At 52.4% G+C, this 115,343-nt stretch carries 92 protein-coding genes (2 of these 92 cut by a window edge); 58 read left to right on the top strand and 34 right to left on the bottom strand.

Features of this window, described 5'->3' with window-relative positions:
- Both NST99_RS31695 and NST99_RS31690 read left to right on the top strand, forming a co-directional pair.
- Positions 1-206: the 3' portion of a CoA-acylating methylmalonate-semialdehyde dehydrogenase gene (locus NST99_RS31695; protein ID WP_341097811.1), read on the top strand. The gene continues 1,258 nt to the left of window position 1, outside the view; the window shows 206 of its 1,464 coding nt (coding positions 1,259-1,464); its start codon lies beyond the left edge, outside the window; it ends in the stop codon at positions 204-206.
- Between the two features lie 10 nt (positions 207-216).
- Positions 217-1,605: an aspartate aminotransferase family protein gene (locus NST99_RS31690; RefSeq protein ID WP_445745005.1), complete on the top strand. Its 1,389-nt coding sequence runs from the start codon at positions 217-219 to the stop codon at positions 1,603-1,605.
- Here NST99_RS31690 and NST99_RS31685 read toward each other — a convergent pair.
- Complete coding sequence (locus NST99_RS31685; protein WP_341096980.1) at positions 1,571-3,259, bottom strand: PucR family transcriptional regulator; 1,689 nt, start codon at positions 3,257-3,259, stop codon at positions 1,571-1,573. The two genes, NST99_RS31690 and NST99_RS31685, sit on opposite strands and share 35 nt — an antisense overlap.
- Positions 3,260-3,583: 324 nt before the next feature.
- Here NST99_RS31685 and NST99_RS31680 point away from each other — a divergent pair, with 324 nt between their 5' ends.
- From NST99_RS31680 to NST99_RS31665, 4 genes are all read left to right on the top strand, one after another.
- Positions 3,584-4,975: an NAD(P)-dependent oxidoreductase gene (locus NST99_RS31680; RefSeq protein WP_341096978.1), complete on the top strand. Its 1,392-nt coding sequence runs from the start codon at positions 3,584-3,586 to the stop codon at positions 4,973-4,975.
- Positions 4,976-5,044: 69 nt separating this feature from the next.
- Complete coding sequence (gene preA, locus NST99_RS31675) at positions 5,045-6,334, top strand: NAD-dependent dihydropyrimidine dehydrogenase subunit PreA (RefSeq protein WP_038597650.1); 1,290 nt, start codon at positions 5,045-5,047, stop codon at positions 6,332-6,334.
- A gap of 1 nt (position 6,335) precedes the next feature.
- Entirely contained in the window at positions 6,336-7,763 is a 1,428-nt protein-coding gene (hydA, locus tag NST99_RS31670; RefSeq protein ID WP_341096976.1) for a dihydropyrimidinase, read from the top strand.
- Between the two features lies 1 nt (position 7,764).
- Entirely contained in the window at positions 7,765-8,004 is a 240-nt protein-coding gene (locus NST99_RS31665) for a hypothetical protein (RefSeq protein WP_341096975.1), read from the top strand.
- 164 nt (positions 8,005-8,168) lie between these two features.
- Here NST99_RS31665 and NST99_RS31660 read toward each other — a convergent pair whose 3' ends face one another.
- A complete protein-coding gene (locus NST99_RS31660) occupies positions 8,169-8,684 on the bottom strand; it encodes a GNAT family N-acetyltransferase (protein WP_341096974.1) in 516 nt (171 codons plus the stop codon).
- A 162-nt stretch (positions 8,685-8,846) separates the two neighbouring features.
- Here NST99_RS31660 and NST99_RS31655 point away from each other — a divergent pair, with 162 nt between their 5' ends.
- Positions 8,847-9,491, top strand: a complete 645-nt coding sequence (locus tag NST99_RS31655) for a TVP38/TMEM64 family protein (RefSeq protein WP_038597638.1) — start codon at positions 8,847-8,849, stop codon at positions 9,489-9,491.
- Here the strand turns inward: NST99_RS31655 and NST99_RS31650 are convergent.
- From NST99_RS31650 to NST99_RS31620, 7 genes are all read right to left on the bottom strand, one after another.
- A complete protein-coding gene (locus NST99_RS31650) occupies positions 9,477-10,988 on the bottom strand; it encodes an aminotransferase class V-fold PLP-dependent enzyme (RefSeq protein ID WP_341097809.1) in 1,512 nt (503 codons plus the stop codon). The two genes, NST99_RS31655 and NST99_RS31650, sit on opposite strands and share 15 nt — an antisense overlap.
- A 176-nt stretch (positions 10,989-11,164) precedes the next feature.
- Positions 11,165-11,641, bottom strand: coding sequence for a DsrE/DsrF/DrsH-like family protein (locus tag NST99_RS31645; RefSeq protein ID WP_038597634.1), 477 nt, complete (start codon positions 11,639-11,641; stop codon positions 11,165-11,167).
- A gap of 268 nt (positions 11,642-11,909) precedes the next feature.
- The gene (locus tag NST99_RS31640; protein ID WP_341096972.1) at positions 11,910-13,190 is read right to left on the bottom strand and encodes a glycoside hydrolase family 27 protein; all 1,281 of its coding nucleotides are present in this window, start codon (positions 13,188-13,190) and stop codon (positions 11,910-11,912) included.
- 140 nt (positions 13,191-13,330) lie between these two features.
- The gene (locus NST99_RS31635; protein ID WP_341096971.1) at positions 13,331-14,215 is read right to left on the bottom strand and encodes an AraC family transcriptional regulator; all 885 of its coding nucleotides are present in this window, start codon (positions 14,213-14,215) and stop codon (positions 13,331-13,333) included.
- A gap of 100 nt (positions 14,216-14,315) precedes the next feature.
- Positions 14,316-16,457: a bifunctional diguanylate cyclase/phosphodiesterase gene (locus NST99_RS31630; protein WP_341096969.1), complete on the bottom strand. Its 2,142-nt coding sequence runs from the start codon at positions 16,455-16,457 to the stop codon at positions 14,316-14,318.
- Positions 16,458-16,716: 259 nt separating this feature from the next.
- Positions 16,717-17,337 (bottom strand): acetate uptake transporter, encoded by a 621-nt coding sequence (locus tag NST99_RS31625; protein ID WP_341096967.1) that lies wholly within the window; start codon positions 17,335-17,337, stop codon positions 16,717-16,719.
- 123 nt (positions 17,338-17,460) lie between these two features.
- On the bottom strand, positions 17,461-19,818 hold the full coding sequence (locus NST99_RS31620; protein WP_341096965.1) for a bifunctional diguanylate cyclase/phosphodiesterase: 2,358 nt from the start codon (positions 19,816-19,818) through the stop codon (positions 17,461-17,463).
- Between the two features lie 172 nt (positions 19,819-19,990).
- Here NST99_RS31620 and NST99_RS31615 point away from each other — a divergent pair, with 172 nt between their 5' ends.
- The 4 genes from NST99_RS31615 to NST99_RS31600 all read left to right on the top strand — a co-directional run bounded on the left by NST99_RS31615 (position 19,991) and on the right by NST99_RS31600 (position 23,804).
- The gene (locus NST99_RS31615) at positions 19,991-20,908 is read left to right on the top strand and encodes a prenyltransferase (RefSeq protein WP_341096963.1); all 918 of its coding nucleotides are present in this window, start codon (positions 19,991-19,993) and stop codon (positions 20,906-20,908) included.
- 40 nt (positions 20,909-20,948) lie between these two features.
- Complete coding sequence (locus NST99_RS31610; RefSeq protein ID WP_341096961.1) at positions 20,949-21,722, top strand: DUF6081 family protein; 774 nt, start codon at positions 20,949-20,951, stop codon at positions 21,720-21,722.
- Positions 21,723-21,755: 33 nt separating this feature from the next.
- On the top strand, positions 21,756-22,715 hold the full coding sequence (locus NST99_RS31605; protein ID WP_341096959.1) for a 1,4-dihydroxy-2-naphthoate polyprenyltransferase: 960 nt from the start codon (positions 21,756-21,758) through the stop codon (positions 22,713-22,715).
- 96 nt (positions 22,716-22,811) lie between these two features.
- The gene (locus tag NST99_RS31600; protein ID WP_341096957.1) at positions 22,812-23,804 is read left to right on the top strand and encodes a Gfo/Idh/MocA family protein; all 993 of its coding nucleotides are present in this window, start codon (positions 22,812-22,814) and stop codon (positions 23,802-23,804) included.
- Positions 23,805-23,991: 187 nt separating this feature from the next.
- Here the strand turns inward: NST99_RS31600 and NST99_RS31595 are convergent, their stop codons facing one another.
- A complete protein-coding gene (locus NST99_RS31595; RefSeq protein ID WP_341096955.1) occupies positions 23,992-25,359 on the bottom strand; it encodes a dicarboxylate/amino acid:cation symporter in 1,368 nt (455 codons plus the stop codon).
- Between the two features lie 278 nt (positions 25,360-25,637).
- On the opposite strand from NST99_RS31595, the gene NST99_RS31590 reads away from it, so the two are divergent.
- From NST99_RS31590 to NST99_RS31580, 3 genes are all read left to right on the top strand, one after another.
- On the top strand, positions 25,638-26,438 hold the full coding sequence (locus NST99_RS31590; RefSeq protein ID WP_038597612.1) for an ABC transporter ATP-binding protein: 801 nt from the start codon (positions 25,638-25,640) through the stop codon (positions 26,436-26,438).
- Complete coding sequence (locus NST99_RS31585) at positions 26,431-28,089, top strand: hypothetical protein (protein WP_341096953.1); 1,659 nt, start codon at positions 26,431-26,433, stop codon at positions 28,087-28,089. Before NST99_RS31590 ends, NST99_RS31585 begins: the two co-directional genes overlap by 8 nt.
- Positions 28,090-28,318: 229 nt before the next feature.
- Positions 28,319-30,328 carry a putative bifunctional diguanylate cyclase/phosphodiesterase gene (locus NST99_RS31580; protein WP_341096951.1) on the top strand — a complete coding sequence of 670 codons (2,010 nt, stop codon included), beginning with the start codon at positions 28,319-28,321 and terminating at the stop codon, positions 30,326-30,328.
- Positions 30,329-30,492: 164 nt separating this feature from the next.
- Here NST99_RS31580 and NST99_RS31575 read toward each other — a convergent pair whose 3' ends face one another.
- Positions 30,493-32,187, bottom strand: coding sequence for a methyl-accepting chemotaxis protein (locus tag NST99_RS31575; RefSeq protein ID WP_341096949.1), 1,695 nt, complete (start codon positions 32,185-32,187; stop codon positions 30,493-30,495).
- A 247-nt stretch (positions 32,188-32,434) separates the two neighbouring features.
- On the opposite strand from NST99_RS31575, the gene NST99_RS31570 reads away from it, so the two are divergent.
- Entirely contained in the window at positions 32,435-32,866 is a 432-nt protein-coding gene (locus NST99_RS31570) for a MarR family winged helix-turn-helix transcriptional regulator (RefSeq protein WP_341096947.1), read from the top strand.
- Positions 32,867-32,950: 84 nt separating this feature from the next.
- On the opposite strand, the gene NST99_RS31565 is transcribed toward NST99_RS31570, so the two are convergent.
- The gene (locus tag NST99_RS31565) at positions 32,951-34,888 is read right to left on the bottom strand and encodes an LTA synthase family protein (RefSeq protein ID WP_341096943.1); all 1,938 of its coding nucleotides are present in this window, start codon (positions 34,886-34,888) and stop codon (positions 32,951-32,953) included.
- Between the two features lie 219 nt (positions 34,889-35,107).
- Here NST99_RS31565 and NST99_RS31560 point away from each other — a divergent pair, with 219 nt between their 5' ends.
- The gene (locus NST99_RS31560; protein WP_341096941.1) at positions 35,108-37,426 is read left to right on the top strand and encodes a helicase C-terminal domain-containing protein; all 2,319 of its coding nucleotides are present in this window, start codon (positions 35,108-35,110) and stop codon (positions 37,424-37,426) included.
- 68 nt (positions 37,427-37,494) lie between these two features.
- On the top strand, positions 37,495-38,463 hold the full coding sequence (locus NST99_RS31555; RefSeq protein WP_341096940.1) for a Gfo/Idh/MocA family protein: 969 nt from the start codon (positions 37,495-37,497) through the stop codon (positions 38,461-38,463).
- Positions 38,464-38,548: 85 nt separating this feature from the next.
- Here the strand turns inward: NST99_RS31555 and NST99_RS31550 are convergent, their stop codons facing one another.
- Both NST99_RS31550 and NST99_RS31545 read right to left on the bottom strand, forming a co-directional pair.
- Positions 38,549-39,232: a CidB/LrgB family autolysis modulator gene (locus tag NST99_RS31550; protein ID WP_379145741.1), complete on the bottom strand. Its 684-nt coding sequence runs from the start codon at positions 39,230-39,232 to the stop codon at positions 38,549-38,551.
- Positions 39,232-39,600 (bottom strand): CidA/LrgA family protein, encoded by a 369-nt coding sequence (locus NST99_RS31545; protein ID WP_038597597.1) that lies wholly within the window; start codon positions 39,598-39,600, stop codon positions 39,232-39,234. Before NST99_RS31545 ends, NST99_RS31550 begins: the two co-directional genes overlap by 1 nt.
- A 113-nt stretch (positions 39,601-39,713) precedes the next feature.
- On the opposite strand from NST99_RS31545, the gene cidR reads away from it, so the two are divergent.
- From cidR to NST99_RS31510, 7 genes are all read left to right on the top strand, one after another.
- A complete protein-coding gene (cidR, locus tag NST99_RS31540) occupies positions 39,714-40,637 on the top strand; it encodes a cidABC operon transcriptional activator CidR (RefSeq protein WP_038597594.1) in 924 nt (307 codons plus the stop codon).
- 110 nt (positions 40,638-40,747) lie between these two features.
- Entirely contained in the window at positions 40,748-41,032 is a 285-nt protein-coding gene (locus NST99_RS31535; protein ID WP_076109704.1) for an aspartyl-phosphate phosphatase Spo0E family protein, read from the top strand.
- A 214-nt stretch (positions 41,033-41,246) separates the two neighbouring features.
- Positions 41,247-42,677: a DNA-binding protein gene (locus NST99_RS31530; protein WP_341096937.1), complete on the top strand. Its 1,431-nt coding sequence runs from the start codon at positions 41,247-41,249 to the stop codon at positions 42,675-42,677.
- Positions 42,678-42,860: 183 nt separating this feature from the next.
- Positions 42,861-43,367 (top strand): MarR family winged helix-turn-helix transcriptional regulator, encoded by a 507-nt coding sequence (locus tag NST99_RS31525; RefSeq protein ID WP_341096935.1) that lies wholly within the window; start codon positions 42,861-42,863, stop codon positions 43,365-43,367.
- A complete protein-coding gene (locus NST99_RS31520; protein ID WP_341096934.1) occupies positions 43,360-45,120 on the top strand; it encodes an ABC transporter ATP-binding protein in 1,761 nt (586 codons plus the stop codon). The genes NST99_RS31525 and NST99_RS31520 overlap by 8 nt, the downstream gene beginning before the upstream one ends.
- Positions 45,117-47,015, top strand: coding sequence for an ABC transporter ATP-binding protein (locus NST99_RS31515; protein WP_341096932.1), 1,899 nt, complete (start codon positions 45,117-45,119; stop codon positions 47,013-47,015). The genes NST99_RS31520 and NST99_RS31515 overlap by 4 nt, the downstream gene beginning before the upstream one ends.
- Before the next feature lie 240 nt (positions 47,016-47,255).
- Complete coding sequence (locus NST99_RS31510) at positions 47,256-49,475, top strand: MMPL family transporter (RefSeq protein WP_341096929.1); 2,220 nt, start codon at positions 47,256-47,258, stop codon at positions 49,473-49,475.
- A 161-nt stretch (positions 49,476-49,636) separates the two neighbouring features.
- On the opposite strand, the gene NST99_RS31505 is transcribed toward NST99_RS31510, so the two are convergent.
- The 3 genes from NST99_RS31505 to NST99_RS31495 form a co-directional block, all read right to left on the bottom strand.
- On the bottom strand, positions 49,637-49,948 hold the full coding sequence (locus tag NST99_RS31505; protein WP_341096927.1) for an antibiotic biosynthesis monooxygenase: 312 nt from the start codon (positions 49,946-49,948) through the stop codon (positions 49,637-49,639).
- Between the two features lie 30 nt (positions 49,949-49,978).
- Positions 49,979-50,698, bottom strand: a complete 720-nt coding sequence (locus NST99_RS31500; RefSeq protein ID WP_341096925.1) for a 3-ketoacyl-ACP reductase — start codon at positions 50,696-50,698, stop codon at positions 49,979-49,981.
- A 111-nt stretch (positions 50,699-50,809) separates the two neighbouring features.
- Positions 50,810-52,366, bottom strand: coding sequence for an FAD-dependent oxidoreductase (locus tag NST99_RS31495; protein WP_341096923.1), 1,557 nt, complete (start codon positions 52,364-52,366; stop codon positions 50,810-50,812).
- 199 nt (positions 52,367-52,565) lie between these two features.
- Here NST99_RS31495 and NST99_RS31490 point away from each other — a divergent pair, with 199 nt between their 5' ends.
- From NST99_RS31490 to NST99_RS31425, 14 genes are all read left to right on the top strand, one after another.
- Positions 52,566-52,961, top strand: coding sequence for a Fur family transcriptional regulator (locus tag NST99_RS31490; protein ID WP_341096921.1), 396 nt, complete (start codon positions 52,566-52,568; stop codon positions 52,959-52,961).
- A gap of 449 nt (positions 52,962-53,410) precedes the next feature.
- A complete protein-coding gene (locus tag NST99_RS31485) occupies positions 53,411-55,468 on the top strand; it encodes a methyl-accepting chemotaxis protein (protein ID WP_341096919.1) in 2,058 nt (685 codons plus the stop codon).
- A gap of 77 nt (positions 55,469-55,545) precedes the next feature.
- Complete coding sequence (locus NST99_RS31480; RefSeq protein ID WP_341096917.1) at positions 55,546-56,358, top strand: uroporphyrinogen-III synthase; 813 nt, start codon at positions 55,546-55,548, stop codon at positions 56,356-56,358.
- Between the two features lie 281 nt (positions 56,359-56,639).
- Complete coding sequence (locus NST99_RS31475) at positions 56,640-57,272, top strand: ThuA domain-containing protein (protein WP_038597565.1); 633 nt, start codon at positions 56,640-56,642, stop codon at positions 57,270-57,272.
- Positions 57,273-57,378: 106 nt separating this feature from the next.
- Positions 57,379-57,726, top strand: coding sequence for a phasin family protein (locus tag NST99_RS31470; protein ID WP_341096914.1), 348 nt, complete (start codon positions 57,379-57,381; stop codon positions 57,724-57,726).
- Complete coding sequence (locus NST99_RS31465; RefSeq protein ID WP_341096912.1) at positions 57,727-59,397, top strand: ABC1 kinase family protein; 1,671 nt, start codon at positions 57,727-57,729, stop codon at positions 59,395-59,397.
- A gap of 159 nt (positions 59,398-59,556) precedes the next feature.
- On the top strand, positions 59,557-59,760 hold the full coding sequence (locus NST99_RS31460; RefSeq protein ID WP_341096910.1) for a hypothetical protein: 204 nt from the start codon (positions 59,557-59,559) through the stop codon (positions 59,758-59,760).
- A 54-nt stretch (positions 59,761-59,814) separates the two neighbouring features.
- Positions 59,815-61,695 (top strand): DEAD/DEAH box helicase, encoded by a 1,881-nt coding sequence (locus NST99_RS31455; RefSeq protein ID WP_445745004.1) that lies wholly within the window; start codon positions 59,815-59,817, stop codon positions 61,693-61,695.
- 233 nt (positions 61,696-61,928) lie between these two features.
- On the top strand, positions 61,929-62,873 hold the full coding sequence (locus NST99_RS31450) for a D-alanyl-D-alanine carboxypeptidase family protein (protein WP_445745056.1): 945 nt from the start codon (positions 61,929-61,931) through the stop codon (positions 62,871-62,873).
- Positions 62,874-63,037: 164 nt separating this feature from the next.
- A complete protein-coding gene (locus NST99_RS31445) occupies positions 63,038-63,376 on the top strand; it encodes a DUF3243 domain-containing protein (protein ID WP_341096904.1) in 339 nt (112 codons plus the stop codon).
- A gap of 201 nt (positions 63,377-63,577) precedes the next feature.
- The gene (locus tag NST99_RS31440; protein ID WP_341096901.1) at positions 63,578-64,600 is read left to right on the top strand and encodes an LLM class flavin-dependent oxidoreductase; all 1,023 of its coding nucleotides are present in this window, start codon (positions 63,578-63,580) and stop codon (positions 64,598-64,600) included.
- A gap of 129 nt (positions 64,601-64,729) precedes the next feature.
- Entirely contained in the window at positions 64,730-65,206 is a 477-nt protein-coding gene (locus NST99_RS31435; RefSeq protein ID WP_341096899.1) for a glutathione peroxidase, read from the top strand.
- Between the two features lie 309 nt (positions 65,207-65,515).
- Entirely contained in the window at positions 65,516-67,150 is a 1,635-nt protein-coding gene (locus tag NST99_RS31430) for a formate--tetrahydrofolate ligase (protein WP_341096898.1), read from the top strand.
- A gap of 367 nt (positions 67,151-67,517) precedes the next feature.
- Positions 67,518-68,882 carry an FAD-dependent oxidoreductase gene (locus tag NST99_RS31425; RefSeq protein ID WP_341096896.1) on the top strand — a complete coding sequence of 455 codons (1,365 nt, stop codon included), beginning with the start codon at positions 67,518-67,520 and terminating at the stop codon, positions 68,880-68,882.
- Between the two features lie 68 nt (positions 68,883-68,950).
- Here NST99_RS31425 and NST99_RS31420 read toward each other — a convergent pair whose 3' ends face one another.
- On the bottom strand, positions 68,951-72,118 hold the full coding sequence (locus NST99_RS31420; RefSeq protein ID WP_341096895.1) for an S-layer homology domain-containing protein: 3,168 nt from the start codon (positions 72,116-72,118) through the stop codon (positions 68,951-68,953).
- A gap of 385 nt (positions 72,119-72,503) precedes the next feature.
- Between NST99_RS31420 and NST99_RS31415 the strand changes: the two genes are divergently transcribed.
- From NST99_RS31415 to NST99_RS31400, 4 genes are all read left to right on the top strand, one after another.
- Positions 72,504-73,331 carry a formate/nitrite transporter family protein gene (locus NST99_RS31415; RefSeq protein WP_341096893.1) on the top strand — a complete coding sequence of 276 codons (828 nt, stop codon included), beginning with the start codon at positions 72,504-72,506 and terminating at the stop codon, positions 73,329-73,331.
- Positions 73,332-73,805: 474 nt separating this feature from the next.
- Entirely contained in the window at positions 73,806-75,023 is a 1,218-nt protein-coding gene (locus NST99_RS31410; protein WP_341096892.1) for an MFS transporter, read from the top strand.
- A gap of 49 nt (positions 75,024-75,072) precedes the next feature.
- Positions 75,073-75,603 carry a GNAT family N-acetyltransferase gene (locus tag NST99_RS31405; RefSeq protein WP_341096890.1) on the top strand — a complete coding sequence of 177 codons (531 nt, stop codon included), beginning with the start codon at positions 75,073-75,075 and terminating at the stop codon, positions 75,601-75,603.
- Positions 75,584-76,228, top strand: a complete 645-nt coding sequence (locus NST99_RS31400; RefSeq protein WP_341096889.1) for an MOSC domain-containing protein — start codon at positions 75,584-75,586, stop codon at positions 76,226-76,228. Before NST99_RS31405 ends, NST99_RS31400 begins: the two co-directional genes overlap by 20 nt.
- Before the next feature lie 133 nt (positions 76,229-76,361).
- Here NST99_RS31400 and NST99_RS31395 read toward each other — a convergent pair whose 3' ends face one another.
- Both NST99_RS31395 and NST99_RS31390 read right to left on the bottom strand, forming a co-directional pair.
- Entirely contained in the window at positions 76,362-76,910 is a 549-nt protein-coding gene (locus NST99_RS31395) for a GNAT family N-acetyltransferase (RefSeq protein ID WP_341097808.1), read from the bottom strand.
- Between the two features lie 41 nt (positions 76,911-76,951).
- On the bottom strand, positions 76,952-77,197 hold the full coding sequence (locus NST99_RS31390) for a DUF2164 domain-containing protein (RefSeq protein WP_038597516.1): 246 nt from the start codon (positions 77,195-77,197) through the stop codon (positions 76,952-76,954).
- Positions 77,198-77,401: 204 nt separating this feature from the next.
- On the opposite strand from NST99_RS31390, the gene NST99_RS31385 reads away from it, so the two are divergent.
- Entirely contained in the window at positions 77,402-79,108 is a 1,707-nt protein-coding gene (locus NST99_RS31385) for a glutamine--tRNA ligase/YqeY domain fusion protein (RefSeq protein ID WP_341096887.1), read from the top strand.
- Between the two features lie 117 nt (positions 79,109-79,225).
- Here the strand turns inward: NST99_RS31385 and NST99_RS31380 are convergent, their stop codons facing one another.
- From NST99_RS31380 to NST99_RS31350, 7 genes are all read right to left on the bottom strand, one after another.
- Positions 79,226-80,446 carry an MFS transporter gene (locus tag NST99_RS31380; RefSeq protein ID WP_341096885.1) on the bottom strand — a complete coding sequence of 407 codons (1,221 nt, stop codon included), beginning with the start codon at positions 80,444-80,446 and terminating at the stop codon, positions 79,226-79,228.
- Between the two features lie 202 nt (positions 80,447-80,648).
- A complete protein-coding gene (locus NST99_RS31375; protein ID WP_341096882.1) occupies positions 80,649-82,217 on the bottom strand; it encodes a glycoside hydrolase family 43 protein in 1,569 nt (522 codons plus the stop codon).
- A 27-nt stretch (positions 82,218-82,244) separates the two neighbouring features.
- Positions 82,245-83,594, bottom strand: a complete 1,350-nt coding sequence (locus NST99_RS31370) for an ABC transporter substrate-binding protein (RefSeq protein ID WP_341096880.1) — start codon at positions 83,592-83,594, stop codon at positions 82,245-82,247.
- Positions 83,595-83,691: 97 nt separating this feature from the next.
- On the bottom strand, positions 83,692-84,531 hold the full coding sequence (locus NST99_RS31365) for a carbohydrate ABC transporter permease (protein ID WP_038597501.1): 840 nt from the start codon (positions 84,529-84,531) through the stop codon (positions 83,692-83,694).
- On the bottom strand, positions 84,524-85,468 hold the full coding sequence (locus tag NST99_RS31360) for a carbohydrate ABC transporter permease (protein ID WP_341096877.1): 945 nt from the start codon (positions 85,466-85,468) through the stop codon (positions 84,524-84,526). Before NST99_RS31360 ends, NST99_RS31365 begins: the two co-directional genes overlap by 8 nt.
- A gap of 112 nt (positions 85,469-85,580) precedes the next feature.
- The gene (locus NST99_RS31355) at positions 85,581-86,846 is read right to left on the bottom strand and encodes a response regulator (RefSeq protein ID WP_076109680.1); all 1,266 of its coding nucleotides are present in this window, start codon (positions 86,844-86,846) and stop codon (positions 85,581-85,583) included.
- A complete protein-coding gene (locus NST99_RS31350; RefSeq protein ID WP_341096876.1) occupies positions 86,846-88,642 on the bottom strand; it encodes a sensor histidine kinase in 1,797 nt (598 codons plus the stop codon). Before NST99_RS31350 ends, NST99_RS31355 begins: the two co-directional genes overlap by 1 nt.
- 316 nt (positions 88,643-88,958) lie before the next feature.
- On the opposite strand from NST99_RS31350, the gene mobA reads away from it, so the two are divergent.
- From mobA to NST99_RS31330, 4 genes are all read left to right on the top strand, one after another.
- The gene (mobA, locus tag NST99_RS31345; RefSeq protein ID WP_341096874.1) at positions 88,959-89,612 is read left to right on the top strand and encodes a molybdenum cofactor guanylyltransferase; all 654 of its coding nucleotides are present in this window, start codon (positions 88,959-88,961) and stop codon (positions 89,610-89,612) included.
- A gap of 116 nt (positions 89,613-89,728) precedes the next feature.
- The gene (locus NST99_RS31340; protein WP_341096872.1) at positions 89,729-91,594 is read left to right on the top strand and encodes an ABC transporter ATP-binding protein; all 1,866 of its coding nucleotides are present in this window, start codon (positions 89,729-89,731) and stop codon (positions 91,592-91,594) included.
- On the top strand, positions 91,524-92,204 hold the full coding sequence (locus tag NST99_RS31335; protein ID WP_341096869.1) for a response regulator transcription factor: 681 nt from the start codon (positions 91,524-91,526) through the stop codon (positions 92,202-92,204). The genes NST99_RS31340 and NST99_RS31335 overlap by 71 nt, the downstream gene beginning before the upstream one ends.
- Positions 92,201-93,259 (top strand): sensor histidine kinase, encoded by a 1,059-nt coding sequence (locus tag NST99_RS31330; protein WP_341096867.1) that lies wholly within the window; start codon positions 92,201-92,203, stop codon positions 93,257-93,259. Before NST99_RS31335 ends, NST99_RS31330 begins: the two co-directional genes overlap by 4 nt.
- Here the strand turns inward: NST99_RS31330 and NST99_RS31325 are convergent.
- From NST99_RS31325 to NST99_RS31315, 3 genes are all read right to left on the bottom strand, one after another.
- Positions 93,252-93,995, bottom strand: coding sequence for an SDR family oxidoreductase (locus NST99_RS31325; RefSeq protein WP_341096866.1), 744 nt, complete (start codon positions 93,993-93,995; stop codon positions 93,252-93,254). The two genes, NST99_RS31330 and NST99_RS31325, sit on opposite strands and share 8 nt — an antisense overlap.
- Before the next feature lie 169 nt (positions 93,996-94,164).
- Complete coding sequence (locus NST99_RS31320; protein ID WP_341096864.1) at positions 94,165-94,773, bottom strand: TetR family transcriptional regulator; 609 nt, start codon at positions 94,771-94,773, stop codon at positions 94,165-94,167.
- A 63-nt stretch (positions 94,774-94,836) separates the two neighbouring features.
- Positions 94,837-96,417: an aminotransferase-like domain-containing protein gene (locus NST99_RS31315; RefSeq protein ID WP_341096862.1), complete on the bottom strand. Its 1,581-nt coding sequence runs from the start codon at positions 96,415-96,417 to the stop codon at positions 94,837-94,839.
- Between the two features lie 227 nt (positions 96,418-96,644).
- On the opposite strand from NST99_RS31315, the gene NST99_RS31310 reads away from it, so the two are divergent.
- On the top strand, positions 96,645-97,256 hold the full coding sequence (locus tag NST99_RS31310; RefSeq protein ID WP_341096861.1) for a LysE/ArgO family amino acid transporter: 612 nt from the start codon (positions 96,645-96,647) through the stop codon (positions 97,254-97,256).
- A 92-nt stretch (positions 97,257-97,348) separates the two neighbouring features.
- Here the strand turns inward: NST99_RS31310 and moaA are convergent, their stop codons facing one another.
- Positions 97,349-98,350, bottom strand: coding sequence for a GTP 3',8-cyclase MoaA (gene moaA / locus NST99_RS31305; RefSeq protein WP_341096860.1), 1,002 nt, complete (start codon positions 98,348-98,350; stop codon positions 97,349-97,351).
- Between the two features lie 326 nt (positions 98,351-98,676).
- Between moaA and NST99_RS31300 the strand changes: the two genes are divergently transcribed.
- Positions 98,677-99,354, top strand: coding sequence for a TorD/DmsD family molecular chaperone (locus tag NST99_RS31300; RefSeq protein WP_341096858.1), 678 nt, complete (start codon positions 98,677-98,679; stop codon positions 99,352-99,354).
- Between the two features lie 133 nt (positions 99,355-99,487).
- On the opposite strand, the gene NST99_RS31295 is transcribed toward NST99_RS31300, so the two are convergent.
- Positions 99,488-102,691: an efflux RND transporter permease subunit gene (locus tag NST99_RS31295; protein ID WP_341096856.1), complete on the bottom strand. Its 3,204-nt coding sequence runs from the start codon at positions 102,689-102,691 to the stop codon at positions 99,488-99,490.
- Between the two features lie 113 nt (positions 102,692-102,804).
- The gene (locus NST99_RS31290; RefSeq protein ID WP_341096853.1) at positions 102,805-103,719 is read right to left on the bottom strand and encodes a TetR/AcrR family transcriptional regulator; all 915 of its coding nucleotides are present in this window, start codon (positions 103,717-103,719) and stop codon (positions 102,805-102,807) included.
- A 227-nt stretch (positions 103,720-103,946) separates the two neighbouring features.
- Here NST99_RS31290 and cls point away from each other — a divergent pair, with 227 nt between their 5' ends.
- On the top strand, positions 103,947-105,455 hold the full coding sequence (gene cls, locus NST99_RS31285) for a cardiolipin synthase (RefSeq protein WP_341096851.1): 1,509 nt from the start codon (positions 103,947-103,949) through the stop codon (positions 105,453-105,455).
- A 74-nt stretch (positions 105,456-105,529) separates the two neighbouring features.
- Here cls and NST99_RS31280 read toward each other — a convergent pair whose 3' ends face one another.
- Positions 105,530-107,011, bottom strand: coding sequence for a phospholipase D family protein (locus NST99_RS31280; protein WP_445745055.1), 1,482 nt, complete (start codon positions 107,009-107,011; stop codon positions 105,530-105,532).
- Positions 107,012-107,321: 310 nt separating this feature from the next.
- Here NST99_RS31280 and fni point away from each other — a divergent pair, with 310 nt between their 5' ends.
- The 8 genes from fni to NST99_RS31240 form a co-directional block, all read left to right on the top strand.
- Positions 107,322-108,452 carry a type 2 isopentenyl-diphosphate Delta-isomerase gene (gene fni, locus NST99_RS31275; protein ID WP_445745054.1) on the top strand — a complete coding sequence of 377 codons (1,131 nt, stop codon included), beginning with the start codon at positions 107,322-107,324 and terminating at the stop codon, positions 108,450-108,452.
- Positions 108,453-108,492: 40 nt separating this feature from the next.
- Positions 108,493-108,963 carry a GNAT family N-acetyltransferase gene (locus tag NST99_RS31270; RefSeq protein WP_341096845.1) on the top strand — a complete coding sequence of 157 codons (471 nt, stop codon included), beginning with the start codon at positions 108,493-108,495 and terminating at the stop codon, positions 108,961-108,963.
- Between the two features lie 82 nt (positions 108,964-109,045).
- Complete coding sequence (locus tag NST99_RS31265) at positions 109,046-109,336, top strand: hypothetical protein (RefSeq protein ID WP_341096843.1); 291 nt, start codon at positions 109,046-109,048, stop codon at positions 109,334-109,336.
- Between the two features lie 175 nt (positions 109,337-109,511).
- Positions 109,512-110,612, top strand: coding sequence for a redox-regulated ATPase YchF (gene ychF / locus NST99_RS31260; protein WP_341096841.1), 1,101 nt, complete (start codon positions 109,512-109,514; stop codon positions 110,610-110,612).
- A 236-nt stretch (positions 110,613-110,848) separates the two neighbouring features.
- Complete coding sequence (gene prfA, locus NST99_RS31255) at positions 110,849-111,916, top strand: peptide chain release factor 1 (protein ID WP_076109669.1); 1,068 nt, start codon at positions 110,849-110,851, stop codon at positions 111,914-111,916.
- 25 nt (positions 111,917-111,941) lie between these two features.
- Positions 111,942-112,958, top strand: a complete 1,017-nt coding sequence (locus NST99_RS31250; RefSeq protein WP_341097807.1) for a N5-glutamine methyltransferase family protein — start codon at positions 111,942-111,944, stop codon at positions 112,956-112,958.
- Between the two features lie 129 nt (positions 112,959-113,087).
- Positions 113,088-114,272 (top strand): FtsW/RodA/SpoVE family cell cycle protein, encoded by a 1,185-nt coding sequence (locus tag NST99_RS31245; protein WP_341096837.1) that lies wholly within the window; start codon positions 113,088-113,090, stop codon positions 114,270-114,272.
- 235 nt (positions 114,273-114,507) lie between these two features.
- Positions 114,508-115,343, top strand: partial view of an FtsW/RodA/SpoVE family cell cycle protein gene (locus tag NST99_RS31240; protein ID WP_341096835.1) — the 5' portion only. The gene runs 376 nt beyond the window's last position; the window shows 836 of its 1,212 coding nt (coding positions 1-836); the start codon lies at positions 114,508-114,510; its stop codon lies beyond the right edge, outside the window.

Genomic DNA, 115,343 nt, shown 5'->3' with positions numbered 1-115,343 from the left:
TTTATACGGACAGCGCTAAGGCGGTCCGGGAGTTCCGGGAAGAGATTGATGCCGGAATGCTTGGCGTGAATCTCGGTGTACCTGCGCCGATGGCCTTTTTCCCTTTCTCCGGCTATAAGAAATCGTTCTATGGAGACCTGCACGCCAACGGCCGTGACGGTGTAGAATTCTACACCCGCAAGAAAATGATCACTGCGCGTTATTGACCACAATGGAATGTTGAGAGGAGAGATTGCGGTGCAGAGCCTGGAGAACGAAAGCAAGCTGGCCGTCAAGAAAGATCAGCAGTATCTATGGCATAACATTACCCCTTACAGCGAGAGCCATCCGCCGATGATCGCGGCGACGGCAAGCGGATCATGGGTTACCGATATTGACGGGAATAAATTTCTGGACGGGATGTCCGGGCTGTGGTGCGTCAATGTCGGATATGGGCGCAAGGAGCTGGCCGATGCGGCCTATCAGCAGCTGCTCACCCTGCCTTATTTTCCGCTCACGCAGAGCCACAGGCCGGCTATCGCGCTTGCCGAGAAGTTGAATGAATGGCTGGGCGACGACTATGTCATTTTCTTCTCCAACAGCGGATCGGAAGCGAACGAAGCGGCCTTCAAAATGGCCCGCCAATACCAGCAGCAAATCGGCCAGCATTACCGGCATAAATTCATTGCCCGCTACCGCGGTTATCATGGCAGCTCGCTCGGCGCCCTGTCAGCGACCGGCCAGGCGCAGCGCAAATATAAATATGAGCCGCTGACCGGCGGATTCCTCCATGTGGCACCGCCGGACAGCTACCGCCGTCCTGACGGCATGACTGTGGAGGCGTTCAACCTCCAATGTGCGCAGGCCATTGAGGATACGATTGTCTGGGAGGGAGCAGAGACGGTTGCGGCGGTAATTATGGAGCCGGTGATTACCGGAGGCGGAGTCATTGTGCCGCATCAGGTGTATATGGACCGGGTGCAGGAAATCTGCCGCAAGCATGGAGTACTGCTGATTATTGATGAGGTCATCTGCGGCTTCGGGCGTTCCGGCCGCAGATTTGGCCATCACAATTTCGGCATCAAACCTGATATAGTGACGATGGCCAAAGGGCTGACCAGCGCCTATCTTCCGCTGTCGGCAACGGCGGTGCGCAAGGATATTTATGAGGTCTTCAAGGACAACAGTGATGATTATGGATATTTCCGCCATGTGAATACGTTCGGCGGCAATCCTGCGGCCTGTGCGCTTGCGCTGCGCAACCTGGAGATTCTGGAGCAGGAGCATTTGGTGGAGCGTGCTGAAATCCTCGGGCAAAGGCTGGCGGATGCATTCTCTAAGCTGCGGGATCACAAGCTGGTAGGAGATGTCCGCAGCTTTGGGCTGGTCATCGGCATTGAGCTGGTGGCAGATAAAGCCACCAAGCAGCCTGCCGATCTGGCTGTCGTCAAAGGAATTATTGCCGAATGCAAATCTAAAGGGCTAATCATCGGCAAAAACGGAGATACGGTGGCGGGATTCAATAATGTGCTTACCTTCGCACCGCCGTTATCCTCCACCGATGAGGATGTGCAGTTTATAATCGAGACGTTCAAAGCTGTGCTGAACGGGAGCTGGGCAGAGTGAATTTCTCCGGATACAGGAACTGGTAGGCACGCAGGGCGACCTGGATGGAGATGCGGTTCTCCGGCAGCATGAAGTCTTCGCCCAGCAGTTCGGTGATTTTGTCCAGCCGGTAATAGAGCGACTGTCTGACGATGAACAAATTGCGGGCGGCGATTTGCTTGGAGCCGTCGTGGTCGAGATAGACGCGCAGCGTCAGCAGGAGCTCGCTCCCTTTGGACTGGTCGTGATCGATCAGCGGGCCGAGATAGCTGCGGATGAAATTCTCCAGCGTCTTGCCGTCATTCAGGTTCAGCAGCAGCTGGAATACGCCGAGTTCTTCGTAGAACAACACAGACTTCTGGTAACAAGTATAGAGAGACAACGCTTGTACGGCTTCCTGATAACCGGCATAGGCATGTTTCAGGCCCCTGTGGGACTTGCTGACTCCAATAACGAGCTGCAGGTCCTTCAATTTCTCGTCGGAGCGGATATGCAGCAGGGAATCAAGCGCCTGCTGCAGCCGCAGCTTGCCGGGCAGCTTGGACTGGATATCTAGCGCGATGACAGTGAGCCGGTTGTTCTTGAGTGTGATCAGCGGGCGCAGCGAGTATTTCTCGAAGATGGAGCGGAGAATGAGCGACAGATGGAAGGTGATGGATTCCCAATCATTCTCCGAGCTGTTCCATTTAACATCGCGGGGATTCTCGATCTCAATCAGGCATACGCGGTACGGCAGCTCATTCAAGACATTGAAGTCGGGTCCCGCCAGTCCCTTGAGCCGGTTGTCATCCTGGGTGCGGCCGCTGATCAGCTCATCCACCCACAGGTTCTCGGAGAACAGCTTGCGTTCCTCCATATACCGTGTGCGCAGCAGCTCCTGGGCGATCGACAGGGAGGCGGAATCCAGCAGCAGGCAGTCGAACTCCTGGGGTTTGTGGCTGCTGACCATCAGGATATAAGCCCAGGTCTGGTCGAGCGCGCCCACCGGCTTCAGCGCGATCAGCTTGTGGCCGAATTCATGGATGTAAGGTGCGGCATCGGGCTGTACGCCCTCCATCTCCTCGCTGAAGGCTTCGAAGAACTGAAGCAATGGGGCCTGATCCCCGGGCGGCAGCGCCGGGAAGAACAGGGGTTTGCCCTGCAGCTGCATATATACAATTTGCGTGCGGGTGCTTTTACATAATAGCTGCAGAACCTTAAGGGTCCCTTGGGAAGTCAACGTCAGGCGGTGGAATTCACGGGAGATGCTCTCCAGCTCCTGCAGCATGCGGTGATGGCGGTTGATGATGAGGGAATGCAGGTCAAGCGTGATATCCACGAAACGTACCGTTCGGGTGAAAATAATCAGCGGGAAATCGTGGCTATTCGCCAGGTCGATCATCTCCTGCGGGATTTTGCAGAAATACTCTCCCAGCTCGATGCACAAACAGGCGGCATTCTTATCGATCAAATTGTGCATAAATGATAAGGAGGCAGGCAAATCAACACTTACACCCATCCCCGTAGTCAATATCATCTCTTCCCCGTGAATCAGTCTTTCAAAACTGGCGCTTTCCAGTACATGCACCCAGCGAATCGCCCGGTTCAGACCGTTTTTTCCGCCGATAAGCTCCGCTTCCGCGAACAGCGGTCTTTTCAGCGCATCGCGGACCGTAAATACAAGTTCCCAATCCATAAGCTTCCCCCTCGCTATATCGTCAGGCAGGTAAAAAATACACTTTTGAAATTAGACAATGTGTCTAGTGTAACGAAAAATCAAAATGACTATAGTTTGAATATAATATGTGAGGAAATATAACTCGTTCAGAAAGAAAATAGAATGGATTCTTTGGTTTATTGCCCATTTTACTACATCAAGCCTGATAAGTAAGTAAAATTTTAAGGCGATTATTGAAATAATGTTATATTATATAACACAAAGATGATTTCGATGATGAAAATGTAATTTTTTATCCGGTAATGCCTGGGAACACCACTCGTCCAGAAGGAGGGAGATCTGATGGAGCATTCTTCTCCGTTAACCACGTTTACGCCTGATATGTTCATGCGCAACTTCGCCGAGGCTGAGCCGGGTTTGACCCGCAAAGGTGCAATCGAAGAATCCAACCGTTGTCTGTATTGTTATGACGCCCCCTGTATTAAAGCCTGCCCGACCAGCATTAATATTCCTTCCTTTATTAAGCGGATTGCCACCGATAATTTAAAAGGCTCGGCGCAGACGATCATGGACTCCAATCCTGTAGGCGCCAGTTGCGCCCGTGTCTGTCCTACCGGGGAATTGTGCGAAGGCGCATGCGTTCTGAATGATGCTTCGGCACCAATCCAGATCGGACTGCTGCAGCGTTATGCCACGGACTGGGCTATAAACAGCGGTGTTCAGTTATTCAAAGCCGGTGCTCCTAATGACAAAAAGGTCGCTGTCATCGGGAGCGGTCCTGCCGGGCTGTCAGCGGCTAGAGAGCTGGCGCGTGAAGGCTTCCAGGTGGTGATCTATGAGGCGAAGCCGCTCGCCGGCGGGCTGGATACGCATGGTATTGTCTCTTTCCGGCTGCCGCAGTCTATATCGCTGTGGGAAGTGGAGCAGGTGGAGCAGCTGGGCGTGGAGATCCGCACCGGAACGAAGGTTGGCGTTGACGTCTCCGTGGAGGAGCTGAAGGCGGAGTATGATGCCATTGTGCTGGCTGCAGGGATGGGGTATGTTCCTCCGCTTGGGATTGAAGGAGAGAAGCTGTCCGGGGTATACGATGCGATAGAGCTGGTGGAGACCACCAAGACAGGCATTCCCACACTGGAGCTGATGGGCCAGCGCGTCGCTGTCATCGGCGCAGGCAATACGGCCATTGATGCAGCAACCTGCTCGGTGCGGCTGGGGGCATCGAATGTGAAGATGGTCTACCGCCGTACGCGCTCGGAGATGACGGCCTACGATTTCGAATATGAATTTGCCAAGCAGGAAGGTGTGGAATTCAACTGGCTGACTTTGCCGAAGCGTATTGTCGGGGACGAGCTCGGCAATGTTACGGCACTGGAGTGCGTGCAGATGAAGCTGACCGGGGAGACCGGCAAAGACGGCCGCCTTGCGCCGATGCCTGTTGATGGCTCTGAGTTCCTGATACCGGTGGATGCGGTTGTGGTAGCGATCGGACAGAAGCGGCGGTTGGACCTGATTGAAGCGCTCGGTCTTGAGCACAACTATGGGGTTGTCAAAATTGATGAGAAGACCGGACGGACGTCGGATCCGCAGATTTATGCCGCTGGTGATATTGTGTTTGGTTCCGGCAAAGGCGAAGCGATGGTCGTATCCGCCGCCCAGCAGGGCAAAGACGCCGCTTATGCGATTGTGAAGCAATTGTTGGGCCTGCAGGACAGCGTGGCAGGTTCTGCTGTCTAAACGGGGAGTGCCAAGCAATACAAGACCGGCGGCTTCAACCGGACTTTATATGACAGGGAGGGAACATCAATGGCAGATTTGAGTATTGATCTTGCAGGTATCAAGTCACCTAATCCATTCTGGCTGGCGTCTGCGCCGCCTACCAATACAGGCTATCAAGTGCAGCGGGCGTTCGAGGCCGGCTGGGGAGGGGCGGTGTGGAAGACACTCGGTGATCCGATTATTAACACCTCCTCCCGGTTTGCGGCCGTGCATTTCAACGGTCAGCGTGTGGCGGGCTTCAACAATATCGAGCTGATTACGGACCGCCCGCTTGAGGTGAACCTGAAGGAGATCTATGAAACGAAGAAAAAGTTTCCGGGTCATGCGATTATTGCCTCCCTGATGGTCGAACCGAGGCAGGACAAATGGCATGAAATCGTCAAACGGGTAGAGGCTGTCGGCGTAGACGGCCTGGAGCTTAACTTTGGCTGCCCGCACGGGATGGCGGAACGCGGCATGGGCGCAGCCTCCGGCCAGCAGCCCGACCTCGTACAGGCGCAGACCACCTGGGTCAAAGAAGTCGCGACCACGCCGGTCATTGTGAAACTGACCCCGAATATAACGGATATTACAGTCGTTGCCCGCCATGCCGTCAAAGGCGGTGCCGATGCGATCAGCCTGATTAATACAATCAACAGTCTGGCCGGCGTGGACATTCACAGCTGGAACACGATTCCGAATGTCGGCGGCCAAGGCGCGCATGGCGGTTATTGCGGCCCGGCGGTGAAGCCGATTGCGCTCAGCATGGTGGCCGAATGCGCCCGCGACCGCGGAGTTGGCGTGCCGATCTCCGGAATTGGCGGCATCTCCACCTGGCAGGATGTGGTTGAGTTCATGCTGATGGGCTCCACGGGTATTCAGGTCTGCACGGCAGTTATGCATCACGGCTTCCGGATCGTCGAGGAGATGATCGACGGGCTGAACAATTATCTGGATGATAAAGGGCTGGCTTCGGTCACTGAGCTGATTGGCAAATCGGTGTCTAAGTACTCCAATTGGGGTGATCTGGACCTCAACTATAAAGTCGTTGCACGGATTAACGAGGAGAACTGCATCAACTGTAACAAATGCCATATTGCCTGCGAGGATGCTTCGCATCAATGTATCGACATGTTAACGGATGCCGCAGGAAAGGCAATTCTGCAAGTGCGTGAAGAAGACTGTGTGGGCTGCAATTTGTGCTCCATTGTCTGCCCGGCAGACGGAGCCATTGATATGGTTGCCCTGGACAGCGGCGCGGCGCCTCTGACCTGGAATCAGCGTCAGAAGGTCATCAGCGGCTTGAACGGCTCGTATTCAGAAGCGGAGGTGGTCTAGCATGAAGAAGATAATCAAAAATGGCATTATCGTTACCGCAGCGGATACTTATACGGGAGATGTGCTGTTTGAGGACGGCATTATTACCGGAATAGGGCTGAAGCTGGAAGCGCCGGGTGCGGAGATTATTGACGCTTCCGGCTGTTATGTCTTTCCGGGAGGGATAGATCCCCATACACATCTGGATATGCCCTTCGGGGGAACCGTGACGGCTGATGACTTCGAGACCGGCACGATTGCCGCCGCCTATGGCGGAACGACAACGGTCATCGACTTCTGCCTGACGGCCAAAGGCCAGCCGCTTCAGCAGGCTGTCGATACCTGGCATAACAAATCACAGGATAAAGCGGTGATTGACTACAGCTTTCACCTGATGGTTTCGGAGCTGAATGACAAGGTGCTGGGCGAGCTGCCGCAAATTATTGAAGACGAAGGCATCACTTCGCTGAAGGTGTTCATGGCCTACAAGAACACTTTTCAGGCCGATGACGGTGTACTGTACAAGACTTTGCAGGCAGCCAAGCGGGAAGGCGCACTCGTTATGGTCCATGCCGAGAACGGCGATGTGATCGAATATCTGGTGGAGCAGGCTCTGGCCGCAGGCAACACCGATCCGATCTACCATGCGCTAACCCGTCCCCCGGAGCTGGAGGGTGAAGCCACGGGCCGGGCCGCTTACCTGACGGAGCTGACTGATTCGCAGCTCTACGTCGTGCATGTCACCTGCGCCGAAGCGGCCTGGAAGATTGCTGAAGCCCGCAAGAAAGGGCTGCGTGTCTACGGTGAAACCTGCCCGCAATATCTGGTGCTGGATCAGACCGCGCTCGCGAAGCCTGATTTTGAAGGCGCCAAATATGTCTGGTCCCCGCCGCTGCGCGAGCAGTGGAATCAGGAGGTGCTGTGGGATGCGCTGTGGAGCGGCACGCTGCAAACGATCGGTTCCGATCAGTGCTCCTTTGACTTCAAGGGGCAGAAGGATCTGGGTCTGGGCGACTTCTCCAAGATCCCGAACGGCGGTCCGACGATTGAAGACCGGTTCAGCTTGCTCTACTCCGAAGGGGTGCAGAAGGGGCGGATTTCGCTTAATAAATTCGTGGATATCATTTCGACCTCCAGCGCCAAGCTGTTTGGCCTATTTCCGCAAAAGGGCACTATAGCTGTAGGCAGCGACGCAGACATCGTGATTTTTGATCCGTCGGTGGAAAGAACACTGTCTGCCGAAACCCATCATATGAACGTCGATTACAACGCGTTTGAAGGCTTTGAGGTTAAAGGCGAACCGGTATCCGTACTCAGCCGGGGGGAATTCGTGATCCGCGACAAGCGGTTTGTCGGCCGGGCGGGTTCCGGCAAATACCTGCACCGCAAAAGGTTTGCAGCGGAAGCACCGCGTCCGGCCAAAGCGGAAATCAGCGGAGGAGTGGTCTGAGATGTCTGCATTTGATGAGTTTGACCAAGAGCGGCAGGAGGTTGACGATTTGCTGCTGCAAGGCTACTCCATCGTCAGTATTGAAGAGGATTTGGACGGTGCCAGGGTGAGATTTATTCATAGCAGCCCAGGCAGGGTGCCGGTGGAGCTGCAGCTGCTGACGGCGGATGCGCGCAAGCATGTGACGACGGTGGTTTTATGTGGTCTGAGACCGGCCACCCCCATAGAAACGCATACGTAAGGTGCGACAATTCTAAGATACAGGGTTCGCGTGTCAAAAAAACTGCCGGTAGGCCAAGAAACAATTGGCTCCTATCTGGCAGTCTTTTTTGTGCAGTCCGGCAAATTTATGTAGAGAACTTGCCCTGCTAAAGGGCGCTGCAGAGGGAATTGGCGCCAAGAAGACTATGCCTGCAGCGATAGCTTGTCCAAATACTCGGACCGCAGAATCGACATGATGTGCAGCGACTCGAAAGAATCCCCAGTCCTTACACAGTCCCTAAGGGTCCCTTCCAGTGTGAATCCCGCACCTTCATAGACATGACGGGCTCTGAAGTTATGTTCTTTAACGTCCAGCCACAGCCGGTGGGTTTCGGTTTGGGTGAAGATCCAATCCGTCAGCAGTGAGAGGGTTGTTTTTCCGTAGCCTCGTTCCTTAGCCTGTATGACAAGCCGCTTAATGCAGACACTAAGATTAGGGTCCTGCAGCCCCGTTATAATCACATAGCCTGCTTGTTCCCCGGATTTATCCTGGATGATGAGATGCAGAATGTCCCCGTCCTGTAGTGCTGCAACATGCTGTTCCCTGCTCCATTGTCCGATAAAGCGGCGATTAGATTCGGCCTGCTCGGCAGCCAGGACGAAATCCAAATCTTGAAGCGCAGTTTTCCGTATATCCAGCAGTCTGGATGGTATTAACATGGAGCTCTCCCCTTACATTGATAATTATAGCAACATAGTACAAGAAGAACAGGATGCTGCCAACAGAAAAGGTCATCCTGTGCCAATCTATTGTATAATTGAGGCTCGGCGCCACAAATTATACAGATTCAAATTTAGCAAGGATGAGGAGTGCGGGAGGGTATGTACTTTCTGGATACGGTATCATGGCTGACAGAGGAACGTCTGCGGCTGTTGCTGGAGCAGTACCGCTCGCTCGGGCCGCTGCCCGGGATCGGGCTGACTTTTATGAAATCTTTTGTACCGCCGCTGCCTACGATTGCGATTGTGGGATTAAACGGTGCGGTTTATGGCTTATGGCTCGGATTCCTGTATTCCTGGATCGGGCTGGTTGCCGGTTGTGTGACCACGTTTATGATTATCCGCAAAATTGCATCCCACCGCTATCTGCGGAAGTGGGCGCAGCGGCCAAAAGTAGCGAGAAGCATGACGTGGGTCCGCCAGAGCGGGTTCAGTTATGTCTTCCTGCTCAGTATATTTCCGGTAGGGCCTTTTGTGGTCATCAATATGGCAGCCGGGCTTGCCGGCATGCGCCTGCGGTCTTATCTGCTCGCTTTGTGTGCAGGCAAAGCCATCATGGTGTTTGCAGTTTCCTATATCGGAAATGACTTGGATCGGTTTATCCGCAATCCGTGGGAGATCATCTATGTGCTGCTGTTCATCGGTGTTTCCCTATGGTGCGTCAAGGCCATAGAGGCCCGGTTTGCCCGGGCGGCGCGGGAACAGGAGAAGCCGCTTGCCGCGGGAAATTCTTCACACCACGAATAGTCCGCTGATGTCGGCATCGGTCTCATGGTTTCCGCTGAGATGAACCCAGCTGTTTGTAGAGGCGTTATAGCGGTAATCCTGTCTCCATTCCTCTATATGGCGGACAATGCTCCGCACTGCGGAGATGATCGTTTGGACTTCACGGTCTGTCATGATGGGGTGCAGCGAAAGGCGGATCCAACCCGGCTTCAAAGACTGGTCTCCGGCCTGAATCGCGTGAATGAAATGCTGGGAGAGCTTGGCGTCAAGTCCAAGCAGATAATGTCCGTAGGGGCCGGCGCAGGAGCAGCCTCCGCGGGCCTGAATGCCAAAACGGTCATTCAGCAGCTTGACGGCCAGATTGTAATGGATGTTCTTCAAGATAAAGGATACGATGCCGTGGCGTTTGGTATGCTCACCCGCCAGGATGTAACATCCGGGGATTCCGGCAAGCCCGGTCAGCAGCTGGCGGCACAGTTCCTGTTCCCTCCGCATCATGAACTGCCCGTTGCCATTCATCTTCTCCTTCAGTTTCAGGCAGAGCGCTGTGCGGAAGGCCTGCAGGAACCCCGGTGTTCCACCGTCCTCGCGGACCTCCACTTCATCTATGTAGCGGCGTCCGCCCCAGGGATTAACCCAAACCACCGTGCCGCCGCCGGGCTCATCCGGGAGCTGGCCCCTGCAAAGCGCGGTATCGAATACCAGTACCCCGCTTGAACCGGGGCCTCCAAGGAATTTATGGGGAGAGAAGAAGATGGCATCGAGCTTCTCCAGCGGGGAGGCAGGATGCATGTCGATCTCTTCATAAGCCGCGCTGGCGGCAAAATCGACAAAACAGAGGCCTCCGTGCCGGTGCATCACCTCAGCGAGCTTGTGGTACGGGGTCTGTATGCCGGTTACATTGGAGCAGGCGGTAAAGGAGCCGATCTTGAAGCGGCGGTTCCGGTAGCGGATCAACAGATCCTCCAGTTCCCGGAGATCCATGCTTCCATCCGCCCCGGCCGGTACGGTGACCACGTCGCCGATGCCCTCCTGCCAAGGCAGCAGGTTGGAATGATGCTCCATGTGGCTGATGAAGATAACCGGGCGTTCCTCTGGAAGACAGAGGTAATGATCCCGCATCCATTCCGGCAGCTTTAGGCCCATCAGCCGCAGCAGCTTGTTCACTGCTCCGGTTGTGCCGTTGCCGCAGAAGAGCAGGGCGTCTCCCGGCCCGGCATGAACATGCCGCTTAATAATGTTCTGAGCCTCGGCATAGGCGAGTGTTATAGTTAAACCGGTCGTATTGGACTCGGTATGCGGATTGCTGACATAGGGGCCGAACGTCTCCTGCATTTTGCGCTCAATCGGCTCATACAAGCGCCCGCTGGCGGTCCAGTCGGCATACAGCAGCGGCTGCCGTCCGTAAGGCGTGGAAATAGAATGCCGGTTGCCGATGGTATGCTCGCGAAACGTTGCGAAATGCTCTTGCAGTGAAGCGGGCTCCTCCGCAGAAGAAGCGTGGTTGATGCTCAGCACAGACAATCCCTCCAGCCCGGTGATTTCTCGCAAGATACGGCTCACGCCCTCTTACAAAGGACGGCACGGCCGTTTCTTCTTGCGAATTAAGAGTGGGGTTATATTCCCAGGCTCAGTATATGCCCGCTGGAGGCAATGGGTTAAAGCCTATTGTCTGCATTCATTAAGGAGCTCCTCTAAATAAAGAGCTGCATGTCACTTTCCAGCGCATCCTTCAGATAGGTGGCCGCATCAATGATCTCCACCTCGGGCAGAAACTCCTCCGGCTTGAAGCCCATGATCTCTACGGACAGCTTGCAGGCGTAGAATTTAATGTTTTTTTTGCGGGCGCCCTTGAGAAAATGAATCAGCTTCGGCGCGCCCTGATCCTCCATCATTTCCTCCAGCATCATCCGTCCAAGACCGCTGAAGTTCATCCGCGAAAGCGGGAGGTGCTGTGGTCCCTTCGGTGTAATGACATCCATCAGCTTTTCATAAATTGTCTTATCCTCAAGTGTCATCTTCTCGGGGTCGCGGACAAGGAAGAGTCCCCAAAAGGCGAAAAACATTGTGACCTCAACCTCAATATCCCTTGCGGTATTGGCCAGAATCAACCCGGCCATCGCTTTGTCATATTCCCCGCTGAACATCAGCAGATTCATCTTTTTGCCCATCGCTGCATTCCTCCGTCACATCATAGAATGACCTTAGTATGGTTAACGTGAGGAGAAGTATGCCTGCTGTCATAAGATGTTCCAAATGCCGCTAGGCGTGTAGGGGATTGGCTCGATTGGATCTATCCTGTGACTGTCCTGAGAGGGGATGTGCTATGGCTGGTTGGATTTCCCGGCATATATCTGCAGCAAAACGGCAGGCCCGTTAATCCGGGTCTGCCGTAAGATGAATCACTTGGTTCATTCAACGTTTTCACTGCAGCGGGAGCTATGTCAGACGATACAGTACTGCGCCATGCGGAGCAATCTCGCAAGCGAGCTCGTCTTGCACGGGGCCAACCTCCGCCCCGCTCCAAAGCTCCTTGGCAGTGACTGGTCTCTCAAGGCCCAGTTCTGCGAGAGTTACGCTGACCCTCTGGGTGTTTTCGCCGGTATTAAACATCGCGGCATAGCGGCACCCGGAGTCCCCTTCCGCCGTCCAGACCACGCGGTCTCCTGCCCGGCTGATGAGGCGTGCGCCGTTGCTGTTGCGGTGCATCTCCAGTACATCTGGGTTGGTCAGCAAGGAAAGGGTCCAAGCGTCGTTATCGCGAAGTTCGCCGCCGAAGAACAGGGGCGAGCGGAAGATGCTCCACAAGGTCATCATGGTGACCTGCTCATCAGGCGTGAAGCGAGTCCAGCGGTCAGCCCCGCCGCCGTCTACGGAGCGGATGCCGATATGGCCCAGCGGCAGCATATCGCAATCCGGCCAGCTGCCGGCTTCGGCTTTGCCTGCCCACGCCTCACAGCGGTCAAACATATCCAGGAGCAGGTCCCAATGATCCCAGAAGTCATCGGTGATCCGCCACATATTGGCATGTTGGCCGAGGAAATCTCCATAAGAAACCGGTGCCGGTCCCGGGGAGAGGCTTAGGATCATCGGGCGTCCGCAGTGCCGGATCGCATTCTGGATCAGCTCAATCTCGGGCTGGTGTGTATCGTACAGTCTGGACGCAGCAATATCATCCACCTTCACAAAGTCTACGCCCCATTCGGCATACAGCTCAAATAGGGAATTGTAGTACGCTTGGGCACCTTCCTTGGCAGCATCAACCCCATACATATCGGTGTTCCAGGGGCAGATGGAGTTGGGATGGGCGATGTCCCGGGCGGTCGCTCCTGAACCTTTGACCGGGGTGGCGGCATGCGCCGCCTGTCTTGGAATTCCGCGCATCAGATGAATGCCGAATTTAAGGCCCAGACTGTGTACATAATCAGACAAAGGGAGAAACCCCTTGCCGCCTTCTGCCGAGGGGAAACGGTTCACTGCCGGCATCAGCCGGGAATATTCGTCCATTTCCAGCGGAACAAAAGGACGGTACTGCGAAGAAATTGCCCCCGGCTCATACCACTGAATATCCACAACGACATATTCCCAGCCGAAGGACTTCAGGTTCGCCGCCATATATTCAGCATTTCCGCGGATTTCCTGTTCCGTAACTGCAGCTCCATAGCAATCCCAGCTGTTCCAGCCCATAGGCGGTGTTTTCGCATACTGTAAGTGACTCATTATGATGATCTCGCTCCTTAAACCCCGGAAGGGGTTGTAGAATAAACTTGCTCTAATAGATCCATCATAAAACACTTTCAAAACCCATTTCTACAGTAAAATAGTTATCTCAATAGCACAAAATTGCGCATGGCGGGAATTTAACTGAAGAACAAACGGTTATACTGGAGGCTGCCGTTTCCGGTGCGGAAATTGCCAGGCGTTTGTCCCGTCAGCTTGTGAAACACTTTGATGAAATAGCTTCCGGTGGAATATCCGACCTGAACCGCGATGGCTTCAATACTGTGGTCTGTTGTCCGCAGCAGATCCACCGCCCGCTCGATACGGATGCGGTTCAGGTATTCATTGGGTGTTACACCGACATATTTGCTGAATGTCCGCAGCAGATGGAATTTGGAAAGTCCGAGCTTCTCCGCAAGCTCTTCCTGGCCAATCATGGAGTTGTGATGGCCTTCGATAAAAGTAACGGCATCCCTAACCGCCGCCGGCCACTCCGTTTCATGGCGCGGCCCGCTGGACGACAGTCTGCCGAGCTCCATCATGAATTGATACAGCAGCGAGGAGGCGATGTAAGGATCGGTGATTTTTCCGCTATGGGCTTCCCGGGTAATATCCCGCAGCATGCGGATGGGCAGGCTTCCCGTGTCGATGACCGGCGCCGGACCGAGCTTGACCTTGATCTCCTCCCAGAGGGGCTGTACCAGCTGCGGCCTGAAGAGCAGGAAATAAAACTCCCACGGCTGGGAACCGCCGGGATAATAATAGCTGTGGCTGCTGGGGATTTCCGCCAGAAATGCCCGTCCGGAGCTGATTTTGAAGCTCTCGTGTTCCGTGCTGAATACCCCTGCGCCCTCAACTGTATATTGGAAGAGTAACAGGGGGCCGTCACGTCGCTCCATTCCATTCCAGTGGTAAGAAGCATTACTTACAATCTCATGCCCGACTGCAAAGAGGTTGCAGAGCGGCAACTGCTCCGGCTCGCTAAAGCGGAAGCCATACACCCCTAAGGCCTTTTCATTTTTCACAGAATCCCACCTCCGGTAGTGCTTACTTATTATATATAGTACAGAAAAAGCTCCCCAAAGGGAGCCTGAGACATACGGTACAGTATCTTCCCGGGCAACATCAGGAAGCAAGCTTGAAGATCTCATCCGCAGGAAGCGGAGGGAAGTAAAGAAATCCCTGGATATAAGGGCAGTCATGCTTAATCAGGAACTGGGCTTGTTCAGGCGTCTCTACACCTTCCGCAATCAGGTCATAACCAAGCTGGGAGGCGACATAAACAATTGACTTAATAATGGTCTCATCAATGGAGCTGACACCAATGCCGGTAATGAAGGTGCGGTCAATCTTGATCTTGTTGACAGGGAAATGCTTCAAATAATTCAGTGAAGAATATTTGGTGCCAAAGTCGTCAATCGAAACGACAATCCCATGGTCGCGCATCTGCTGCAGCAGCGGATAATGCTCCTCGAGCAGGGCGGTGCTTTCTGTGATCTCGAATTCCAGCATATTCGTCTCCAGCCCATATTGCTCAAGCACGCCAAGGAGGTTCTCTATCAGATTCCGGTTATAGAACCAGCTGTTGGAGATGTTGATGGATGTCCGCAGCAGCGGCATGCCCATCGTTCTCCATTCGCAGAGCTGGCGGCATACTTCCTGCAGCACCCAGTCGGTGAGCTGAATCATTAGCCCGGCGTCTTCCACAGCAGTGATGAAGGCTCCGGGCCCGATCAGCCCCTTCTCCGGATGGTTCCAGCGGATCAGGGCCTCCATACCAACCATTTGGCCGGTGACGGCATTGATCTGCGGCTGATAATGGAGCACGAATTCTTCACGCTCCAGCGCGGAATGCAGATACTTGGAGATCATCGTTTTCTGCTCCAGCTTCTCGCGCAGCTCCCAGTCAAACACGAAATAATTGCTGTCTTCCTGTGACTTCGCCTGATACATGGACATGTCGGCGAATTTCAGCAAATCCTCCTTGTGGAGGGAATGCTCCGGATAAAGAGAGATCCCTATGCTGGTTGAGAGACTTAAATATGCCCCGGCAATCAGCAGTGTTTCAGAGATCAGCAGGCTGATATGCCCGGAAATTTCAGGGATCTGCTCCCGCGGCAAATCGGAGAAGATCATTACGAATTCATCGCCGCCGGTACGCGCGAACAGCTTGAAGGGCAGGCCGCTGTCCTTCAGCCGGCAGGCCAGTGTTTTGATGACCTGGTCGCCCGTGGAGTGGCCGAGGGTGTCATTGATCTCCTTGAACCTGTTTAGATCAAAAAAGAACAGCGTATAGGTCTGCGCAGGTTCGGCGCATTGCAGCAGCCGTCCGAATTCATCCATGAAGTAACGCCGGTTCGGAATTTCCGTCAAACTGTCATAATGGGCAAGTTTTTCATATAGGCGTTTGGATATTCGGAGATCCCGGGTGCGGATATTGACCACGCGCTCCAGTTCGCGGTTGAACCGGTCCTGATGCCAGAAGATATACAGAATAAAGGCCATAACGAGCAGAAAGGAAATGTCGATCCACAGGACGCTGCGGAAGATCTCCCATTTCTTGTGCGAAGAAAAGGGGATTCCCATCAGCCAATGCTGATTTTTAATTTCAATGGGAACCGTGACCTGCTCTTCGTTCCCGTGGGCTTGATTGCCAAATAAAAAGGTATGGTCTTCATCTGTTACATACATGGGGGAGTCTTTAAACAGCAGCTGGTTCTCAATATCATTGATCTTCAGTGTGACGGAAACGATGCCGGAGAATGAGTTGCCGTTATAAATAGCTTGCCTGATTACCATGCCGAAGGCACCCTGGGCAAGTACCCGGGGACCGTCCACCGTAATGCCCCGGGAAGTGATCGTTTCTTGAATCAAACCGGGCGAGGACAAGTCGGGATCGAGCAGGAGACTTTTATTAAGAATCGCTGTATTGCCTGAGAGAGGATAGAGATAACGGATGAGGCCGTCCGGAGCGATCATAATATTCATAATATTGCTTGAATTGTTATAAGCCTTCATTAAATATTGATTAATAAGCGCTGGCTCAGCATCAAAGCCGACCGTTTGAATAAAGGAACTAACACCTTTGACAATCGAAACCTTCTCTTCAATGTTCGATGATAACATGACTGCCTTTGAGGACAAGCCGGCTTTTTCAGCCCGGTATTCCCGGTTCACTGATAAGGAGTAATAATAGAACAGAGAGAGCTGCAGCACGACTAAGAAGCCGAGGATGATCGTTAAAGGCTTTTTATTAAAGAAAGCCATGGAATGCCTCCGATACCCGAAATTCAACATTATATTAATAACTCATTAGAAGCTGTTCCAGCACCGCAGAAAAATGTCGAGATATGTCGTGGGTGTTTCTTTAGCATGTCATTTTTATCGCCTTTGTGCAAGGAAAAACCTAACAAGAACCCCGTAAAATCCAAAACGGATAAATACGTTCCGCCTAAAGGCAGCCTGTATTTATCCGTTGCTCTAGAAATGAGTACATTATGGACTTTGTGCAAGTGAAGAGACGGGATTATTTCTTGAAAATACCCAGTGGTGCACCGATTGGCAGGAACGTGCGGCCGAAATGAGCGTTGAGCACAGATGCACCGCAGCCGTACAGTGATACGATACCGATGGCCAGTTCCGATACGGCAGCCAGCTTGTGGAAGAATTCCGCAGCCACTCCGAACGCATCAAAGGTCAAGCCGAGGAACAGGAAATCGATCAGTATAAAAATAACAAGCAGCACTCTATTGGCTTCCACAGCGCCAAGGGTCATGAACAGCGTGAAGACCAAATAACCCGCAAAAACAAAGCCGAGCTGTTTGGGATCAACGCCTTCTGCCAGAACCGTACCGAATACACCCAGCTTGATCAGCCAGCTTCCGGCCATGCCGAACCAGAAGAACGCATAAGCGCCAAAAGCGGTCATCCCGAAGGTGTTGTTGTGTTTGGCATCCTGGATAGAAGCGAACAGCTGGGCGAAGGCTCCGAGGAATATAGCCCATGGAATACAGTAGCTGAGACCTGTTGTAATTTCGAGCTTTTGTGAAGAAGCGACCAAGGTGACGATAGCCAATCCGAACAAGCCGATGGCGCTGGGGTCGGCAGTGACGATTTTGACGGATTGTGTTTGCGGTTGCGCTGACATAGCAATTAAAGCCTCCAATTTTCATAAGTGTTCGCATAGGATCACAGCACCCGGAAAGGGGTGCTGTAATCAGCTTGCCTATCATATCATATCGTTTTGAGCTTGCCTACAAAAAAAGAGTGCTCATTTACTGTGGTAAAGGAGATTATTTTGCGTTAAAAAGTCAGGGATATCCTGGAATTTTACCGGCCTGCTTATATAGTAGCCCTGCAGCTCATCACTGCCCAGGTCGCGCAGCATGTCGAACTGCTCTTTCAGCTCGATTCCTTCGGAAACTACCTGCAGTCCAAGAGTATGGCTAAGCTCGATAATAGCCTTGATCAGCACGTCACCCTGCGGGCCCAGTGTCATCTCGGAAACAAAAGAACGGTCGATTTTGATAACATCAACGGGAAAGCGCCGCAGGTAACTGAGGGAAGAGAAGCCTGTGCCAAAGTCGTCCAGGGAAATGCGGAAACCGTGTCCCCTGAGCTGTTGCAGTGAATGGAAAATACTGTCACCCGACACCAGCACGCTCTCCGTAATCTCCAGCTCCAGGCATGAGCTGGGCAGCCCGTATTCATGGAGCAGCTCCAGCAGCAGCTCAGACAGTCCCGGCTGCATCAGCTGCATGGCGGAAATGTTGACCGCCACGGTCAGCTCCAGCCCATTCTGCCGGAAAGTACGCAGATCGGAGCAGACCTGCCGCAGCACCCAGCTCCCGATGTTTACAATAGAGCCGCTGGTTTCGGCGAGCGGGATAAACTCGCCGGGCGAGATAGGGCCGTATGCAGGGCTTGTCCAGCGCAGCAGCGCCTCCAGCTTCGAAACCTTCAGGTTGCCGGAACTGAGGATCGGCTGATAATGGACTTCAAATTCATGATTCACGGCTGCGGAGAGCAGCAGCTGGGAGAGTACATTTTTGCGGCGGATACTTTCTTCAAGATCCTCAGAGTATTGAAAAATATTGTTGCGGCCTGTTTCTTTGACATGGAACATGGCCAGATCGGCCTGTTTGACCAGAAAGTCGGCGTCTTCGCCGTTCTGCGGATAGATGCTGACGCCAATGCTGGCCGTATTGTAGAGGAGATGTCCCTGTATGCGGTGGGGCAGCGACAGCGTCTCCCGTATGCGTAGCAGCTGCTCAGAAATGCTGTCCGAATCGGGGATATCGGCGAGCAGGATCGTGAACTCATCGCCGCCCAGACGGGACACCACATCACAACGTCCGATAACTTGGGAAATCCGCAAAGCGATCTCCTTCAGCATGGCATCACCAAAGTCGTGGCCGAGTGTATCGTTTACGGTTTTGAAGTGATCCAGATCAATAAATACCAGTCCGAGTTGTCTGCCGGTTCCTTTAATTGAAGCAATCGCTTCATTAAGCTTCGCGAAGAACAGCGAACGGTTGGGCAGCTGAGTCAGAGGGTCAAGCATTGCTTGCAGCTGCAGCTCTTCCTGCGCCTGCTCCAGGGAATCAATCATCCGGTTAAACTCCTGCTCCACATCGCTGAATTCGTCTTTGCCGGAAGGGCCAATCCGGATGGATAAATCCTTGCTTCTGCCGATAGCCCGGATATTCCGGGTCAACAAGGAGATTCTTACGAGGATAGATTGATTGACGAAGAGGAGACTGGCCCCGCTTATTAGCATAGTGACGGCAAGAAAATACTGTTGGAAGCTGTTAATCGACTGCAGTCCGCTTACGTAGATCTGACGCGGATGCTTAAGGGTGAGAACCACACCGGGGTTGCCGAACAGGTCGTATATAGTTGTGTGAATGGACATTACATTGTTCGAGGCAGGGCTCATCCAGATATTGCTTCCGTTGCTCTCCGCGAGTCTGCCGGAGTTCACAGGGTTGATCTGGATGGTGGACGTTGCCTCATTCCAGATCTCTGTGAGCTGCTCCTGCTGCAGCATTCTGCCGGCTACTGCTGTTCCAACAACCGGTTTCGTTTTGCCGCTGTTTACAATAGGGGTCAGGGTGATCAGCATAGGGCCTTTATCCAGTAATACAATGCCGCTTGTGCTATCCTCTGCGCCGGATAATTTCGGAAGCCGTTGATGAATATCCCTGAACAAGGTGATGATCTCCGGTGTTAGCGGAGATAGATTGCGGGAGTCCGGATTGTAGGTTTCCCCGTACAAGGGGGTACCCGAAGGGTTCAGCAGGGCCATCATATCAAAATGGTTAATCTCATAAGTTGTCCGGCTATAGTTACTGCTTAGGTAGGCGTCACTAATAGAATCTGCGGGGTCCGTGGATTCCGCAAACCGGTAGGATTCATCCCAAACCGAATATTTAAGCAACTGGGTCTTCATATTCTGCAGCTCATTCTGATAAGAGGAGACGGCATTCTCCAGCTTATCCCGCAGTGCGGCTTCATCCAGCTTCTCGAAGCGGCCCAGCAGAATCAGGTGCAGGAGCAGATAAGTCAGCCCTAAGCCGGATAGGGCCACGACACAGATGAAGATCACTATTTTTTTGCGCAGCTTCATGTTGCTCCCCTTAGTATCTATAGAATTTATAGGAAATAAGTACCATTATAACCAGTGTACCATGATTAGGGAATATTTTGCAGCGCTTTTCTGCCCTAACTGTCGAAATTTGATGTATAATAATTAAACAATAATAATTATCACATTATAATAGAAGGGGACCACCTTGGGCATGAATAAATGGACATTTTTTAAGAAAGCTACACGGTTTGGAACCATCCCAGTTATGCTCATACCGGTTGTCTTGGGAACTGTCGGGGCATATGTATGGGAGGGAGAGTTCCATCCGTTTTTGTTTGTTATAACGATCATCGGGGCAATATCTGCGCATCTGTTCTCTAACATGGTGAATGATTTATGGGACTTTCGCAACGGAACTGATATGGAGGCAAAAAACACACCGGGGATGATTTCCACAAACTCCGGTTTTTTGTCCGGAGGTCTGCTCTCGGAGACCGTTTTCGCAGTATTGACCTGGAGTTTGCTTGCAGTCGCCGTGCTTTGCGGCGCGGTGCTCAGTATTTATAGCGGCTGGGAGATTCTCTGGTTTGTAGCGGCAGGGGCACTTATCGCCTATTTCTATGTCGCTCCACCACTGCGTTTTGGGTACCGGGGCAAGGGTTACAGTGAATTCGCCATTTTCGTTGCGTTTGGCATTATGCCTGTACTCGGCTCTTATTTCGTGCAGACTGGCGAATTCAGCCTGAAGCCGGTGCTGCTTTCGGTTCCGGTTGGACTTCTGACGACGCTGCTGCTGTTCAACCATCATTTTCTGCACTGGAAAGCGGACGAGCAGGCAGGCAAGCGTACGCTTGTTGTCGTTTGGGGAGAGCGCAAGTCGCTGATCTTCTCGCGTGTGCTGCTTTATATGTCCTACGCTTCTCTGATCGTCTGCGTGGGCTTTGGCGTGCTTCCGGTTTATGCGCTGCTTGCACTGCTCACTGCGATTGCGCCGGTGCATGTATACCGCGGCCTGCAGCCGCAAAATGCCTCGCCAGCCTATCTGCCGCTGATGGGCGCCTCCCAGCAGGCCTCCGTGCGCTGCGGTGCAATTATGGCGGTAGCGCTGCTGCTTCAAGGCTTTATGTAAAGATTGCTGAACATTAGATGATAGAAAGAGAGTGAACCCCATGGACAAGAACAAAACAAGCAATGAAGATGCACAGGCTGCACAGTATAACCCGACCATACTCGGAGACTTTCATACTATTCTGTCGGAGGGCAAGGTCTGGAAGACCGGAGGATTCACCTTGCCGGATGGTTCTTTCTGGGCTTACCGTGAGCCGGAGGCTGTTGTGATTGTGCGCAATGGCTACCTTTATGTGCGGGCCCAGCTGTCCCGCCAGAACAACCATGTGCAGATTCTCGACAATGCCAAGCATATGTATTATTCGGCTCAGCCGGTCGAGGTGCCGGAGAGCGGAGAGGTCAGCTTCGAGCTGCAGATTCGCGCCCGCACACAGGGTACGGCACCCGGAGACCTGTATGATGGTTATGTTTCGCTGAATCTGCTTGATTTCACGACGGGTGCGGCGCTTGATTTCTTTGCCGGAAACGACAAATATGCCAGCGTCTACGGAGTTCTGCCTTTCCCGGGCGTGCAGGTTCCTGAAACCGGGGGAACGAAATACTTCTGCATTTTCAAGGAAGATACGGACTTCAAACCGCGTGAATTCAACACGTACAAGATAACCTATAACCGCGGGAACGATGAGGCTGTGTTCTATGTCAACGGCAAAGAGGTGCGGCGCGAGCAGCATGTGCCGATCAAATTCAACAGCTTCACTGTAGCACTGGGCATTATGACCGAGAAGGACCTCACGCCCGAAGGCAGTGTGTCCGCCCATGGCCAGACAGTCATCGCCGAATGGTCTCCGCTGACCATAACAACATCCGCACAATAACCGTGCTTATTTGACAGATGAGGGTGGATCACCTTGAATGTAAAAAGTTTCCTGAGATTTGTAGAGCTGCCGACCAAGGTGGCTAGTGTTATCCCGTTTCTGCTCGGGTCATTGTATGCTCTGTACCGGTTTGAGGATTTTTATCCTCTGCGTTTTGCGCTCATGTTCGTGTCCCTGCTGAGCTTCGATATGGCGACAACGGCAATTAACAACTATTACGATTTCAAAAAAGCGGCCAAAACCCACGGCTACGGCTATGAGACCCATAATGCCATTGTTCATTACAAGCTCAAGGAAAGTACTGTGGTTGCGACGATTATCATCCTGCTGGTGCTGGCGGTTGGGGGCGGGATTGCCCTTGTCTCCCAGACTGGTCTGATCATATTTTTGCTCGGCGGATTGTCCTTCCTGATCGGGATCCTGTATTCATTCGGGCCGATACCGATCTCGCGGATGCCGCTGGGTGAGCTGTTCTCCGGCCTGTTTATGGGCTTTGTCATCATCTTCATTTCGGCTTACATCCATTCCGACCAGAGTGTTGTTACCCTGCTGTTCCGGGAAGACTGGATTGATCTGCATATCAACTTTGTGGAGGTCCTGTATCTATTCTGGTTTTCGGTGCCGGCGATTCTGGGAATTGCCGGAATCATGCTGGCGAACAACATCTGCGACATTGAGGATGATATGGAGAACCGCAGGTATACACTGCCCGTCTACATCGGCCGCAGCAATGCGTTACTGCTGTTTAAGCTTCTCTACTATGTCTCCTTTCTGGATTTGATCGTGCTGCTGCTGCTTGGCGTCCATCCTGTTCTGGTTGTGCTGCTGCTGCTGACACTGATCCCGCTGCGCCGCAATATTGCCCTGTTTTCTGAGAAGCAGGAGAAGGCGACGACCTTTATCCTGGCAGTCAAAAATTTCGTGCTGATGAGCATGGCCCGCGTTATTGTGCTTGGAGTGGCCGTTGTGCTGGATATTTGGATCACCTCATAACATCATCCTACCTCTGTAAATAGAGATAAACCTTATTCTATGATATGGTGTCTATAGGTATAAATAGACAATCTAATACAAGGAAGGTGTACAGCTATGGCGCAGAAACTTCGTTGGGGAATTATGGGATGTGCCCAGATTGCCACAAATTCGGTCATGCCGGCTATTCAGGAATCGGAATCCGGCATCATCGCAGCAGTAGCGAGCCGTGGACTGGAGAAAAGCAGTGCCGTGGCTGCGGAGTTTGGGATAGAGAAGGCCTACGGTAGTTATGAGGAGCTGCTTGCGGATCAGGATATTGATGCGGTCTATATTCCGCTTCCGAATCATCTTCACCGGGAATGGGTCATCCGCTCTGCGGAAGCTGGCAAGCATGTGCTCTGTGAGAAGCCTATTGCGCTTAACAGTGCTGAGGCGGCAGAGATGGTGGAAGCATGCCGGAAGGCCGGTGTTCATCTGGCTGAGGCCTACATGTACCGGCATCATCCGCGGATTGCCGAGGTGCAGGACATTATCGCCCGGGGAGAAATCGGTGAGCTCCGGTCAATCCGCGGAACATTTACATATAATGATGCCGGGGATACGACGAATATCCGCTTTAAATCGGCTTGGGGCGGTGGTTCTTTGTACGATGTCGGCTGTTACCCGCTCAGCGCGGCGCGTATGCTGTTCGCTGCGGAGCCGGAAGCGGTAACGGTACAAGCGATGTTCTCCCCGGAGCATGACAATGTGGATATGATGGCTTCAGGTCTGGTTGAGTTTCCAGGCGGAGTAAGCCTGATCTTCGACTGCGGGATGTGGGCCTACAACCGCCAGCTACTGGAGTTGCTCGGCACGGAGGGCCGGATTGAAATTCCGATGCCGTTCAATGCGAGATTTGAGGATGCGGAATTCATCCTGCATACGTGCGGCGAAGCGAAGGTGATCGAAGCTACCGGCGCAAATCCTTATGTCTGGCAGGCCGATAATTTTGCGGCGGCCGTTTCCGGGGTTAAACCCAGAGTAGCAGCAGATGATCCGGTGCTGAATATGCGGCTGATTGAGACCTGCCTCGATTCTGCCCGCCGGCGGGAACGGATTCTGCTGTAATTTTTGTTGCACACATAAACGGCTGCGCTGTCCTGATTCAAGGACGGCGCAGCCGTTTTTTTGGAAAGATATGAATTTATATGTTTCACGCTATAAATTATCCTTCTATTTCTCGCTGAAACGGATGCCGTTCTTTTGAGGACGGCGAAGCCGTTTGGACTTGGGTGAATACAGGTCAGACACTGAATTATACGGCGGATGCAATAAGCTCATCTTCGTCGTTGTTGTTATTGAAGGCATCCCGGTCGAACTCTCCTTCGGAGTTGGCGACCAACAGGGCGGTGACGGTTGTACCGGTAGCATTTACAGCTGTGCGGCCCATGTCGATCAGCGCTTCCACACCGGCGACGATTGCGATACCTTCAAGCGGCAGGCCCAAAGCGGTAAGTACGACTGTTGTCGAGATCACTGCGGGTCCGGGCACACCGGCAACTCCGATCGAGGAAATGATGCTGACAAAGACCAGCAGAATATAGTCAGTCAAGCCAAGATCTATTCCGAATACCTGTGCAGTGAAGACAGCAACAATGGCCGGCCAGATCCCGCCGCAGCCGTTGAAGTTGACTGACGCCCCAAGGGGAGCGACAAAGCTGGCGATCCGGGGAGAAATATGCAGCCGTTTTGTAATAACCTCAAGATTAACCGGAAGTACAGCGTAGCTGCTTCTGGTTGTAAAGGCCACGGCAACGGTGGGATAAATTTTGCGGAAGAAGCGCAGCGGATTGACCTTGGCCACAAAAAATACGAGCCCGCCAAACACCAGCACAAAATGGATAATCAGTGCGACGTAGGAGGTTATAATTACACTTCCCAGCTCCTGCAGCGTTTCCCAGCCATAGCGGGCAGTGATGCCGGCGATAAGTGCAAAGACACCGTAAGGCGTCAGACGGATGATGAATTTAACGACCTGATGCAGCACCAGTGTCAGCGATTGAATGAGGTCACGCACAGGCTTTACGGACTCTGCATTTTTCGATCCGATCTTGATGATGGCCACTGCAAGGAAGATTGCAAAGATAAGCACCGGCACAACCTTGCCTTCAGCCGCTTCATTGATCGGGTTGGAAGGCACAAGGTCAAGAATGACCTGGGAGAAGGCCGGAATTTCACGGGCGGTGAAGTCGGCCGGCACATCCTGCTGAATGCCGTTTCCCGGGTTGAACAGCAGTGCAACCAGTAGTCCTATTATTGAAGCAATACCCGTTGTTCCAAGGAACCAGGCAAAGGTCTTGAAGCCGATCTTACGCAAATATTCCAGATTGGTCAGCGATGCAATGCTGTTAAGCACCAGAACGAAGACCAGAGGGACAACCAGCATGCGGATTAGACTGACATAGATGCTGCCGAAGGTGGTGATAGCCTTGGTGTCAAACTCCAGATTCTGAAAAAGGATGCCGACGACCAGACCAATTGCCAGAGCTACAATGACCCGCGTACCAAACCCGACTCGCTTGCGGGCCAACAGGAAGAGTACCCCGAATACAAAAATCGATACAACAAAGCCATACCAGTTGCTTTCGATGGCGGTGATCAAGTTGTTGTCGATAGTAGACATTTTTAATAATACCCCCTAATCTAATTGGTTATATAAGAATTAATGTGGGATAAATATACTGGAAGTTCCTTTGTACTGTCAATCCTTTTTTAAAAGATAAGAATTGTAATTTTCACGTTGATTCGTAATCTTAATATCTTCTTGTGAATGTATAAGTTTACGGGTTACTTGTTGCGATTACTCACATGAGGAACGTTGTAAAATTTGATAGAATAGGAATAGTATTGAAAGTTTGTCTTGATGATTTAAAAGAAAGCCGATTCGAAAGGAGATTAACAATGGGGCTATTGGAAGAGCCGGTCATCTCAATATCTGGCTTATGGATGAATTACAGTGACAGAATGGTGCTGCGGGGAATCGATCTGGAGGTTCACCGGGGGCAAATCATTGGCTATATCGGACCCAACGGGGCGGGCAAGAGCACCACGGTCAAGATCATGCTCGGATTGGTAGAGGGTTACAACGGTACGGTGAAAATTTTTGGCAGAGACATCGCTGACGGAGATACTGCCTACAAAAGGCGGATCGGCTATGTGCCTGAGGTTGCAGAGCTGTATGACAGCCTGACCGCGAGGGAGTATCTGACATTCATCGGCGAACTGTACGGCATGAAGCAAAAGGATGCCGATGAGAAGGCGGAAAGGCTGATGGGTCTTTTAAACCTGGAGAGGGCCTACGACATGCGTATCGCCTCCTACTCCAAAGGGATGAAGCAAAAGGTGCTGCTGATTTCCAGCATGCTGCATGATCCCGACATCTTATTTCTTGATGAACCGCTCAGCGGGCTGGATGCCAACAGTGTAATGATCGTTAAAGAAATCTTCGCCTCACTCGCGGCACGGGGCAAGACTATCTTCTATTCCTCGCACATTATGGATGTGGTAGAGAAGATCAGCAGCCGGATCATCCTGATCGACGGAGGAGATATCGTAGCAGACGGCAGCTTCTCGCAGTTGAAGGAGCAGAACAGGGAAGGCTCGCTGGAGGAGATCTTCAATCAGCTGACCGGATTTGACCAGTACCGGGATATCGCCGGTGAATTTGTAGCGGTCATTGCTGAGGGTGCTCCGCATGAATGATTTCTTTGTATTGAAGCTGCTTGACCGGCTGCAGGGAGGCTTCAAGAGAATCGGTGTCGATTATGGTATGCTGCGCAACATTCTTCAAGTAAAGCTGACCATGGACGGAAGGCGGACGCCGACGGTATTTGCGGGATCACAGAACAATAAGCAGGAGACCGAGGGTTCGCCGTTCCGGGTGCAGTGGTTTTATTTACTGATCGGTTTGATGATGATTTTCATCGTTATTCCCAAGGGAAATTATATCCTGATGATGAGTATGCTGTTTAGTGTGGTTATGTTCATGATTATGACAACACTGATCTCCGACTTCTCCTCGGTCATGCTGGATCTGCGGGACAAGAATATTTTGTTCTCCAAGCCGGTGAACCGCCGGACCTTGAGCATGGCGAAGAGCCTGCATATTCTCATTTATTTGCTGACAGTCACGCTGACGTTTACGGGACCGTCACTGATCGCTTCGATATTTATCCAGGGAGTGCCTTTCTTCCTGCTGTACGCTGCTGCGGTCATTCTGATGGACTGCTTTATCCTTGTATTTACCGCGTTGCTCTATTTATTGATCCTAAGGGTCTTTGACGGGGAAAAGCTCAAGGACATCATCAACTATGTCCAGATCATTTTATCCATTGGAGTTACGGTGGGCGCCCAGCTGATTTCCCGCTTGTTCAACATCACTGAGCTGGGTGTTACTTTTAAAGCGGCCTGGTGGAATTTTCTGTTCGCCCCGATCTGGTTCTCTGCTCCGTTTGAGCTGCTGATTGCCGGGAAAAAGAGTGCCCATCTTGTGGAGCTGGCCCTGCTTGGCCTTGTGGTGCCGCTGATACTGCTTGCGGCATACATCAAGCTGATGCCGACATTCGAACGGAGTCTGCAGAAGCTGGCGGAGCAGGGCGCTGCGGGCAAAGATAATGGACGCTTGTCCCGGCGGCTGTCTGCGATTGTATGCCGGAACAAGGAAGAGGGGATGTTCTTCCGGTTTACCTGGTCCATGATGAAAAACGAACGGGATTTCAAGCTGAAGGTATACCCGTCCATAGGATTGTCGCTGGTCTTGCCCTTTATCTTTATATTCAACCAGGTGTGGAGCGGAGACATGGAGGCGGTCAGAGGCTCCAAAGCTTACCTGTTTGTTTATCTCAGCGCAATGCTGGTGCTGACTGCTGTGCAAATGCTGCGTTATTCGGCCAGCTATAAGGGCGCATGGATTTATAAAGCTATTCCACTGCCCGAGACGGCCGCGGTGTACCGCGGGATGCTTAAGGCGGTGCTGCTGCGGCTGCTACTGCCATTGTTTGTCTTGGAAGGAGCGGTATTCGTCTGGCTGTTCGGAGGCCAGATCATTGTAGATTTGTTCGCTGTGCTGCTGGCCTCGCTGCTGTATACCGTCATCTGCCATCGCATGATGCCGCAGGCGCTGCCCTTCTCTGAGAAATATGAAGCTGCCAAGCAGAGTGATTACAAAGGGATTTCCTTTGCCTTACTGTTTATATTAATGGGATTTGCCGGGGTTCATTATGTGTTCACCTTGTTCTTCCCGGGAATTTACATCTATTTGGTAATTTTGGCAGCTCTCAATTGGTGGGTTTGGCATATTTCCTTCCCCCAAGCCGCTCCGCGAAACGGGAAGCTCCCAACTCTCGGCGCTTGAGGCAGCAGGCAAATATGGACATTTTTTGCCATCCTCAAAAAAGGGGTTCAAGTTCCAGTATTTACTTAGACAGATTTCCAAATAAAAGGTAGAATACAGCTGAAGTTAGTTCTCAGGGATCACCTATAATCTTTACACACTCTTCCGTTTATCTGATACTCGTATATTGATTTTATACTTGAGAATACATGCAGCGATAATGATAATATAACCGGTGAAGAGGTCAACTATGGATCAAATGGGAATCCACTATAACATTTGGATTGTTTTGCTATCTTTCGCGCTGGCGGCAACCGCGGCCTATTCAGCGCTTAATCTGATTTCACAGGTTTCCCATTCTACGGGCAAGATCCGGCGTTTGTGGCTGCTGTCGGGGGCATGTGTGCTGGGCAGCGGAATCTGGGCGATGCATTTTGTCGGCATTATGGCCAGCCGCCTGCCGTTTGAAGTCGGTTATCATCCGGGCAGAGCGGTGTTGTCCCTGCTGATCAGCATCCTTTCCAGTTTTCTGGCCCTGGGGATTGCGGTAGCATCCCGCCAGCGGCTGCTCAGGCTGCTGGCCTCCGGCTTCATTCTGGGCGGTGGAATTTCTGCCATGCATTACATCGGGATGTCCTCTATGGAGATGGACGGCAGACTTCACTATGAGCCAATGGCTCAGGGCATATCTATGATGATTGCTCTTCTGGCCTCTTACATCGCTGTATTTCTGTTTCGCAAGTTTAAGGATTACACAGGCTTCAGTGCCAGGAAGCTCTGCTCCTCGCTGTTCATCGGGTTTGCGGTAACCGGAATGCATTATATCAGCCTGAGTACAAGCCGCTTCGAGCTCAACAGTTGGCTTGGGACTAAGCCCTTTCTGATGGAGACGGATTTCATTCTGTTGACAGGGGTATCGCTGGTAACTCTGTTTATGCTCGCTATTTCTGGAGGCGCCGTGTTTCTGGACCGGCATGTTCTGGAAAAGATGGCCTATCATGACCCTTTGACCGAGCTGCCGAACCGGCATGGGCTGGAGCGTTACTTTCTCGAGGAGTTCTTTGGGGTGAACACGGGTGCGGTGTTTTTTGTCGATCTGGACCGGTTCAAGTCGATTAACGACACGCTGGGACATGACATCGGCGATGAACTGCTGCAGGAGGTTGCAGACAGGTTGATGTATTGTGTAGGCTGCCAAGGCAAGGTCTTTCGGATGGGCGGCGATGAATTTCTGATTGCGCTGCCGGATTGTACATTAGAGAATGCTCAGGACATGGCAGAGCATGTATTGCGGGAGGTTAAGAAATCCTACAGCATTAAGGGCAATGAGCTGTATGTAACAGCGAGTGTCGGAATCAGCCTGGCTCCCGTGCATGGCACGGACCGCTCTGCGCTGATGAAAGCCGCGGATACCGCGCTGTACACCTCCAAGGACTCCGGCAAAAATAAATTCAGTGTGTTCGATCAGGAGATGAACCGCCACCAGCTGCGGCGGATGTCACTGGAGAAGGATCTGCGCAAGGCGCTGGCCCGCTCTGAATTTATGGTAGTTTATCAGCCGAAGTGGGATTCATTTATGAACGTCACTGTTGGACTGGAGGCGCTGCTGCGCTGGAGGCATCCGGAGCATGGGATCGTCTCTCCGGCAGAGTTTATACCGATTGCCGAAGAGACGGGCCTTATCGTGCCGATTACGTACTGGATGCTGCATGATGTATGCGGCCAGAATATGCTGTGGCACAGGGCTGAGGTAGCGAATGTTCCTGTATCCATCAATATGTCGGCCCGGATGTTTGAAGGCGGAGGCCTGTATGATGTGGTGGAGGAGGCGCTTACACGCTCTGGTCTGGAGCCGCATTTTCTCGAACTGGAGATCACGGAATCCATTGCAATGAACAATATGGAGGAGACGGTAGCACAGCTCTCCAAGCTGCGGAATCTCGGGGTGCGTGTATCGCTCGATGATTTCGGTACAGGGTTCTCTTCACTCGGTAATCTGGATGAGATTCCGGTCAATACGCTTAAGATTGATCAGGTCTTTATCCGCAAAAGTAAAATGCATTCGAAAAAAGCGATTATCAGCAATATTATTGCGATTGCCAGTAACCTCAATATGGAGGTTGTGGCCGAAGGTGTAGAAACCACCGAACAGATAGAACTGCTGCAATCCCTCGGCTGTCGGGTAATGCAGGGTTTCTATTACGGCCGTCCGATGCCGGTTCATGAACTGGGTCAATGGTTTATAGAAAATACAGCCTAGACGCTACATACGTTTATATAACTCAATGTACTATACAAGAGGCTGGTCATCACTGAGAAACAGGATGGCCAGCCTCTTGTTCAAAGATAAGAATTTAGCACTTGTTAAGTCTGTAGCATTAAAAAAGCAGCGAAGTCTTGTTGAGACTTGCTGCTTTATTAGAATTAGATTTTAAAGCTCTCCACCAGCACCTGCAGCTTCTCAGCAAGTGAAGAAAGGAACGCAGCGGAGGATTCAACCTCTTGCATAGCTGCAAGCTGCTCCTGGGAGGAAGCGGATAAGGTCTCGGCGCCTTCGGCAGTCTGGTTCGATACTGCGACAATATTCTGAATCGTTGTCACGAGTCCGTCGGAGATCAGTGCCAGTTCACGGACGGTCGCCGAAATCTGCTGGCTTTGTGAAGACATATCGGAGACAGAAACTTCTATCTCGGAGAAGGATTGCCCGGCAGACAGGATCATTTCTCTGCCCTGCTGCATTTCATCCGTGGAACGTTTCATGGTTTCTCCGGCCTTGTCCATCTGATTTACAATGAGATTGACCAAATCGCCAATTTGACCTGCTGATTTAGCTGAGCGTTCAGCAAGCTTACGAACAGAGCCTGCAACAACAGCAAAGCCTCGGCCTTCTTCACCGGCACGGGCCGCTTCTATCGCCGCATTCAACGACAACAGGTTGGTTTCTTCGGCAATGCTGGCAATCGTACCGACAATGTTCTCAATTTCCTTGGAATGACTGCCCAGTGTCTCGATAATAGCGGATAAATCGGTAATGCTGCCGCTGACCACCTGCATTTGCGAGGTGGTGGAATCCATCGCTTCCCGTCCTGTCCGGGCTCTCAGTGCATTGCTGGCCGCATTGTTCATGGCGCTGTCCGCATTGTCGGCAATGTCGGTAATAAACCGGGACATATCCTGTACAGCTTTATAGCTTCCTTCCAAATTGTCCAGCTGCGTATGGGCCCCATCCGCCAGCTCAAGGGTGACATTGACACTATGCTCTCCGGCCCGGTTCGTTTCCTGAGCGCTTGCTGAGAGTTCCTGGGAAGAAGAGGCCACCAGCATGGAGGTATCATTGACCTGGGTGATGAGGTAGCGCAGGCTCGACGTCATTTCGTTAAAGTCGCGGGCCAAGGTGCCGATTTCATCCTTGCTCTTGAACAGGAGCGGTTCACGGGTCAAATCGCCCTTAGCCACGTTGTTAACTGAACTGGATAGTTTGGTGAGCGGTCTAACCATGCGCCGGATGGCCAAATACGCGGCAATAATAGCTACTACCAGTATGGATGCGCCGATAATGAAAGGCTGAACGATGATGTCCCTCGTACGCGTCTGAATCAGCGGGCCGTCAAAATTGATGGCCATAAGTGCGATAATGGGCTTCGTGGGGTCATGATCCTGATAAATGGGGCCGTACCCGGTTTTGAGGGAGGTGCCTTGATATGTATAAACTTTGGAGTATGCGGAATGCTTCATGGTAGTAATCATTTCTTTATCTTTATCCGAAAAATAGAAAGTGTCGCCGGCCTTATAGCCTCTTTCTTTGAAGCTTTTGTCTGCGGCAAGCACAGTACCGTCCAAGGATAGGATGAAGGCTTCCTTGAAAATCGGTTTATGGTTAATAATCCAGCTGATCCGGTCTTCTACAGCGGCCACCTTACTGCTGTCACCTGACACCAGTGCCGATATGTCAGCGGGATCTACCAGGCCGGTAGTAATATTCGCACAGCCTACCAGTTCGATACCTGCAGCTTCATCCACTTGTCTGTAAGCGGCGCGGTATCCGAAGAACCCGATGGATGATCCGACAAGAAGTAACACAATGAGCATCATCCAAGTTAATTTTGTTGCCAATTTCATGTTTTGTACCACCAGCCCTGACTAAATATATTCAGTGAATCACTGTTCACTGCTAAGATTATAGCGTATCGCGGCTCCTAGAGCAGTATCTAGAATGTAGTATTTTTGTGTCGGAAAATGCAAACTTTGCCTAAAAAAATCACTTTTGCAATGACTCTGATCATGTCCAAAAAGACAAAAGCATTGAATCATCACCTGCCGAAGTGTTACGCTTAAGGCAGGACTAACGGACTGGGAGCTGAAAGGGATGCCGCAACAAATCGATCCGTTGATTGAAGCCGTAGGATTGTCTATGTGGAGGGTGCAGCGTAAAATCACTTCACAGATGTCATTGCATAAAGAAATCGGTCTGACTGTGCCGCAATTCGGACTTTTGCGCATGATCGCACAGGAGAAAAAAGCAAGGGTGATCCAACTGGCCGATAAGCTTGAGGTGAAGTCCAGTGCGGTTACAGTCATGCTGGACCGGTTAGAAGCGCTGGGACTTATCGCACGCGAGCCGGATGAGAATGACCGCAGAGCAGTTATTGTGACTCTTACAGCCAAGGGCCAGGAGCTGCTGGAGGAAGCGCAGTACCGTTCGCTGCTGCTGCTTGCCGAACATTTATCAATCCTGAAGCCGGAGGAATTGCAGAACTTCGCGGACTATTACCGGATACTTGAGAAGCAGGAACGATAACGGGATTGGCCTGAGGGATACAGAAAGAGCCGCGCTCCAAATGGGAGCGCGGCTCTTTCTGTACTGCTGCTTAATCCGCCTATGTTATTCTACGGCGGTCTTTTTATCCGGCAATTGGGTCACATAGCTGTCTGACAGCTGGCGCAACCGCAAAGCATTGGTATATTCATCTTCGGTACCGTCAGGAGTTTTCCCTCCGGCAGCCAGTTTATATTGCGTATTGTCTTCAAAGCTGTTCCCGGGAATCAACAGCCCGGAGCTGGCAATGAAGGAGCCGGTTGGCAAATAATAACGCTGCGGCAGCAGATTGTATGTCTGGCTGAGCAAGTCCTGGCCGAAGTGGATATTGTTCGCCATGGAGACACCCAGCAGGCTGGCAGCCGTTGGCATAATATCAATTTCTCCGCCAACTTGTTCCAGAGTTTGTGGCTTGAGGCTGTCTCCGGCATGAATAATTAGCGGAATATTGAGCATATCGGAATATTCATATTCATGTCCGTATATTTCAGTCATCAGTTCTTTGTCATCATGGTCCAGTGAATAAATCGGCAGTCCCATATGGTCTCCGTAGACCATGATCAGACTGTTATTCCAGACACCACTTGCTTTGAGCTCTTCAACAAATTGTCCGAAGGCATAGTCGGCATAATTCTGCGAACGGATATAGTCTCCGACAAAGGTGCCCTCATAACGCTCAGGCAATTTCATTTGATATTTCTCTGCCGGAATGGTGAACGGATGGTGCGCTGACATGGAAATGACCTGAGCATAAAACGGCTTGCTGCTGTCATCCATTTCTTTCAGCTTCTCGGCAGACCGGCGGTAGAGCACTTCATCGGAAGAACCGAAGAAGAAGGTATCTTCATCTCCGAAGAACTTATGGTCGTAATATTGCTCCCAGCCCAGTGAACTGTAGAGCTCGCCGCGGTTCCAGAATTCCACATCATTCGTATGGAAGGTGGCTGTCTGATACCCGTTGGCCTGCAGCAATTTCGGCAGACTTGGCAGATCCTTGTCGACATATGCCATCGTAGCCGCACCTTGCGGCGGAATATAGTAAGAAGAGTTAACAACGAACTCCGCATCCGAGGTATTTCCCTGCCCCACCATCTGGTAGAAGTTAGGGAAATAAAGACTTTCATCCATCAGACGGTTGAGGTTCGGCGTAATTTCTAGGCCGTCCACTTTTAGTCCCATCAGAAAGCTCTGGAAGGACTCGAGCTGAATGATGATCAGGTTCTTGCCTTTGGCAGCACCCTGAAGCGGGGAGACAGCTGCGGGATCAATTCCCTTCAGCTTGTTGATAGCATCCTGCGTAATCTCACTGGCGTTCACAAGCTCTGTTTTATCTTGAGCAAAAATGGTATAAGCCTCATAATTGAGGATACCCATCTCCTGCGCTTTCTTGATCTCATTCATACTGGCCTTATTGGGCAGTATATTGAACAAGCAGAGTGCGAAGGAAACGGCGAACAGCACGCTGAAGGAAAGCTTGCCGTTGCGGCGGTGGTCACAGCGGTTAATATTATCCTTTTTATACGTCCGGCCCTTCTTATTAAAGAAGAAATAGATGCCCAGGATGATAATGTCGGCAAATATCAGCAGATAGTAAGGGTCCATCAGTGAAAATACGCTGTTGCGGACAGCAGTGACTTGGTTCACCTGCTCTGCTGCATGGTAAGTGACAATAACTCCGTAATATTTAAAGTACATAATAGCGGCGAAAAAGATCGCGGTAACGAGCAGATTGACGGTCATATAATAACCAAGCTTCCGTTTGGAGGCAAAACGCTCAATAAGGCAAAAAAGCGCCCAAACAAAAGGAATTTCGGTTAATATTGTTTTCCAGGGCAATAAATCTCCAAAGATTACACCCCAAGCCAGACAGCTTTTGAGAATGAAGATGATCGAGAAGAATACAAATGGTTTAACCAACCATCGTTTAATAGTAAGGGATGACACAGCTTCGCCTTCTTTCTGCAAGATGAAACGCCGTTTCCCGGCTAGGAGGACGCAGCGCATAGACAAAAGAATTCCATATTAATAGAACTTATTATGCAGTGCTGGTGGAGGAATGTCAAAAATCAGAATCGTCGTATAACCACCATGAACCGCGTAAAGCGATATGCGCAGGAATGAAGCCGGGATTATAGCACTCAGATCAGTTTATATCATGGAAAAAGGACGAAAACGGCCACCGATGCTAAAAAGGGGCTCGGGAAATAGTGGGGGTGGGCATACATGGAATATGCGGAAATAGTTCTTTCAGTGAGATCCCTCGTGGAATATGTCTTTAGCAGCGGCAGTCTGGAGCCGGGATTCCGCAGTGGAGCAGCGATGGTGGAGGGTACGCGTATTCATCAGCACATTCAGAAGCAGTATAAGGAAGGAGACCGTAAAGAAGTCTACCTGAAGACAGAAATTGCCCATGAAGGCCTTATATTTAGGATCGACGGACGCTGCGACGGCCTGCTCACCGGGGAGGACGGAAGTGTGACGGTCGAAGAGATCAAATCAACGGCCGGTCCGCTCGAACCTGCTTTCGAAGGCCGGGAGGTGCACTGGGCGCAGGCATACATGTACGCCTATATGATATGTCTAGCACAGGAGCTTACTTCTATTGAGGTCAAGCTCACCTATGTCCGGCGGGGCGGTGAAGAGCAGCGGAGCCTCTACAGGCAGTTGTCCAAAGAAGAGCTGATTGCCTTTGCCGTTGATACGGTAGCGAAATATGCCCCTTATGCTGAGCTGATGGTCAGGCATGAGGCGCAGAAGGAAGCCAGCATCCGCGGGCTGTCGTTTCCCTTTGCCGAATACCGGCAGGGACAGCGGCATTTTGCGGCTGCGGTCTATAAATCAGTCACGGAGGGCGTTAATCTGTTCGCCCAAGCCCCGACCGGTATCGGCAAAACGATGTCCACCCTCTTTCCTGCGCTCAAAGCATTGGGAGAAGGCAAGGCAGCCGGGCTGTTCTATTTGACCGCTAAGACGGTTAACCGGTTCGCCGCGCAGGAGGCAATAGCCATGCTGCTGAAAGGCGGGCTTCATGTGCATGCTATTACGCTTACGGCAAAGGAGAAAGCCTGTTTTCGTGATGAGGGGCTGTGCACTAAGGACTTCTGTCCCTTTGCCGACGGATATTATGACCGGATCAATAACGCGCTGCTGGACATGCTGGAGCATGAGACGCTGATGACACAGGACGTGATTGCCAGGTATGCCAAGAGACATCAGGTTTGCCCGTTTGAATTTTCGCTGGATGCCGCCTATGCCTGTGATGCCGTTATATGTGATTACAATTATATTTATGATCCCCGTATCAGCTTAAAGCGGCTGCCGGAGGAACGGAAGAAGAAGACGGTGCTGCTGGTGGATGAGGCCCATAATCTGGTGGACCGGGGGAGGGAGATGTACTCGGCCAGTCTGGCGAAGGCTCCGTTCCTCTCGCTGCAGCGCCAGTACAAGACCGTTAACCGCTCACTCGGCGTTGCCGCCAAAGCGGTAAATGCTTTTTTCATTGCCCTGCGCAAACGCTGCAATGAAGAAGGGGCAGGTGAATGGACGATGTATCCGGAGGAGCTGCCTGCCCTGCTGGAGAGTTTTGCCGCAGAAGCGGAGCTTGAGCTGCTCAGCCCTTCGCCTATTTCGCTGGTTGCACAGGAGGGGGAAGAAGACGGTGAAGGCGGGCTTTTGGATACGTATTATGCGGTGCAGGGGATGCTGCGCACGTTCAAGACCTATGATGAACGGTATGTCACCTATGCGGAAGTCCAGCGCGGGGATGTGGTGCTGAAGCTGTTCAATCTGGACCCCTCCTTTTTGCTGCAGCAAATGGGAAAGAGCTACCGCAGCCAGATCTTCTTCTCGGCTACGCTGTCGCCGCTTTCCTTCTACAGGGACATGATCGGCGCGGGCGAGGAAGACTACAGCCTGAGTGTGCCCTCTCCCTTTCATAAGGAGCAGTGGCAGGTGTCTGTGCTGCCAGTCTCCACCCGTTATCGCGACCGGGCCGATTCTCTGCTTCCACTGAGTGATGCGCTGAAAGGATTGGTCTCCCGGAAAGGCAACTATCTGGTGTTTTTTCCTTCGTATGTCTATTTGCAGAATGTTTATGAGATATTCGCGGACAAATATCCGGAGGTTCCCACGCTGGTGCAGAGCAGCGGTATGAGTGAACCCGAGCGGGAGCAATTCCTCTCCTCCTTTCGCCCGGATAACCCTGAAACACTGCTGGGCTTCGCCGTGCTGGGGGGGATATTCTCGGAAGGTGTGGATTTGCCCGGTGACCGCCTGAACGGTGTGATGGTTGTAGGGGTAGGCTTGCCGCAGGTAGGGCTGGAGCGTAATCTGCTGCGTGAATATTTCCAGTCCCGGGGAAAGAACGGTTTTGATTACGCCTATGTCTATCCCGGCATGTGCAAGGTGCTGCAGGCTGGGGGCAGGCTGATCCGCAGCGAGAATGACAGCGGAAGCATTGTGCTCGCAGATGACCGGTTCCTGCAATATCCATACCAGCAGCTGCTCCCCGGGGAATGGAGAAACTACCTTGTACTGGCTTGAACGCTTATAATCTAATTGTACTTCTATGAAAAGATGCTGTTCACTAGAGCGCTACAGGAGGGAATTAAATGACACTTAATATCGGAATCGTAGGAACAGGCTGGTTCTCCAAGGTGCATGCCGATTTGCTCACAGGCATGGAGGATGTGTCGCTGAAAGCCATCTGCGGCAGCAGCAAGCAGAAGGGTGAAGATATGGCCCGTCCGTATGGAGCAGAGGGTTATGGTGAAATGACAGAGATGCTGGAAGCCCATAAGCTGGATGCCGTGTACATTTGTGTACCTCCACAATCGCATGGAGCGATAGAGCGGGCGCTGATTAAGAGAGAGATTCCTTTCTTTATCGAGAAACCGCTGGGGTCAAGCACGGAAATTCCGGCAAGTCTGCTGCAGGATATTAAAGAACATAATTTGCTGACCTCGGTTGGCTATCATTTCCGTTATCAGGAGAACATAACGCGGCTGAAACAATCCCTGAGTGGAGATAAGGTAGGAATGATTGTCGGACAATGGATGGGAGGGATGCCCGGCGTAGCCTGGTGGCGCAACCAGGAACAATCCGGCGGACAATTCACGGAGCAGACGACCCATATCGTCGATCTGCTGCGTTATCTGGCCGGCGAGGTGACAGAAGTATATGGTATGTTCGGGAACCGGATCATGCATGAGCAGCACGAGAATGTAACGGTAGCTGATGTGGGCACAGTGTCGCTGAAGCTGGCAAGCGGCGTGGTTGCGAACATTTCCAATACCTGTGTGCTGCCCGGCGAGGTTGGCCGTGTCGGACTCAGCTTCTACAATGACAACGGGATGCTGGACTGGAATCCGGAACGTCTGCTGGAGGTGCGCAGCGGCGACAGCAAGGAATTCGTTAATGCAGGCAATCCTTACGCAGTGGAGACCGAGGCTTTCCTGCATGCGGTGCGGACCGGAGACCGCTCACGGATTCTCAGCGATTATGAGGACGGCTACAAAACGCTGAAAGTAACCTGTGCGGCTTATGAGTCGGCTCAGCGCGGCCTGCCGGTGAAACTTTAGGAATAGCCGCTTTTGGCTTTAAGTAAAAAGAAACCTGCCGGATCGGTTAAATGATCGGCAGGTCTTTGGCCCAAGCCGGGTCGGCCTAGTGGAGGAATACCGCGAGAAGTGCCGGTGCAAGTCCGATCGAGAACAGCGCCGTCAGAATCATCGAGATACTGGAGATGGTACCGGTCAGGGAGCTCAGCTCAAAGGCCTTGGATGTCCCTGTGCCGTGTGCGGCGGTTCCCAGCGATACACCGCGCGCTATTTCGTTGTCAATGCGGAAGAGGCGGAGTACGGTTGGCCCCATCAATGTTCCCAGCACGCCGGTGAGAATTACGAAAACAGCCGTAATGCTCGGGACACCGCCAATGCTTTGCGAGATGCTCATGGCAATCGGTGTCGTCACCGAACGGGGTACCAGGCTGGTCGCCAGTTCCCCGCTTAAATGCAGCCACTTTGCCAGCAGCATCGAGGAGAGCACTGCAATTACTGTACCCGAGAACACGCCCGCCGCAATTTCGGCGGCGTGTTTTTTGAGTACTTTGAAGTTTTTATGGAGTGGGATCGCAAAGGCGATGGTCGCCGGCTGCAGCAGATCTGTAAGCCATTTGCCTCCCGCATTGTAAGATTCATAAGGGATGCCCATCAATAGCAGAAAGAGGATCATCGCCAAGGGTGTTATGATGAGCGGAGAAGCATACATCTTGGTGCTGGAGGCATAAATTCGTTTGGAGATGAGATACACAGCAATGGTGAGACCTAGCAGCAGCAGTCCTGTAATCATCAGCTTTTACGCTCCTTCACTTTATAGATGGCTCCCGTAAGCAGGCCCGAACCGGCCATTACCGCAAATGTGCCGACAAGCACAACCGCCAGCACTTGAAGGCCGTCTGCTTCAAGCAGACTCGAATATTTCATCACTCCGATAGCGGAAGGGATAAAGAACAGCAGCAGCTCGGCAAGCAGCCAAGAGGCACCGACTTCCACCCAGTTCAGGCGGATGACGCCAGATTCCAACAGCAGGAACAAGAGGATCATCCCGATAATGCTTCCGGGAATAGGTATATGAAGTAGTGGAGTCAATGTATTGATAAGCATTGAGAATATTGTAAGTCCGGCTACCTGCAGCAAGCCTAGGGATAACTTTTTCATAAGGCTTCGCTCCTTTCATGATAATGAAAGTTTACATCAATTGTTTTCATAGGTAAAATGAATAGATCGAATAAATGACATTCCTTTTGTCTATGCATGGGAGGCGATAAGCGATGGATATCCGCCAATTACAGTACTTTGTCCAGGCGGCCAGGTTGAACAGCTTTTCCAGAGCGGCGGAGTCGCTCTATATCTCACAGCCCACGATCAGCAAAATGATCCGCAACCTCGAGAATGAGCTGGGTGCGGACCTCTTTTACCGTGAAGGCAAAAGCATAAGGCTGACAGATGCAGGGGAGATTCTGCTCTCCAAGGCGCAAAATATAGTGGAGTCGTTCGCCAGCCTCTCCTCCGAGCTGGACAGCCTGCGCAACCTAAAGCGCGGGCATATCCGCATCGGCCTGCCGCCCATGGTGGGCGCCAGCTTCTTTCCGGCCGTCATCGGAGAATTTCACCGGCGGTATCCCGAGGTTACCATCCGGCTGCATGAGGACGGAGCCAAGAAAGTGGAGGATGATGTGGAAACGGGGCTGCTTGATATCGGGGCGATTGTGCTACCCGTGGATACGGCAAAGTTTCATTGCTTTACTTTTGTAGAGGAGAAACTGGAGCTTCTAGTGCCGATAGGACACCGGCTGACCGGTACTGACAGTGTTCCTCTGAAAGAACTGGCGGAGGAGGAGTTTGTGCTGTTTCGCGAGGATTTTGCCCTGCATGACCGGATCATAACAGAATGCGTAAAAGCCGGATTTCAGCCCAGAGTTGTATATGAGAGTTCACAGTGGGACCTGATTAGCCGGATGGTGGCTGCCGGGATGGGCATCGCACTGCTGCCGGAGACCATCTGCCGTGACATGGACCGGTCCAGAATTTCTGTGATTCCTTTAACAGAGCCTGTTATTCCCTGGCAGCTGGGGATGATCTGGCGCAGAGACCGGTATTTGTCCTTTGCCGCCCGGGAATGGATAACTTTTGCCATGGGAGTCCTTGGCCAGCGTTACAGTCCTCCGGGAATGTCTATTCAGAGGAATGAATGAAAATTTACCAATGTAATATGTTCGACATATTTTTCTTTTTTTTCAAAATATGTTTTTTGGCATCATGAATTATGATAAGGTAGAAGTTGATAGAGAGCAGGTGACTGATCGTGAACTTATACCAGGCTTCCCACGAGGATCATAGAAGAGATTACAGAGAAGACGAGTTATTTTTAACTATAGAGAGCCTTAGAAGTCAATTGCTGGAGGTGGCGCAGGAGCGCAGTCTGAGCGACCATACGGTCGTTGAGCTCAGCCAGCGTCTGGACGGCTACATTGTAATGGCTCAGAAGCAAATGATGGAAGGCCTGCGCAGCCGCAATAATGCAGCTTCCGCTTTCGGCAAAGTTACCAAGAGCCAAAGGGTAAGAAGCAAGGCGGCATTGCAGCAGTAGTTCCGCCCGGCTTCTAACAACCGGATAGGTGCTGACAGAAGAGCCTGCTGCTTTTCTTCTTAAATTGTTGGAACAGTAATTTCATAAATAATCAGCTGCCCGCTGATAGGAAAGGTCCCGCGTTGCGGGGCCATTTTGTTGTGCTTTCCACAGGCTTCACCTATAATGTCAATTAATAGCAGCACTAGTTCAACATGACCGGGGGAGGTGCCGAGTGGAGGCGAAACTGACAACATTACGCTCTGAAATTGAGGACAATCTGTCCCGCTCGGGTCATAATCTAGCCTCGTTCGCGAAAGTTTCCGGCCTGAACCGCGGCAGTCTCAGTGCCATTCTTCATGGCAATCCGCCTAAGCCGATTTCTTTGAGGCAGCTGGATGCGTTCAACCGAGCCTTTGGATTTCCGGAAGGATGTTTATATTCGCTTTATGTGGATGAATGCTTTAGTGAAGAGAAGGTCTCGCGCCGCAGGGTGGAGCCTTTTTTAATTCGCTGCGCCGAAACTGGCAAGCAGCATTGTATTGATGAAGTGTTAAGCAGAATGATGGAATACCCCAAACCGCTCGATATTGTCTATTCAGTAGCGGAGAAACTGTTCACCGCCGGCAAGATGCAGGAGGCGACGGTTTTTTATAAAATTGTAGTGGACAATGAACAGGATAGTTACTCCGAACGGCTGGCGATCAGTCAGTACCGTATTTTCAAATCGCTGATGTCCGTTGTGAATTGGGAGGAGAAGCTGCGGGCAGTGATCACCTTTGAACCGTTCCGCGGACGCCTTCCCGAGAATCTGCAGCTAGATGGTCTGCTGAAGCTGGCCCAGGTCACCTTTACCCTGCATAAGTACAAAGAAATGGAGAAGTACACTGATGAACTGAGGGCGCTGGCCAGTGCGATGTACCGGGAACAGCTGCAAAAGAAGGCAGGCAGGCGAGGTGAAGAATTGAAACTGGAGCGCCCGCTTGTTTTTTATTATGCCCATGGCTATTTGCTCAAGGCGACCTCTCTTACGAAACAGGGGAGATATGAAGAAGCCAAGAAATATACTGCCGGCTATGCCGATTTAAGCTGGTTTCAATTTCTTGATGATGAGGGCCGGTCTGAGGTTGAAGCCTTTCGTTTATTTGCCATAGCGAACAGCTTTACCCTGGAAATGCTGGTGGGCAATTACGCAGTACTGCCGGCATATACAGCTTTTCTGGTGGAACATCCCGGGGAGATTCTGCCTGGTCTGGTCATTATCATAGAGGCGGCCAACCGGTTCGGATTCGCTGTAGACGATGTGCTGGAACAGTTTTCAGTGGAGATGGCTCATTGTGTGCTGTATCAGGACCCGATGAATATAGACCGTGTATACAGGCTCAGCTATCAGCTGGCCATCTACCATATAGACCGGGAACGGTATATGTCTGGAGTCGACTGCATTCTGCAATGTCTCACGCTCGCTGTTGAGCTGAACAGTGCGAAGGACTTGATTGATTGTGTGACTTTATTCGAGACAAGCAGGGATTACGCTACCGATGACCAGCAGAAGAAGTATAGAGAACTCATACAAGAGTTAAGGAAAAATGATGAAAACGCAGTAAACGTTGATCAGCAATCCGGTATTGCCCAGTTACCTCATCTTACATATCCTATACTATGAATATTCCTCCTCCGCCTTCGGGCGGGGGAGTTTTGGTTTCGCAGCAGTTGCAGCGCTGATGTTCTTCATTCCGTAATAATTGATAACGCCTTCAATGTTTGACAAACAATTACGGTGAAAATATAATTAGGTAGCCTAATTAATATAGTGTTTAATTATTAGCAAACCTAACTAACGACAGAGGTGAACAGCATTGGGATAAACCATGAAGAAAATCCAGTCGCGCACAGGCTGTTTGCCGCATTGCGGCAGCTGCGAAAAGTTCATTGGCAGCAAACTGTGGAAGGCCACAAGCCAAGTGAGATGACTTTATTGATATGTCTTGCCAAGCGGTCCCATCCCCTGGATGAAGGACTTAAGGTTTCGGAGCTGAGCCGGTTCCTGGGGCTGATGCCGCCAACCGTTACCCAGCTGATCAACAGTCTTGAAGCCAAAGACATGGTTCTCAGGGTGGCTGATCCCTCCGACCGGAGAGTTGTCCGTATTAAGCTGACGGAGCAGGGGAAAGTAATCACACGCAAAGCCAAACATCATATGGATGCAGCGCTGAACAAACTGGCGGAACATTTGGGCGAAGAAGAGTGCAACCATCTGGCAGATCTTCTGCTGAAGGTCCACGCATTCGTAGAAGATAATCCGCCGCCTAATCTAGACCTGCTACAAATGAACGGAGATGAGAAACTTGATTAAACTATTAAAAAACCTGAGCCCTTTTAAGCTGGCTGTCGCCGCTGTGTTAATCCTTATCTTTCTGCAGTCTCTGGGCGACTTGTACCTCCCTACGCTGATGTCCGATATCGTGGATAAAGGGATCGTGCAGGGCGACCGCAATTATATATGGAAAATCGGCGGATTTATGCTGCTGGTTGCGGGCGGAGGAGCCATATGCTCTATCGTTGCCAGTTATTTATCGGCAAAGGTTGCTGCCGGATTCGGTAAAAATGTCCGCTCGCGGATGTTCAATCATGTGGAGAACTTTACGCTGCATGAATTCGACAAGCTGGGCACTGCCTCGCTGATTACGCGTACTACTAATGATATTACACAAGTACAAACCGTACTTACTATGATGCTGCGCATGATGGTCGGCGCTCCGATGATGATGATCGGCGGGATTATCATGGCGGTATCAGAAGATGCCAAGCTTTCCCTTATTTTTGTAGTCGTGATCCCTGTGCTTGTAGGAGCAATATTCTTCATCGGAATGAAGGGCCTGCCGCTGTTCAAGGCGATTCAGGTCAAGCTGGACAAATTAAACCGCGTACTGCGTGAGCATTTGACCGGTATCCGTGTCATTCGGTCCTTTAACCGGATTGATCATGAGAACAGAAGGTTTACTGAAGCGAACAAGGATCTTACGGAAACGGCGATCAAAGTCAACAAGGTGATGGCCGGCCTGATGCCGATTATGATGCTCGTGATGAACTTTTCGATGATTGCTATTCTGTATTACGGCGGAATCCGGATTGGCGATGGTGATCTGCAGGTAGGTTCATTGATGGCATTTATTCAATATGCAATGCAGATAATGTTCTCCTTAATCATGGTGTCGATGATGTTCGTGCTTATTCCCCGGGCCTCTGCCTCCGCACTGCGTATCAATGAAGTGCTGGATATGCAGCCTGAGATTACAGATCCTACGGCATCCGAGCTTCAGAACACGGCTGCAGTAACGAAGAAGGATGGCCGGGATGCTATGCATGGGTTTGTTGAATTTGACAATGTTTCCTTCTCCTATCCCGGTGCGGAGCAGCCTGCACTGTCCGGAATCAGCTTCAGCGCGCGGCCCGGTGAGATTACAGCGATCATTGGCGGTACAGGCTCGGGTAAATCGACCCTGCTGAGCCTGATCCCGAGATTCTATGACGCCATTGAAGGCGCTGTGCGTGTGGATGGCGTAGATGTGCGCGAGATGACGCAGGAAGAGCTGCGGAGCAAGATCGGATATATTCCGCAGAAGGCGGTGTTATTCTCCGGCACGATCAACGAGAATATCCGCTACGGTAAAGAAGATGCAACGGATGAGGAGATCATTCATGCGGCCAAGGTAGCACAGGCCTATGATTTCGTCTCTGCGATGAAAGAAGGCTTCAACTCCGAAATTGCCCAGGGCGGGAACAACGTGTCCGGCGGACAGAAGCAGCGGCTGTCGATTGCCCGTGCACTGGTTAGAAGACCGGAAGTGTACCTGTTCGATGACAGCTTCTCGGCGCTTGATTTCAAGACCGATGCCAAGCTGCGCGCTGCGCTCAAAGACGAAACAACGAAATCAACGGTTCTGATCGTCGCCCAGCGGGTCAGCACGGTTATGGATGCTGACCGGATTATTGTGCTGGATGACGGCGTGATTGCCGGCATCGGCAACCATCGTGAGCTGATGGAGAACAGCGAAGTGTACCGCGAGATCGTATCCTCGCAGTTGTCAGAGGAGGAAATAGCATGAGTGAAGCGAATAAAGGAACCCAAATGCCCAAACCACCGCGGGGACATGGCGGTGGACCCGGCGGACCGCCCGGAATGAGCATGCCGGTGGAGAAGGCCAAGGATTTTAAAGGTACGCTCAAACGGCTGATCCGCTACCTGCGTCCGCGGCAGATGCAGTTGCTGATTGTATTTATTATGGCTATTGCCAGCACCGTATTCAGTATTTTCAGCCCGAAGGTGATGGGGAAGGCGACAACCAAGCTGTTCGAGGGCGCATACGGCATACTGAAGGGTGTTCCGGGAGCCGCGATTGATTTTGATTATGTGAACAAAATTCTGCTTATCCTGGCGGGTCTGTACCTGTTCAGCTCCTTGTTCAGCTATGTGCAGCAATATGTAATGGCCGGCGTGGCCCAGAAAGTTGTTTTCGATATGCGCGAGCAGATCAATAACAAGCTGGAGCGTCTGCCGCTGAAATATTTCGACTCCCGGACGCATGGGGAAATTCTTAGCCGTGCGACCAATGATGTAGACAATATCAGTACGACCCTGCAGCAGAGCTTAACTCAATTGATTACGTCCATCGTAACTATCATTGGTGTCATTATCATGATGCTCACCATCAGCCCATGGCTGACCTTAATTACAGTTATCACCCTGCCGCTAAGCTTTGTCGTGATTATTGCGATCTCTAAGCGTTCACAAAGATATTTCATTGGCCAGCAGAAATCACTGGGTCAGCTGAACGGCCATGTAGAGGAGATGTACACGGGTCACCGCATTATCAAGGCCTTTGGCCGCGAGAAGCAATCGCTTAAAGAGTTCAACAGTATTAATGACGATCTGTACAATTCCGGCTGGCGCTCCCAATTTATCTCCGGGATCATTATGCCGCTGATGATGTTCATCGGTAACCTGGGGTATGTGCTGGTCTGTGTGGTCGGCGGGATCTTCGTGACCAAGAAAACGATTGAGGTCGGTGATATTCAGGCGTTTATCCAGTATTCCCGCCAGTTCACCATGCCAATTACACAAACGGCCAATATCGCCAACATCATTCAATCCACCATAGCTTCCGCTGAGCGCGTGTTCGAGCTGCTGGATGAAGAAGAGGAAATTCCGGAAGTTACTGCTGCTCAGGCTAAGCGTGCTGTAGTTGCCGAAGAAGGCTCAGTCGAATTCCGTCATGTGAAATTCGGCTACAAAGAGGATGCTATTCTTATTGAAGATATGAACATTGAAGTCAGCCCGGGTCAGACCATAGCGATTGTAGGACCAACCGGTGCCGGCAAAACCACGCTGATCAACCTTCTGATGCGCTTCTATGAGATCAGCGGCGGCGAGATTGTAATTGACGGAGTCAACATCACCGACATGAAGCGCAGCGAGCTGCGGAGTAAATTCGGTATGGTGCTTCAGGATACCTGGCTCTTTAACGGGACGATCCGCGACAACATTGCTTACGGCCGCGAAGGTGCAACAGAGGCGGATGTGGTACGTGCAGCCAAGGCGGCGCATGCCGATCACTTTATCCGCACGCTTCCGCTTGGCTACGACACAGTCCTGAACGAAGAGGCCTCGAATATCTCGCAGGGGCAGAAGCAGCTGCTGACTATTGCCCGGGCAATTCTGGCCGATCCTTCGATCCTGATTCTTGATGAAGCGACCAGCAGTGTCGATACACGGACCGAAGTGCAGATTCAGAAGGCGATGAATACGCTGATGAACGGCAGAACAAGCTTTGTAATTGCGCACCGCCTGTCAACGATTCGTGACGCAGATCTGATCCTGGTGATGAACCAAGGCAGCGTTATTGAAAAAGGCACCCATGTGGAGCTGCTGGAGCAAGGCGGATTCTATGCCGACCTGTACAACAGCCAATTTTCCGGTGACGATCTGCCGGATGTGGGCTAAACCGCAAGCAGAAGCAGCAAATATCATCTGAATATATCCATCAAATATCACCCCTCTATCTACAGCATACCTACTATTGCTGTGAGCAGAGGGGTGTTTTGCATGAAGGGGATAGCTTATGGCAAAGAATAAAATATAAAAAAGATTTGATTAAAAATTATAGGGTATATATGATAAGGTTATAAAATGACCCGCGGCTCATTTTTTAGGGAAGCCGGGGTTGAAGAGAGGGTGAAAGGAATGTCAGGTTACGGAAAATGGGTGGCTGGCCGTAAAACAAAGTGGATAACTCTTGCGGTCTGGATCGTAATTGTGGGTGCTCTTACACTTCTTTGGCCTTCCGTAAACTCACAGGTAGTGAATAATGCGCAGAATCTGCCTGATGATTCGCAGTCGGTCCGGGCGGCGGCGGTTGCGGAACAGGAGTTTCCAGCAGGGAGTGGCGTGCCGGCACTGCTTGTATGGCATAGGGAGGGCGGGCTGTCCGATGAGGATTTGATACATATCATTGCTGTATACGGCAAGCTTGAGCAGCAGCCGTTGCCGCATCAGAACTATGTTCCGCCGCTGGGAAAGCTGCCGCCGCAGGCGCTGCAAGCTTCTCTGTCCGAGGACCGCAGCACACTGGTCACACCGGTGCTCTTCGACAAGTCCGCGGACAGTGATCAGCTCGGTGAGGCCGTAACGCAAATGAAGGAATTGATCTCTGCGGAAACCGGCGGTGATCCTGCTGCGGCCAAGGTGGACGGCAGTGAGTTGAGCCTGCGGGTTACCGGTCCTGTGGGTATCTCCATTGATGCGACAGGGCTGTTCAAGGATGCGGACGTTTCCTTGCTCATCGCGACCGTAATTCTTGTGCTGGTATTCCTGCTGCTGATTTACCGTTCGCCGATTCTGGCTTTGATTCCGCTCGTGGCGGTAGGATTTGCTTATGGGGTTACCAGTCCGGTGATTGGGAAGATGGCCCAGGAGGGCTGGATTACAGTGGATTCACAGGCCATCTCCATCATGACCGTGCTGCTGTTCGGCGCAGGCACGGACTACTGCCTGTTCCTGATCTCCCGGTTCCGTCAGATGCTGAAGGTGGAGGAGAGTAAAGGCCGTGCCCTGCTGAGCGCAATTACCCATTCCTCCGGGGCTATTGCAATGAGCGGATTTACAGTAGTGCTGGCGCTGTTCGCGTTGCTGCTGGCGAAATATGGAGCGTACCACCGTTTTGCGGTTCCTTTCAGCGTCTCCATTCTTATTATGGGCATCGCCAGTCTGACTCTGGTGCCGGCGCTGCTGGCCATCTTCGGGCGGACTTCATTCTTCCCGTTTGTTCCACGCACTCCGCTGATGGAGGCGGATCGGGCCAGAGCCAAAGGCAAGCCGGCTCCGCAGCCAAAACCTGCCCGCAACAAAGGAATCGGCAACTTTGTCGTTTCCCGTCCTTGGGCAATTGTAGGAGTAACCGTGGTGCTTCTGGGTGTGCTGGCTTCCTTCTCCGGGGGCATCAAGTTCACTTATGATATCCTATCGTCCTTTCCGGAGGATATGGAGTCGCGCGAAGGTTTTGACCTGATAGGCAATCAGTTCTCCCCCGGGGAGCTGGCTCCCGCCAAGCTGATGATAGATACCGAGGGCAAAGCGGATGGTGAGGATCTTAAGGTAATCCTGGGCGGCCTTTCATACGTGGATGTTGTATCGGACCCCCAGGAAGGTGCGGTCAATAAGAATATTCTCGGTTATGATATCGAATTTAAGAATAACCCGTATTCCCTGGAGGCGATGAGCCACATACCGGCGCTTCAGGATACTGCGGAGCAGGCGCTGATTGATGTAGGAGTGGCTGAGCCCGGCGATAAGGTATGGGTCAGCGGACAGACGGCAATCCAGCATGATACGAAAGAGCTGGGTGAGCGGGATACCGATTTGATTATACCGGTAGTCATTGGGCTTATTACTTTGCTGCTGCTGATCTACTTGCGTTCTGTAGTGGCAACTTTCTATTTGGTGGCTACAGTCATTCTGTCCTTTTTCTCAGCCCTTGGTTTAGGGTGGATTATTATTCATTACGTGCTGGGCGCAGATGCCATTCAGGGCTCGATTCCGCTGTATTCCTTCGTCTTCCTGGTGGCGCTGGGCGAGGACTACAACATCTTTATGATTTCGAACATTTGGAAAAAGCGCAAGCGGATGCCGCTGAAGCAGGCCGTAGCAGAGGGTGTGAACGAGACTGGATCGGTGATTACGTCGGCCGGACTCATTCTGGCCGGAACCTTTGCCGTACTCGCGAGCCTGCCGATACAGGTGCTGGTGCAGTTCGGGATCATTACCGCGATAGGCGTGCTGCTGGATACCTTCATCGTCCGGCCGTTTCTGGTGCCGGCAATCACAGTGCTGCTGGGCCGCTGGTCGTTCTGGCCCGGCAAACATCAGGAGCTGGAGCAGGCATTGCCGGCAGTTGATGAGCATTAAGCCAGAGCTTGCTACAGGCAGATAATAAACAGGGACGCCCTCTAAGCCATGATAGCTTAGTAGGGCGTCCCTTTATTTTGCAGTCATTTGCGCCGCCAGACGGGATTGACACGCCCTAGCGCAGCCGTATGAGCAGTATGGGGCCTGCGCCCTCTACCGGATCATTCCCCCGGTGTACGGCTGATCAGCAGCTCATACTTGTCGAGCGACGCACCCAGGATGGCTTCATTTCCGCCTGACCCCCGGTGCGATTCGCGGAAGGAAGGACTGGCAGTCCACCCTTTAAAGGCCTCTTCGTTCTCCCACACGGTACAGATTTTCAGCTCTTCCACGCCCTCTTTAGCGACGCTGTGCCATACCTCCATACGTACAAAGCCGGGCATATCCTGCACGCCGCCCGCTCCGACAAAACGCTGGGCAAGGGTTTCTCCATGCCCTTCCTTAACCTTAATGGTGTTTGTTACTACCAGCATGCTGATTCCTCCCTCGAAAGACTCTGCAATTTATTGTGGATTGGTAGTCCAGATTCCCGCAGTCTTCAAGAAGACGCGGTCCGGCAGCTTCAGGGCCGCCAGGGTCAGCTCAGCCACATCCTCCGGCTGCATCATCCGGTCTTCATCGCCGATCTTCAGGCCGGCATTCTCGGCAAGTCCGGTATTGACGGTGCTTGGTGTCAGGGCCACTACGCGGATATTATGCTTGCGCACTTCTTGGGCCAGCGCTTCCGTCATGCCCATCAGGGCGAATTTGGAGGCGCAGTAGGCCGAGCCGGTGGCGAAGCCGCGCTCACCGGCTGTAGAGGAAATATTGATGATATTTCCGCCGCTGCGTTCAATCATTGCCGGCAGTGCTGCCCGGGTTACATAATAGGTGCCGAACAGATTGATCTGCATGTGGCGCTCCCAATCTGCCGGGTCCATTTCCAGGAAGGTGCCGAATTTGGCAATTCCGGCGTTGTTGATCAGCGCGTCGAAGGTGCCGAGATCATTCTGAAGCGCAACAACGGCCCGCTCCGCTTCTTCGCGGACAGCGATATCGGCTACAGCAATGCTGACCTTTACATCATAGACCTCCGTCAAAGCCGATTTCAGTGCCTCCAGATCACCTGAAGTTCTGGAGATCAGGCCCAGATTAGCGCCTTCTTTCGCCACTGCCATTGCCAAGGCTTTGCCGATCCCTTTGCCGGCACCTGTAATCACAATGCTTTTTCCTCTCAAATCCATAACCTGCCGTCACGCTCCTTCTGAATTTATTGATAATAAAAACATTCAGTTCCTATTATACCTGAGCGTGGGCGGACAATCACGCCGGAGCCAATTGGAGATGTCACAGCTTTAATTCGTCTCCGCTTCCAGCCTCGTCAGCGGCACCGTAGCGGGACCCTCCAGTACAGCTCCCTCATAGGAGTAACGTGAGCCATGGCACGGACAGTCCCAGGTGCGTTCTCCATCATTCCATTCACACTCGCAGCCCATATGGGTGCAGGTTCTGTCGACCAGATGCAGCTTGCCCCCAGTGTCACGGTAGGCCCCAACACGTTTGCCGTCATGAAAAACAACCGCGCCTTCATCAGGCTCCAGATCACGGGTTTTTTTGTGGACAATCTCCACCTTGCCGGCAATCAGCTCCTTGGCGACATTGGTATTCTGCACGATGAAATTTTTGATGGATGGGTTGGCTTTAAAGCGCGAGGGATCATAGAGATCACTGTAGGGATTATGCTTGCGCAAAATCTGATCCGTGATCATACGCGCTGCCAATGTTCCGCTGGTCATGCCCCATTTGCGATAGCCGGTGGCAATATAGATTTCCTCTTCCCCGGAAACCTTGCCGATATAAGGCACTCTGTCCAGGGTAATGAGGTCCTGGGCTGACCAGCGGTACGGGATGCTCTTGATGCCCAGCAATTCACCAGCGAACAGCTCCAGATTCTCATAATGGCCAAAGGTGCAGATGCCCTGGCCTGTCTTATGATTGTCCCCGCCGACAATGACCAGCCTCTGGCCGCCCCATTCGACAGCGCGCAGAGAGCGTGTAGGATCTCCGGCGCTCAAATACATGCCGCCCTCATAATCGGTCTCCGGCTGAATCGCCAGACAGTAGGAACGTTCTGCATGCAGGCGCGAGAAGTAGAGGGCTCCGCCGTCATAGAAAGGAAAGTGGGAGGCCGAGATGGCATGGCGGCACTTAATTTTCAGCTTCTCTCCCTCAGTGTAAAGCGTGAGGCCGCCGTCCTTGTCTACCTTTTCTCCAATCATCGTATGCTCGTAAACAGTTCCGCCCTTGTCCAGAATCACCTGAAGCAAGCCTTGCAGGTATTGAAGCGGGTGGAAGCGGGCCTGTCCCGGCAGCTTGATGGCACCTCCTGCCATCAGCGGCAAGGAGACATTGTCCAGCCATTGCCCGGGGAGTCCCAGTTTTTCGTAAGCATTAAACTCCGCCTCCAGTTGTTTGAGCGTCTTATCGTCGCTGTTATCGGCATAGAGGAAGGCGTCTTCACGTGTTATTCCGCAGGACAGGTTCAGTTCCTCTGCAGTGGAGATAATCCATTCCATCGCCTCAGTGTTTGAACTGTAATAGAGCCTGGCCTGTTCTTCCCCGAAATGCTTCAGCAAATCATCGTAGATCATCCCGTGCTGGGCGGAAATTTTGGCGCTTGTGAATCCAGTGGTGCCGGCAAAAATTTCTCCCGCCTCCAGTAAAGTGACTTTATACCCTGCGTTTGCCAGCAAATAACCTGCAGTAATGCCGGTAATACCGGCCCCGACAATTGCGACATCTGTAACTAGATCCTCCGTTAGCTTCGGAAACGAAGGCAGGTCGATGCTGTCTCTCCATAACGATTGCGGAAATTGCGGAAGACCCTGAGATACATCGTGCGTTGAACTCATCTTAACATCCCTCCATCGGTACCCTATTCATCTCATTTATTACCACAGTCCCGCCAAAAGAAACTCCTCAAAGGTCCAGGTGCATGAAATCGGGGATATAATGCCAAAATAAGTTGGATTCGACAGTCAGACGATTAGATTGACGCTGGAGTAATCAAGACTTATACTTGATCTAAAAATAAGTTAAAGGATGATAAAGATGAGGAACCTGAATTTGACCTCCCAGCGTCAAGCCGTTTATGATATCGTCCGCCAGTCACATGATCATCCTACCGCCGCAGAAGTGATGAACCGGCTGGTAGAGCAGGGACATAACCTGGCCTATGGCACCGTGTATAATTCACTGCGTTATCTTGCCGATAAACAAATGATCCGCGAGCTGAAGCTTGGGGAAGCTGCCAGCAGATATGATGCGCGTATGGACGATCACCAGCATATTATTTGTGAGGTGTGCGGTGCGGTGGATGAGGTAATGAGCCATGTGCCCCAGGAGTGGATGGATACGGTGGCTAAGGATACCGGATATTCCATTTCACATGCCCATGTCGTATTCGGCGGAGTATGCCCGGCTTGCAGGAACAAAGTTATGAATTAGCTTAATAAGGGCCTAAATCCCGGCCAAGGTCTCACATATGAATAGATATATAATAAAAGACCGTTTTCAAATAAACGGTCTTTTTGCTGTTTTATCAGCAAATTTATTAAGAAAGTCTTGAAATTCATAGCAAATTTCAGAATAAAAGAGGGATTCCATACCCGGTATATAATTATATACCTATATAGATTGAACTTGAGAATTACATGTAGGGAAAAGTGCGGAGGGGAATTTTGGAACTGTAGGAGCGACAGTGTCCGCCTTTAGATTTTTGATTTCTACCGCGATTCGCGGCTATTTCAGGAAATCCAAACCTAACAGCGGCCGGAAGTCCAAACATTCTCTGTAGTCACGGCCAATCCCAAAATAGAAGAATTATAAGTTCAATCTATATATGCCATAAATGATCATACTTAAGACCTGATAAGAAGGAGAGATGGATTTCACCCATGAATAAAAGCAGTCGCTTAACCATCCGTATGAAGCTTATTCTTACATATCTGCTTGTACTTCTGGCCCCCAGTCTTATCATCGGCTGGCAGACCTATCAATCGGCCAGCCATAAGGTGGAGGAACAGCTGATGACTAACGCCACAGAAAGTGTGATGGCGGCCAACGAGATCATAAATGCAAACATTCAGTCCAAAATCGACGCGGTTAGCTATTTTGCCGGGCAAATTTCCTCCGGGTCAGTGAATGCTGTAGGGGAAAGTGCGGCTGATGTAAAGGCCAGATTGCAGGAATATGCCGCGCTGCATCCCGATATTCTGGATATTTACGTCGGAACCAGCGGGGCAAAGTCTGTTCATGCTTCCGATGGCCAGCAGCCGGACGGCTATGACCCGCGCAAGCAGAGCTTTTATGTGAATGCGCTGAAGCAAGGGAAAGGGACAGTAATCTCCCCTGCTTTTAAAACGGCAAATAATGAAACGGCCATCGCTATTTCGGGAGTGCTTGCAGATGGCAGCGGAGTCTTAGGGCTCGACCTAAACTTGTCTGCCCTGGCTGATCTTACGAACATTAAGCTGGGCAAGGAAGGATACATAATGATTCTGGACAGCAGCAAAAAGTTTCTGGTTCATCCCACGGAGACGATAGCCGAGGAATCCTCGCTGGATTTTGTGAAGCAGATGTTCGAGGGAGAAGCAGGTTCTTTTGATTATGTGTATAAGGATACTCCCAGAAAGCTGACCTTCATGGTCAATGAGCTTACCGGCTGGAGAATCGGGGGCACCATCAGCAAGCAAGAGGTTGCTGATGCTACAGCTGGCATCCGTGATAAAGCGGTTGTAGTGATTGCTGTTTCTGTATTGCTAGCGCTCGTATTGATCTATTTCAATGTCTCCTCCATCGTCCGTCCGCTGATCCGTCTGCGCAAAGCTACAGCGGCTATAGCGAAAGGCGACCTGTCTGAAGATATCGGGGTGTTCCGCAGGGACGAAATTGGCCTATTGGCCGACAATTTCCGCACGATGGTGGCTGATTTGCGCGGCATGATTCTCGGTGTTCAGCAGATGACGGGTAATCTGTCCGCTTCGGCCAAAGAGCTGACAAGCGGGGCTGAGCAGTCAACTACGGCGATCAGGCATGTAACCGAAGCGATTCAGGAAGTCGCGGCAGGCTCAGAACGGCAGGTAGGCAGTGTGCAAAAAGGGCTGGAGAGCGCCGCGGCAACAACCCATGAAGTCCAGCATATTTCCGGGTTCATGGAGCAGGTGTCAGCCATGATGGACAAGACCTCACTGTCTGCAGCCGAGGGGAATGATTCGGTCATCAGTGTGGTTGACAAAATTAACGGAATTCATGAGACGGTGGAAGAGCTTGGCAACATGATTGACAAGCTGAATGAGCGCACCGGACAAATTCAGGGCATTGTCGGTGTGATCACAGGTATTGCGAGGCAGACCAATCTGCTGGCCCTGAATGCTTCCATTGAAGCAGCCAGAGCGGGCGAGCAGGGGCGCGGCTTTGCCGTTGTCGCCTCGGAGGTCCGCAAGCTGGCCGAGGAATCAGAGAAATCGGCGCGGATGATCTCGGAGCAGATTTCCTCCATCAACGGGGAGATGCAGCAGGCAACAGTGACGATGGAGGATGCCAAAGAGAAGGTGTCGGCAGGCATCCTGGCAGTAGATACTACAGGACGCTCCTTATCGCGGATCCGCAGGGCGGTCAAAGGCGCGGCAGAGAAAATTGAAGCGATGGGCGGAGCCGTACACACCCTGTCGGCAGAAGCTGCCAGTATGGAGAAGGCAATCGGGGAGCTGCAGGGCATTTCCAAGGAGGCTGCAGGCAATACGGAGACGATTTCAGCTGCTGCACAGGAGCAGCTTGCTTCCGTTGAAGAAATCGCCTCTTCCACGGCTGGCTTAAGCCAGCTTGCCGGAGAGCTGCAGAAGCTGGCAGGCCGCTTCAAGCTTCATCCGGGGCAGCAGGTTTCCTTTGAACCTTCTGTTCCGCAGGAAGCGGATCTTCAGAAGGGACCGGAAAATTCCCGATTACGGATTTGATCACGCTACTTTTCTTTTCCAGGGCTTTGCAAGTATACTGATAAGCAATAATGCAGGGCTAACTAGGAGGAATATTTATGGCAGAGCAGTTAAAGGGGATTACCGTAGCCCTTGCCGGTCCGCGAAAATCGGAGGAAATGGCCAAACTGGTGCAGAATATGGGGGGGACGGCGCTGCATCGGCCTGCCCAGGGAACGGTATTTCTCGACGGTGAGGCCCTTCGTGAAGCGCTCGTAGCCTGGACCCAGCATCCGCCGGATATGGCCATTCTGACTACAGGCATGGGGCTTGATGCACTGTTCGAAATGGCCGGGGAAATAGGGCTTGCCGAACGGTTTCAGGAGGTCCTCTCGTCCTCTCCGATTGCTGCCCGGGGCTATAAAACAGTGAACGCCCTGAAGAAGCGGGGACTGGTGCCGGAGGTGCGCGATGACGATGGCAGTACTACAGGACTGATCCGCGGGCTTGCGGATTGGGACTTGCGGGGCAAGGAGGCCGTGCTGCAGCTGCATGGCGATCGCTCCCCCCGTCTCGTTGCCTGGCTTACGGAAGCCGGAGCTGTTGTCCGCGAAGTGCAGCCATACCTTCACACCCCGCCCGAGCCGGGTTCGCTTGCCAGGCTGCTGGCGGAAATCACGGAGGGCTTGGTGGATGCCGTAGCATTTACGAGCGGACCGCAATTCCGCTTCCTGGCAGGGTACGCCCGGGAACAAGGCAAGCTTGGGGAACTGGTGCAAGCCTTTGAAACTAAAGTGCTGGCGGTTTCCGTGGGCAAGATTACCTCTGAGTCCCTGAAGGAGGAAGGCGTCAAGCGGATTGTGATGCCGGAGCATGAACGGATGGGCAGCATGTTTGTTGAGCTTGGGCGTTATGTCGCGGCAAACCGCTGATTTTTCGGCCGGGTTCCGCTGCGGTTTTCTGCGGGGGATCTGTAAAGACGGTTATCCTGCTCCGTTCGTGGGCAGGATTTGTTTTTTTAAAAGATAATTTATATGCTTCACGCTATTAATTATCCTTCTATTTCTTACTTAGCAACGCAGTCCTGAACTAGCCTGATGCAAGGCTCCGGTAACAGACATTTATCCTGCCGGTAATAGACATCTGCTGCACTTTTACTTAGAATAAAAGCAACGTGCCATAATCCAAGATAGAGACAAGGAGGAGGATACCTATGGACAAGAGAAAATGTTTGCTGCTGGGCGATTACACTCATCCCCGGTTCCATCCGCTGCAGGGTGTAGACAAACAAATCAGCGAAATTCTGAATGATCTGCTGATCGTTCAGTGCTCGGAGAATAAAAAGCTGCTGCTTAGCGAGCATCTGGCCGGTTACGATTTGTGCATCGCCTATAATGAACTATGGAACGAAACGGTTTCCCCCCAGCAGACAGCGGGTCTGCTCAGCTATGTGAGCGGAGGGGGAGGACTGATCGTGCTGCATACGGGGGTTTCCCTGGCCAAGCGCTATGAATTAGCCCATCTAATCGGCGGCAGATTCACCGGACATCCGCCCTATGCTCCGCTGAACTTCAAAGTGATGGAGCATGATATTACAGAGGGTATGGAAGACTTCCAGCTCGATGAAGAGCCATACCGGTTTGAATTCGATCCTTTTACCGAGAAGACCATTCTGCTGGAGTATGAATATGAGGGCGAAAGATTGCCGGCAGCCTGGTGCCACAGCTACGGACTGGGACGGGTTGTCTATATTATGCCCGGACATCATGAGCCTTCGTTCCGGCATCCGGCGGTCCGTGAATTGATTCTGCGGGCGGCGACCTGGGCGGCACGTATTCCCAGATGATTTGAGATTGCAATAAAATGATACCCCTTGCGGCTGCTTCCTTTGTGAAATGCTCTGACAAGGGGTATACTTTATCCATAACTGGAATCTTGGGGAGGAAAGTACTATGAGTGATTTGTTCAAAAAAGCAATCTCTTTAGGAGTGGGCCTCACCATTGTCAGCAAGGAAAAGGTGGAAAAGGTAGTTGAGGAGCTGGTAAAACGGGGAGAGCTTGCGCCCTCGGAATCCAAAGCGCTTGTCGACCGGCTCGTGGAGCGGGGCGACGAGGAACGCGGGGCCTTCAAGAATGCCGTACAGGAGCAGGTTCAGCGTGTGCTGAAGGATCTTAAAGTTCCCGTGCAAAGCGATATCGCTACACTGGAAACTCGAATTGCCGTTTTGGAGCGCCGTGTGGCTGAGCTGGAGGGTGCCTCTGCCCAGAAGGAAGCTCTGCCGGAAACGCGTACGGAATAAATGGCTGTACGCATCAGACATGCCGGACGGTACCGGACCATTGCCATGGCGCTAATGCGCCATGGCTTCGGTTATATGGTGGAGGAACTGGGTCTCTACCATATTCTTTCCCTTCCGCGCCGGATGTTGACACAGGAGACTCACGCAAGCCTTACACTCGGGGAACGGATTCGCCAGGTACTGGAGGATTTGGGGCCAACCTTTGTCAAATTGGGTCAGCTGGCCAGTACCCGTTCCGATCTGCTGCCTGATTCGATCATTCAGGAACTGGTGAAGCTGCAGGATAGTGTGCCGCCATTCTCGGCGGAAACTGCACGCAATATTGTCGAGCAGGAGCTTGACCAGCATCTGGATGAAACCTTCGAATATTTCGAGAATACACCGCTTGCTGCGGCTTCGATCGGCCAAGTGCACCGCGCTGTACTGCATGGAGGCAAGCAGGTTGCGGTTAAGATACAGCGTCCCGGTGTCATGCGGACCATGACCCGTGATTTGGAAATTCTTCAGGACCTAAGCGCGCTTGCCGAAAGAAGATTGGACTGGGCAAAGCAATACGGGCTGATCCGGATGGTGGAGGAGTTCTCCCGGGCGCTGCTGGCTGAACTGGACTACGGCCAGGAAGGCCGCAACGCCGAGCGTATTGCCAGCCAGCAGACGGCACATGATAAAGTATATATTCCGGCGATCTATTGGGACTACAGCTCGGCGCGTGTGCTGACGATGGAATATGTGGAGGGCATTACACTCAACCACCGGGATGAGCTTCTGGAGCGGGGCGTCAAGCTAAAAACTGTAGCCCAGCAGCTTGTGGAGATGATGCTGGATCAGATCTTTATCCACGGCTTCTTTCATGCCGATCCCCATCCGGGCAATGTGATGCTGCTGGACAACAACAAGCTGGCGCTGATTGATTTTGGCATGGTCGGGCGGCTCAGTGAGGAGATGAAGGACAGTCTGTCCGCGCTCGTCATCGCGCTGATGCGCAGAAATACCGATTCTATGGTGCGGGCAATTCTGCGGTTGGGAGTAATTCCCGAAGAAGCTGACCGTGCTGCGCTTCATGATGATATGGACCGGCTCCGGGAGTCCTATTATGATATCCCGTTCCATCAGATCAGCATCGGTAAGGCGCTGAACGATCTGTTCGGCATCGCCCGTAAGCACCGGCTGGTCATTCCGCCGGATCTGGCGATGCTGGGCAAAACGATGCTGACGCTGGAGGGGGTTGTTGCCAACCTTGACCCTTCCTTTAGCATTGTGCAGATGGCCGAGCCCTTCGGCAGGCAGCTGGTGAAGCAGCGCTTCAGCGGCACCCGCATGCGGCGCAAGCTTATCGGGGGAGTCGCCGATCTGGCGGAAAGTCTGGTCGAGCTTCCCTCTCAGGCCCGGCAGCTGTCGGCGCTAATCAGCAGAGGCAAGCTTAAGGTGGAGGTCGGGCTACCCGAACTGAAAAATTTAGAGCATAAGTTTAGCCGCGTCGGCAACCGCCTTTCCTTCAGCATTGTACTGCTGGCCTTCAGCATTATTATGGCAGGGCTGATTATCGGCTCATCGCTGCGCGGCGAACCTTCACTGCTGTGGGATTTTCCTACGGTGGAGATTGGCTCGGTGATTGCGCTGCTGATGATTCTGTGGCTGCTCTTCTCGATTTTTAAATCGGGCCGCTTCTAGCCTTGCAGGGAACACAATAATTATTCTTCGCCACTTGCACACAAACGCCCCAGGATCAAGTACAATATAAAGATAACTTTCTTAGGTCACTGTTCGGCCCTTAAGGCAGGACAGGCTATCGTATAGTATGTAATGGAACGCAAATGGAGTGCCGTCTGAATGTCCGGTGGAACGCTGCTGCCCCTGAAACCGACTTGGACCGCACGTCTGCAGGGCCAGAATCGGCAAGTGGGACGGAAGGACTCCGGTGACGGGGTTCTTCCGCTTTTGTTTGATAATATGCCGTTTTCGCCTGAAATAAGCTTGTGCCGCCGCTTCAGCGAAGGCTGTATGGATGCGTACATTACTCCCGAAAATGGATGACTATAAGTTATGCTGCACAGTAAGGCAAATTAGAGAATTAGTGAGGTGGAGAAATTGCCGGGTTTTAAGGAATTAGGAGTTTCTGAATTATTGAATGATCTGCTCAAAGGACAAGGCATTGTAAAACCAACGCCGGTGCAGGAGGAAGCCATTCCGCCGGTGGTGCAGGGTCTGGATGTTATCGCCAGAGCGAAGACGGGAACGGGGAAGACGCTCGCTTTCCTGCTGCCGATTATGGACAAGATCCGCGTGGAGGCGGCTTATCCGCAGGCGCTGGTCCTCGCGCCGACGCGTGAGCTGGCCCTGCAAATTACGGAAGAGGCACGCAAGCTGGCACGGCATACGGGTGTGAAGATTCTGGCTGTCTACGGAGGCCAGGATGTAGAGAAGCAGCTTCGCAAGCTGGAGGGCGGAAGACATCTCATTATCGGAACCCCGGGCAGACTGCTTGACCACCTGCGGCGGGAAACGCTGGATCTTGGGGGCGTGAAGATGCTCGTCCTGGATGAAGCCGACCAGATGCTGCATATGGGCTTCCTGGAGGATGTGGAGACGATTATTACGGCTGTTCCTTACCGCCGTCAGACGATGCTCTTCTCCGCCACAATGCCTGATCCCATTAAACGTCTCGCCGCCAACTACATGAAGGAACCGCTGGACATCGTGATTAAGAGCGGCTCGCCGATTCCGTTGGACAATATCCGCCAGCAGGTCGTAGAGTGCTCCGACCGCAACAAAGAAGAAGCGCTGCAGGCACTGATTGAACGCGACCGTCCGTATTTGGCAATTATCTTCTGTCGGACCAAACGGCGGGTATCGAAGCTGAACGAAGCGCTGCAGGCAGCGGGTTATGACTGCGACGAGCTGCACGGCGATTTGTCCCAGGGCAAGCGCGAAGCAGTGATGAAGCGGTTCCGCGAAGCGAAGCTGCAGCTGCTGGTAGCTACGGATGTTGCCGCGCGCGGTCTGGACGTTGAAGGGATTACCCATGTCTTCAACTACGACCTGCCGCTGGATGCGGACAGCTACATTCACCGGATCGGCCGGACCGGGCGTGCCGGAGGCAAAGGCCTGGCGATCACTTTCTCCTCGCCGCGCGAACGTAACGGGCTCGAGCTGATTGAGCACGGTATTTCCCAGCGGCTGGACCGCCGCCGCTACGAAAAGGATGAATTCGGCGTAGGCGAATTCACCTCCGTGCAAGGCGGCGGCTCTCCGCGCGGCGGACGCCAGAACGCAGCGCCTGAAGCGGCGCGTGCCAGCCGCGGCGGGCGCGGGCAAGGGCGCAGCGGCGGAGCACCACGCGCCGAAGCCGGAGCACGGCCGGGCGGGCGCGGCCGCGGCGGCAACAAGGAAGCAGGCAGCTGGGGCGCGCCTGCCGAGAAGACCAGCCGCAGTGCAGCGGCTGGGGGCAAGCGCAGCGCCTACGAGGCGGCAGCGCCCAGAGGCGGCGATTCCGCCGGCAAGAGCGCGGCGAAGCCAAGACCGGGCGGCGGCTACGGCGCCTTTGACCCTAGAAGCGCCAGCCCGGCTGCAGCTTACGGGGCAGGCGGCAATGCCGCCGGCGGGCGTGGCGGCAGCAGAACGGCCGCCCCATCCAAAGGCGGCCCGAGCAGCGGCTACAGCTCCAACGTCACCAGAGGAATGGAAGCTGGCGGCTTCAGCTATGGCGCTTCCAAAGGCGCAGGCTCGGGAAGCGGATATAATCCGGGCGGTGCGCAAGCCAGCCCTAAACACAGAGCCAATGTAGCCCGCAGCAGTGAATCAGGCGGCTACAATGCGGCAGCTCCCAAAGGTGCGCGCGGCAGCTCCAAGGGCGGCAAAGGCGGGTACAGCTCCGGCGGACGGAACAGCGGCGGCGGCGGTGCATCACGTGGCGGGCGTGGTAAGAGCTCCGGCGGCGGTTCCCGCGGCGGACGCGGCTCATCCAGATAAAGGCGATCGACAGCTATAGATGAAACTTGTTACCATAGGGCAGTTGGTGTATCCGCCAACCACCTGTGGTAACATTTGTTTTATACGACTGAAACTTTTTTGCCCTTTAGCCTGTCTAATAGATAAATAGAGTACCAGCTGCTGCAGGAGTGCAGAGAATGAGGCAACTGTTGGTTTCGTACAGACGGATCGGAAGCAGGTTGCCAACAAGTATAGGAGGAAACATACATCATATGTCCAAGACCGCCAAAATAGTTATTTTATTCGTTGTCGTGATTGCGATCGGTTGGGGAATCGGAAAATATACGTCGGCTCCATCTGCTTCAGAGGAAGAAGGAACGGTAGTAAGCGACGGCAGTGCCCTTCAGGGTCAGCCGGATGCAAGTGCAGAACCTTCGCCCGTTGCCAGTTTAAACCCGGACGAGCAGGACCAGGGCACTTCTGGAAACAACACAGGAGCCGAAGGGTCTCCGGCTGCTACGGCTGATCCGGAAGAGAACGATGGTGAGAATACGCCTCCCAATCCAACTTCTGTTGCTACAAATAAGCCGGGCACGCCGGATTCAGGCAATAATGCAGCCGAACTGACTGCCGCAGAGCCCGAAAGCATGTCAGTCATGGTCAACAAGCAGTACAAGCTGCCGGATAAGTATAAGCCTTCGGATCTGGTATATCCGAATGTACGGTTCCTCTTCTCGGAGAAGATTGAGAAGCGGATGATGCGCCGCACTGCAGCTGGTGCGCTCGAGGAAATGTTCGCTGGGGCGAATAAGGATGGCATACAGCTGGCCGGTGTTTCGGCCTACCGTTCCGAGAAAACCCAGACAAGGCTATTTAACAACTATGTAGACAGAGACGGGGAAGAGAAAGCCCGCACCTACAGCGCGGTTCCCGGCCATAGTGAGCATCAGACAGGCCTGGCGATTGACATTTCCGGCAGTGACGGCAAATGCGCCGCCGAGAGCTGCTTTGCGGGTACGCCTGAAGCCGATTGGCTCGCAAGCCATGCTGCGGAGTACGGCTTCATTATCCGTTATCCGGAAGGTAAGGAGTCGATTACGGGTTATAAGTACGAGCCTTGGCATGTCCGCTATGTAGGCAAGGAGATCGCTGCCTCCATTGCAGAGAAAGGCATTACGTTGGAAGAGTACTTTGATGCTGTTCCCGTATCGAATTAACCGGCACGTTTAGCAACAGCTCCACCAGCGGTCCCTGGATAACGGGACCGCTTTTTTTGATTGGCCAATGCGTAACGTCTGCTTCCTTCAATGCTATGGTTCAGCTATGCGGCCGATGGTTAAGTAGTGGGAAACTAATTAGTTTTCATAAGGAGGCGCATCACGTGTCCGAACATAACCATGTGGTAAGCAAGGATGGAAGTGTAACCATGAACCGTGTCAATGACGCCCTGGACCGGATTGAACCTGAGCAGAAAGAGGTTATTCTGAACAATTTTCAGGAATTTAAAAGCTATTTAAGTAAGCGGATTCAACTTGCCCAAAAAATCGGGCTCAGCGATGAGCAGCTGGTCCTAGCAGCCGAGAAAATCGCTGATTATCTAGCGGCTTATGAAGAGCCCCGCAACAGCGAGGAGAAACTGCTGCTGGAGCTGTGGAAGGTTGGCAGCAAGGAAGAGCGGCATCGTCTGGCGCACATGCTGGTCAAGCTGGTTCAGGAGTAATTCAAAGCTTGCCCGCAGGCTGGTTAAGCGGGTATGCAGGCTCTACCGGTGCATGCGCTGGTATATAGCGAGGTAAAGTCCTTCTCCGGTTCACAGGAGAAGGACTTTTGCTGTTGGGGAATAGGTACACAGGGAACGTTCAGGATATAATGGAGGCAGTATCTGGATATCTCAAATCTTATCATTGGGGTGGCTTAGAATATGAAATTAAGCATATTGGATCAGTCTCCGGTCTCCGAGGGCTGCTCCCCTGCCGAGGCCTTGGCTCAAACGTCCATGCTCGCCCGGGAGGCGGAGAGACTGGGGTATCACCGTTTCTGGGTATCGGAGCATCATGCGGCTCCCGGACTGGCCGGATCCAGCCCGGAAGTACTCATGGCCCACCTGGCTGCTGTGACCTCCTCTATTAGGATTGGCTCCGGTGCCGTTCTGCTTCCGCATTACAGTGCCTTTAAAGTGGCTGAGAATTTCCGCGTGCTGGAAGGGCTGTATCCCGGACGGATTGACCTTGGGCTGGGCAAGGCAGCGGGAGGTGCGGCTTTGGCTGTGCGCGCCCTGCAAGAGAACCGGTTGGACGACATAAGCCGTTATGAGGAGCAGGTTAAGGATCTTATTGCCTATTTGCACGGTACAGTGGATTCCGGGCACCGTTTTGCGGGACTGCAGGCCACTCCGGCCGTCCGTACAGCGCCGGAGATCTGGCTGCTCGGCTCAAGCAGAGACAGTGCCGAACTCTCCTCGAAGCTTGGGACCGGCTTCGCCTTTGCCCAATTTATTAACGGCAACGGAGGCTATGAAGCGGTAAGGGCCTACCGGCACAACTTCAGACCGTCTCCCGCTGCCGCGAAGCCGCGGGCGCTGGTTTCCGTATTTGCTGTGTGTGCAGAAACCGCTGAAGAGGCAGACCGGCTGGCAACCAGCATGGATCTTTCGCTTGTACTGCTGGAGAAAGGCCATGTCTCCACCGGCACGCCTTCCGTAGAAGCCGCGCTGCGCTATAATTATGCTCCGTATGACCGGTTTCGTATTGAGGAGAACCGCAGGCGGATGGTTGTGGGGACGCCGGAGGATATCCGGCGCCAGTTTCAGGCTCTTGCCGAACAATATCAATGTGAAGAGATTATGTTTGCAAGTTTTATACATAGCTTTGAGGGCCGGCTGAAATCCCTCCGGCTTATCGCTGAGGCTTGCGGGTTATCCCGGCGGGGCTCAGACGCTGGATAATAATCTGCTGAGTTTTGTTTTCCGTTTCCGATAAGGTAAGATGGGAAATGAAATGCAAAGTCCCAGTCTGGGCATTTCGCTGCAATACCGGTCATTTATTAACACACACCCGAAAGGAAGGGATGCAGGATGTCTATTTACAGTTTTGCCGGAGTAACGCCTTCCGGTAAAGAAGTGCCGCTTAAGGATTATGAAGGCAAAGTGCTGCTGATCGCGAACACGGCCAGCAAATGCGGACTTACACCGCAATACGGAGATCTACAGAATCTTTATGAGCAATATGGTGACCAAGGTCTTGTTGTGATGGGTTTTCCCTGCAACCAATTTGCCGGCCAGGAGCCGGGAACGAGTGAAGAAGCGGAGGAGTTCTGCCAGATTAATTATGGCGTCAAATTCCCGGTCTTCGCCAAAGTGGATGTCAATGGACCGGATGCAAGCCTGCTCTTTCAATATCTGAAGGGCCAGCAGCCGGGTGCAGCCGAGAGCAGTGACATCCAGTGGAACTTCACCAAGTTCCTGGTTGACCGCAGCGGCAAGGTTGTGGCCCGCGTGGAGCCGAAGGAATCCCCTGAAACGATGAAGGGACTCATAGAATCTTTGCTGTAAACAGCATTTGCAAACCCGGGCCATGCCTGTCTTAGTGCAAATTCAGTGTCCTCCCGAAACCCGGTGCAAACCGCATTTTGGGAGGGCTTTTATTTGATTAGCCATAGCTGATCTCCGGTGAAAGCAGCCACAGAATCCATTGCCACGGCTTGCGCTGTGAAATATACTATGAAAATAATCCTTGACGCCTTTCAGAGACGCTGTATCCTTTGAAGAGACAACATCATCGTTGATCATACATAAAACACACTAAGCGCATAATGCGCAGTACGAAGCAGGATAATAACGGCAGGAGGGTTTTATAAGGGCATGAGGTTAATAACAGAGGTAGCATCGGCAGCAGGGATTAGTGAAGAGCATCTGGAGCTGTACGGCAAATATAAAAGCAAGCTGGCGCCAACGCTATGGGATGAGCTGAAGCACAAGCCCGATGGCAAGCTGGTTTTGGTTACTGCGGTTAATCCTACGCCGGCAGGCGAAGGCAAGACTTTAACAACCATCGGGCTAACCCAGGCGCTGAATGCAGCGGGGGTGAAAACGGTAGCGGCACTGCGCGAGCCTTCGCTGGGGCCATGCCTTGGCATGAAAGGCGGGGCAACCGGCGGAGGCAAGGCACAGATCGTTCCGGCTGATGAGATTAATCTGCACTTTACAGGGGATATTCATGCAGTCACTTCAGCGCATAATCTGCTGTCGGCGATGATCGACAATCATATGTTCCAAGGGAATGTGCTGGGCCTCGATCCGCAGCGCATCGTCTGGAAGCGGGTCATGGATATGAATGACCGCAGTCTGCGCAGCATTGTGACCGGGCTGGGCGACGGCAATGGAACAGTGAGGGAGAGCGGTTTCCAGATTACAACAGCATCGGAGATTATGGCTGTGCTGTGCCTCTGCGATAACCTTGCTGACCTTAAGCTGCGTTTAGGCCGCATGCTGGTCGGATATGACCAGTTAGGGCAGCCGGTAACGGCCAAGGATCTCGGGGCGGTGGAAGCGATGACTGCGCTGCTTAAGGAAGCTGTGAAGCCTAACCTTGTGCAGACACTGGAGGGGACGCCGGTCATTGTGCACGGTGGACCTTTTGCGAATATTGCCCACGGCTGCAGCAGTGTCATCGGGACCCGTTATGCGCTGAAGCTGGGTGACGTGGTTGTAACCGAAGCGGGGTTTGGCGCTGATCTCGGCGCGGAGAAGTTTATGGATATCAAATGCCGTCAGGCCGGGCTTGCCCCTTCTGCGGCTGTGCTGGTCGTGACGGTGAAATCACTGAAATATAACGGCGGTGTCCGCAAAGAAGAGCTGTATGCCGGCAACCGGGAGGCACTGCTCTCGGGACTGTCCAATATGGAACGCCATATTGAGAATTTGGGAAAATTCGGCGTCCCTGTGCTAGTTGCGCTCAATCACTTTGAAGGTGATGTGCCATCGGAGATAGAAGAGGTGCTGAACGCCTGCAGCCTCCTTGGCGTGCCTGCGGCCGTTTCCAAGGTATGGGCAGAAGGCAGTGCAGGTGGACTCGAGCTGGCAGCGGAGCTGAAGAAACTGCTGGATCGTGAAGATGCAGGGAGTTACGCCCCACTGTATGAAGACAGCTTGGATATTCCGTCCAAAATCAATAAAATCGTCACCGAAATTTACCGTGGTGCGGAAGTCGCGTTCTCCCCTGCGGCCAAACGCAGTTTGGCCATCATCGAACGGCTGGGCTTACAGCAGCTTCAGGTGTGCATGGCCAAAACACCGTATTCCTTCTCAGATCAGCCAAGACTGCTTGGTGCGCCTGAAGGTTTCACGATGGGGGTGCGTGATATTACATTGTCGCTGGGCGCAGGCTTCGCTGTTGTGATTACCGGCAATATTGTGACCATGCCGGGGCTCCCGGCCAAGCCGGCCGCCGAAGGGCTTTCCGTTGACGAAGACGGTGTAATTAACGGCTTGGAGTAGTTTTTATATCTTTTAGTATGGCCGAAACCCCGGACCCGCTGCGTAATTTGCGCGGGCTCCGGTTTTTTTTGCGTGACGGGTTTCCTCCATTGATATTATCCTGCTGCACTGCTGCTGTGATCCTAGGCTGGCTGCTGCTTCCTGCATTTTTAAGACATAATGTCTTGCCGCCGGGGAAAAGCTAAAGGAAGCCGCAGAGTACCTAAAAAAAGGCGAAGTTCATACATTTCAAATGTGAACAATATGAGAAGATGTACCAAAAGGCTTGCAATGTGATATTAATCACAATATAATCAGTATATAAAGTGAAATATATCACAAACAAACAGACAAAAATATGCTTGCCAATTTGGAGGAGGAAGAAATCATGAAAGTAGCAGTCATTGGATGTACCCATGCCGGAACCGCCGCAATTGTTAATACCGCCCAGCTTTACCCGGATGCCGAAATTACGGTGTACGAACGCAATGATAATATTTCCTTCCTGTCGTGCGGCATTGCTCTATATGTCGGCGGAGTGGTTAAAGATCCGCAAGGCCTGTTTTATTCTTCGCCTGAGAAGCTTGCTGAACTGGGTGTTAATACAAAGATGCGCCATGAAGTGATCAATGTGGATACAGCCCGCAAAACCTTAATAGCCCGTAATCTGGCTAACGGCCAGGAATTTGAAGATACGTATGACAAACTTATTATGACTACCGGCTCGTGGCCGATTGTGCCGAAGCTGGAAGGCATGGAGCTGGATGGCATCCTGCTGTCGAAGAACTACAATCATTCCAACACCATTATCGAAAAAGCACAGCAGGTGGACAGAATCACCGTTGTCGGAGCCGGTTATATCGGAGTCGAGCTGGTGGAGGCTTTTCAAATGAACGGCAAGCAGGTTACGCTGATCGACGGCGAGGACCGGATCCTGAGCAAATATCTGGATGAAGAATTCACTACACCGATCCAGCAGACACTGGAGGATCACGGCATCAAGCTGGCGCTCGGTGAGAAGGTCAGCTCGTTTGCCGGAGAGAACGGTAAAGTGACCAAGGTGATCACAAGCAAAGGGGAGCATGAGACCGATTTGGTTATCCTCTGCATTGGCTTCCGTCCGAATACAGAGCTGCTGAAAGGGCAAGTGGATATGCTGCCTAACGGGGCGATTATCGTCAATGATTATATGCAGACCAGCCTCCCGGATGTCTATGCCGCCGGCGACAGCTGTGCGATTCATTATAACCCAACCGGCAAACATGCGTATATTCCGCTGGCTACGAATGCCGTACGTATGGGAACACTGGTAGCGCGCAACCTGGTGGCGAATACGATCCCATACATGGGTACGCAGGGAACATCGGGGATTAAGATTTATGAGGATAACATCGCTGGAACAGGACTGACGGAAGACGCGGCCAAAGCCGAAGGCATGGATATCGAGAGCGTGCTGCTGATCGACAACTACCGTCCGGAGTTTATGCCGACCTTTGAGCAGGTTCAGTTAAAAGTAGTATTTGACCGCGCCACCCGCCGAGTTCTCGGAGCGCAGATTATGTCCAAGATGGATCTGACACAGTCGATCAATACCGTGTCTGTCTGCATCCAGAACAAAATGACGGTGGATCAGCTGGCCTTCATTGATTTCTTCTTCCAGCCGCATTACAACAAGCCATGGAACTTCCTGAACACTGCTGGCCTTCAGGCATTGCCAAAGATGTCTGCAGTCAAAGAAATTGTAACTGTATAACAGCTAAGAAAATACGCCCTGCCCAACCTTTTCGAAGGATTGGACAGGGCGTATTTTTTTAGCATTGGTCATTGGTAGTTGATATCCTCATGGAAATCAATGACATCCAGCCGGGCACGGATACGTTCGATTTCTGTTAAGGTTAACGGAGCCGCGGGAGTCAGCTTGTAGTTTCTCCCTGTGATGTAGCTTATATCGTCCGCCGCTCCATTGGACGTATATGGAAGCTTGGTAACAGGCGATCTGGAGTAATCGGTGAAGTCAATGATGCTCCAGAGGGGGGCTCCGTCTCTTTTGGCAAGGATAATACGCTCTGTTGCAGTTTCTGTCCACAGATACCTTAAATCCTCCGGAGAATTCTCTCCACTGACCGTAGTGTATCCAGCCCCCCGGAACATCAGAGTGAACTCTGAATGTTCATTGCTGTGGGCTGTTTTTGTTTTGTAGATCTCTGCCAGTCCATGAACACCCAATATTTCAACGCCGGCATCTTTCGGGAACCTGCTGATGAAGTCCTGCCAGGTTGCGAATAGGTTGGGTGACCTCATCACCCAATTGGTACCAATTACCAGTGAGAGGTAATTAACCGTATTTCTGTTCTGAAAAGGATTGTTGAGATACTGAGAGGCCAGATGCAGCTGAGGTTCTGCCTTCGTATCGCTTACAAACGGATCCGCCGGATGCAGTGTCCATCTGGATGCCCCTGTAATATAGCGGGAGCCGATGGGATCAATGCTTAGGGCATTCATAAATACATTGTTACTGTTAGTAGCAGCATCCTGTGCGGGCAGCATCGGATTAGCGGTATGTGCCCAGTATGGCATAAGCGGTGATCCTTCAGCAGACAATTGGCCTACATTATACTGTGTTGCAGCCCAGCCCATGAACGCATCGATCCGGAAGTTGTCTTTTAACCAGGCAGCCTGTTCGGGGTTGATGGCATAGGTGGACAGTGACTTGGGACGATACTTGTCAGGAATACTCTCCCATACGGAGCTATCTCCGTTGGTGCCCCCCTGGTGCAGGGAATTGAGCGCATTATATCTGTACATGTACAGCCACGAGTTCATCTCTACAATCCATTGGGCCAGGTTGAAATTATCATTCGGATAGCCGGATGCGATCCCTACCTCATCTCCGTATAGATCCACGTAGTTAAGCACCTGTTGCAATTGAGGGCGCTGTGCATCATCGAACACAAATCGGCTGTCCATGGCCCAGGTTACCCGCAAATCGGGATCAATAGTTGCCAGTGTATTCCGCATGGTTTGCATTTCGGCAACTGTTGTAGCGTTTGCTCCTGTATCTTCCAGCAACAAGGATACAGTGAAATAAGCTGTTGAATTGTATTGAGGCGATAGTACCTCAAGCTCGAAGTTGCTGATGATGCTAAAGTCGGCGACCTCGGAACTGAGCAGGATTCGACCATGGATCATAGTTCCAGGCTTCGGGATGTTATAAAAGTTTGCTACCGTCCCATCCTCTGCCAGTACAGAGTAATCATCAGTAACCCGCACTTTGAGGTCTGGCGGCAAATGCTCCGGCATGATTTCGCTTCCGTATACATCCAAGGTCACATAAGCTAGCTTCCAATCTTCCATAGATACATTAAACGAAGCGTCAATTGTATCGGTGGTAACCTGTACAGAATCCACTGCCTCATAGACTGGCGGAACCGGCGTTGGATCTGGCGAAGCCGATGGAACCATTGTTGGATCCGGCGAAGCCGATGGAACCGTTGTTGGATCCGGTGAAGCCGATGGAACCAGTGTTGGATCCGGCGAAGCCGATGGAACCGTTGTTGGATCCGGTGAAGCGGATGGCACCGGTGTTGGATCCGGTGAAGCGGATGGCCCCGGTGTTGGATCCGGTGAAGCGGATGGCCCCGGTGTTGGATCTGGTGAAGCAGATGGAACCGTTGTTGGATCCGGTGAGGCCGATGGACCCGGTGTTAGATCTGGCGAAGCCGATGGAACCGGTGTAGGATCCGGGGAAGCTGGTGGAACCGGTGTAGGATCCGGTGAAGCGGATGGAACCGGCGTTGGATTCGGTGAAGCCGGTGGACCAGGCGTTGGATCCGGTGAAACGGATGGCCCCGGCGTTGGAACCGGTGAAGCGGATGGAACCGGCGTTGGATTCGGTGAAGCCGGTGGACCAGGCGTTGGATCCGGTGAAACGGATGGCCCCGGCGTTGGATCCGGTGAAACGGATGGCCCCGGCGTTGGAACCGGTGAAGCGGATGGACCCGGTGTAGGATCCGGTGAAGCGGATGGCCCAGGCGTTGGATCCGGTGAAGCTGGTGGAACCGGTGTTGGAACCTGTGAAGCGGATGGAACTGGCGTTGGATCCGGTGAAGCCGGTGGACCCGGTGTTGGATCCGGTGAAGCGGATGGACCCTGTGTAGGATCCGGTGAAGCGGATGGCCCCGGCGTTGGATCCGGTGAAGCCGATGGACCAGGCGTTGGATCCGGTGAAACGGATGGCCCCGTTGTTGGATCCGGTGAAGCCGATGGCCCCAATGTTGGAACCGGTGAAGCGGATGGTCCCGGTGTTGGATCCGGTGTTGGATCCGGTGAAGCCGGTGTTACGAGATCTGTAGAAGCAGGGGTTGAATAAGCGATCCCGATATCTTCTGAAGGTGCGCCTTTGGGGACTTCAGGATAATCAGGCAAGTCACTACCAGGCTCAAGCAAATCTTGTATACGCTTGGCATCCTCAAGCAGAAGGCATGCACGGGCAGTTACCATAGCTGCGCTTTGACGGTCAACGGATTGCTTTGGGTTAAACCGCTGATATTCATCTCCTTGGAACAGCCCGAGCTGCTGGGCTGCCCAGACGCTTGTTCGGGCTTTTTCCGAGATAGAATGACTATCCTTAAACGCAGACATATCGCCTTGTTTTTGGACCTGGTCATACACTCCAAAGGCCCGGATATACCATACTGCCAAGCTCTCGCGTGTTAATTCACCTCTCCATGCTATTGTCTGGTCTTGTATAATACCTGCAGACAAAAGCGAGCGTATGGAGGGGATGGCCCAATTCGGTGCCGCTTCCGTTGTTAGCGGATAGTCCGAACTAGGAATGGGAATGGATAATGCCCTTGACATCATGGTACCCATCTCTGCAATAGTAATCGGCTGATAGGGTCTGAACGTTGCGTTGCCATAGCCTTGAACGATCCCTCTGGAGAACAGCTGTGCAATTTCTTGATGGGCATAGCTGCGCTCAGTATCCACAAATGGAGCGCTATTGGCCCTTGCAGCTGGAGGAACAGCAGCAGCTCCGATTAGGATCAGACATAGCAGTGCCAGGCTGACACGCCTCAGGTTGTCAATCCATATGTATGTACTTTTACCTGTGTTTACGGGAACACAATCACCACCTCTTTTACTCCACTATCGGTACAATCGGCCCGAATATTTAGCGTAATATGGGATGAATGGTGAGAAATGTTTTTGTGATTAAGTTAATCTGAATTGTGTAGATAAGGTAAATTTGACATGTCAGTGAAAACTTTCACTTAGTTTTCCTAGACGTGACTTTTATCACGTAAATGTGATTGCGATCACGCTACAATGGCATAAAGGAACAAATTTTAAGTATTAAAAGGGGATAGGAATCATGGCTTATAACAAACCGCAGCAGATCGCCGAGGTAACGGTAGAGAACGGAATCAAGAAGGCTCACAACCCGCTTGCCACCGTACTTATTCTCGGTTTTTTGGGGGGAGCGTTTATTGCGCTCGGATTTTTACTGGATATTCGTGTCATTGCCGGTGCTCCGGCGGAATGGGGCTCCATCGCAAACTTTATCGGGGCGTCGGTGTTCCCGGTAGGACTGGTCCTGGTGCTGCTGGCCGGCGGGGAACTGCTGACAGGCAATATGATGGCCGTGCCGCTGGCATTTATAGCGAAGAAGATTTCCTTCTGGGAAGTCATCAAGAACCTTGTGCTAATCACGCTCAGCAACCTGGCAGGCGCGTTGTTCGTTGCTTATTTCTTCGGCCACGTTGTCGGCCTCACCGCAGACGGAGTTTATCTTGATAAACTGGTCGATATGGCTGAACATAAGATTGACGCAACCTTCCTGCAGGCCTTTGTCTCCGGGATCGGCTGTAACTGGCTGGTAGCTCTGGCCGTGTGGCTCTCTTACGGGGCGGATAATTTCAGCGGCAAAATCCTCGGTATCTGGTTCCCGACCATGGCATTTGTGGCCATCGGATTCCAGCACGTTGTAGCCAACATGTTTCTTATCCCTGCTGCTATATTTGAGGGGCATTTTACCTGGGCACAATATTTCGGAAACTTTGCCCCGGTATGGCTGGGCAACCTTACAGGCGGAGCCATCTTCGTAGCCGCAGCCTATTATATGGCTTACCTTCGTAAAGGGCCGGCGGCTGTGCAATCCGTAGAGGGTGTATCCTCTGTCGGAGTGAAGAAACACGCTTAATCCTTACTAATTAAATGCCGTCTTAAACGGCAATAGACACTCCTTGTAACTTTTCCTCTTCCAGCCTATAACGGCTCAAGAGGAAAGGTTCTCGGGGTGTTTTTTTGTGAGGTGAAATAGGGGTGCACAACACAAAATTCGCCGTGCATACCGACTCGGGGGAACGAAATCGGGCTCACGGCGAATAATAGGGAGTGTTTCATATGCTCTATTACCCGGGCAAACGAAGAACGAATCAGTCTCGTTCAGCAAATTTCTTTACGCATGGCGGCAGCAGTTATAAAATACAAAGATCCGATTCGACAGGCTTTTTACTGCTAGGGCTGTCCATAGGTTTTGGTCAAAAATCATGGGGGATGTTGTGTTTAAGTGACGCGATAATGCGTCAGTGTGGATGCTTGCTCTTCGTCCTGTTTTGGGATGATACTGGATGAAATTAATGACACATATATTACAGGGGTTGAAAGACAAGTCATGAGGTTTCTACAAGCTTATCCAAAGGAAGTCAAAGTTTTTCTGATTGCCAGTCTTATTAATGCAACGGGTAGCGCGCTGATGTGGCCGCTTGTCACGATGTATGTATTTGATGAACTGGGCCGCAGTATGACAGATGCCGCACTCGTTATTGTTATTCAATCCCTCGGAGGCATATTCGGACAACTGCTGGGTGGATCACTCTATCATAAAGTTGGTGTCAAACGCCTGATTGTCGGTGCGCTGGCCATGAATGCCCTAGCCTTGTTTACCTTGCCGGCGGCAAGCGTGAACTGGAATATGTTCATGCTGGTGATGGGGCTGGTGGGTCTGTTCAATTCGTTGTCATTGCCGGCCATTCAGGCCTTTATAGGTTTCCGCTTCGCAGAACAGCGCGGAGAGCTTTTTAATGTAATTTATGTCGCCAATAATATTGGGGTAGCGCTGGGCACGATGCTGGCCGGTTTTCTGGCCGATATTTCCTATCTGTTGAGCTTTGTGCTTAATGGGCTGACCTCAGCCGTGTTTGCCGCATTTTTCTTTGTGTATTTGCGGAAGGTTGGCACAGAGCCGGCCCATGCCGAGCCGCATAGGAGAAACGGCCCCGGAGAGCTGTCGAACTGGAAGCTTATAGGCCACACCCGAATCTATCTGTATATGGCCTTAGGTTCGTTGTTTTTATTGATCGGTAACTCAATCTGGAATACGGGAGTTTCTCCGTTTATTATTTCGGAAGGCTGGGCTAAGAGCACCTACAGCCTTCTTTGGACGCTCAACGGGATTCTGATCTTTGCCGCACAGCCGCTGGTAAGCTTGATCAAACGCTGGTTCGCAGAGACCTCGACGGCGCAGATGACGGCAAGCGCTGTTTTTTACCTGAGTGGATATGCAGTGATCTTGTTAACCCCAAGCTATCCCGGCCTGGTGCTGGCGATGCTGCTGACCACGCTGGGGGAGATGCTTATTTCTCCGGCAATGCCTTCATTTATTTCCGATCATGCGGACCGCAGTGCGCCCTTCTATCTCGGGCTTAGCGGTGGGATCGGTGCGGTCGGCAGAGTTCTCGGCCCCTATATGATGGGCAGCCTGTATGACCGGGGAGGCCTTGCGCCGACAGGCTGGCTGGCTTGCGGAATGGCGTTGCTGGCGGTGGGGTTCTTCGCGGTCCATGCCTTCATCAACCGTTCTGGCCGTGCACTGGAACAAAATGGGGTATAATGGTCTGTAGAAGAATCATTTAAAGGTAAGTCAAGGAGTGCAAAGAGCTATGCAACAAATTATTAGAGGCTCGCTCACGATTCGTCCCTCGGAGTTCAAGGATACCCGTGAGCTGATTATTCTCGATAACATGATTTGGACGGAGGAGACCACACCGGGTCCATTAATGTGGTGTTCCCGTGAGGATTATCTGCTCCATACCCCTCCCGGTTCCCAGCTTGTAGCTTTGCAGGAAGGAGAACTATGCGGGTATGTCGGTTTCGGCTGTCCCAGCGGGATGGAGAGCAACCGCCATGTGTGCGAGGTGAACATCGCTGTCCATCCGAAGTTCCAGCGGCTGGGCATCGGCGGACAGCTGATCGAGGCGATCAAGCAGCATGCCGGAGAGAACGGGATACGTAAACTCCGCTTGCGGGTGCTGTCCAGCAACACTCCTGCGCTCTCGTTCTACCGGAAATGCGGATTTGAGGAAGAGGGCCGGCTCAGGGAAGAGTTTTATCTTGGCGGACATTATGTAGATGAGGTATTTATGAGCTGCATGCTGACTGGAGGGAAGGGAAATGGAAGTCATTTCGCTTAATGTAGGCAAACCTGTAACGGTAGATTACCGTGGTAAGCCGCTGGAAACGGGGATTTATAAAATGCCGGCGGCTGGGCCGGTACAGCTTCATCTTGAGGGATTCGCCGGTGACGGGCAAGCGGACCTGGTGAACCATGGGGGGCCGGACAAAGCGGTCTGTGTGTATCCGATTGAGCATTATGCCTTTTGGGAGGAGCAGCTCGGCAAGAAACTGGAGTTCTCCGCCTTCGGCGAAAATATCACAGTCAGCGGACTGCTGGAGACCGAGGTCTGCATCGGTGATGTGTATGAGATCGGTTCGACTCTGCTGCAGGTTAGCCAGCCGCGGTTTCCTTGCTTTAAGCTCTCGCAGAAGCATGGCCCGGCTGATATGCCGGCCAAAGTACTGGCTACCGGATACAGCGGATTTTATTTCCGTGTACTGCGTGAAGGTCAGATTACAGCTGGTGATGTAATCGTCAAGAAGGAATCCGGTGCGGGAGGCTACCCTGTAAAGCGGGTGCTCTACCTGATGGAACATGGCCGAAAGGACAAGAACGGTTTGGCTGAGCTATCGGAACTGGACAGCCTGGCGCCGGGAACCCGGATGAAGTTCCGGAGCTGGCTTGAGGCTGCGGAGAGCTAACAACTGCTGATATCCAAATCGGTGAATTTGATGGTATGCCAAGTCCCCCCGGATGCCTGTTACGGGGGGCTTGGTTTGTTATAAAAGATCGACAATTCCGTTACATTCTGCCGGTTTGTATATGTCCCTCTGTTTAGCTCAGCAGCTTCCATTCACTGCGCAGCAGGCCGTATACCGCATGGTTCACATAGCCCGTAGGCAGCTTCTCCGCCTGGCGCAGAACTCCTTCGAATACGAAACCCAGCCGCTCGGGAATCGCCCGGCTGGGCTTGTTGCCCGTGGCGCAGCGGATTTCAATGCGGTTCAGCTCCATTTCCAGCAGCGCATAATCTACGAAAACCCGGCAGGCGCTGGTCATGTAGCCTTTGCCTTCATATCCTTCTCCAAGCCAATAGCCGATTCCGACGGAGCGGCTCTGCCAATCTATCTCATGGTAGCCGATAATGCCGGCCAGTTCTCCCCGGACCCACAGTCCGGCGGTGAAGCCGCCGTTGTCGCTGCCCTGCTTGGCGGCATTTTTGATAAATGTGGCGATGTGGTCCTGCTCGGTGACTCCGTCAACCCAAGGCAGCCACTGCCTGAGCCTGCTCCGCGAGCGCTCTACCAGCGCGAACATGTGGCGGGCCTGCTCCGGCATCAACAGCTTCAGCACAAGCTCTTCATCAATGACATAATTAAACAAGCGGCTGCCTCCCTCTGTGCCACTAGGGCCGGATGTACTGATTAACGCTTCTTCCATTCCAGAGCGTAAATATCTTCTTCCAGCGACTGCATCCGCTGTCCTACAAGGGCGCGGCAATCGCTCAACGCTCCATTGTATAGGGCAGGTCCCAGTTCCTTAAGGAAGAAATCCAGCAAATTGTCGGCTGCGAGATGGCCGATGGTCTCTCCGCGTTCGGCTTCGAAGTAAGTGCGGATGTTCTCTGTAATAATGTCGCGCTGCTCTTTAGGCAGTTTCATCGGTTTCATAAGAATAGTCCCCCATTGTTAAGTTATTCGTTAATTATGCCTTATAATTTCCATGCTACTCTATCGCCGGGAGAGAAGTCAAAGCATTCGGCAAGGCTGAGTGAGTCACCCATTTTATTGAACATTCTACGGTTAACGGGTATATTAGTAGGAAACATGTTCATACAAGGAAGTAGAACAATACAGAACGAGAGGTTGATAGCTGTGGAGAACCGTGGAACACCCTCCAATTTTATTAAGAATGTTATTACTGAAGATCTGAGCTCGGGGAAGGTTAAGGAGGTCGTCACCCGTTTTCCGCCGGAGCCGAACGGTTACTTACATATCGGACATGCCAAGGCGATCTGGATTAACTTTACGCTGGCTGATGAATTCGGCGGAAAGACCAATCTGAGATTTGACGACACCAATCCGCTTAAAGAGGATACAGAATATGTGAATTCCATTCAAGAGGATGTAAAGTGGCTCGGCTATGAATGGGATGAACTGCGTTTTGCCTCCGATTATTTCGGAGAAATGTACGAGCGGGCAGAACTGCTTATTCAAAAGGGCAAAGCCTATGTCGATGACCTCAGCGCTGACGAAATCCGCCAGCTGCGCGGTACGCTGACCCAGCCGGGGCAGAACAGCCCGCACCGTGAGCGCGGAATCGAAGAGAACCTGGATCTGTTCCGCCGCATGCGGGCTGGGGAATTCAAGGACGGCGAAAAGGTGCTCCGTGCCAAAATTGACATGTCCTCACCGAATATCAACCTGCGCGATCCGGTCATTTACCGTATTTCCCACTCGCATCATCATAACACCGGCGATGCATGGTGCATCTATCCGATGTATACCTTTGCACATCCGCTGGAAGATGCTATTGAGAGTGTAACCCACTCCCTCTGCTCATTGGAATTTGAAGATCAACGCCCGTTCTATGATTGGGTGGTCGCAGAATGCGAGATGCCGGCCGTGCCGCATCAGTATGAATTCGGCCGGCTCAACCTGGCCCAGACGGTAACGAGTAAGCGCAAGCTGAAACTGCTGGTGGACGAAGGCCATGTGGACGGCTGGGATGATCCCCGTATGCCGACGATTTCCGGGCTGCGCCGCCGCGGGTACACTCCGGAAGCGATCCGCAGCTTTGTGCACGAAACAGGCATTTCCAAAAGCCAGGGTCTGGTGGACCTGCAAATGCTGGAGCATTTCATCCGTGAGGACCTGAAGCTGACCGTTCCCCGGACGATGGCCGTACTGCGGCCGCTGAAGGTGGTCATTACCAATTATCCGGAAGGTCAGACCGAATACTTCGAGATTGAGAACAATGTGGAGAATCCGGAAATGGGCAACCGGCAGATTCCATTTTCCCGTGAAATCTACATTGAGCGCGATGACTTCATGGAGATTCCGCCGAACAAATATTTCCGTCTCTTTCCCGGCAACGAAGTGCGCTTGAAGAACGCCTATTTCATTAAGTGCAACGAGTTCATCAAGGATGAGAACGGCGAGGTTGTGGAGCTGCACTGCACGTATGATCCCGAGACGAAGAGCGGCAGCGGATTTACCGGCCGCAAGGTCAAGGGAACACTGCACTGGGTGGATGCCAGCCAGGCGGTACCGGCGGAATTCCGCCTCTATGAGCCGCTGATTTCCGCTGAAGAAGCGGATGCGGAGGCTGAGATCGAAGGAATGGAGCCTGTGGCCGACAAACCGGAGCCGAGTTTCCTTGATCAGCTGAACCCGCAATCCATTGAGATTCTGCAGGGCTTTGTGGAGCCGGGTCTGAAGGACAGCGTGCCGCAGGACAAGTTCCAATTCTTCCGCCATGGCTATTTTAACGTGGACAGCAAATACTCCGCGCCGGGACATCTCGTGTTCAATCTTGTGGTATCCCTCAAAAGCTCATTCCAGCCGCCTAAGCAGGGCTAATTCATAGCATTGTAATCTGGCAGGCTAACATAAAAGCAGGCTTGGCTTCCTTATCGGGAAGTCCAAGCCTGCTTTTGTGTTATGTTCTATGGGGTGTATCCGCTGCTTATGAGGTTATTATTCGTGGCCCGCCAGCTCTTCGTCCTGCTCCGCCGGGTTCAGGTAGTCACCGCGGCTGACGAACAGCCACATTAAGCCGAAGCCAAGCGTTCCAATGAACGAGAGGAATACACCGGACTGGTACATGCTCTGGGCCCCGAGGGTCTGATAGAGCCAACCGCCGAGAACGCCGCCGAGAATGCCGGAAATGCCGCTCCAGGTCAGAGTGTAGAGGGCTTGTCCAGAGGAACGGTAGGGGCGTGGAACCAGCAGCATGGTCAGCTGCGTTCCCACATAGAAGAAGCCGCCAAACGTAATGCAGTGCAGAATTTGAATAAAAGCCACCTGAAGCGGTGTTGTCGCACCGGCCATCAGCCACCAGCGCAGGACAAATAAGACGCTTACGAGTGCCAGCCAGCCCAGCAGCACAGAGACCCTACGTTTCAGGAAAAGGTTGCACAGCAGCAGCACTCCCACCTCCAGGATAGAGGAGAGGAATACGGCAAGGCCGATCATTGTTTTGCTGCCCCCAAGCTCTGTAATGTAGAGCGACACGAAGGTGTTGTTCATCGTATTGGGGATGGAGACCAGAATGCCGAAGAAGATAAAACATAGAAAAAACGGATTATAAAAGATTTTTTGGAAGCCCTTGAACGGCAATGGAGCAACGCCTATGGAATGATCGAGCCTCGGCAGGGCAACCAGCGAAAGCATAGCAGCGCAGAGCAGTGCAGCAAAGAGATAAGACAAGATAGATACGCCGGCCCACTCAATAACGGGCCCGGCCAGGATCGCGGTCAGCGCCCATCCGAGCGAGCCCCAGAGCCGGAAAGAGCCGAACTTGTGATTCGTGCCGTCAATATAGCTAAGAATCATCGTGTTGCTCTGGGCGAACAGCGGCCCCTGGAAAAAGTAGAAGAAAAGGATGGAAACATAAATCATTTCATATGTATGCGCCTGAAATACAAGCTGAGACAATACTAATGTTCCCGTCAGCATGACGAGGACAATCCGCCGTATATTCTGATAACGGTCACTCCATATGCCCCAGAAAGGATTGGCAATAATTGAAACGAGTGCTCCTACCGACATTAAGCTCCCGATCTCCAACTTATTCATCCCTACATCCTGCAGATATAGTGGGAAGAAGCTGGTGAAGAGGACCACGGTTCCATATACGAAGAAATTGAACCATTTCAGAGAGCTGAAGGATGGATGCTTATTAAGGTACTCCCGCAAATTGGGCACTCCTTTCCCGCCAGATGTCTTGCATTCCTTGCTTCAGCCTTAAAATAGGCCGTTTCTAACACTGTAACACTTGTTGAAAAGGGATACAAACCAAGTTTTGAATGATTTTCCAGCCAGCTGTCTAATTTCTGCTCCCGTCAGCTTTTTAAGTGGAAAAAAGCCGATATCCTGGGATATCGGCAAGGAGTTTAACTTAGATATGGAAATGGTCAAAGTCCGCAAAGCCCCCGGACTCGACCGGGGCAAAGGAGACTGCGAACAGGCCAACTTTGGCTCCGACCCACCGTCCTTCGGCAATCGTGAACGGCTCACCGAAATCGGTGTATTGTGAACCGTCCTGGCTGAAGCTGAACCGGCAAAGGCAATCTTCCCCCAAGCTGAACCTTAAGTGCAGGCTGTCTGCACCGGTGAGTATCTCAGCCTTTTTAATATCCCCGGCTTCCGTGAGGTTCTCTGTAACACCACTGCTCTCATACTGGGTCAGCCGGAGCGCTCCGTCCTGGTCCATAGACAAGGCCAGATAGAAGGCCCGCTGTCCCAAGACCACAAGGCCCGCCCGTTCTTCGGAGGTGGCAAAGCTGGGCGTAATCTGTGCGGCTGCCGAAATAACGGGAGCGGCGAACTTCTGCATGAGCAGCTGCGGGGCGTCATAAAGAGTGCGGCAGCCCTCTGGAAGTGCCGCGGCATACAGTCTCAAGCCGCCCCAGGGATTCAGGCTGTACCAGCCGGTAGCCGGATTGGCCTGCCACTGCCATTGCAGGCCGAGCGACGGTCCACGGAAGTCATCTGCAGTTTGGGGAACGGCAATTTCTCCGGCCGCACGGATATTGGGCTTTCTCCAGAGCTCTACCGGCTCTCCGATGTCCTGCCCGGGTGCAAGCCGGCCCATCAGCGGCCAATCCTCCTGCCATTCCATGGGCTGCAAATGGACGATCCGCCCGTGGGCGCCTTTATCCTGGAAATGAATAAACCAGGACTCGCCGGACGCAAGCTCAACCCATCCTCCCTGATGCGGGCCGTTCACCGGGGTATCCCCTTGATGCAGCACGATTTTATCCTCATAAGGCCCATCGATGGCGGTGGAGCGGAAGACCGCCTGCCAGCCTGTGGGCACTCCGCCGGCGGGGGCAAAGATATAATAATAGCCATTTCTTTTGTACAGCTTCGGACCTTCCAGTGTAGGATGCTTTACTGTGCCGTCGATGATAATCCGGCCTTCATCCAGTAGGCTTCTGCCGTCCGGGGACATCCTGCAGAGGCTCAGAATATGCTTCAGGCCGGAACGGCTATGGGCAAAGGCATGGACCAGATAGGCCTGCCCGTCTTCATCCCAGAAAGGGCAAGGATCGATCCAGCCTTTGGCGGCCTTCACCAGATGCGGTGGTTCCCAGGCACCAAACGGGTTATCTGTCTTGGTCATGAAGATGCCTTCGTCGGGTGTTGCGTAGAAGATCCAGAACTGCCCGTCATGAAAGCGCAGGCTGGGCGCCCACACGCCTTTGCCGTGCTGCACCCGCTCATAGCCGGGAAGCTCCAGCTGCGGCAGCGCATGATTGACGATGCTCCAGTTGACCAGATCACGGGAATGTAGGATCGGCAGACCCGGCGTATGCGCAAAGCTGGAGGCGGTCATAAAGAAATCATCGCCTGCACGGATAACATCGGGATCAGAGTAATCGGCATAGATGATCGGATTTCTGTAAGTTCCGTCTCCCTGATCGGGAATCCAGCGTCCGGAACCTGTAGCAGCATGAGTATTCATTCCAGCCCTCCCATTCGCGGTGGCGTATTATTTTTGAGTCTGATCATAGGACTGTTTCTCTGCCTCAAGCAGTTTAGCCCATTCGTCCAGCATTTCCGTTCCGGTCATTTTTTTGGCCATCACCTTTTGAATCATAGGCTCAATCTTTTTCTGGATATTGCTGTAGCCCGGTAGATAATACGGAGTGCCGGCAAAATGCGTGTCGGCCGAATTGAGCAGCTCCGAAGCGGATTTCATATAAGGAATGTCCTGAATCCAGGCATCGGCGGCCGCCTCCTGATTGGCAGGGATTTCACCATATAGCTTGGCGTACTGGCTGTTGATGTCATGGGACAGGTAGAAGGTCATGAATTTCCATACCGCGTCTTTGTTTTCGGCGGTTTTGGTCATGGTCAGACCCAGCGGCATGAGGCCGGGATGTTCACGATAGCCGTTGACACCCTTCGGAAACGGTACGGCTTCAAACTTGGTATAGTCTCCGTTGAATGCTTTCTCATGGGAGCTTGCCGAGCCGAGGTTATGCACAACAACAGCCGCTTTGTCCGATTGGAAGGTGGCGGCGAGCTCGCTCCAGCCCTTGTTGAGATCATCCTCTGGAGTATAGACATTATACGCGCCTAAATATTTCTCCAGAAACTCTGCGTGAAGGGGATCATTAATCGTTGCTTTTCCTTCAGGCGTAAAATAATCGGCAATTCCGGAGTAGGAGTACATCAGCATTTCCAGCGTATTGGCACTTCCGGCACCCCCGCGGATACTAAGCCCGTAGCGGTCTTTGGATTTATCGGTAAGCTTGGCAACATCCTCGAAGAATTGATCCCAGGTATCGGGGAGCGCAAGGCCTGCTTCTTTGAACCAGTCAGGGCGCAGCCAGAGATTCCAGGTCTGGGAGCTGTATGGTAGCGCATACAATTTTCCTTCTTTGGTATCCAGCTTGCGGTTGCTGGCAATCAGCTCAGCGGAAATCAGATCCTTGTCGGCCCAGCTGTCATAATAGGCATCGAGGGGCTCCAGCACATCTCTGGCGAGCAGGTCGGCCTTGAAATCATTCATGATATCCGGTGCCTGTTCTGCGGAGATCGCGACATTTACCTTTTGCTCGTAAGCGGACAAATCGCCGGGAACCCCGAGATAATCCACCTTGATGTCCGGGTTCTCTTCCTCAAACTGCTTGATGATTTTCTCGAAAAAAGCATTGCGCTCCGTAGTCACCGCAGCTGCCCAGAAGCTGATGGTCGTCTGCTTAGCCTTATCCCCGTTCTTGCTGGCTTCGCCTGATGAGGCGGAGTTCGTTGTCTTGTTCGAGCCGCAGCCGGTCAATGCCAGCAGAAGCGAGGCGCCTACCAATACGGAACTCCGTAATTTTCTTGTCTTCATAAATCTTTAGACCTCCCTGAAAGTTATATTGTTGTATATATTAAGGACGTTTCCGGGAAAAGCCGGCCCGGCCCCGTCCTTAATGACTGGAGCCGGATTAGCCCTTAACGGCACCGCCGAGGCCTTCCACCAAATAACGCTGGATGTACATGAACAGCAGCACAGGAGGAATCAGCCCGATAATGCTTCCCGCTGCCAGTGAGGCATACTGCACACTGAATTCGCCGATCATAAATTTCAGCCCGATAGGAATGGTGAAGCGGTCAGGCGTTGTGATAAACGAGAACGCGACCAGGAATTCATTCCAGACGCCGATGAATGCGAAGGCGCTGGTTGCCACGATGCCCGGAAGCACGATCGGCGCAATGATGGCGAAGATAATGCGGAATCTTCCCGCACCGTCGACCATGGCCGCTTCGTCAATCTCCTTCGGGGTGGAGGCAATGAAGCCGCGCATCAATATCGTATTGAACGGGACCTGCAGCACAATATAGAACAGGACGAGCGAGTAAGGCGTGTTGATTAGCCCGAGGTTCTTGAAAATCAGGAACAGCGGAATTACAAACAGGATGACAGGCATCATCTGTGTAGCCAGCAGGATCAGCATAAAGGCGCTTTTTCCCTTGAACTTGAAGCGGCTCATCGCATAACCGTTCATCACCGACAGCAGTGTAATGACGATCACCGACAGGATGGAGACCAGCACACTGTTGAGGAAATATTGCGAGAAATTATTATCGTTCCACACATTGATATAATTCTCGAAGGTCAGCGGAGACGGAAGATATTGAATCGTCGAGCTCATAATGTCCGTTTCTTTTTTTAGAGAGGTGGAGATAGCCCATAGAAAAGGAACGAGTACAAAGATCAGCGTTAAGGCCAGCGGAATGTAAAAGAGCAGCCTGCTGCCTATTTTGCGGCCGGTAGTCTTATTCATCCTGCATTCCTCCCCGGTTGAGTCTCAGGTACAGAATGACAAAGAGCATCAGGAACAGGAAGGTGACGACACCAAGCGCCGAGCCGTATCCGTAATTGCCCTCAAGGATCGAGGTCTTCATCATATAAATCGGCAGCGTTGTCGTCATATCCATCGGGCCGCCGTTCGTCATCGTAAAGATCATGTCGATGGAGTTGAATTCCCAGATGGCTCTGAGCAGGGTGGCGAAAATAATGCTCTCCTTCAGATAAGGAAGAGTGATATGAAACAGCTTCTTCAGGGGCCCGGCACCGTCCACCTCACAGGATTCGTACACTTCGTGCGGAATGGTCTGCAGTGCGGCGAGCAGTGTGATCGCAAAGAACGGAATACCCCGCCACAGCTCGGCGAAGACTACGGAGCCGAACACAGTGCTCGGATTAGCCAGCCAGGCGATGGCTTCATCAATGATGCCAAGCTTCATCAGGATATCGTTGATGATCCCGATATGCTGGTTGAACATGAGCGACCACAGCATGGTCGTTAGCACGCCGGATACGGCCCAGGGAACCAGCACCAGCGAGCGGACCAGGCCGCGCAGCCGGAAGGACTGGTTCAGCAGCAGGGCAACAATCAGCCCGAAGACCAGCTGAAGGGCCACCTCTGAAAACACCCATTTTAGCGTAGTGACGAGTGTGGAGTAGAATAAATCGTCTTCCGTGAAGATATGGCGGAAGTTCTCCAGTCCGATATAGCCTGCTTCCTGCAGACGGGTGAAATCGTAGCTTTGAACACTCAGGTCGAATACCCGGAATATCGGAAAGATCAGGATGCCCGCAATGAGCAGGACTGTGGGGGCGATAAGCAAATAGGGAAGCCACCCGTCCCCTTTGATGCGTTTTCTTTTTCCCGGTTTGGATAAGGCAAGCTTGCCCCCGGTTTGTCGCGTAATATCCATAACTGCACCTCCAAAACAATCGTAATTCAGATAGCGGATCAGCTGAATAAGATATATTTCAAAGGTTGTTTGTTTTCTTTAACAGTTTGCGTATAAGTTAGCGGCTGCCCGCTTAACCCTGCTGAGCCTTACGGTAGTCCGAAGGGGACATGCCGAAGTGCTTTTTGAACAGCACGCTGAAGTATTGAGGATTAGGGTAGCCTACCTTTTCGCTAATTTCATAGGATTTGTAATCTGTCTGCTTCAGCAGCTCCGCCGCCTTTTCCATCCGGATGCCGGCGATATATTCGATTACGTTGATCTCTCTGTATTTTTTGAAGAGAGTACTTACGTACGATGGTGAGATATGAACTTCACCGGCAATTGCCGCGAGACTCAGCTTCTCATCAGCGTAATGTTTGATAATATACTGCTCCATTTGCTTCAGCAGCATGTGATGCGAATGCTGTGAATGGCGCATTTCATCGCAGAAGAACAGGCCGGGTTCGCCGGCAACATCCTTCATATGCGCAGCCGTCAGGGCTTTATTGTAAGAGTAGGGGATCTGGGCGAAACCTTCGCACACGCTGCCTACACCGATGCTTACCGGAATTTTAAGACAGGCCTCAATCGTATTCCTCATCTCCTCCAGCAATTGGGCAAAGGAACCGTCCGGTTGATCCGCCTCGCCCGGTTTCTCCAGGTTAAAGAGAATATTGATTCTGTGGTTGTAATGGACGAAAAAAGGCTTTGGGGCCCGGCCGCTGAACTGTTCAACGCCTATATTGCGGATGGAGAACAGCAGCAGCTCGGCGTTCTCCTCAATGCCGGGCCGGGAGAAGCGCCGCAGATCTTCGGGCTGGATCACCGCGACCCGGAAGTAGTTCCCCTCCCAGCGGATGCCGAGGAGATCCATTTCGCGGCGTGCCCAGTCGATGCTGGGAACACCGGACAGCAGATCGGAGAAGAACTTATTTTCAATCAGGGTTTGGCTTTTTTGAGCCTTCTCCGATTCCCGCAGCTCCTGCAGCAGACTGCGTCCGGCAGCCGCTACGGACTTCAGGATGGTATCATTGTCCTCGTATTTCAGAATGTAGTCGGAAGCCTGGAGGTGGAGAGCTTTCTTGGCATAGGAGAAATCATCATAGCCGGTCAGAAAAATAATCCGGGTCAGCGGATACGCCCTGTTCACCATCTCCGCGAGCTGGAGCCCGTCCAGCAGGGGCATCTGAATATCGGTCAGCAGGATATCCGGACGGAGCTGCTGAACAAGCAGCCAGCCCTCTTCTCCGTTCGCGGCGGTTCCAGTCACCTCAATGTCTTCAGTACTCCATTTCACATTGGCCCGTATGCCTTCCCGGATCCATTTATCATCATCCACAATCAGCAGTTTCAGCATTATAATCGTTCTCCTTTCGTATCGCCTGTATAAGGGAGGTACACCTTTATTTGTGTGTACAAACCCTCTTCGCTGTCAAGCTTTAACCCATATCGGCTGCCGAAATGCAGGATAATCCTACGGTGGGCGTTCCACAGCCCGTAGGTGATGGCTTCATGTCCTACCGTCTCTGATTCCAGCGAGGCGCGGAGCTGTAAAAGCTTGTCCGGGCTGATCCCGTGCCCGTTGTCATACACTTCAAAGACAGCATAATCCCCCTCACGGCGGCCGGAAATGGAGAGGAAGCCGTGGCCGTGCTTGTTTTTGATTCCATGGTAAATGGCATTCTCCACCAGCGGCTGCAGCGTAAGCTTGAGAATGGGAAGCTCAAGCAGCTCGTCTTCGACTTTAATTTCGAAGTCAAATTCCTGGCTGTACCGGATGTTGAGTATCATCAGATAGCTGCGCACATGCTCCATCTCCTCACGGACCGGAATAATCTCACGGCCTTTGCTGATGCTGATCCGGAAATAGGAGGTCAATGCGCTGACCATGGTGGAAGCGCGCTGCCGCTCATTCATATCAATCAGATGTTTGATAGAGCTTAGCGTGTTGTAGAGAAAATGGGGCTGGATCTGGGCCTGCATCGCCTGCAGCTCGATCTGGCGTTTCTTCTCCTGCTCACTGCGCACTGTCTCGAGCAGCTGGGCTACCGAAGCCACCAGGCCGGAGAGCCCGCGGGCCAATACGCCGATTTCATTATGCTGGTCCAGCTCAAAGCTGACGCCGAGGTCTCCCCGCTCGAAACGTTTGACCTGCTTGGACAGGTAGCGGAGCGGGTTGCTGAGATTGCGGGCGACAACCGCGGCAGCCACGATGAACACAATTAGGATAAACAGGATCAGAACCAGGGAGATGTATTTAATTCGGGTTGCTCCCTCGAGAATATCCTTCTCCGGCACAACCGCTGCAAGCACCCAATGATTGAGCGGCAGGGTATTGTAGGCGATGGCCATTTTCCGGCCTGCCTTGCTGTCGGCTGTCAGGCTGCCGCTGTCCTGTGATCCGTTTCTTAGTGCGTTAATGGTTTCCCCGCTGAGTTCATATTCGGCATCCAAGGTCTTGGAGTACAGCTCACCCTCCGGGCTGATCAGCATCAGTGTCCCGCCCGGACTGATCTTTACATTCTCCATAATCTCGAGAAAATAGCTTTCGCGTAAATTGATAAGGACAATGCCGCTGGCCGGGGAATGTTCGGTACCGATCATTTTGAAGCTGCTCATAACTCTCCGCTGCTCCACCGTCTCAAAGATCCTATCCTTATGGCTGTTCAGCCAATAGTAGCCTTTCTGCGAGGTATTGTAGCGCCTAAGCCAATCGTTCAGATCAATATGGACCTGCCGGGGGACATATTCCTGCTGCAGATTGAAGGATCTTCCGTTATTGAACGCGACAAAGATGGAATCGATCATCTGAAAATAGGAATGGTATACATCGTCAAGCTGGTCGTGCAGCTTAATGAGATCGTCATACCGGTTCTGGTCGGCCGCCTGGCCTTCTCCCGAGAGAATGCTCTGCAGGGCATCATTATCCTCCAGGCGCACCAGCTGTTCGAAAATTGTGAGAAATTTGTCGTTCATGAACAGGGCTGTCTGATGAGTGGTGTCGGCGAGGGCGTAGAAAGCGTTTTCTTTTAATTGCCGACTGGACGAAAGATAAGAGAAGAATCCGGTCAGTACGACGGATAAGACCAAAATGGGCAAAAAGCAGATTAACAGCTTCGATTGGATAGGCCTGTCTACGAGGTAACGTTTCATGGGATAACTCCTTTTTGCAGCTAAGATTTCTATAATGTTTACGTGAACATTTATGGAATGAGCCTCGCTTATCCTTAGGCAGCTGCCGGAACCGGCGCTTAGGAGGCCTTGAATTTAGAGTCTAGCACAGACCTCCGCAAAATCAACCAGTGTCTATATTTTTTCGAATTTTGAAAAAGTTCGCCCGCGTAATAAATTTCATTTCTTTCCTGCAGCAAAGGATTTTGAAGTGATATCCCGTCAGACTTGCTGTTTTCGCGCTGTAAAGTTTGATACGATACGCATAGAGAACAGGAGATTTCAGCGGGAGGAAATCATGATACAATACACGGGAATTATTCTGACAGGGGGGGCTTCGAGGCGGATGGGCAGCGATAAAGCGCTGCTTACACTTGCCGGAGAACCTGTGATTGCCCGGCTGGCGGACGAGTTGGCCAAGCTAGCCGAAAGTACGGTCATTGCCTGCGGTCCCCTGGAGCGCAGGGAGTATGACTTCTTGCAGCTCCCCCAGATCACGGACCATTATCAAGGCTGCGGCCCTCTGGCAGGTCTTCATGCGGCGCTCAGCCATTCACCAACGGAATGGAATCTGGTAGCGGCTTGTGATCTGCCGTTTGCTTCGGCGTTATTTCTGCAGTACATACTCAGCTGCCATGCGGCAGCGTATCCCGAGACAGTGAGGCATAGAGCCGGTTTCGGCGCGTCTGCCGCTGTTCCGGTGTCCGCCTCCGGCCGGACGCAGCCCCTGCTCGGGCTGTATCATAAGCGGACACTTCCGGCGCTGGAAGCAGCACTGAGCGGTGGAAGGTTCAAAGTCATGGAGTGCCTGGAGAAGCTGGACGTTCTATATGTTCCAGAATCCGGCTTTACGCCTAGCCAGCCTACGCCCTCCCCTTTGTACAATATGAATACAACGGCTGATTATTTGGCTGCCGTCAAGCTGCTGTCACAGCTCGAGGATCCTTGCTGAGAGCACTAATTTTTCCTTCGTTTAACTTCAGTTTACAAAGCAGCGTTAATGTGGAGGGGAAGACGGACAGGAGCGGAACAGCTCCGAGATCTATCCGTCAGAAAAGAGGAAGTTCTATGAATAAATCCAAATCTTCACGGAAGCAGGGAGCGGCCTTGAAGCCGTTCCTGAAACTGCTGCATGAGACGAAACCCTCCTACGGGCTGCTTGCTCTGGCGGTAGGGCTTAGTATGATATCGACACTGGTGGGCCTGGTCATTCCTATGTTCACTAAGAATCTGGTGGACGGCTTCTCGCTGGCCTCCATCAGCAAGCTGCAGATTGCGGGAATTGCTGGAGCTTTTGTAGCCCAGACAATTGCCGGAGGCGTCTCCATTTATTTGCTGAACTATGTAGGGCAGAAGATTGTCGCGGGACTGCGCGACCGGCTGTGGCGCAAATTTCTTGTGCTGCCGGTGGCTTACTACAATGATAACCGTACAGGTGAAAGCGTCAGCCGGATGACAAACGATACCGGAATTCTCAAGACGCTGATCTCCGAGCATTTGGCCAGTTTATTTACCGGGGTAATCTCTATCGTCGGTTCGATATCAGTACTGCTCTATCTGAACTGGAAAATGACGCTGGTGCTGTTCACGGTGCTTCCGCTGTCCGCACTCATTCTGGTGCCGCTGGGCCGGCAGATGTACAAAATCTCCAAGGGCACTCAGGATGAAACAGCGTCCTTTACCGCTACACTGAGCGGTGTGCTGTCCGAAATCCGGCTGGTGAAATCATCGGGCGCGGAGCAAAGGGAATATGAAGCCGGACGGACCGGAATTATGAATCTGCTGTCCTTCGGCATCCGGGAGGGCAAAATCAGTGCGATGATCAGTCCGCTAGTCTCGTTTGTGTTCATGATGCTGCTTGTCGTCATTATCGGCTATGGCGGCATGCAGGTGTCCTCGGGTGCCTTGACTGCAGGTGAATTGGTAGCCTTTATTCTGTATTTGATCCAGATCGTGATGCCGCTCACCCAGCTGACCCAATTCTTCACCCAGGTGCAGAAGGCCAAAGGTGCCTCGGAACGGATCATTGAAACACTGGCTGCGGAAGAGGAGATTTATGAAGGGTCAGAGGAAGCGGATGGATTGCAGGGACCGATTGCTATAGAGGATTTAAGCTTTGGCTATAAAACAGGTGAACAGGTGCTGGACAAGGTCAGCTTCTCCATGCTGCCGGGTCAGGTTACGGCGATTGTCGGACCAAGCGGAGGCGGCAAAACGACGTTATTCTCAATGCTGGAACGGTTCTATGAACCGCAGCATGGCGTCATCAAGGCGGGTGGTAAGCCGTTGTCGGCATTTTCCCTGCGTTCCTGGCGCAAGCTGATCGGGTATGTCTCGCAGGAAAGCCCGCTGCTCTCCGGCACGATTGCCGACAATCTCGGCTATGGTCTGGACCGGAAGATCAGCGAGGAGGAGATGCGCCGTGCTGCGGCCATGGCCTATGCCGACGGCTTTATCCGTGAGCTTCCGGACGGCTATCAGACGGATGTGGGGGAACGGGGCGTGAAGCTGTCCGGCGGACAGCGCCAGCGGATTGCCATCGCGAGGGCGCTGCTGCGTGATCCGAAGATTCTGATGCTGGACGAAGCTACCTCCAGTCTCGACAGCCAGTCCGAAGCAGTGGTGCAGAGTGCGTTATCGAACCTTATGCAAGGCCGGACCACGATTGTGATCGCCCACAGACTGGCAACCGTGGTGAATGCGGATCAGATTATCTTTATAGAGAAAGGCCGGATCACCGGCAAAGGAACGCACGAAGAGCTGCTGCGCAGTCACGAGTTGTACCGGGAATTCGCGGAACAGCAGCTGCAGATGAACACACCGCAGCTTTTGGAGGGCGGTAAAGAGGAGGCTACAGCAGAATATGGCCAAAATACTGGTAGTGGACGACGATCCGCACATCCGCGAATTGGTGGAGCTGTTTCTGAGAGCTGAGGGGATGGATGAGGTCTACGGCGCTTCCGATGGGGTGGAGGCGCTGAGGCTGCTTGAGGACAACAGCGTGGATCTGGCGATCATCGATGTGATGATGCCGAAGATGGATGGCTGGGAGCTGTGCCGCGCGCTGCGGAAAAGCTATGATTTTCCCATTCTGATGTTGACAGCCAAAGGGGAAACCTCACAAATTGTTAAAGGCTTCGAGCTGGGCACGGACGATTATCTGGTGAAGCCGTTTGAACCGCTGGTGCTGATCGCCAGAGTTAAAGCGTTGCTGAAGCGGTACCAGATTTCCTCCGCACAGAGTGTAAACGTCGGAAATTTGCGGATGAACCGCAAGACTTATGAAGTCTCCTCGGAGTTTGGGGAAATCACGCTGCCGCTGAAGGAATTCGAGCTGCTGTTCAAGCTGGCAAGCTATCCCGGGCAGACATTGACGCGCGACAGGCTGATTGAAGAAATCTGGGGTTATGATTTTGGGGGCAATGAACGGACGCTGGATGTGCATGTGGGCCGTCTGCGCGAACGTTTCCCCCGGGAAAAATATGGCTTCAATATCCGCACCATCCGTGGGCTGGGCTACCGTCTGGAGGTGGTTAATGGATGAGAAGACTTGGCAGGATTATGAGAGAAATCCTTGGAATGGGGATATTGATCGCTGCCCTCTATGCTTCCTGGAATGGGGGATATTACGGTGTAAAGCTGCTGTCGGGACATTTTGAATGGTCTCTGTCCCCTTATGGATCGGGGCTGCTTGTTATGGCGCTGCAGTTTCTTATTCTTTTGGTTGTGGGCGGTACCACGGCTCTTATCGGACATGCCAGGGGGGATGAGAGAGCATTCTATATTCCCATCCTGACAGCAATGCGGCAAATTTCCAAAGGCAATTTCAAGGTGGAGCTGGAAAACAGCAAGCGTTATGGGCAGTTTGGCGGAATCGTGGAGGGGATTAATGAAATGGCCAGCGAGCTGGGCCGGATGGAGATTATGCGCCAGGATTTCATCTCCAACGTCTCACATGAGATCCAGTCGCCGCTCACCTCGATTCGCGGGTTTGCCCGTGCGCTGCGGGAAGAGGGCCTTAGTGCAGACAACCGGAGACATTATCTGGACATCATCGAAGCAGAGGGCAGCCGCCTCTCCGGGCTCAGTGACAATTTGCTGAAGCTGTCGGCATTGGAGGCGGGCAGCTTTCCGTTTGAAGTGAAGTCATACCGGCTGGACAAACAGCTTCAAGATATGATTCTGGCCTCGGAGCCGCAGTGGCTGGATAAAGAGATCGAGTTGGAAGCCGAGCTGGAGGAGATTTCGGTGGACGCTGTGCAGGATCTGATGAGCCAGGTATGGACCAACCTGCTGCATAACAGTATCAAGTTTACCCCTGAGGGCGGGCTTATCACCATACGCGTGCATCATGCAGAGGGTCAAGCCATTGTGGAAATCAGGGACAGCGGCATAGGCATCGCCGAGGAGGAGCTGCCCCGCATCTTTGAACGATTCTATAAGGCGGATAAAGCAAGAAGCGCCAGCGGAGGCGGGAGCGGACTGGGATTGTCACTGGTGAAGAAAATCGTAGATTTGCATAACGGGACGATAAACGTAACAAGCCGTCCCGGTGAGGGGACGGCTTGTACGGTGAGCCTGCCATTGCGGCTTAAATAAATCCGCCGTTTACGCGCAGCGTTTGTCCGGTAATCCACTGGGACTCTTCCCCGGCGAGGAAGCTGACGGCTCCGGCAATATCCTCAGGCTGGCCCAGGCGGCCAAAAGCATTGGCTTTCTTCAGCCCTTCAAGCTGTGCCTCGGATTTGCCTTCGAGGAATAAATCCGTGGCAACCGGCCCCGGCGCAACTGCGTTGATCGTAATGCCTTTGGCCCCGAATTCCTTGGCGAGCTGGCGGGTGAATTGTTCTACTGCACCTTTCGTTCCGGCATAGATACTGTAAGCCGGGAACATTTGGCCATCGACCGAGGTGGAGAAATTAATGACCCGGCCGCCCTCTTCCAGATGGAAGAAGGCCTGCTGGCAGGAGAAGTAGGTCCCTTTGACATTGATGGCAAACTGCTTGTCGAATTCCTCCTCGGTAGCTGTGCCAATGAGGCTGTTTATCATAATTCCGGCGTTGTTGACCACGATATCAATCCTGCCGAACAGCTCCTTGGTATCCTTGAACAACTGCTCAATCTGCGCGGGTTTGCTGATGTCGGCCTGAAGGGCGGCTGCCTTTCCGCCTTTCCCCTGAATACCCTGCACCACAGCCTCAGCTTGTTTAGGACTGCTGGAATAGTTAATGATTACAGCGGCCCCTTGCTCCGCCAGTCTCTCCGCAACGCTCCGTCCGATCCCTCTAGAGGACCCCGTAATGATAGCTACCTTACCCTCCAGGTTTTGATTCATGAATTGTTCCTCCTCAAAGTTTTGTTAGCATCACATCATGAGAATTTGCTTCGGATAAAACTGACATCGGAAGCATTTACTTAGTTTTGTTAGCATCACATCATAAGAATCTGCTTCGGACAAAACTGGCTTCGGTAGCATTCGCTTAGTTTTGTATAAGATAGCGGGTTTAACTGGTGACAGCCGCGAGGCCTCTGGCAAGTATTGCCCAGAGCTGTGCGAATTCCTGTCCGATGCTTCCGCTATGCCATTCATAGGCATGGGAGGGATGGTGGAACCGGGCCGTCGCGTAAAAAAGTGAACGGGCAATCGTCTCCGTACCGGCGATTGGCGTAATTGTGCCTTCCTGAACGCCTTTGTCGATTACACTGCCCATCTGGCTGATAATCCGCTGAATATGGGTGTCAATGAGCTCGGAGGCTTCTTCCGTAACAGATGCATACATCTTGAACATTTCGCTGTCCTGCTCGGCGTAGTGATGTTTAAGCTCGATCAGCTTTGCGATATATTTCCTTAGCTGCTCCAGAGCATTTCCGGCTGCCGCAGCTGCCGCGATCTCTGTCAGAGGGCCAAGAATCAACTCGTCCAGCCATCTTTCCGTTACAGCCTCCCGCAATGCCGCTTTGCTGGGAAAATGCCGGTACAAGGTACCATGGCTGACGCCCAGCAGCTTGGCTACGTCCGTCACTGAGGTTTTGTCGGGCCCGAACCTGCGCAAGGTCTGTTCAGCGGCGTCCAATATTTCCGTCTTGCTTAAAAAAGCGCTTGGTTTGTTCACGGGTGGATTCTCCCTTCGGTAGGTACAGCTTAACATGGTGGATGACAAATGACAAATTTAAATTTATGTCATTTGATTATTTATGATATTTGCCAAGGCGGCTATTCCATGCTCCATCTCATCCTCAGAGGCATAGGCGAAGGACAGGCGGAGATGTCTGCTGTCGCTGCGGTCATACAGATCCCCTGTATTTAGGAGTACTCCGGCCTGTAGTGCAGCCTTGAAGAGCCGGCGCAGCGAAAGAGCTCCGTTCAGGGAGAGCCAGATGTAGAAACCTCCGGCCGGAATGCTCCAGGAAGCCAGCCCGGCAAAATGGATATCTAGCAGCTGCAGCATGAAATCGCGCCGCCGCCGCAATTTTCCGCGCAGCAAGACGAGATGCTGCGCATGATAACCGCCTTCCAGCCAGCGCGCGGCGGCGAGCTGCGACAGGGAGCTTGCGCCGTAATCGGTCTGCATCTTGATATCGGCCAGCCGGCGGACTACCGGCTCTGGGCCGACAATCCAGCCGATGCGCAGGCCTGGGCTTGCCGCCTTTGACAGCGTGCCCAGGTGGAGCACTCTTCCCTCGCGGTCCCGGGCTTTCAGGGGGTTGGGCGGGCGGCCATCCAGCCATAGATCCTGATAAGCGCCATCCTCGAGAATGGGCAGTCCAAGTCCGCCTGCAATGTCCATTAAGGCGTCCCGTCGTCCCGCACCCATCAGAATTCCGGTGGGATTATGGAAGCTGGGGATGGTGTAGAGCATGGCCGCCTTGCTCCGGATGGCTGCGGCTGCCAGCTGATCTGTTAAGAGGCCGTCTTTGTCCATCGGCAGGCCGCTGAATTTCACTCCCGCCGACTGGAAGGCGTGGATGGAATACAGGTAGGAGGGCTTCTCCAGCAGCACCGTCGAGCCGCGCGGCAGCAGGCCCAGCGCAATGAGCTGCAGACCCTGCAGTGCGCCCGAGGTAATGAGGATGGAAGACGGATCGGCCGCTATTCCGTTCTTCGACAGCTCATGGCTGACCGCTCTGCGAAGACTAAGGCTGCCAAGCGGCTCCTCGTAGGAGAGCGGCGGAAGCAGGTTCTGTGCCAGCCCGAGCAGCACCTGCCGCATCGACTCGCCGGGCAGCAGCCCGGGCGCAGGCTCACCAGTACCGAGACGGATCAGCCCCGCTTCATATTCAAGCCTGTTGATGGCTTGTACCGCAGGCAGGTTAGGGTAGTGGATGCCTTCCTCCACGTAGTCATTCCAGTTGCCGCCAAGCTGGCCCGCAGCTCCAGTGGAGCGGGCCGCTGCATCCGGCCCGGAGGCTCCAGCCCTGCTTGAAGCGGCAACCCGGGTTCCTCCGCCCCGACTGCCTTCGATCAGGCCGAGTGCAGCGAGCTGCCCGAGTGCGGTGACAACCGTGCTGCGGTTGACGCCAAGCTGACGGCATAGCTCGCGCTGCGGGATCAGCCGCATGCCGGGAGGCCAGGCGCCGCTGGAGATTTTGCTGATGAAATAGGCTGAGATTTGTCTGTGCAGCGGCAGCGGTGAAGAGGGGTCCGGCTTCCAATGGCCGCTTATGCTTGCAGAATCATCAAGGGAAGCGGATGGAACTGGAGGAACTGCCGAGGGTGAGGCTGTAAGTGGATGAACTGATTGGCGTTGGCACGTCAAAGGACTAGCTCCTTTATATAGGGTGTAAATGCTGTTGGAACAAGTGTTTTGTTACTTGGAGTATATCACGCTTCGTCCGGCTACTATATTTGGTTGGGTAGTATCCTTAGGATTTGGAGGGTTACCTGAGCCGTTAGGGGGAGTAGGATCAATAGTGCAGCGACGGACGTGTATGTTGTTGCCATAGGTTGATTTGCAATAGACGGCAGGCTGGAAGGAGCCGGATGATGACGGATGCAATAGTGCATGGAATAATATTGGCTTTTGGGCTTATTTTACCGCTGGGGGTACAAAATATATTCGTCTTTAACCAAGGGGCGCTGCATCCGCAGTTTCACGGTGCCCTGCCCGTTATTCTGACGGCTGCCCTGTGCGATAGTCTGCTTATTGCTGCTGCTGTCGGCGGGGTGTCGCTGGTTCTGCTCTCACTGGATTGGCTGACGCCGGCCGTCTTGGGGGCGGGCACCTTATTTCTTTGTTTTATGGGCTGGAAAATATGGGCCGCCGCTCCGGCAAAAGGAGAAGCAAAACGGCTATCGCTGAAAGGGCAGGTGGGTTATGCCTTGTCGGTGTCCCTGCTGAATCCGCATGCTCTGATGGACACGGTAGGTGTTATCGGCACCAATGCACTGCAATATGCCGGAAGTGAACGCTGGGTGTTCGCGGCAGCTGCTGCAGGGGTATCCTGGGTATGGTTCATCGGACTGGCGGCAGCAGGGAGAATGCTCGGGAAAGCCGACTCCTCCGGCAAGGCGGTCAGGCTGATGAACAAGGCTTCGGCGGTGCTGATCTGGGGAATTGCCCTCTATATGGGCTTTCAATTGTGGGTAAGCTTTTAGCTCCAAATCTGCTGCCGTAAGTTGTTTTCCCGAAAAAACGGATACCCTGCTGCTGGCAGCAGGGTATCCGTTTTGACTTGCAATCATAAAGGCTAGCCGCCGATTTGCGACATGCGGCGAACCGTCGGAGTATGGCTCTGCGCCTTTTTCTCCAGCGCCAGCGCCATCTCATGGTTATGCGGCTTGTTGCCGAGCGCCTGGCGGAACAGGGCTTGCACCGCCGCCGGATCAGCGGTCAGAGGCCGTACGTTGTACTCATCCGCCCAATACAGGCAGGCTTTGATATGACCGTCCGCAGTGAGCCGCAGCCGGTTGCAGTTATCGCAGAAATGCTCGCTGACCGGGTGGATCAGCCCGAAGGTTCCCTGCGCTCCGACCACCCGCCGGTTCTGCGAAGGGCCGTTACCCGAGGGCATCTCTGCTTCCTCAGTTGCCCAGCCTGCTTCGGTACAGGCTTCGACGACCGTTTCCAGCGGCAAATAAGTCTGGCGCCAGGAATCGCTTGCGCTGCCGATCGGCATATATTCGATGAACCGCACATTCAGCGGGCTGTGCAGGGTCAGCGAGATGAAATCCTTAATTTCATCATCATTGATGCCTTTCATCAGCACAACATTCAGCTTGATCGGGGAGAGCCCTGCCGCTTCAGCGGCTTCTATGCCTTTCAGCACCTTGGCAACATCTCCGCCGCGGGTAATCATCGCAAAGCGCTCCTGTTTGAGCGAATCGAGGCTGATGTTCACCCGTGACAAGCCAGCCTGCTTCAGCAGGGCGGCTTTAGCCGGCAGCATGAGACCGTTCGTGGTTAATGATATATCTTTAATACCCGGTATAGCGGAAATCATGGATACAAGCTTCTCTAAATCCTTACGGACCAGCGGTTCTCCCCCGGTCAGCCGGACTTTGCTCAGTCCCAGGGGCGCCAGCGCCTCCACCACAGCAGTAATTTCTTCATAGCTCATAATCTCTTCCTGCGGTTGGAATTGCATTCCTTCCGCCGGCATACAATAAATGCAGCGCAGGTTGCAGCGGTCTGTAACCGAAATGCGGATATAGTCATGTAAACGTCCAAAAGGGTCCGTCAGCGGTTCCATATCGTTGCTCCCTTCATTTGTGTATCTTATTTAAATTTTAAAGATTGCTTCCGCTGCCGTCAATGGTACCGTGCATTGTTAGCTTTTAATAGGGGACAAAAGAGGAATGGCAAAGTCTAAATTTGACAATAGTACGACAATTACGGGGAATGGTCATAAAATGCTCACTGAAAGCGCTTTACAATTTCTATATAATTTAAGTGTGAAAGATTCATCTCTATTCTATGTTCACTTTTGCGCAGCTCACAGCTATGATACCGGGGCATGCACGCGGCAATAACGGCGGGTGCAGCATCCGGTCAAACCAAGTAGGGAGGATTTGCAAAATGACGATAACAACAGTTCCATCACTTGTCGTGCCGGAGGCATTTAGCCGCTGGCTGGAGAGCCGGGGATTAATATATCAGATTTTAGTTGATTTTTACGGGAGAAAACCAACGCTTTCGCTGGTTGCCCAGTGGAGCCGCAACCGCCAAATGAGCGTAGCGGCGGAAATGACGGAGGGCGGAAGGGAGCTGAAGCGTTATCTGTGCAGCCAGGAGCCTGCCCAGCTTCCGCTGATCTGCGAGAAGGAGAACCGCGAATACAAGCGGCTGATGAACGAATTGCCGCGTGAAGCCGCCCAGTTGGGCCGTGAGCAAGAATTCTGCAATGTGCTCTCCGATGTATACGCTTCGGCGGGGATTGTGTTCAAGAAATGCGGCGGCGAAGCCGATGACCATATCGCTATTGAGCTGGAATTCATGGCCGTGCTCCATGAACGGATGCTGTACAACAGCTTCTCGGTGAGAAGCGCCATGGAATTGCTGGAAATCCAGGAGAACTTCCTGGAAGAGCACTTACTGAAATGGACACCACAATTCTGCGAAAGACTGAATGCAGCTACAGACAGTCCTTTATATCTGGGGCTGAGCCATATGCTGGAGGAATTTCTGCCGCAGGATCTGCAGATGCTGCGCGCCTGGAAGTCTTCGCTGGAGAGCAGCGCGGCAGCCATGGTTTAACCTGGACCAAGTAACGGTAACCGGCCGCTATCTATAGACTATGTATGCTTTCATATTAAGCACAAACAAAAGGCGCCTCTCCAAATTGTGGAAAGGCGCCTTGTTTATGAACTTTTGGTTAGTGTCCTTAGCTCTATTCAATAACCTTTTTGCTGCGGAATTTCATTAGGAATTCATAGACTACAGGTACAACGACCAGTGTCAGCAGGGTGGAGCTGATCAGACCGCCAATAACGGTCACGCCAAGTCCTTTAGAGATAATGCCGGCGCTGTTCTCAAGTCCTGTAACCAGCGGCAGCAGAGCGCCGATCGTGGCGAGAGCCGTCATTAGAATTGGACGCAAGCGGGTGCCTCCGGCTTCAAGCAGTGCCTGACGGGTAGACATCCCTTCTTTTTCCTTGTGAATAACCCGGTCGATCAGTACGATCGCATTCGTTACGACGATACCGATCAGCATCAGTGCCCCCATCAGCGAGGAGACGTTTAGGGTTTCTCCTGCCAGCAATAGAGCGACGAGTGCTCCGATTACAGTGAATGGCAGTGAGAACAGGATCGCGAATGGTGCCAGACCGCCACCGAAAGTAACCACAAGCACAAAATATACAATGGCAATAGCGGCCGCCATCGCAAGTCCGAGCTGGCCGAAGGTTTCATTGATTTGTTCGGTAACGCCGCCGAAGGAGATGGTAACTCCGTCAGGCAGCTTCAGGGCGTCGATCTTTTCCTTCACGTCATTTGAAGCGCTGTTTACATCGGCAGCAATGATTTCAGCGGTCACATTAACGCTCATTTTGCCGTCAATGCGGGTAATTGAGTCCGGAGATGTGCCGTTCTCAATCTTTGCCACTTCGCCGATCGGCACTGTAAAGCCCAGCGGTGAGGTCAGCGTAGCCTCCTCCATTTCCTGAATACTGCTGTACGTATGGGTGTCGGCTTCAATATAGACATTATAGTTTTTGCCATCCACTTCCACCTCTGTCATTACAGGGCGGGCATTAACCGGACTCAGCTTCATGGCAATCTGTCCGGCAGTGAGGCCAAGCGAACTTAGCTTCGCTTGATCGGCAACCACGGTGTATTGTTCGTAACCTTCAGCAAGGCTGGTTTCCCCATCCTTGAAATTAGCGGTATCGGCATTCACGATGCCTGCTATCTCATCGGCTACCGGTTTCAACTGATCCAAGGTGTCACCAAAAATATTCACGGTCAGCGTATTGCCGCCAAGGCCTCCGCCCATCATGCCGGACATATCGCCCCACACGCCTTCAGGAACCTCCTTGGTCAGCCCTTCAATCAGATTTTCCTTAACTGTATCGAAATCTGGAGTATCACTGTCATAGGTAATATAGAAGAGACCTGAATTGCTGGAGCCCATTCCCATAAATCCACCGCCACCGATGGAGTATTGCATGTTGTCGATATGCTCTTGGGCCAGAATGTACTTCTCAGCCTTCAGTCCTTGTTCCTGGACATCTTCAGCGGTTTGCCCGGCTTTTGGCGCATAGGTCATGATGACACTTTTATCTTCCTGTGAAGGCATGAAGCTTACCCCGATCGGTTTGATCAGGAACAAGCTGCCAACCAGCAACAGAACCGCGACCCCGAAAGTAACCAGCTTATGGGAAAGGCACCAGTTCAGAATCTTTTGATAACCCAGAGCCATTTTGCCCGGTTTCTCTTCATGGTTTTTCTTGCCTTTCTTCAGTCCGTTACGGAACAGCGTATGCGCCAGTGCCGGCACAAGTGTGATCGCCACAACCAGAGAAGCGAGCAGGGAGAATACCATGGTCAGTGCAAACGGCAGAAACAGTTCCCCCACCATGCCGCTGACAAAAGCAAGCGGAAGGAATACGGCGATCGTTACAATTGTAGAAGACATAATCGGCACGAACATTTCGCTTGTAGCCGCGCTGATCAGCTCCCGGCCGCGCAGCTTCTCACCCGACAACGTCATACGCCGGTATATATTCTCAATGACGACAATCGAGTCATCGACAACCCGCCCGATAGCTACGGTCATCGCGCCGAGCGTCATCATATTGAGCGTGATATCCATTTGACGCAGGCATAGAACAGCGATAAGCAGCGACAAGGGAATAGAAATGATCGAGATGATAGTTGAACGGATATTCCGCAGGAACAGCAGAATGATCAGTACGGCGAACAAAGCGCCAAAGACTGCCTTGGACAGCATAGTGTTTACGGAATCCTCAATCGGCTTGCCTTGGTCGAGCAGAACCGTAAGATCCATAGATTTATACTGCTGCTTCAATTCTTTCGTTGTATCTTTAACGCTGTTTACAACTTCAACGGTATTGGCGTCATTGGACTTAACAATTTGAATCCCGATAGATTCTTTGCCGTTGGTACGGGAGATGGATTCGGACTTGCCGATAACCTCAATGGAGGCAAGTTCACCCAGCTTCACCGTCGGCAGGCCAGTTGGTACTCCCGCGCCCGCGCCTGTTCCGGCGGAACCACTACCAGCAGTACCAGTACCGGCTGCACCGGCACCACCGGCAACAGCACCACCACCACCAGCAACAGCACCACCACCGGCACCTGAACCTGCTTGTGCGCCCGCAGCTGAAGGCACAAGCGGAATCGTCAAATTCTTAAGATCGTCTACTGTGGTAATATTGCCGTCTACAACAACGGCCTTTTGTGATTTCTCCATTTCGAACAGTCCCAGCGGAACACGCAGAGAGGAGGCTTGAACGAGCCCTTTAATGGTATCCTCTGTCAGCCCGTATTGCTTCAGTTTGTCCTGGTTGAATTTCAGGGAGACCTCCTTGACGTATTGCCCGGAAATCTGCACGGAAGCAACACCTTCGATATCCTCCAGGGCAGGACGGATATCATTCTCCGCGATGCGGGTCAGCTCTTCCAGATCCCCGGATTTGTCATCGGACAGACTCAGCGAGATAACTGGCAGTGAGCTCAGGCTGAAGCGGGAAATGGTCGGCTTCTGGGCATCCTCCGGCAGAGCGACATCGTTCAAGGCTTCACGAACGGCTGCTGTGGCATTATCCAGATTCGCGCCGTAATCAAACTCGATTTGGATGTTGGAAGCATTCTCGAGCGAGGTGGAAGTGATCATCTTGACGCCATCCACATTGCGGAGCTTCTGCTCCAGCGGCTTGCTGACATCATTCACAACACCCTCCGGTGCTGCACCTGGATAAATCGTTGTCACGCTGAGATAAGGAATACTGATATTAGGCAGAGTTTCCTGCTTCATGGTCAGGCCGCTGTACAAACCGGCGAATACAATAATAATGGTTAGCAGCCATATCGCGAATTTATTCTTAAGCGAGAAATTAATTAAGCTTTTCATAAGTAGTGTTTCTGCTCCTCTCGGACTTTCCTGTGGAAAGCCTCTATTTATATTTACTGGCACTGCCTATCCGGACGTCTTCTCTCTGTTTCCACTTCCTTTGGTCTTAAGGGTTAATATAAACCGCATGTGTTCTGCATGTAAGGAGAAATCAGCTTATTCAGATCCTGCAGTTCCTTGTCCAGCGCAGGGTAGCTCTGCAGGTTGGACAGCATTCCCCGGACAATTGCCTTACGTGGATGTGGCATGAGAATCTCACTTTCCAGAATTCCCAGAGATTCAAGCCCTTCTTCCAGACTTTGCGTGTCTACGGCGGAAGTAGCGCTGAGCAATACCTTCATTTCTTTGATCAGCTGCAGCGGACTTTTGCGCGGGTTGTCTCCGTGTTCCTCCAGCCACTGTATGAGGAAAGCGGAGGAAATCAGGGGATCAGGCTTGCCGGCGAGCAGACCCGCGACAACGATGTCCAGCAGATCCATAAGATGGTCGGCCATACGTGCGATAGATACAGGCGATCCTTGATTGAAAATAACCCGGATATAGGAGTGGATCATCCCGCTCCCAAGCAGGCTTAGGTCTCCTGTATAAGCCAGAATATCGGGCCCGTACAGGGTTTCGAGTTTATTCTGGAACCAGGTCAGCAGGGGAGCGTTGCTCTTGCGTAGCCATTCCGGCACTTCCATTACGCCTTTTCCGGCAAATTCCTGAATTTGACGCTGCAAAAACTCGCGAAGCTCGTATACATGATTAAGCAGGATCTCGACCTGGTTGCGCAGCTTCTCCCGCGGGCTTCTCCGGCTCTCCAATTCCTCGCGCTGCAGGGGATCACGAATCATGCGGAAGCAATATATGTAAATGCTGCGTTCCAGCTCTTCCTTGGACTTGAACACCAGGTACAGGCTGCCCTTGGAGATTCCGCATAGCTCAGCAATTTCCTGCATAGAGGTGGAGGATGAGCCTTTTACAGCGAATAGCTGCATGGCTGTTTTGATAATCTGTTCTTTTTTGTTTGCGTTTTTGTCAATCACAAAGAGGTATAACTCCTTTCCTGACTATTGGGTTCTGTAAATGACTCTAAGGTCAAGCTGATTATATTATATAATTTGCGGCAATACAAATTCCTGTATGGAGAGTTTAGCTTATTATTGAAATTTTTGTTTTGCAGACGATTCCAGTAGGAAGAAAGAGATTATTCATGTAATATATAAATGTGTCATTTTAGTGATGTACGGAAGAAAGAGAAGGTAGGTTGCATATGAGAAGAGGATTGCAGGCGATAATCATTATCGGGGCTTTACTGGCATTTTATTATTTTGGTTTTGGTTTACTTGGAAGTACCGCCGGTACAATCATCAGTATTTTCTCCACGTTGACCGTCATTTCGATCGGTCTGGGGATTTTTATGGAGAATCGCAACCCCTCCACAACGATGGCCTGGATTCTGCTGCTTGCCCTGATTCCGGTAGTGGGACTCGTCTTTTATTTCCTGTTCGGACAAAATGTGTTCAAACGGCGTAAATATGATAAGAAGGCCCAGCGGGACCTCATGGCTTATGAACGGATTGAAAATGATGCCCTGCGGATGCACCAGGACTGGTCGGTCTTTGATCCTGCCCGCCAGAAGCTGCTGGGATTATCCCAGAGGCTCGCGCGGACGCCGATTTCTTTTAATTCAGAAACGCGGATTCTTACCAATGGGGAAGAAACCTTCGGCACTCTGCTGGTGGAGCTACGGCAGGCCCAGCATCATATTCATATGGAATATTATATTTTTCGGGCAGATCATATCGGCACCCGCATTCAGCAAATTCTGATCGAGAAGGCCCGTGCGGGTGTTACGGTCAGATTTATGTATGACGCTGTAGGAAGTATTCAGCTTTCCAAAGCGTTTCTTAAGGAATTAAGCGATGCAGGAGTGCAGGTTGCCTCATACGGCAACTCCACCTCTTTTTTCTCCAGCAGGGTTAATTACCGGAATCACCGAAAAATTGTTGTCATAGACGGCGATGTCGGATTTATGGGCGGGCTTAATGTTGGTGATGAATACTTAAGCCGCAGCAAAACGTACGGCTTCTGGCGCGATACCCACATGCTGCTCAGAGGCGAGGCAGTGCGTACGATGCAGATTATCTTCCTGCAGGACTGGATGCATACAACGGGTGAGAAAATACTGGAGCAGGACTACCTCTCGCCACAGCTGCGGTTCACAGCCGGGGATGGAGCTGTGCAGATTATTGCCAGCGGACCGGATAACGAACGGCGTGCGCTGAAGAATATCTTTTTCTCCATGATTACCTCCGCAGAGAAATCGGTCTGGATTGCCAGCCCGTACTTTATTCCGGATGAGGATATCTTGACCGCCCTGCGTGTAGCGGCAATGTCCGGACTTGATGTGCGGCTGCTGTTCCCCGCCAAACCGGATAAATGGCTGCCGTTTCTGGCGTCGCATTCCTACTTCCCGGCCTTGCTGGAATCGGGTGTGAAGATCTACGAATACGAGAAGGGCTTCATTCACTCCAAGCTGCTGATTACCGATGGTGAGATAGCCACAATTGGTACTGCAAACATGGACATGCGCAGCTTTCACTTGAACTTTGAGGTCAATGCGCTGCTGCTGCAGACAGAGAGCGTCTCCCGGATCGTTGCTGATTTTGAACGGGATCTGCTGTCAACCCGCCAGATTGTACATGAGACCTTCATGAATAAACGTCTCCTGGAGCGGATGCTGGAATCTGCAGCCCGGCTGATGTCGCCGCTGCTCTGAGTACGGAAAGATAACGGACAAGTAAAAAACCGCCGGAAGAAGCTGATTGCAGCTTTCCGGCGGTTTTCTGTAGATCAGAATGTTGTCAGACCCAAGCGGGTCTGCATACGGTAAATTATATATTTGAGCCAGGTCACCTCGCTTTGGTAATCCTCCAAGGGCAGGCTGTATTCCGCCCCCTCATTGTTCCAAATTGTGTTGAAGTAGCTCTCCATCTCCGCATAGAGCGGCTGATCCTGCGGCACGGACACCCAGAGATTATTCTCCAGATTATAGTCGTCCAGGTTGCGGGCCGTGAAGTTGGTGGAGCCGCCGAGGACGATTGAGCTGCCGGTCGCTTTGGCAATGAACAAGAGTTTGGTATGATACTGCTCCTTGCCCGTGTTGTACCAGCGGATAGCAATCTTGCCATCCGAACGCCGGTTTAGTTCCCAGGCCACCGGACGGTTCGGGATGCCGATTTTATCACGGCCAAAGGCGTTTTGGTTCGGGTCCAGCAGGAGGCGCACCTCTGCGCCGCGTGCGGATGCTTCCTGCAGTGCATCAATAATGGTGTCGTCGGCAAGATAGAACATGCCCATCCAGAGGATGTCGCCCTTCTGGGCCGCACGGATTCCTTCAAGGGCGTATTTGTTTACCTTGCCCTCGGTTAAATATCGTACCTCCAGCGGACCGCCTGCGGCAGTTTCGCTCCCCGTGAGTACGGGATCTTTGCCAAGCAGCGGACCTGCTCCGGACAGGTCTGCTGCGGCCTGCTCAGTCTTCAGGATATCAGCGATAACGGGACCGCTTACCTCCAGCGCGATATTGGAATGATAAGCACTGGCGTCATGGACATTGCCGGAGGATACCAGAGCTGTATTCTCGCTGACTACAACTTTGCGGTGATTGGCCTTTACATTCAGCAGCTTCATATATGAGCGGGCTGTGATATCAGGCCCTCCGCTGGCCATAAGATTAGGAATCCAGCCTGTACCAGTCTGCCCAAACCACTGGATAAAGGTCCGCCATACGGCTGAGTAGGCAGGAGTAGAGTCGCGCAGCGCGTCTACATCAGTCAGAATGACTTTAATTCCCGCGGCTTTCATCTCTTCCAGCAGAGGATTGGGGGCAGAGCCGTAATTAGTGTTGACCTCATCGGTGATAAAAACAACATCCATAGCGGGGTACGCTATTTTCTGCGCGATAAGCTTATCGGAAAGCTCCCGGCTGACCGCAGGAAACTGCTGATCCTTATGGGTATACCCATTGAACAGAAATAAGTCAACGACCAGAAACTCCCGCGATTCTTCGATAATTTGCAGTATCCTCGGCAGGATCTGCTCTTCCCGGTGCTGCGACCCGTTGTCGCCCTGGTAGGTTAAATCATGCCAAAAGTGCACATTTTGAACCTTGTACACCGGGCTTTCAGAAGAAAGGCCCGGAGGCAGCAGTTTATGGGTCTGGTAAATCATCACACCAGCCAGCCATAATACGAGCACAGCAGCAGCAAGCAGCCATAAGCGGCGGCTTGGGGGGAAGCGTTTTTTTGCAGCAAAGGATAAGTCCAATTCCATATTATAAGTAGATTGAAGGGTTGCGGGCATAATGGGATGTTTGCGTCGATTCATGGGTTAATCCTCCTGAGTATCCGCAGTGTCAAGCCAGTTCTTGTAGCCTGCGTTGGCATTGTAACAACCTATTAACACCCGTGGGGGAGAAGTGAAGCAGCAGCTGCCAAATCGACCAATCTACAGCTTGGCTGAACCTCTGATACCTTATGCCATTGTCCTGACGTGATACAAGGGGGGCCCTTTCTGTAAATTGCTCTGCGGCGATGCTATAATGAAGCATGCTATGGAAATGGAGGGAGTCAGGATGAATCATATGCCGCAGGATGAAGGGCCCCGGCAAGTAAAGGAACGGTTCAGCCCGGAGCCTGGCGGAGATCCGCAGACTGCAGACAGTGCAGGGCATACATCTCTGCTGCCTTCATCCACAACGGGTGAGCGCAAAATTGAGCATGTGCGCCTCTGCCTGAACGAGGAGGTCGGCGGCACCGGGATAACGAGCGGGTTCGAGCATTACCGGTTCCGGCATAATGCGCTTCCGGAGCTGAACTTTGACGATATCGCGCTGCGTACGACCTTCTTGGGGAGGGAGCTGCGCACACCGCTGCTGATCAGCTCCATGACAGGCGGGAGCAAGGCTACCGGGGCAATCAATGCCCGGCTGGCGGAAGCAGCCGAGCGCCGGGGCTGGGCGCTTGGTGTAGGTTCGGTGCGAGCAGCTGTGGAACGCTCCGAGCTGGCCGAGACCTTTCATGTACGCGGCATGGCCCCGGGAATTCCGGTCATTGCCAATATTGGCGCTGTGCAGCTAAGCTATGGATTTGGCGTGGAAGAATGCCGCCGGGCGGTGGAGATTGCCGGCGCCGACTGGCTGGTGCTGCACCTGAACGGGCTGCAGGAGGTGTTTCAGCCGGAAGGCAACACGGGTTTTGCTTCCCTGCTTCAAGAGATCGAGAAGGTATGCCGGACGCTTGAGGTGCCGGTAGGCGTGAAAGAAGTCGGCTGGGGCATCGACGGCGAGACAGCGGTCAGGCTGTACAATGCCGGGGCGGCTTTTATAGATGTGGCCGGTGCAGGCGGCACCTCCTGGAGCCAGGTCGAGAAGTTCCGCAGCAGCGATCCGGTGCGGCGCGCGGCGGCGGAGGCCTTTGCCGACTGGGGAATTCCCACCGCCGAATGCATTGCCGGGGTGCGGGCGGCTTCACCGCAGGGCGCGCTTATCGGCAGCGGCGGGCTGAGGCATGGAGTAGATGCAGCGAAGGCGCTGGCGCTTGGCGCTGATCTGGCCGGCTTCGGCCGGAATCTGCTAGGCCCGGCAGTACAGTCTGAGGAAGCGCTGGACCATGCGCTGGCACAGGTGGAGCTGGAGCTAAGGACGGCGATGTTCGGCATTGGCGCGCCGGATCTTGCAGCTCTGCGCGGCAACCCGCGCCTGATCCGCAAGTAGGGGCGAGCGAAGATTATGGAGTAAGGAAGGATTACAAATCATGATTAAATTAGTCCAAATGGACGAAATTGCTTTTCAATTTTTCTGGAGTCAGTCGACCCGCGATTATGCGGAGGATAAGATCAAAGCGGGGGCATGGGATGCCGAGACTGCGCTTAGGCAGTCTCAGGAAGAGATGGTGCGTTTCCTGCCCAAAGGACTTCACACCGACGGGGCCTACCTGTATTCTGTTATGGAAATAGAAAGCAATACTCAGGCGGGTTATATCTGGTTTAATGTAACGGAAGCACGCACGGGACGGGAAGCTTTCATCTATGATATTTATATTTTTGAGCCGTATCAGGGCAAAGGTTATGGCAAACAGGCCCTGCTTGCGCTTGATGAGTCCGCCCGGGAGATGGGTGTTTCCAAAATCGGCCTGCATGTCTTCGGCCAGAACAACCGCGCTTTCGAGCTGTACAAAAAGATGGGCTACCTCGTTACGGACATCACCATGTCCAAAACGCTTTAAGAAGCCCGGCTCATCGCAGCACACAGAGACCTCGTAAAGGGGTCTTTTTGGCATTCTCCAGAACGTTTTGGATTAGGAAAATGTGACTTATCTGATTAATTCGGATGAAAAGGAAAATATGATTGTCTTTAGAGCATGTCTTCAAAATGAAGTGCTCTGGGGAAGCAGGGAATTAGTATTGAAAGTAGGGTCCCTATTTGTGCTCAACTTTCCGGTGGTGCTTGGTCTGACTGCAGATGGACCGGCAAATGATGAATTCAAGACCTTGCCTGATGCTGTTGTGAATGCCGGAAAAAAACAGAGACTGGCACAAAGACGAAGCGATCCGGAAGGCACTGGTGGCTGCCTCAGGGCAATAAGCGCGGCGATCTAATGCCAGCCGTTTAACCGCCATGCGCAGCGAAAGGCCTGCTGCCACCGCCCTTTATCTGACACATCCCCCGGACATCCGCTGTTGCTGGAGATTTTGTTCTAATATATAATGGTTTAGATCAAGTCAGTAATTATGCGGGCGATCAATACAACCGAAAATAGGAGTTGTCATATAAATGGCTTTGAAAGCTGGAATTGTTGGACTTCCAAATGTTGGTAAATCCACTTTATTTAATGCAATTACGCAAGCGGGAGCAGAATCCGCAAACTATCCTTTCTGTACGATTGACCCTAACGTCGGTGTTGTAGAAGTGCCGGATGAACGTCTGAATAAGCTGACCGAGCTGGTGCAGCCGAACAAGACAGTTCCGACTGCTTTTGAATTTGTGGATATTGCCGGACTTGTGCGCGGCGCGAGTAAAGGCGAAGGTCTGGGCAACAAGTTTCTGGCCCACATCCGTGAAGTGGATGCCATTGTTCATGTCGTCCGCTGCTTTGTGGATGAGAATGTAACGCATGTGGACGGTAAAGTGAACCCGATCAGCGATATCCAGACGATTAACCTGGAGCTGATTCTGGCAGATCTGGAAAGCCTTGAGAAACGGATTGAGCGGTCCCGCAAAAATATCAAGGGCGGCGATAAGAAGTATGCCCAGGAAGTTGAACTGCTAGAACGGATCAAGGAAGCCCTGTACGAAGATAAACCGGCACGCAGTGTAGAATTGTCCGATGATGAGCTCCTGATCGTGCGCGATCTGCATCTGTTGACCTTGAAGCCGGTGCTCTACGCGGCGAATGTGGGCGAAGATGAAGTGTCCAGTGCCGACAATAACCCGTATGTCCAACAGGTCCGTGAGTTTGCCGCTGCCGAGAATGCAGAGGTTGTGCCTATCAGCGCCAAAGTGGAAGCGGAAATTGCCGAGCTTGAAGGTGAAGACAAGGCGATGTTCCTTGAAGAGCTGGGCCTGCAGGAATCCGGTCTGAACCGCCTGATCAAAGCAGCCTACAAGCTGCTGGGATTGTATACGTATTTCACAGCCGGCGTGCAAGAGGTTCGTGCCTGGACCATCCGCCGCGGAACTAAAGCGCCTGGCGCAGCCGGTGTCATTCACACCGACTTCGAGCGCGGCTTCATCCGGGCGGAAGTTGTAGCGTACGCTGATTTGGTAGCCGCAGGTTCGATGAACGGTGCCAAGGAACGCGGACAGCTGCGTCTGGAAGGTAAGGAATATCTGGTACAGGACGGCGATGTCATGCATTTCCGTTTCAACGTATAACACGTATAAACAGTCTTGCTTTGCGTTTAAACGTCAAGAAGGGGAGCCATTGCGGGGTGAATGTTCACCTCGGGATGGCTCCCTTTTATAAAAATCCCTCGAATCTATACGGGGGCACTGTAGCCAATTGGCATAATCGGTGGTATAATATAAAGTCGTATATCTATTTTTATTGTATCTAATAATGTAAACATTATTTATTGAATATGAAATTGAATCAGGAGAGGTGAATTCCCTTGTTGGACCGATTGCAATCCCTGGCGGACCGCTATGAGAAACTCAGTGAACTGCTTTGTGACCCGGATGTTGCAAACGACAGTAAGAAACTGAGGGACTATTCCAAAGAACAATCTGATTTGCAGCCTGCTTTTGAGGCTTATACCGAATATAAGAATGTAATGGAAGAGCTGGAAGCGGCAAAGATGATGCAGGCTGAGAAGCTCGATGATGAAATGAAGGAAATGGTCAAGATGGAAATCGACGACCTGTCCTCGCGCCAGACCGTGCTGGAGGAGAAGATCCGCCTTCTGCTGCTGCCTAAAGATCCTAATGACGAGAAGAACGTAATTGTGGAAATCCGCGGCGCTGCCGGCGGAGACGAAGCGGCTCTGTTTGCTTCCGATCTCTACCGCATGTATACCCGTTATGCAGACGCACAAGGCTGGCGCGTAGAGCTGATGGATGTGAATACAAATGATCTTGGCGGCTTCAAGGAGGTCATCTTCCTTATTAATGGCCGTGGTGCCTACAGCAAAATGAAATTCGAAAGTGGAGCGCACCGTGTGCAGCGTATTCCTACGACGGAATCAGGGGGACGTATCCATACGTCTACTTCTACCGTTGCAGTTATGCCTGAAGCTGAAGAATTTGAGATTGAGATTCATGATAAAGACATCCGTGTCGACACCTTCTGTTCCAGTGGTGCGGGCGGACAGTCCGTTAATACTACCAAGTCTGCCGTACGCGTAACCCATGTTCCTACAGGCATCGTGGCTACCTGTCAGGATGGTAAATCGCAGAACTCCAATAAGGAAAAAGCGCTGCAAGTGTTGCGTGCCCGGATCTCAGACTTGAAACGCCAGGAAGAGGAAGCTAAATATTCCGGCGAGCGGAAGAGCAAGGTCGGCACAGGTGACCGCAGTGAGCGTATCCGTACGTACAACTTCCCGCAGAGCCGGGTTACCGATCACCGGATCGGACTTACGCTGCACCGTCTGGAACAAGTAATGAACGGAGATATTACTGAGATTATCTCAGCACTGTCTATTGCGGAACAAGCGGAATTGATGGAAAAAGGAGAATAATGCTTTGAAACACGACTCTTATGTCATGCCTTACGTGCAAAGCATCCGGGAAGCCTTTGCGGAGGCTTCTTCTTTTTTGGCCGGACATGGATGTGTTGAGCCGCAGCGCAGTGCGCAGCTTCTGCTGGAGCATGTGCTGGGCCTGAGCGGGGCGGCGTATTATATGGCGCTGGCTGATCCCTTTCCGGCAGCGGTGAAGGATGCCTGGGAAGCCGGAATTACCCGACGTGCGGCTGGGGAACCGGTGCAGTATATTATTGGCGAGCAGGAATTTTACGGACGTGCCTTTGAGGTAACGCCCGATGTGCTGATCCCCCGGCCGGAGACAGAGCTGCTCGTCGAAGCCATCCTGCGCTACGCGGCGGAGCTGTGGCCGGACGGGATGGTGAATGCAGGAGCAGAAACGCGGGTAGCTGCTGACAGCTCCGTGCATGCAGGCGGTGCAGCCGGAGCTGAAGCGGCTGCACCCGGCACAGAGGCAGGCGGCAAAGAAGCCAGCCCCGGCAGCGGCGCAGGGGACGCTCGCGCCGCCCGTCCGCTGACCGCCGTCGATATCGGCGCCGGCAGCGGAGCGATCTCCGTCACGCTGGCGGCGGAAGCGCCGGCGTGGGTAGTCTGCGCCGGCGATATTTCGCCGGGCGCACTGGCGGTGGCCGCGCGCAACGCGTTGCGGCACGGCACGGCAGTGGACCTGCGGCTCGGCGATCTGCTCGAGCCGTTTGCGGGGATGGAGACGGATATTCTCGTCTCCAACCCGCCGTATATTCCCGGCGGCGACATCGCCGGGCTGCAGCGCGAAGTGCGCGAACATGAGCCGCGCACCGCGCTGGATGGCGGCGATGACGGGCTTGACCCATACCGCCGCATGATGGAGCAGCTGCCGCTGCTCCCGGCCCCGCCGCGGCTGGTCGGCTTTGAGCTCGGTCAAGGCCAGGCCGGGCAGGTGGCCGAGCTGCTTAAGGCGGCGGGCCACTGGAACGAGATCGTGACCGTTGACGATCTTGCCGGAATTCCGCGCCATGTGCTGGGCATCGCACGATAGGAAGCAGGAAAGTTAAGTGTTAGAAGATGGGATTTTATTTTTGCTGCCCCTTCCTTTACAATAGATTTTGACGGAACTTCCCTGCAGGCATGAATCTGGAAGAACCAGTACAGAGTAAGGAGACGGAATATGCTTCAGAAGATTAAAAAGATTGACGGCGTCATCGTAATGATTCTAGTGCTGTTGATGGTCGTCAGCATTTTTTCCATATACAGCGTTACGCATGGAAGGGAAAAACTGGACGGGGCACATCTCCGGATGATCAAATTTTATGTGCTCGGCATCATTGCTTTTGTCGGACTGACGTTTGTGGATTACCGGATACTCGTTAAATACGCTTTGTATATCTATATTACAGGGATCGGAATTCTGGTTCTGGTCAGCTTTGTGGGCGCAGAGCAGAATGGTGCCCAGGGCTGGATTAAGTTTGGAGGATTCAGTCTGCAGCCGGCGGAGCTGTTCAAGCTGATCCTGATTCTTTTTCTAGCTGCCGTGCTTGTCCGCAAGAACAGAAACAAACTCCGCTTCTGGAGTGATGTCGTACCATTGGGCCTGCTTACATTACTGCCGTTTATGATCGTCATCAGCCAGAATGACCTGGGTAACGCGCTTTCTTATCTTGTGATTCTGGTGGGGCTGCTATGGATCGGCAACATCAAATTCTCACATGCGCTCATTGGACTGCTCGTAATAGCCAGCGCTGCTACCGCAGGGATTATGTGCTATATTCACTATCACGATGAGATTAAGGGGTTCCTTGACGATATTGGGCGTTCACACTGGATTGAACGGTTTGATCCTTGGCTTGTGCCCGATAAAGCAACGGCCAAAGCGAGTTATCATACCAAAAACGCCAAATTGGCAATTGCCTCGGGCGGTATGAGCGGCGAAGGGTTTATGCAGGGGACTTCCGTACAGACGGACCGTGTGCCGTACACCTATTCCGACTCCATCTTTGTTGCGATTGCCGAGGAATTTGGCTTTGTCGGCTCGGCGCTGCTGCTGCTGCTTTATTTTATTCTGATTCACCGGATGATCCTGATTGCGCTGGAGTGCAAAGACCGGGGCGGGCCTTTCCTGATTGTAGGGATTGTCGCAATGATGCTGTATCAAATCTTCGAGAATATCGGGGCTTTTATCGGTTTAATGCCGCTTACCGGAATCACACTGCCGTTTGTCAGCTACGGGGGAACCTCGCTTATGATTAATATGGCCAGTATTGGCCTAGTCATGAGCGTGCGGCTGCATGGACAGGATGTTGAGGAGGATTTGCCGATATCTACTTTATACCCTTCCCCTGCCAAGCAGGGATAGTTTCGCTGCTAAATAACAAACCGCTGGAGAACATCTGTGCAGATGAACTCCGGCGGTTTTTTTTTCTATGATTAGGTTCGAAGTGGGGGTGTAAGTGATCAGGAAGATTATGGGCCTAAACTATAAAATTGTATCCGGGCTGTAAAATGTTTTACAATGGGAATAAGTGGCTGCTATACTGTGTGGTTATGTAATACATAAGTCCAAAATCTGGATAACTTAAGGAGTTCGCCCTATGCTGCAAAGGCTCAAAAAAATTGACGGCGTCATCATTGTTATTCTGCTCTTGCTGATGTGTATCAGTATCTTTTCTATATATAGTGTCACCCAGGGAAGAGAAGGCATGGGCGGAATGCATATTCGAATGATCAAATTTTATGCGCTGGGTTTTGTTTCCTTTGCCGTGCTGATGATATTTGATTACCGCCTGCTCGTTAAATATGCGCTGTTTATTTATATTATAGGCATTGGGATCCTGCTGATGGTCAGCTTCTTTGGAAAGGTGAAGAACGGGGGCCAGGGGTGGATCGGAGTCGGTGAATTAAGCTTTCAGCCGGCTGAGCTGTTCAAGCTGATTCTGATTATTTTTCTGGCTGCCGTGCTGGTACGCAAAAATAAAAATCAGCTGCTGTTCTGGCGGGATGTCGTGCCGCTCAGTCTGATCGCACTGGTGCCCTTTCTTCTCGTCATCAGCCAGAACGACCTTGGCAATGCGCTGAGCTATCTCATAATTCTGTTAGGCGTCCTGTGGATTGGCCATATTAAATTTTCACATGCCCTGATTGGGCTGCTTATTATCGGCGGCTCGGCGGCCGGCTTTATTTTGACCTATATTAACTATCATGATCAAGCAGTAGTTTTTATTAAAGAAACCCTCGGGCGCGATCATTTTATCAGACGCTTCGATCCTTGGCTCGTTCCCGATGTGGCGAGCAAGGATGCGAGTTATCAGACCCGGAATGCCAAAATTGCCATTGCCTCTGGAGGGATGAGCGGAGAGGGATACCTGGAGGGAAGCTCCGTGCAGAACAATATGGTGCCTTATTTGTATTCGGAATCGATTTTTGTGCA

The sequence above is a fragment of the Paenibacillus sp. FSL L8-0470 genome (assembly GCF_038008625.1).
Taxonomy (GTDB): domain Bacteria; phylum Bacillota; class Bacilli; order Paenibacillales; family Paenibacillaceae; genus Paenibacillus_AQ.
Note: the sequence above shows the minus strand (reverse complement) of the source record. Positions and strands in the feature narration are given on the sequence as shown.

What these genes read in the sequence shown, in the direction of transcription:
- fni (WP_445745054.1), top strand. Translation starts at nt 107,322, where the DNA reads ATGCCGCAGGATGAAGGGCCCCGGCAAGTAAAGGAACGGTTCAGCCCG.
- NST99_RS31595 (WP_341096955.1), bottom strand. Translation starts at nt 25,359, where the DNA reads ATGTCTACTATCGACAACAACTTGATCACCGCCATCGAAAGCAACTGG.
- NST99_RS31505 (WP_341096927.1), bottom strand. Translation starts at nt 49,948, where the DNA reads ATGCTGGTAGTAACAAACACCATTAAGGTTAAGGAAGGGCATGGAGAA.
- NST99_RS31570 (WP_341096947.1), top strand. Translation starts at nt 32,435, where the DNA reads ATGCCGCAACAAATCGATCCGTTGATTGAAGCCGTAGGATTGTCTATG.
- NST99_RS31475 (WP_038597565.1), top strand. Translation starts at nt 56,640, where the DNA reads ATGGACAAGAGAAAATGTTTGCTGCTGGGCGATTACACTCATCCCCGG.
- NST99_RS31270 (WP_341096845.1), top strand. Translation starts at nt 108,493, where the DNA reads ATGATTAAATTAGTCCAAATGGACGAAATTGCTTTTCAATTTTTCTGG.
- NST99_RS31615 (WP_341096963.1), top strand. Translation starts at nt 19,991, where the DNA reads ATGAATAAATGGACATTTTTTAAGAAAGCTACACGGTTTGGAACCATC.
- NST99_RS31465 (WP_341096912.1), top strand. Translation starts at nt 57,727, where the DNA reads ATGGCTGTACGCATCAGACATGCCGGACGGTACCGGACCATTGCCATG.
- NST99_RS31440 (WP_341096901.1), top strand. Translation starts at nt 63,578, where the DNA reads ATGAAATTAAGCATATTGGATCAGTCTCCGGTCTCCGAGGGCTGCTCC.
- NST99_RS31280 (WP_445745055.1), bottom strand. Translation starts at nt 107,011, where the DNA reads ATGGAATTGGACTTATCCTTTGCTGCAAAAAAACGCTTCCCCCCAAGC.
- NST99_RS31645 (WP_038597634.1), bottom strand. Translation starts at nt 11,641, where the DNA reads ATGGGCAAAAAGATGAATCTGCTGATGTTCAGCGGGGAATATGACAAA.
- NST99_RS31310 (WP_341096861.1), top strand. Translation starts at nt 96,645, where the DNA reads ATGACGGATGCAATAGTGCATGGAATAATATTGGCTTTTGGGCTTATT.
- NST99_RS31470 (WP_341096914.1), top strand. Translation starts at nt 57,379, where the DNA reads ATGAGTGATTTGTTCAAAAAAGCAATCTCTTTAGGAGTGGGCCTCACC.
- NST99_RS31450 (WP_445745056.1), top strand. Translation starts at nt 61,929, where the DNA reads ATGTCCAAGACCGCCAAAATAGTTATTTTATTCGTTGTCGTGATTGCG.
- NST99_RS31410 (WP_341096892.1), top strand. Translation starts at nt 73,806, where the DNA reads ATGAGGTTTCTACAAGCTTATCCAAAGGAAGTCAAAGTTTTTCTGATT.
- NST99_RS31390 (WP_038597516.1), bottom strand. Translation starts at nt 77,197, where the DNA reads ATGAAACCGATGAAACTGCCTAAAGAGCAGCGCGACATTATTACAGAG.
- NST99_RS31620 (WP_341096965.1), bottom strand. Translation starts at nt 19,818, where the DNA reads ATGAAGCTGCGCAAAAAAATAGTGATCTTCATCTGTGTCGTGGCCCTA.
- NST99_RS31250 (WP_341097807.1), top strand. Translation starts at nt 111,942, where the DNA reads ATGCCTTACGTGCAAAGCATCCGGGAAGCCTTTGCGGAGGCTTCTTCT.
- hydA (WP_341096976.1), top strand. Translation starts at nt 6,336, where the DNA reads ATGAAGAAGATAATCAAAAATGGCATTATCGTTACCGCAGCGGATACT.
- cls (WP_341096851.1), top strand. Translation starts at nt 103,947, where the DNA reads ATGAGAAGAGGATTGCAGGCGATAATCATTATCGGGGCTTTACTGGCA.
- NST99_RS31490 (WP_341096921.1), top strand. Translation starts at nt 52,566, where the DNA reads ATGAGGAACCTGAATTTGACCTCCCAGCGTCAAGCCGTTTATGATATC.
- NST99_RS31495 (WP_341096923.1), bottom strand. Translation starts at nt 52,366, where the DNA reads ATGAGTTCAACGCACGATGTATCTCAGGGTCTTCCGCAATTTCCGCAA.
- NST99_RS31600 (WP_341096957.1), top strand. Translation starts at nt 22,812, where the DNA reads ATGGCGCAGAAACTTCGTTGGGGAATTATGGGATGTGCCCAGATTGCC.
- NST99_RS31295 (WP_341096856.1), bottom strand. Translation starts at nt 102,691, where the DNA reads ATGAAAAGCTTAATTAATTTCTCGCTTAAGAATAAATTCGCGATATGG.
- NST99_RS31625 (WP_341096967.1), bottom strand. Translation starts at nt 17,337, where the DNA reads ATGTCAGCGCAACCGCAAACACAATCCGTCAAAATCGTCACTGCCGAC.
- NST99_RS31685 (WP_341096980.1), bottom strand. Translation starts at nt 3,259, where the DNA reads ATGGATTGGGAACTTGTATTTACGGTCCGCGATGCGCTGAAAAGACCG.
- NST99_RS31365 (WP_038597501.1), bottom strand. Translation starts at nt 84,531, where the DNA reads ATGAATAAGACTACCGGCCGCAAAATAGGCAGCAGGCTGCTCTTTTAC.
- NST99_RS31400 (WP_341096889.1), top strand. Translation starts at nt 75,584, where the DNA reads ATGGAAGTCATTTCGCTTAATGTAGGCAAACCTGTAACGGTAGATTAC.
- cidR (WP_038597594.1), top strand. Translation starts at nt 39,714, where the DNA reads ATGGATATCCGCCAATTACAGTACTTTGTCCAGGCGGCCAGGTTGAAC.
- mobA (WP_341096874.1), top strand. Translation starts at nt 88,959, where the DNA reads ATGATACAATACACGGGAATTATTCTGACAGGGGGGGCTTCGAGGCGG.
- NST99_RS31360 (WP_341096877.1), bottom strand. Translation starts at nt 85,468, where the DNA reads ATGGATATTACGCGACAAACCGGGGGCAAGCTTGCCTTATCCAAACCG.
- preA (WP_038597650.1), top strand. Translation starts at nt 5,045, where the DNA reads ATGGCAGATTTGAGTATTGATCTTGCAGGTATCAAGTCACCTAATCCA.
- NST99_RS31375 (WP_341096882.1), bottom strand. Translation starts at nt 82,217, where the DNA reads ATGAATACTCATGCTGCTACAGGTTCCGGACGCTGGATTCCCGATCAG.
- NST99_RS31335 (WP_341096869.1), top strand. Translation starts at nt 91,524, where the DNA reads ATGGCCAAAATACTGGTAGTGGACGACGATCCGCACATCCGCGAATTG.
- NST99_RS31580 (WP_341096951.1), top strand. Translation starts at nt 28,319, where the DNA reads ATGGATCAAATGGGAATCCACTATAACATTTGGATTGTTTTGCTATCT.
- NST99_RS31480 (WP_341096917.1), top strand. Translation starts at nt 55,546, where the DNA reads ATGGCAGAGCAGTTAAAGGGGATTACCGTAGCCCTTGCCGGTCCGCGA.
- NST99_RS31590 (WP_038597612.1), top strand. Translation starts at nt 25,638, where the DNA reads ATGGGGCTATTGGAAGAGCCGGTCATCTCAATATCTGGCTTATGGATG.
- NST99_RS31660 (WP_341096974.1), bottom strand. Translation starts at nt 8,684, where the DNA reads ATGTTAATACCATCCAGACTGCTGGATATACGGAAAACTGCGCTTCAA.
- NST99_RS31415 (WP_341096893.1), top strand. Translation starts at nt 72,504, where the DNA reads ATGGCTTATAACAAACCGCAGCAGATCGCCGAGGTAACGGTAGAGAAC.
- moaA (WP_341096860.1), bottom strand. Translation starts at nt 98,350, where the DNA reads ATGGAACCGCTGACGGACCCTTTTGGACGTTTACATGACTATATCCGC.
- NST99_RS31425 (WP_341096896.1), top strand. Translation starts at nt 67,518, where the DNA reads ATGAAAGTAGCAGTCATTGGATGTACCCATGCCGGAACCGCCGCAATT.
- NST99_RS31300 (WP_341096858.1), top strand. Translation starts at nt 98,677, where the DNA reads ATGACGATAACAACAGTTCCATCACTTGTCGTGCCGGAGGCATTTAGC.
- NST99_RS31350 (WP_341096876.1), bottom strand. Translation starts at nt 88,642, where the DNA reads ATGAAACGTTACCTCGTAGACAGGCCTATCCAATCGAAGCTGTTAATC.
- NST99_RS31405 (WP_341096890.1), top strand. Translation starts at nt 75,073, where the DNA reads ATGCAACAAATTATTAGAGGCTCGCTCACGATTCGTCCCTCGGAGTTC.
- NST99_RS31515 (WP_341096932.1), top strand. Translation starts at nt 45,117, where the DNA reads ATGAGTGAAGCGAATAAAGGAACCCAAATGCCCAAACCACCGCGGGGA.
- NST99_RS31585 (WP_341096953.1), top strand. Translation starts at nt 26,431, where the DNA reads ATGAATGATTTCTTTGTATTGAAGCTGCTTGACCGGCTGCAGGGAGGC.
- NST99_RS31355 (WP_076109680.1), bottom strand. Translation starts at nt 86,846, where the DNA reads ATGCTGAAACTGCTGATTGTGGATGATGATAAATGGATCCGGGAAGGC.
- NST99_RS31430 (WP_341096898.1), top strand. Translation starts at nt 65,516, where the DNA reads ATGAGGTTAATAACAGAGGTAGCATCGGCAGCAGGGATTAGTGAAGAG.
- NST99_RS31555 (WP_341096940.1), top strand. Translation starts at nt 37,495, where the DNA reads ATGACACTTAATATCGGAATCGTAGGAACAGGCTGGTTCTCCAAGGTG.
- NST99_RS31510 (WP_341096929.1), top strand. Translation starts at nt 47,256, where the DNA reads ATGTCAGGTTACGGAAAATGGGTGGCTGGCCGTAAAACAAAGTGGATA.
- NST99_RS31485 (WP_341096919.1), top strand. Translation starts at nt 53,411, where the DNA reads ATGAATAAAAGCAGTCGCTTAACCATCCGTATGAAGCTTATTCTTACA.
- NST99_RS31545 (WP_038597597.1), bottom strand. Translation starts at nt 39,600, where the DNA reads ATGAAAAAGTTATCCCTAGGCTTGCTGCAGGTAGCCGGACTTACAATA.
- NST99_RS31640 (WP_341096972.1), bottom strand. Translation starts at nt 13,190, where the DNA reads ATGAGTCACTTACAGTATGCGAAAACACCGCCTATGGGCTGGAACAGC.
- NST99_RS31630 (WP_341096969.1), bottom strand. Translation starts at nt 16,457, where the DNA reads ATGGCTTTCTTTAATAAAAAGCCTTTAACGATCATCCTCGGCTTCTTA.
- NST99_RS31565 (WP_341096943.1), bottom strand. Translation starts at nt 34,888, where the DNA reads ATGCGCTGCGTCCTCCTAGCCGGGAAACGGCGTTTCATCTTGCAGAAA.
- NST99_RS31500 (WP_341096925.1), bottom strand. Translation starts at nt 50,698, where the DNA reads ATGGATTTGAGAGGAAAAAGCATTGTGATTACAGGTGCCGGCAAAGGG.
- NST99_RS31435 (WP_341096899.1), top strand. Translation starts at nt 64,730, where the DNA reads ATGTCTATTTACAGTTTTGCCGGAGTAACGCCTTCCGGTAAAGAAGTG.
- NST99_RS31550 (WP_379145741.1), bottom strand. Translation starts at nt 39,232, where the DNA reads ATGATTACAGGACTGCTGCTGCTAGGTCTCACCATTGCTGTGTATCTC.
- NST99_RS31245 (WP_341096837.1), top strand. Translation starts at nt 113,088, where the DNA reads ATGCTTCAGAAGATTAAAAAGATTGACGGCGTCATCGTAATGATTCTA.
- NST99_RS31610 (WP_341096961.1), top strand. Translation starts at nt 20,949, where the DNA reads ATGGACAAGAACAAAACAAGCAATGAAGATGCACAGGCTGCACAGTAT.
- NST99_RS31370 (WP_341096880.1), bottom strand. Translation starts at nt 83,594, where the DNA reads ATGAAGACAAGAAAATTACGGAGTTCCGTATTGGTAGGCGCCTCGCTT.
- NST99_RS31325 (WP_341096866.1), bottom strand. Translation starts at nt 93,995, where the DNA reads ATGAATCAAAACCTGGAGGGTAAGGTAGCTATCATTACGGGGTCCTCT.
- NST99_RS31655 (WP_038597638.1), top strand. Translation starts at nt 8,847, where the DNA reads ATGTACTTTCTGGATACGGTATCATGGCTGACAGAGGAACGTCTGCGG.
- NST99_RS31690 (WP_445745005.1), top strand. Translation starts at nt 217, where the DNA reads ATGTTGAGAGGAGAGATTGCGGTGCAGAGCCTGGAGAACGAAAGCAAG.
- NST99_RS31665 (WP_341096975.1), top strand. Translation starts at nt 7,765, where the DNA reads ATGTCTGCATTTGATGAGTTTGACCAAGAGCGGCAGGAGGTTGACGAT.
- NST99_RS31560 (WP_341096941.1), top strand. Translation starts at nt 35,108, where the DNA reads ATGGAATATGCGGAAATAGTTCTTTCAGTGAGATCCCTCGTGGAATAT.
- ychF (WP_341096841.1), top strand. Translation starts at nt 109,512, where the DNA reads ATGGCTTTGAAAGCTGGAATTGTTGGACTTCCAAATGTTGGTAAATCC.
- NST99_RS31460 (WP_341096910.1), top strand. Translation starts at nt 59,557, where the DNA reads ATGTCCGGTGGAACGCTGCTGCCCCTGAAACCGACTTGGACCGCACGT.
- NST99_RS31340 (WP_341096872.1), top strand. Translation starts at nt 89,729, where the DNA reads ATGAATAAATCCAAATCTTCACGGAAGCAGGGAGCGGCCTTGAAGCCG.
- NST99_RS31330 (WP_341096867.1), top strand. Translation starts at nt 92,201, where the DNA reads ATGAGAAGACTTGGCAGGATTATGAGAGAAATCCTTGGAATGGGGATA.
- NST99_RS31680 (WP_341096978.1), top strand. Translation starts at nt 3,584, where the DNA reads ATGGAGCATTCTTCTCCGTTAACCACGTTTACGCCTGATATGTTCATG.
- NST99_RS31575 (WP_341096949.1), bottom strand. Translation starts at nt 32,187, where the DNA reads ATGAAATTGGCAACAAAATTAACTTGGATGATGCTCATTGTGTTACTT.